This window comes from Alteriqipengyuania lutimaris, from assembly GCF_003363135.1.
Taxonomy (GTDB): Bacteria; Pseudomonadota; Alphaproteobacteria; order Sphingomonadales; family Sphingomonadaceae; genus Alteriqipengyuania; species Alteriqipengyuania lutimaris.
Genome location: NZ_QRBB01000001.1, coordinates 1,750,098 through 1,859,830 on the forward strand (window position 1 = coordinate 1,750,098; position 109,733 = coordinate 1,859,830).

Here is a 109,733-nt window from a genome sequence, read left to right on the forward strand (position 1 = left end):
GAGATCGGGCAGGCCGGCGAGCAGCCCGCGCAGCACCCGCATGTTCGGCCGCGCGCCATTCTCGATCACGGCGACGGGCATGTCGGGCGAAAGGCCGTCGGCCATCAGCTTGTCGGCGATGTCGCCTGCGGTCTTCACGCCCATGTAGATCACCAACGTGCGACCCTTGCCGGCAAGGCCCGACCAGTTCTGATCGCTCAGTCCCTTGCACTGGCCCGCCACGAAGCTGACGATGCTGGAGGCGTCGCGGTGGGTCAGCGCGATCTGCGCCGCCGCCGCCGCACCGTTGGCCGCGCTGATGCCGGGCACGATCTCGACCGCCACGCCATGCGCACGCGCAGCCTCGGCCTCTTCGCCGCCGCGCCCGAAGATCAGCGGGTCGCCGCCCTTCAGACGCACGGGCGAACGCCCGGCCTTCGCTTCGCGCACCAGCAGGGCGTTGATGTCTTCCTGCGGGAGCGTGTGCCTGGAGCGCTGTTTCGCGACCGACACGAGCGTCGCGTCGGGCCGCGCCAGCGCGAGGATCGCGGGATCGACCAGACCGTCGTGGACGATCAGCTCGGCATGTTCGATCAGCCGCGCGGCGCGCAGCGTGAGGAGGTCGGGATCGCCGGGGCCTGCGCCCACGAGGTAGATGGTGCCTGTCTTCGCCATGCGTAGCTACATGGCGGGACCGGCCGGGACGCGCGAACGAGAATGGGTTCGCGCGGGGCTAGCTATTCTTTAGCGGCCGGTTTCTCTTTGGCGGAGGGCTTCGCTTTGGTGCCGCTGCGCTTCTGCTCCAGCGCGGCGATCAGCTGGTCGAGCCCCTCGGCGCTGCGCAGGTTGATGTCGCGCTGCGGGAAGGGAATCTCCACCTCGTGTTCCTGGAACAGGTGCCACAGCTTCTTGAGCACCTCGCTCTTCACGTTGCCGGTCCCCGCCTCGGGGTCGGTGATCCACACGTGGATGATGAAATTGACCGAGCTGTCGCCATAGCCGTCCAGCCACACGGTCGGCGGGGGCGACTTGAGCACGCGGCCGCACGAGAGCGCGGCTTCCAGCATCAGTTCCTCCGCCTGGTCGATATCGGCGTGGTAGGAAATGCCGACCGGCACCTGCATGCGCACGTTGCGGCTGGAATAGGACCAGTTTTCGACCTGATTGATCATCAGGTTCTCGTTCGGGATCAGGTATTCCTTCTGGTCGCGCGTGGTGATCGACACCGCGCGAATGCCGATCTTGCGGATCTGGCCGAAGGTGGAAACGCCCGCCTGGTCGGCGATCGCGATGACGTCGCCCGGCTTGATCGACTTGTCCATCAGCAGGATGATCCCCGCGATCAGGTTGCCGAAGGTCTTCTGCAACCCGAAACCGATCGCGAGGCCGAAGGCACCGGAGAAGACCGCGAGCGCGGTCAGGTCGATCCCCAGCAGGTCGATCCCGATGAAGAAGGCCATGCCCCACACGACGATGGTGACGATCTTCTCGGCCAGCAGCCGCCGCGTCTGGTCGAGCCGGGTGGCGCGTGCGAGCGCCGCATGGGCCAGCCTGCTGCCGAAGAAGGCGAAGGCGAATACGCCGGCCACCACCGCGAGGAACACGACGCCGTCGAGCACGGAGATGTGGGTCGATCCGATATTGATCGCCATCGAGTCCATCTGGTCGAGCACGCTGCCCACCGTCTGGCTCTGCTCGCCCACCGCTTCGCGCAACTCGTCCGCCGCCTTCACGCTGTCGGTCGGCGAAGCCTCGGGAGTGGGCGCAGCGGCCGTTGCGGGGGACGAGCCGTCGGATGGCACCGGTTGCAGGATCACCTGCTCGCCCGCCTGCAGCGCCTCCCCGGTGGGTTCGGGTGTGGGGCTCGCCTCTCCTTGCGGATTGAGCACCGCGTCGGTGGCGGCGTTGGGGCCGAGGGTTGCGCTGGACATCAGCTATGCTTGATCGCGGCGAAGGCGCGGTCAAGGTCGGCGATGAGGTCATCCGCATCTTCGAGCCCGATGGCGAGGCGGACACCCAGATGATCTTCCTCGCGCCAGCCGGACTTCGGCCACGCGCTCGCGCTGCGAATCCGCGCGGCGTCGAAGGGCAGGGCGAGGCTTTCGAACCCGCCCCAGCTATAGCCGATGCCGAACAGGTCGAGGCTGTCGACGAAGGCCGCGCGCTGATCGCTGGTGTGACCGGCGAGGACGAAGCTGAACAATCCGCAGCCGCCGGTGAAGTCGCGCGTCCACAAATCGTGGCCGGGCGAGCCTTCGAGCATGGGGCACAGCACATGCGCCACTTCGGTGCGTTTATGCAGCCATTGTGCAACCTTGAGCGCGCTCTCGCTGCTTTTGTGCAGCCTTAAAGGCACGGTCCGCAGGCCCCGCGAAACCAGCGCCGCATCGTCGGGCGAGACGCACTGGCCGAGGCTCTGCGCGGTATGGCGCAGCTTCGCGTAGTATTTCGCATTCGCGCTCGCCGCGCCCATCATGACGTCCGAATGCCCGCCCGCATGCTTGGTGAGTGCGGTGATCGTGATGTCGCAGCCATGCTCAAGCGCCGGGAAGCCGAGCCCGGTCGCCCAGGTATTGTCCACGAGGACACTCGCGGCATGATCGCGCGCGATTGCCGCCAACGAGGGAATGTCGGGCACTTCCATCGTCAGGCTGCCCGGCGTCTCGAGCATGACCGCGCTGGTCCGCTCGTCGAAGAGCGCGGCGAAGGCATCGTGATCGGCAGGATCGAAGAACCGCGCCTCGACACCCCAGCGCTTGAGCAGGCCCGATGCAATCGCGCGCGTGGGTTCGTAGACATTGTCCTGCACCAGCAGCACGTCCCCGGGCTCGAGCACGCTCATCAGCGCGCCCGCCAGCGCGGCGGTGCCGCTGGGGTAGAGCATCGTGCCATCGGCGCCCGGTTCCAGCTGCGTCAGCGCCTCGGCCAGCGCCCATTGCGTCGGCGCGCCGCGGCGGCCGTAGTGGAAATGCCCGTCCTCGTTGTGCGCGAGCGATGCGATCCGGTCGCCCTCGGTGGCGTAGAGATGCGTGCTGGCGCGCCAGACCGGGGGATTGACCACCGGGCCGGTCCACTCCTCGCGCCGCCCGGCGAGCACGGCGCGGGTGGACGGGGCAACGGGCTTGTCGCTCTTGCTCAGCGGGGGGCTCCGGTTTCCTTGGGGGTTTCGGGGTCTGCGCCCCATTCGCTCCAGCTGCCATCGTAAAGCGCTGTGCTTGGCGCGCCGAGGAGCCGCAGCGCGAACAGCAGGACCGAGGCGGTCACGCCGCTGCCGCAAGTGGTGACGATGGGCCGGTCGAGATCGATGCCCGCCCGTTCGAACAGCGCGCGCAGTTCGTCGGGTTCGCGAAAGGTGCCGTCGTCGTTCAGGACGTCGCGGAAGAACAGGTGGCGCGCGCCCGGGATATGGCCGCCGGGGAGGTCGTGGACCGTGTCTTGCGTCGTGCCGGTGAAGCGGTCCGCGTCGCGCGCATCGATCACCTGTTCGCCGCCGCTATCGAGGTTGGCGAGCATTGCGGACTTGTCGCGGATATCGGTCATGCGGACGGCGGTTGCGGGCCGATCGGCTGGGTTGGTCGCGGGCATGCCCGCCTCGAGCGGGCGATCCTCGGCCCGCCACTTCGCCAGTCCGCCGTCGAGCACCGCGATATTGGCCAGCCCTGCAAGGTCGAGCAGTACCCACGCGCGCGCCGCGCTGCGCAGCATCGAATCGTCGTAAAGCACGATGCGGGTTTGCGGACCGACGCCGCGCTCCCCCAGCCAACGGGCGATGCGCTGTCCGTCGGGCACCTTGCCGGGCAGGGCGGATTGGGGATCGTGCAGGCCCGCCAGATCGAGGAATCGTGCACCGGGAATATGTGCCGCCTCGAACTCGGCACGCGCATCGCGCTGAGCATTCGGCAGGTGCAGCGACGCATCGAGTACGGCGAGGTCGGGAGCCTCGAGCTCCGCCGCGAGCCAGCCGGTCGATACGAGCATGTCCATGGCGAGGTCGTCTAACCGGGAAGCCCCGCCCTTGTCGAGCGCAGCACCGCAGCACGCCGGGCCGGTCGGGTCACGCAAGCGCGCGGGTGGTCAGCTGTGCATAGCTGCGCGGAGGCTCGTCGAGCCGGAAGGGGGTGGGGCGAGAGCCCTTCTGCGGATTTCGCGTGCCGATGACATAGGTATAGGCGCGGGGGTCGAGGTTAGCAGCGCGCAGCGTAAGCCGCAGCAGCGGGACGAAGACCGGAACCGAACCCTGCCGGATCGCGCGGACTTCGCGCAGCGGCAGGCGCAGTTCGCCCTGAAGGACGGTGCGCTGCCCCGGGTCGAGGCGGGAAACGGTGTGCAGTTCGGGCAGGACCTGGCTCGTGTCGGCCAGTTGCTGCTCGGCAGGTACCCGGCCATGCGCGGTGGTCACATCGCCCTGGACCTCGATCAGATCGATCGGCGCGCGCCCGCGGTTGACGAGGCTGAGGCGGTAGGAGATCGAGGCGTTCATCACGCTGCGGTTGAGCGTCACGGCATGAGCCTCGACTTCGAGCGACCCGGCGTCGGGCTGGGGGGCGGGTGTCCCGCTGGTCGCCTCGTGCGAAGGCGGCGCGGACAGTGCGGAAGGCGCGGAGTGGGCCCGCGAGGTCTTGCGGCGCATCCGCATCGCGATCGCGCCAGCAAGCGCGAGCAGCGCGGCGAGCGCGCCTGCCAGCCAGAGCCAGGGCAAGCCGCCCTCGGTCTGCTCCACCGCTTCGGCCTCGCGGATCGTGGTTTCGTCGGCGGTGGAAGAGCTCGGCAGCGGCTGGGTATCCGGCTGGGCCGCGTCGCTTGGGCCCGTCTCCGCCGTGCCCGTGCCCGTTTGAGCACCCGTATCATCTGCGCTGGTCGCAGCCTCGGTCGCGTTCCGGTCCGCAGCAGCGCCGGGGGCAGTGCCCGCCGTCTGGCTCGCATTGCGCGACGGCTGGCCCGAGCCGCCCAGCATCTCGCGGGTGGATACCGAGCGATCGCTGGCGGGCAGCGAACGGTCCGAGGCGGTCGGGGAAGGCGGCGCCGATGGTGTCGCACGCGGGCTTGCGGCAGGGCTGGGCGTGCCCGTTCGCGTGGCCCGCGGCGTGGGGCTGGCCGTCGGGGTTGCGATGATGCGCGGCGAGCTGAACCGGTCGCCTTCGAGATCGGTTGGGCCTTCGACCTCGGAATCGGGGGCCGGCGTCGCCTCCGGGTCGGGGGGCAGCCGGAAATCGGTGACCGGCTGGGCCGAGGCACCGACGGCGCCGAGCAGCAGCGCGACAGAAAGAAGGGGCAAACGCATCGGGTCGACTTACGAAAAAGGGCCGGGCGCTTCGCATCCGGCGGGGGTTGTGCGGGGTTGGTCCTGCCTTGCACGGGGCAGGATGGCGCTGAATAGTGTGTGAATCGCGCGCGTGCAAAGGCTCGCTTGTGTCGCACGCGCGATAAAGGCACAGACGCGGCATGAGCGACACACCCGACCAAGAGGCTGCCGCCGGGGCCCCGCGCTTCCTCGGCCAGTCGAGCCCGCTGCCCGCCTCGCCCCAGGAGGCCGCGCTCGACTACGTGCCCAATCCGCGCACCGGCTCGCTGTACACCGTGCGCTTTTCCGCGCCCGAGTTCACTTCGCTGTGCCCGGTGACGGGCCAGCCCGACTTCGCGCATCTGGTGATCGACTACGCGCCGGGCGAAACGATCGTGGAATCGAAAAGCCTCAAGCTGTTCCTCGGCTCTTTCCGCAACCATTGCGGGTTTCACGAGGATGTGACGGTGGGCATCGGCCAGCGCCTGTTCGACGAGATGGCGCCGAAATGGCTCCGGATCGGCGGCTACTGGTATCCGCGCGGCGGCATTCCGATCGACGTCTTCTGGCAGAGCGGCCCGGTCCCCGAGGGGCTGTGGGTGCCCGAGCAGGGCGTGCAGAACTATCGCGGGCGCGGGTAGGCAGAGAGCACCCGCCATTCGGCGCGCTATTTCTTGACCCGCCACTCGCGCGCGTAGGTCGATACCTCGTTGTATTTGCGCCGCGCGGCCTCGTTCTGCTCGGCGCGCTCGTCCTCGCTCGAGGCGCGGGCCTGCCCTTCCTTGATCAGCGCATCGCGGCGGATCGGGACGATCTGCGCGATCGGCGTGCCTGCGGGCAGCACATGCTCGCCCAGCGGGCCGGTCCACAGGAAGGGCATGTTCACCGTCGTGTCGAAACGATCGCAGTCGACGAGGCCGGAAAAGGTCGTGAAGGGCAGGTCGGGGCGGTTGAGCGGTTGCATGAACAGCGCCGAATAGCCTTCGGGCACCTTGATCCGCCATGGATTGACGAACTTCAGCGGCATCGCCGCCTCGAAAGGCGCGTTCGGCGCACCGATCTGGCCTGGATGATGCTGGTCGATCGGGGCAAAGGCGACGTTTTCGGCCCACCCGAGCCCGATCGACACGCGATCCTCGGGCACGTGCAGCAGGACATCGTAGGGCAGGGGGATAACGAAGCCGAGCGCGAAGGCATCGGTGACGGGCAGGCACGCCTTCACCGTCAGGCCCGGCATCCCGTTGGCATCGGGCATGCCCATGTCCCTGTCGAGCCGCCGGAACCACTCGGGCGCGAAGCGGATCGCGCGCTCCGGCGCAGGAATGCGGCCGAAGAGCGCGGGATCGCACAGGAATTCGATCTGCGGTGCATGGCCGCTCTCGCCAGCTTGCTCCGGCCCGATGTCGAAGCGCACCGTATCATCGGGCATCGGCTTGTCCCTCCCGCGCGTGAAATGCGACGGGCAATGCTTAACCGGCCGCGCCGGGTTCGTGTACCCTCAGCTGTCCTGCTTCCATCACGAGGATGCGGTCGGCTGCCTCGATCGTTTCCTTGCGGTGGGCGATGATGACGCGGGTGATCCCCATCGCCCCGATCGCTGCGTTCACGGCGACCTCGTGCTTCGTATCGAGATGCGCGGTCCCTTCGTCCATGAACAGGATCCTGGGCGCACGGTAGAGCGCTCTTGCCAGCAGGACGCGCTGTTTCTGGCCGCCCGACAGGGTCGATCCCATATCGCCGATCAGCGATTCGTACTGCATCGGCATGCGCATCACGTCTTCGTGGATCGACGCGGCGGCAGCGGCATTGACGACTTTCTGCAGGTCCACCTCCTCGTCGAACAAGGCGATATTGTCCGCCAGCGATCCGGCAAAGAGGCTGTCTTCCTGCAGCACCGCCGCGATCTGCTGATGGAAGCTCTTGTAGCCGAAGCGGTGCAGCGGCATCCCGTCGACCAGCACCTCGCCGCCTTCCGGTTCGACGAGGCCCAGCATGATCTTGAGCAAGGTCGACTTGCCGCCGCCCGATGGCCCGGTGATGGCGACATGCTCGCCCGCCTCGATCACCATGTTGACGCCCTGCAGCACCAGCGGATCGCTCGGCGAATAGCGGTAGTGAATATCGCGCAGTTCGATCTTGCCGGTCAGCTCCGTATGCGTTTTCGCCGCGACGGTGAAACTGCGATCCTCGTCCGACAGCGCGATATCGGACAGGCGCTCCAGATGCAGGCCCAGCATCTTGAACTGGATCGCCTGGTCGATCAGCGCTGCCGATTTGCTGATGAACTGGTTCTTGTAGGCGATATAGGCGAACACCATCCCGACGCTGAAGCCGGCCCCGTCGATGACGAACCCGACCGCCAGCCAGATGGTCAGCACGTTCTCGATCCCGAAGATCAGCAGGTTGGCGGTCGATTGCCAGATGCCTATCCGCGCCAGCCGGACGTCCGCATTGATCGAATCCGTCAACCGCGTCTGCCACAGCGCATGGCGCAGGGTTTCGCGGCTGAACAGGCGCAGGGTCACCATCCCCCGCAGCGTCTCGATCAGGGTGGTCTGTTCCTTGCCGCCGGTGATGATGCTGGCTTCCTGCGCCTCGCGCTGAAACGAGAAGCTCACGAACCGCGCGACGCCGTAGAGGACGAAGGCGATGACGGCGATGAAGGCGAGCAGCGTGCTGTAGTAGAACATCACCGCCAGCGTGAAGATCGCCATCACCCCGTCGACCAGCGCCGCGACCGCGCCCTGCGTCAGCAGGTTCTGGATCGGCACGACCGACTGGAAGCGCGACAGGATATCGCCCGTGTGGCGCTTCTCGAAATACTCGATCGGCAGCCGGAAAAGGCGCCGCGCGATATTCGTCGCCAGGGCATAGCCGACGCTGGTGCCTGCATTGAGCAGCACGAAGGACCGCAGCAGGCTGGCGATCACGTTGATCAGGGTGAACAGGCCGAAGCCCAGCGCAAGGACGGTCAGCAGGTCGTTGTCGAGCGCGGGCAGCGCGCTGTCGATCGCGACCTGCATGTAATAGGGCGAGGCGAGCGCGAAGGCCTGCAGCACCAGGCTGAGCAGCAGGATCTGCGCGAGAGCGCGCTTGAGCCCGGTCATGCTCTGCCACAGCTGCGACATGCGCAGCCGCTCGCGCTGGGAGCCGCGCTCGAAATCGTTGCTCGGCCTCAGTTCGAGGGCGACCCCGGTGAAATGGTCCGACACCTCCTGCAGCGGCATCCAGGTGGAGCGGCCATCGGGGTTATGGATCAGCGCCTTGCCGCCCTTGACCGCCTCGATCACCACGTAGTGGTTCATGTCCCAGTGGAGCACGGCGGGCATGTGCAGGTTGGCGAGTTCTTCCAGCGGCAGCTTGACCGCACGCGGCGTCAGTCCGATCTGGTCGGCAAGATTGATCAGCGCGCGTAGGGGCGCACCGCGCATCGATGGTGAATAGCGGCGCCGCATCGTGCCGAGGTCGGTGTCGAGCCCGTGGTAGTTCGCGACCATGGTGAGGCTGGCGAGCCCGCATTCCGCGACTTCCGTCTGGCGGACGAGCCGCACGCGGCTGCGGGTGGTGAAGCCGAGATCCAAAGCGGTGGCCATCTTATCGCCTCTGTACTGCGAACAGGGGCTCGAAAAGCCACTCGATCAGGGACTGTTCTTCGGTGATGATGCGGGCGGTCAGCGTCATTCCGGCGACGAGCGGCTCCTCGCGCCCGAAGGCGGTCACTTCGGTTGCATCCAGCGTGACGACGACAGGATAGACCGATACGACCGCGCCGTTGGGCATCGTCTGGCTGACCGCACTGCCGGCGACCGTCGTCACCGTTCCCTCGACCGTGCCGAAGCGCTGGTAGGGGAAGGCATCGATCGCGAGGCGGACATTCTGGCCCGTTTTCACGAAACCGATGGCCTGGCTCGGCACGAGAAGCTCCGCCCGCAGTTTCGCGCCGTCCGGGATGACCGCCATGACCTGTGTCTGCGGGCCGACGCGCTGGCCGCTGCGCATGGTCAGTGCCGTGACCCTACCGGCGACGGGTGCGCTCAGCGCGTAAGAGCGTGCCCCTTCGTTGCCGGCCGCCTGCTGCGCCACCTGCGCACGCGATGCGGCGATGTTCGCCGCCTGGCTCTGCGCCTGGGCGGAGATGTTGGCGGAGGTGGTGGACAATTCGGCGAGCGTCGCCCGGCGCGCGGTGAGCGACTGGCGAAGCTGCGACAATTGCTGCTGCCGCGCCACGAGCGTGTCTTCCCGTGCACGAAGATCGGCCTGGCTGATGAAGCCGTCCTCCGCGACGCCTTGCGCTCTTTCGAGATCGGCTGCGGCCGAACCGACGAGGTTTTCCTGCAAGGCGATCTGCGATTGCAGCTGCGATATCTCGGAGCGCAGCCCTGCGGCCTGGACCGCGATCTGGCTGCGCTGGGCGGATGCGGAGCGCTGCGCCGCCGTGAGCTGGGCGATCAGGCTCGCATCCTGCTGCGCGATCGCCTGCTGGGTCAGCGCGGCCGCCGATTCGCCGGTGGGACTGTCTTCCTCGGCGTTGATCGCGACGAGTGTGGCGCCTTCGTCGACCTGCTCGCCATCGGTGACGAAGATCTCGGTAATCGTGCCCGCACGCGTCGGGATGATGGCGGCCACGCCCTTGTCGGGCACGATCACCCCGGTAACCGTTTCGACCCGCGAATAGGTGGCCAGCGACAGGAAGACGATCGCGGCGAGCAGCCCGCCGAATATCAAATAGCCGATCAGCTGCCACGGCAGAGGGACCGCAATCGATACCTCGCCCGACAGGCGATCTTTCTTCTGGGTCAGGACTTCCGAACGAAATAGCGCCGACATGCGACCGGTCCGCTCCCCTCACAAATCAACGGTCCTAGCTTGTTGGTATCCCCTAGGCGCTCGCTCGGGTAAACCGTAATAGTGCAAGTGAGTTATAGGGGGTTGGCGGCCAACCGTGGAAACGCGCCTCGATCCCGAAGCTCCTATCCGGGGGATTCTTTCAACGCCTCAGATAGCCCAATCCGATCGTGACACCCACGATGCACGCAGCGCAGAGGAGTGCGAGAACCAGCAGCGTCGGCTTCTCGCCGGCTCGCAGGGCATAGAAAAGCGCGACAGCCGAAAGAATTCCGCTAATGAGCAAGATTATTTGCCCTTTTTGTTCAATCATATCACGCCCCCGATAAAGTCTTAGGGCTAGTGCCCCGCTTTTGTCGCGGGGCACTAGCGAAGAGGGTCAGCCGCCCGACGCCACAAACCAACCACCTGCGGTGAGGAAGCCGCCCACGGCGACCAAGCTGGCGCCGCCGGTGGGAACCGCAAGGCCAATCCCGACTGCAATGGTACCGATCGCCGCGAGCGTAACGCCCCTTGTAACGTTGCTGGCGCCCCCGCCATCGGGATTGTTACGGACGCCGCCGCCGACGAGATCGACTTCGTTGAAGTTGAGATCCTGGATCGGGCTTTGGGTACCGAGCTTGTTCTGATCGGGATTGGTCATTGTGTCTATTCCTGTTTTTGAATGCCGACGCGGGTTGTCGGCGAAATTTACCCGCGTTCCGCAGCACGATTGGGCGCGGCGGAAATTGCTGCTCGGCGGACGTGCGCCCTCGCGCCGAGAAAATCCTGTTTTCGGTTGTGCCGATCAATCGGCGCTGAGGCTGTCGAAGGCATCCTCGGCGGCGCTTGCCAGCACGCCGGCTGCGAGTGCCTGGATTTCGTTCGCGCCGAGTGCCTTGGCCGCCTTGTAACCGGCCTCGAACCCGTCTTGGCCTGCGCCGCTCACCGACGAGATTTCTGCTTGGTTCAGCATTTTCATAGTTCGTCCCCTGTCTTGTCTTGCATCCCCGCACTGCGAGGATCGATGGTCCTACCCGGGCCGCGCGGCGGCAGCGCCGCGTCGGCCCGGGTGCCCGGCGGTTACAGCTCCCAGGGCTGCGGGAAGGGGGTGGGGAAGGGGTCCGGGAACGGGAAAGGATCGGGGAACGGGAAGGGATCCGGGAAAGGGAAGGGGTCCGGGAACGGGAACGGATCGGGCGGGAAGCAGCCACCCGGTTGATCGGCGATTACGCCGCCCACGACCAGCTGCAACTCGGCGGTCGTGATCTCTACGATGCGATTTGTCATCTTGGCTCTCCTCATCGAACATGCGCCAGCATCGGGCTGACGTGACGAGGATCGCAAATCGCGAAGTTCCCACAATAAACCGGATGAGCTAGGATGAATTTGCTACCGCGACAGGGCGACCTTGTGCCGCGCTCCGTGGCATTCTGCGGCATCTATGGGCATGTATCCGGTTTGGCCCAAAAATAGTGGGCTTGTGCTATTGGAACCGGCACCCTCTTGCAGGCATGATGGGCGTATTCGCAGGAGTATCGCAGGTTGAGAATTCAACGGGACAATCTGGCAGCCCAGTCCTCCCGCACGATCGTGGCTGACGACCACCCGATTTTCAGGGAAGGCATCTCTTCGATCCTCAGGGATATCGATCCCTCGATCGAGGTCGATCAGGCAGGCTCGTTCGAAGAATTGCTGGAGGTCGCTTCGAACGGGGCCAGTCCGGCCCTTTTCCTGCTCGATCTGAACTTTCCCGGGATGGATGTCGATGCGGCGGTTCCGCTGCTGCGGCTGAAATTTCCACTGTCGTCGATCATCATCATATCGATGGCGGATGACCGCCGCTCCACCGATCATATCATGGATGTCGGTGTCGACGGCTTCATCAGCAAGGCCGCGACCCAGCAGCAGATCCGCGAAGGGATTGCTGCGGTCATAGGCGGTGAATTCGTGAATGTGAGCGAGGCCGGCGGGCTTTCGATGACCAGCTCGGTGTCGCATTTCTCCGGCCTGACGCCGCGGCAGCTGGACGTGCTGCGCGGGATCGCGAAAGGTCGGTCGAACAAGCAGATTGCAGCCGACCTGGGCATTTCGCCCTTCACGGTCCGCATCCATGTTTCCGCGCTGCTGCGGGAGCTGAAGGTCGACAGTCGGACGGCAGCTGCCGCATTGGCGACGCGATACGGCGTCCATTGAAAAAGGGCCGCTTTCGCGGCCCTTCTCGTGTTACGAAGCGTCGGGATCTTCGGTCGGAATTTCCGGCATGAGATCGGTCCAGCGCCCGGTGGTGATCCAGTCCCAGATTCCGTAATGCACGTCCTCAGCCATGGGCGCGCCGCCAGAGACGTTTTCAATTTCCTGTCCATCAAGAAGCTGGATTCCGGTAAAGTCGTTCAAGATTAATCTCCTGTCCAAGGTGTGCGATTCGCGAATCGACTTGAAATATTTGCTGATTTTGCGCGCCGAGTGCACTAATACAGATGTACTAGTGCCGGAGAGAAATTATCGGCGAACCGACATGAGGGCGGATCTCAACTCGGCAGCTCTCAAGGGCTTGGACAAAATCAATCCTGCGTGTTCGGGGAGAGTGACGCGAATCTTCTCGGGATGATGTCCGGAAATCACGATGAGGATGGAGCCGGCGTCGTGTAGATGCGAAACTAGGCCACTCCATTTCGCAAGCGTCCGTCCGTCACTGAGGTCATAGTCGCTCAGGAGAATATCGCAGTTCGGAATGCTCTCAGGAAGAGTGTCATAGGCTTCGACCTGGCAGCCCCATCGTTCCAGCAACCGCTGAGTCGAGATGCGCGTCTCGACGTCGTCCTCAATCAATACGATACGCACGCCCGACAGTGGCATGGGACGGATTGATGGGGGGGCAGTCCCTGTTTCACGAAGATCGGTAATGGCAAGACCTTCAATCGTCGCAGCAGTGCCGCGCCCTTCTTTCGACCTGAGTACGAAGCGCAGACCGAGCATCTCGGAAATGCGATTTACAATCGCCAGACCCAGACCCTTGTTATCGGAATGCCGTTCGCCTCTGCTCGCGATGCGATAGAACTCCTTCCGCACATGCAGCAGCTCATCTGCGGAAATTCCGCGACCATTATCGATCACTGCCAGGGTCACCTTGCCTGCATGACGTCGACACCCGACCAGTACCTTCTTTCCCGGCGCATATTTGATGGCGTTGGAAACGAGGTTTTGCAGTATGGTACCGATCAGCGCACGGTCGGTATGAATATGCAGATCCGAAGGGACGAACCGCAATTCGACGCTGGCCTGTTCGGCAGTCAGAGCATTCTGCCTGTCGAGATCGGCGAGCAGATCGTTCACTGCGACCGGCGCATTGCGAACCTTCAAGGTGCCGCTCTCGATTGCGGCAATGTCGAGCAGGGCGCGAAACATCCGGCTGGCGTTTTCGACCGACCACGAGATCTTCGAAACCATCAGCTGTTGATCGCGCGAAAGGTCCGTGTCCGCGAGGCGTTCGGCAAGCAGACCGATAGCGTGAATGGGCTGTCTCAGATCGTGGCTTGCTTGCGCGAGGAAACGCGATTTGGATTCCGCTGCGCTTCGGTATGTGCGCACCGCGTCCGCACCCCTCGTCCAGAGCCGCGTCAAAGCAAGCAGGAGCAGCAAGAAGATTGCGTGGGACGTCTGAAGGAAGATCAGGTGCGGTTCGAGAAACAGTGGGCTCACCGCAATGACCAGCATGGCCGCCAGAGCGACGACACGACCGTAGGGTCGGCGGATAAACAGCCAGATCAACGCCGCCATGAAGGCCAGAGCGAAGGACGGGAGCCAACCGATTGAGACCGGCGGTCCGTCGCGCAGGGTCTGCGCTGCGAGGATCGTTGCAGCCGCTCGCGACGTATAGGGATCGAGCGGGGTCACGAGCGTGTCGCGGCTGGGTACATCCACGAAACTGATGAGGACCCGTTTGCCTTCGAGCAGTTTCGGGTCGAAGTCTCCCGCCAGCAGGTCTCCGGCCGGGATCGCTGGAACGGTCGCGGGGTCGTATCGCAGATCGACATTGAAAGCGTTCAGCGCCACACCGTGGGAGCCTTCGGCCAACAGGGTGGCGAGTGAAGGGAAGAGCCCGTCTTCCATCCTTACAGCAACGGGCGCATAGACCGGCGCTCCGAAAGTATGTTCCCTCAGAGCCATGACGGAAGGTGTGACCCGTCCGGCAATTTCCGGTTCGAGCCTGGAAGACGTTTCGGCTAGTTTTCCCACAGCCGGTGGCGCAGAAGATCGCGAGAGCTGACCGACCTCCTCGGGCGTCAGATCGATCCGCCATACCGGGCGAAGGGGCAGTTCGGCCACGGCCTCGGCCAGCTGCTCGGCTCCCTCATCGGTATCTTCAGCGAAGTACTGGCTATCGACCAGGATCTGCTTGGGCTGGGCGTTTCCGATAATCGCGAGCAAATCCGCCAAGTCGCTTTTGGTCCACGAGTTCGTGGGCTGCTGCTGCACCGTGTCAGTGTCGATCGCGACGATGACGGCGTCGCCGCGATAGGCCTTCGGATTGGCCGCGGCGGTGACCGAGCGTTGGAGCCAGTCATAGGGTTCGAACGGTTCGACCGCGACGATGAAGATCGCCAGGAATGCGAAGATCAGAAGTTCGCGCCGCGATGGCCTCCTCGAAAAGGAATTTCCGGCAACGATTCTTTGCATCGAGTTTCGTCGCTCCGCATTGGCCATCAATGACAAGGAAGCCGGGGCTTACGATGACCGGTCCTTTTGTCCTAACCAATTCGGCGGCCATTGGTTCATCGCAGCTGCGGATTCGCGCCGACCTCCGCGCGCAACTTGCGGTTCGTCGTCTTGCGAAGACGCACCAGTGCCATCCCGGCCGGCAGCGGTTGCGCGTGAAGCGCGCGCGCCTTGCGTGGTGCCGGTTGCAGGAATCGAACCCGCGACCTTCGGTTTACAAAACCGCTGCTCTACCAGCTGAGCTAAACCGGCCCGACGCGGGGGGCGCTTTGCGCGAAAACGGCGCCCGCGTCCAGCCCGTCGATGGCCCCTCCGACGCCCTCTTTAACACCCGTCGGGCGACGTTTGCCGTCGGACGGATGAGGACGGCTCATCTTTGGCAAAATCCTGCGCGCGTGGTATGGTTAACATAGCAAGCTAGGAAGCCCAATTGGACCAGAATCTGCGCACGCAACTCCAGTACGACGCCCGCAAGAAGTCGGTCGGGGCCGCCTATGTCCTGTGGTTCTTCCTCGGCTATTTCGGCGCGCACCCCTTCTATCTTGGCCACGTCAATTCGGGGCTGGTGCAGTTTGCGTTGCTAGCGCTCGGCTGGATCCCCGGCTTCGCAGGCTGGTTCGTGCTCGCCATCTGGTGGCTGGTCGACGCCTTCCTCATCCCCGGCCAGGCCGAACGGCGCAATCTCGCCATGCTCGAAAAGCTGGAGGCGGGCCTGCCGGTGGCGGCCTGATCGCTAGCGGGCGCCGAAGGTCCAGCCCTCGGTGCGTGCGATCTGCCGGGTGAGGCCGCGCGGAGCCCACAGGCCTGCATCCTCGCCGTTGCGGCGCAGCCAGGCAGCGGTCAGCAGCGCATCGGCGCTGTGATCGTCGATGGCGCCGCTGCCCTCGACCGGCGGCGAGCCGAGACCGTCCAGACCCTCGTTCAGCAGCGCATGATCGCGCACCTTGCGCCCGCGATGGCCGGGCAGCGCCTCCAGCGAGGCGAGCGCGGTGTAGATCTCGACCAGCACCGATCCCCGGCGCGGCAGCGGGTCGACCGGCCACACGGGCAGCGCGCCGTCCAGACGGTGCAGCAGGCGCATGCCGGTGAGGCTCGACTTTCCGACCTGTGCCGCGCCGACGAGGTTGAAGTTGGACACCGGCCGGCATCCCATCGCGCGCTGGGCTTCTTCCGCAACCCGAAAGCGACCCTCGCGGGTGGCGGCATAGGGTGCGTGGAAGCGGGCGCCTTCCGCGCCGCGCCCGTGGCGAAAGTAATCCTGCAATACGGGATGGCGCAGCACGCCGCCCGCCTCCAGATGCGGATCCTCGGCGCACAGCGCGTCGGCCAGCGCCCACAGCGCCTTCGCATCGGGCGGAGAATGCTCCCAGCCCGGAAAGAACGCGCCGCAATCGGCGAAGGGCAGGGCAATCCCGAGGTCCATCCCGACCAGCGTGGCACGCGGCAGATCGTCGCGCAGGAAGGCGAGCACCTCCTCGCGGCTCCATGGCTTGCCGCGATCGATGAGGCGCGGCGGCCCCTGGCCCTCGTCTGCCAGCGCCAGCGCGATCCCCTTGTGGCGCTCGCCCCGCGCGCCCGACCAGTCGATCGCGAGGAAGTGGGAGAAGCGGCTCAATCGCGGCCTTTGCGCCGCGCGGCCCAGAACTCCATCCGCTCGGCCACGCGTTTCTCGAAGCCGCGTCCGGTCGGCTGGTAGAAGCCCTGCGGCTCCATCTCGTCGGGCCAGTAATTGTCGCCCGAGAACGCATCTTGCGCCGAATGGTCGTAGGAATAGCCCTCGCCATAGCCGATGTCCTTCATCAGCTTGGTCGGTGCGTTGAGGATGTTCTTGGGCGGGCTGAGGCTGCCGGTGTCCTTGGCGCTGCGCCACGCGGCCTTCTGCGCGGCATAGGCTGCGTTCGATTTGGGCGCGGTGGCGAGGTAGATGCACGCCTGCACCAGCGCCAGTTCGCCTTCGGGGCTGCCGAGGAATTCGTACGCATCGCGCGCGGCGATGCACTGGGTCAGCGCGGCGGGATCGGCCATGCCGATATCCTCCACCGCCATGCGCACCAGCCGCCGCGCGAGATAGCGCGGCTCCTCCCCCGCGGTCAGCATCCGCGCGAGGTAGTAGAGCGCGGCGTCGGGATCGCTCCCGCGCACCGCCTTGTGCAGCGCGGAGATCAGATTGTAATGCCCGTCGCGGTCCTTGTCGTACACCGCCACCCGGCGCTGCAGGAAGCTGCCGAGCGCCGCCGGATCGAGCGGCTGGTCGAGCCCCGCATTATACAGCGTTTCCGCCTGGTTGAGCAGGAAGCGCCCATCGCCGTCGGCACTCGCGATCAGCGCCACGCGCGCATCCTCGGTGAGGGGGAGGGGGCGTTCCAGCTCTTCCGCGCGGGTCAGCAGCTCGCCCAAAGCCTCGTGCCCGAGCCGCTCGAGAATCAGCACCTGCGCGCGGCTGAGCAGCGCGGCGTTCAATGCAAAGCTGGGGTTCTCGGTCGTCGCGCCGACCAGCGTCACCGTGCCGCGCTCGACGAAGGGCAGGAAGCCGTCCTGCTGCGCGCGGTTGAAGCGGTGGATCTCGTCCACGAAGAGCAGCGTCTTCTGCCCCGCCTTCATTGCGGTTTCGGCCTCTGCGAAGGCCTTCTTGAGGTCGGCCACACCGCTGAACACCGCGCTGACCGCCGCATAGCGCATGCCGACCGCGTCGGCGAGCAGGCGTGCGATCGTGGTCTTGCCGGTGCCTGGCGGGCCCCACAGGATCATGCTGGAGAGGCGGCCCGCCGCGACCATCCGTCCGATCGAACCTTCGGGTCCGGTGAGGTGGTCCTGCCCCACGACTTCGCCCAGCGTGCGCGGACGCAGCCGGTCGGCCAGCGGCGCATCTTCGCGCGGCGCGGCAGGCGGGGTTGCGGACTGGGGTGCTTCGTTTTCGAACAGATCGGCCATTGGTCGGCTGACATAGGCACTCGGTCGGAAAAATGCAGTGCCGACTTGTCACGATCTATCTAAGATATATCTCAGAGCTATCTTGAACCGGAGATATGATGATGAACGATCACGACAGGCGCAAGGATGAAGAGCCCGAGGATGGGCGCATTCCCGACCATCCCGAAGGTGAGGATTTTGACGTGGAGGTCGAGGTGGATATCGACGACGACGATATGCCCGGCGGCAAACGCACCTCGGCCAGCTTCGATACCGACGCGATCTTCGGGCCCGAGGGCGTCTTCGGCCCCGGTGGCCCCTTCGGCCCCAAGGGCCCGTTCGGGCGTGAGGGACCCTTCGGACCCGGTGGCCCCTTCGGCGAGACTGGCCCCTTCGGCGGCGGTCGGCGCGGCAGCCGGGCGCGGTGGAAGATGGCGGGCGTGCATGATGCCGGGGAGCATCATCGCCCCCGCCGCAAGCGCATGTTCGGCCCGGGCGAGCTGCGGCTCGTCCTGCTCGCGCTGATCGCGGACGCGCCCAAGCACGGATACGAGTTGATCAAGGAGATCGAGGACATGACGGGCGGCGAATATTCGCCCAGTCCGGGCGTGATCTATCCGACGCTCTCCCTGCTCGAGGACGAGGGCCGGATCGCTCCGGTCGAGGGCGACGAGAGCCGCAAGGCGTTTCGCGTCACCCCATCCGGGATGGAGGAACTGACCGAGCGCGCCAGCGAGGTCGACCGTCTTATGGAACGGCTGGGGCGCCAGGCGAAGCGCGCGAAGCCAGCGGGTTCGCCGGACCTGCTCCGCGCGCTCGGCAACCTCGCCACGGTCATCACCAATCGCGCGGCCAACGGCCAGTTCAGCAGCGAGAGCAAGGACAAGGTCGTCGACCTGATCGACGAGCTGGCGCGCAAGATCGAACGGCTCTGACCTGCCTCACTTGTGACCCGGGCATCGGCGTGTAAGCTCATGCCCGGGTCGCCCTGGTGGGAGGGGACACTCATGGACGAACATCTCAATGCGCGCACGCCGTGGCACCTGTGGCTGGTCGGCGCGGTTTCGCTGGCGTGGAATGCCTTCGGCGCGAACGACTATCTGCAGACGCAGATGGGCAATCTCGAATATTTCGAGACGATGATGGACGGGATCGAGGCGACGCCGACGCAGGCGCTCGCCTATTTTCAGGGCTACCCGGCATGGGTTCACGCCGCATGGGCGGTGGGCGTGTGGGGATCGGTGCTCGGCTCGCTGCTGCTGCTCCTGCGCAGCCGGTTCGCGGTGCACGCCTTCGCGCTGTCGCTGCTGGGCCTCGCGACGACGACCGTCTACCAGCTGATCGTGGGCCAGCCCGACTGGGTGCAGAGCGCCACCACCACGATCATCACCATCGTGATCTGGTCGATCGCGACCTTCCTGCTGATCTACGCCGCCAGCATGCGCTCGAAGGGCGTGCTACGCTGATCCGGTATCTACCGCGGCCTGCGGCTTCGCATTGGCGAGCCGCAGGTAGGTATCGACCATCGAGGCATTGATCGCCTCCCACGTAAAAGGCCGGCTGCGTTCGAGCCCCGCCGCGCCGTGGCGCGCGCGCAGGTCCGCATCGGTGCAATAGGGCGCGAGCGCATCGGCGAAGCCCGCGACATCGCCGGGCGTCACCAGCACGCCGGTCTCGCCGTCGGCGACGAGGCTGGAACTGCCGGTGGCGTTCGCCGCGACTACCGGCTTGCCGCAGGCCATGTGCTCCAGCGTGACATTGCCGAAGGTCTCGGTGATCGAGGGGTTGAAGAACACGTCCGCGCTGGCGACCGCGCGCCCCAGGTCCTTGCCGGCCTGGTGGCCCACGAAGACCCCGCCCGGCAGCGCCTTCTCGAACCAGCCGCGCGCAGGCCCGTCGCCGATCACCATCACACGGTGCGGCACCTGCCGCCTGCGCAGCTCGATGATCGTGTCGGCAAAGACATCGAGCCCTTTTTCCATCACCAGTCGCCCGAGGAAGGAGATCACGACCTCGTCGTCGCCGAAGCCCAGTTCGCGCCGCCACGCCATGTCGCGCGCGCCCGGGTGGAACACCTCGCGGTCGATCCCGCGCGTCCAGATACCGATATCGTCGTTCATGTTCTGCGAGCGGAGCACGTCGACCATCCCTTCGGACGGGGCGACCAGCGCATCGCATCTGCGGTACATCGCGCGCAGCCACGCCTCGACCGCGGGCTCGAGAAAGCCGAGATGGTAATAGCGCGGATAGGTCTCGAACCGCGTGTGGACCGATCCGAGCACCGGCACGCCATGCTTGCGCGCCCAGTCGACCGCCTGCCGGCTCGTCCGGTCGGGGCTGGCAACGTGGACGAGGTTGGGGCGAAAGCTCTCGAACCGCTCCTTCGCCTTGCCCATGAGGCCCAGCGGAACGCGATATTCGGAGCGTCCGGGTATCGCCACCGACGGGACCGAGATCACTTCGCCCACCGCCTCGACCTGCGGGTTCCTCACCGTGGGCGCGAAGACGCGCACCGCGCCGCCTAGGCCCATCACATGGCCGACGAGGCGGTTGAGCGCCTGGGTCGGCCCGTCGAGGACCATGTTGTAGTTCCCGCTGACCAGCGCGACGCGAAGATCGGATGCTTCCATGGCGCCCGCCTTAAGGCGCGAAGCCCCGATTGGCGAGGGGCGAGCGGGCAAGATCGGCGCTTCGACCCAACCGGTCGCCGGGCCGCCCTGTCGAAAGACTTCCGTTTCGCGTTGACTCTTTGCAGCGCAACTTTATTGCCGCCGATGGGCCACGCGGTCCCAACGCCGCGCGAGCTCTCTGCAAGGAGAGAATACATGACTGATAAACCCGCGCTCAAGCCTGAGCGTCCTTTCTTTTCGTCCGGTCCGACCGCCAAGTTTCCCGGCTGGTCGCTCGATAAGCTCCAAACCGAATCGCTGGGCCGCTCGCACCGTTCTTCGGTCGGCAAGGCGCGGCTGAAATACGCGATCGACCTCACCAAAGAGCTGCTCGGCGTGCCCGACGATTATCTCGTCGGCATCATGCCTGCGTCCGACACCGGCGCGCTCGAATGCGCGATGTGGACGATGCTGGGCAACGGCCCCGCCACGGTCGCGGCGTGGGAAAGCTTCGGCAACGTGTGGATCCAGGACGCGGTCAAGCAGCTCAAGCTGCCCGACCTGCAAGTGCTCGACGCGCCCTATGGCGACCTGCCCGATTTCTCGCAGATCCCGCAGGACAACGATGTCGTCTTCACCTGGAACGGGACGACGAGCGGGGCGCGCATCCCGAACACCGACTGGCTCGAGTCGGGCCGGAATGGCATCACCATCAACGACGCGACCAGCGCCATCTTCGCGCAGGAGATGGACTGGCCCAAGCTCGATGCGACGACCTTCAGCTGGCAGAAGGTGATGGGCTCCGAAGCGCAGCACGGCATGCTGATCCTCAGCCCCAAGGCGGTCGAGCGGATCGAAAGCTACGATCCCGAATGGCCGCTGCCCAAGCTCTTCCGCCTCAAGAAGGGCGGCAAGCTCAACACCGCGATCTTCGAAGGCGCGACGATCAACACCCCCTCGATGCTGGCGACCGAGGATTACATCGCCGCGCTCGAATGGGCGAAGTCGATCGGCGGGCTGCCTGCGATGATCGACCGCGCCAATGCCAATGCCAAGGTGCTGACCGACTGGATCGAGGCGACCCCGTGGCTGCGCAACATGGTCTCCGTGCCCGAGCAGCGCACCAATACGGGCGTGTGCTTCGTTTTCCAGGGCGAATGGTTCGAAAGCCTGAGCGCGGAAGAGCAGGCGGCGGTGCCGACGAAGATCTACAAGATGCTCGAAGCCGAAGGGGTCGGCTACGACTTCAACGGCTATCGCGACGCCCCGCCGAGCCTGCGCATCTGGTGCGGTGGCACAGTGGAAAGCGAAGACATCGCGCGTCTGCTGCCGTGGATCGAGTGGGCCTTTGCCGAGCTGCAGAAGGCCTGAGCGCGCCCGTCACTTTCATTCCCGCTCGTCCTGAGCCTGTCGAAGGGCGAGCGAGGCACAGTTTTCTCGTTCGCGCTTCGACAAGCTCAGCACGAACGGCGTTGCGCGGAGTAATCCCATGACCAAGCCCAAAGTCCTGATTTCCGACAAGATGAGCCCCGAAGCCGCCAAGATCTTCGAAGATCGCGGCTGCGAGGTGCACGAGAAGACCGGCCTTTCGCCCGATGAGCTCAAAGCGATCATCGGCGAATACGAAGGCCTCGCCATCCGCTCCTCGACCAAGGTCACGCCCGAGATCCTCGATGCGGCGACCAACCTCAAGGTGATCGGCCGCGCCGGCATCGGGGTCGACAATGTCGACATTCCCGCCGCCAGCGAACGCGGCGTGGTGGTGATGAACACGCCCTTCGGCAATTCGATCACCACCGCCGAACACGCCATCGCCATGCTGATGGCGCTCGCGCGGCAGATTCCGCAGGCGAACGAGCGCACGCAGAAGGGCGAGTGGCCCAAGAGCGACTTCATGGGCGTCGAGCTGACGGGCAAGACGCTCGGTCTGATCGGCGCAGGCAATATCGGCTCAATCGTCGCGAGCCGCGCGCAGGGCCTGCGCATGAAAGTGATCGCTTACGATCCCTTCCTGACCGAGGAACGCGCCGTCGATATCGGGGTCGAGAAGGTCGAGCTGGACGAGCTTCTCAAGCGCGCGGACTGCATCACGCTGCACACGCCGCTGACCGACGAGACGCGCAATATCCTCAGCCGCGAAAATCTCGAGAAGACCAAGAAGGGCGTGCGGATCGTCAATTGCGCGCGCGGCGGGCTGGTCGACGAGGAGGCGCTGGCCGACCTGCTCGAAAGCGGGCATATCGCAGGTGCCGCGCTTGACGTGTTTCAGACCGAACCGGCGAAGGAGAGCCCGCTCTTCGGCAAGCCCGGCTTCATCTGCACCCCGCATCTCGGCGCCTCAACGCGCGAGGCGCAGGAGAACGTCGCGCTGCAGGTTGCCGAACAGCTGAGCGATTTCCTGCTCACCGGCGCCGTCACCAATGCGCTCAACATGCCCAGCCTCAGCGCGGAGGAAGCGCCGCGTCTGAAGCCCTACATGCAGCTCGCCGAAAGCCTTGGCTCGCTGGTCGGCCAGCTCGCGCATGGCAGCCTACCGAGCATCTCGATCGAGCTGGAAGGCGATGCGGCGGAGCTCAATCCCAAGCCGATCACCGGCGCGGTGCTGGCGGGGCTGATGCGCCGCTATTCGCAGAGCGTGAACATGATCAATGCGCCGTACCTCGCCAAGGATCGCGGCATCGAAGTGCGCGAGATCCGCAACAGCCGCGAGGGTACGTACCAGACGCTGATCCGCGTGACGGTTGATACCGATGCGGGCAAGCGTTCGGTCGCTGGGACCTTGTTCGGCAAGGAAGCGCCGCGCCTGGTCGAGATTTTCGGCATCGGGATTGAGGCCAGCCTCGAAGGGCACATGCTCTATGTTGTCAACGACGACGCGCCCGGCTTCATCGGCCGGATCGGCTCGCTGCTGGGCAGCCGGGGCATCAATATCGGCACCTTCAACCTCGGCCGCCGGAGCGCGGGGGGCGAGGCGGTGCTGCTGCTCAGTCTCGATGCGCCGATCGACGACGACCTGATCGCCGAGGCCGAGGCTCTGGAAGGGGTGCGGACGGTCAAGGCGCTGAGTTTCTAGCGCCCCCATAACGCCCCCGCTCATGCTGAGCTTGTCGGACTCGAAGAGGGCCTTGGCCAACCGTCGCTTTTTCTTCTACCGGCGCAACGGACCGGAAGAAGTACAGCCCTTCGACAGGCTCGGGGCGAGCGGAGTTTAGAACAAAGCCATGACCGACGACCTGCTGCCCGAAGGGCTGGCCGACAACCTGCCCGCGCAGTCCGCGCTGCTGACCCGTGCCATGCGCGCCGCGCTCGATGCGATGGACGCGCATGGCTACGACCGGGTCAGCCCGCCGCTGATCGAGTTCGAACGCTCGCTCGCGCGGCGGATGGACGGGTTGCAGACCCGCGCCATGTTCCGCTTCGTCGATCCGGCGAGCCTGCGCACGCTGGCGCTGCGGTCCGACATCACGCCGCAGATCGGGCGCATCGCCGCGACCGCGCTGGCCGACCGGGCGCGCCCCTTGCGCCTGTGCTACGCAGGCGAGGTCACGCGCATCGCCGCCGACCAGCTCGACCCCGTGCGCCAGCGCCTGCAGGTGGGCGCGGAGTTGATCGGGGCGGACAGCGTCGCCGCCGCGAGCGAGGTGGTGCTGATGGCGATCGAGGCGCTGGAGGCCGTGGGCGTGGGTGAGCTGTCGGTCGACTTCACGCTGCCCGACCTCGTCTCGACGCTGGCACAGGGAGCTTTTCCGCTGTCGGCCGAGCAGGCAGAGACCGTGCGGCGCGAACTCGATACCAAGGATGCCGGCGGGCTGAAGGCGGCGGGTGGCGAGGCCTTCCTGCCGCTGATCCATGCCGCCGGGCCGTTCGAGGATGCGCTGGCGAAGCTGCGCGCGGTGGACGCGGGCGGCGCGCTCGAAAGCCGGATCGCGGGGCTGGAGCAGATCGCGCAGGCCGTGGGCACTCGCGCACGTATCACGCTCGACCCGACCGAGCGGCATGGCTTCGAATACCAGAGCTGGTTCGGCTTCACCGTCTATGCGGGTGGCTCGCGCCGGGCCTTGGGGCGGGGCGGGACCTACTGCATCCAGGGGTCGAACGAAGTCGCGACCGGATTCTCGATCTATCTCGGCAATGCGCTGCCGCTGCTTGGACAGGAGGAGGAGCGGTCGATGCTGTTTCTGCCGGCGGACCACGATCGCGCGGTGGCGCGGGAATTGCGCGCGCAGGGCTGGCGGACCGTTGCGGCGCTATCCGACAGCGACGATCCGCAGGCGCTGGGTTGCACGCACCGCCTCGAAGGCGAGGCCCCCCGGCCGCTCTAGTCGTCGGCCAGCACGGCCTGCGTATCGGCCAGCGCGATATTGCTCATCATGCCCAGGTAGCGGTCGTAATAAGGCTTGTGCGACACGCCCACGATCGCAAGCGTGCGCGTATTCGCACCGATCACCTGGCGGATATTGGCGACCATCCGAAGGTTTCGCGTTTCCCAATATGCGAGGTAGGACTGGCCGGTATTGCCGGGCGTGTCCGCTCCCGCCGCCGCGCCGAAATCGCCTGCCATCGCCAGCTGCAGCGAGACGGCCGAATTCAGCCGACGATACCACTCGAGCACGGAGAGCGACCCGGCAGTCAACTCTTCGTTCCACGCGTCGTACTCGGCGATCCGCCGCTGCGTCGCCGCGTTGTCCCAGATCGCCCGGAGCTCTTTTTCGTACACTTCGGGGTCGGCAGGCGAGCTGCCGCTGGCCTCGTCGTCGACGCGGTAAACCCGATCGAGCCCGAGACGCCCGGCGAGCCGCACCCCGATGATCACGTTCTCGTTCTGCTTGCGGTCGTACACATCGAGGTAGGCAAGCAGCTCGCCCGGGAGGTCGGCACCCGCCGTACGGTTCGCTTCGGGTAGGCGCAGCCACTGGACCAGCGCGGACTCGGGCTCTCCCATGGCGAGGAAGAGGCCGACGAGGTGACGACGTTCCGATATGCTGCGATCCTGCCCGGGTTTGGCCAGCAGCGCCTTCGCCTCGGCAGTCGCCTGCGCGCCCGTGATGGAGAGCGCTGCGCGTGCCGGGTCTGTATCGGGACAATACGTATCGAAGGTATCGACGTCGTATTCGCGCAGGTAATCGCACTGCGGCCCTGCGATTCCTTCGATCGCGATCGCTTCGGGTGCCCATTCCTCGAGCTTCTCGAGCAGGGGATCGAAGGATGCGTTCGGGAAATCGTCGGGCAGCGAGGACAGGTGCGAAGTGCCCAGAACCAGCACCGGGTTATGGTGCCCGCGTGCCTGCGCCATGTCATCCACGATCTCTACAAGATCATCGTGCAAATCTTGTGGCGGTTCAGCGGGGGGGACCGATCCGGCGGCTTGAGAAAGCAAGGTGAAGGCAAGCAAAAGCGACACGGGCAATCTCCCCTGAGAAGACCGCCCGTGTGCTATAGCAATGTAATACAGTCAAGCACTAGTCGTTGAAATTGCCCGGTTCAGGCCCCATCCGGCCGTCTTCCGTATCGAGCGCGTCGATCTTGGCCATCTGCTCGTCGGTCAGCTCGAACCGCCGCGCGCGGAAATTGGCCTCGATATGGTCCTTGCTCGACGCCTTGGGGATGGTCGAGAGGCCGTGCTGGATGTGCCAGCGCACGACCACCGCCGCGGCGGGCTGCTCGATCTCGTCGGCGATCTCCTTGACCGCGCCCGCGTCGAGCGCCTTTGCCTGGCCGAGCGGCGACCAGCTCTGCGTGATGATGCCCATCTCCTTGTGCACCTTGCGCATGGCGCGCTGCTGGAAGCCGGGGTGCAGTTCGATCTGGTTGATCGCGGGCACCTCGCCCGTTTCGTCGACGATCCGCTTCAGGTCCTCCTCGCGGAAATTGGACACGCCGATCGACTTTGCCTTACCGTCCTTGCGCAGCTGGACGAGCGCTTTCCAGGTGTCGACGAACAGGCCCTTTTCGGGGCAGGGCCAATGGATCAGCAGCATGTCGACATGGTCGCGGCCCAGCCTCTCGAGGCTCTTGTCGGCCGCTTTCATGGTCCGGTCGTACCCTTGGCTCTCGTTCCAGATCTTGGTCTGGAGGAAGATGTCGGACCACTCGCCGATGCCTTCGCCCACGCCCTTCTCGTTCTTGTAGATGGCGGCGGTGTCGACCAGCCAGTACCCGGTCTCGATCGCGGTGCTGACGGCCTTGGCGGCCTCGTCTTCCGGGATCTGCCAGGTGCCGAAGCCCAGCTGCGGGATCTGGCGGCCGTCGTTGAGGGTAAGCGTTGGATAGTCGGTACGGTTCGATGTGACCATGTGTTCGATTTCCTTTCTTTCATGCTTAACGGACATGAAAGGCGAAATGTCCCGTCAAAATCAATGGTGGCTCCCGATAAGCCGTTTCCTATGGGCATCGCCCATGCCATAGGCCCGCGCTTGTGCTCCGCCGTCTTCGGACCACCCGTATTTCGATCCCTGGACCGGGTGCCAGGTGTGTCGGTCCGGCGACCGGGCGGCGCGAGCGAGCCATCGAAGGAGTGTGAGGTTTGGCCAACGTAACCGTGATCGGCGCCCAGTGGGGGGACGAGGGCAAGGGCAAGATCGTCGACTGGCTGGCCAGCCGCGCCGATGCCGTGGTGCGTTTCCAGGGCGGACACAATGCCGGCCACACGCTGGTGGTCGACGGCACGACCTACAAGATTTCGCTCGTCCCCAGCGGCATCGTGACCGGCACGCTCTCGCTGATCGGCAACGGCGTCGTGCTCGACCCGTGGGCGCTCAAGGCGGAGATCGAGAAGCTGGAAGGGCAGGGCGTGAAGGTCACCCCCGACAATTTCGCGGTGGCCGACAACTGCCCGCTGATCCTGCCGCTCCACCGCGACCTCGATGGCCTGCGCGAAACCGCGGCGGGGCAGGGCAAGATCGGCACCACCGGGCGCGGGATCGGCCCGGCTTACGAAGACAAGGTCGGCCGCCGCGCGATCCGCGTGTGCGACCTCGCGCATCTCGACGAGATCGAGCCGCAGCTTGATCGCCTGTGCGCGCATCACGACGCGCTGCGCGCGGGCTTCGACGAAGCGCCGATCGACCGCGAAACGCTGATCGCGGACCTGAAGGAGATCGCGCCCTTCGTGCTGCAATTCGCGCAGCCGGTGTGGAAGCGCCTCAAGAAAGTGCGCAAGGCGGGCGCGCGGATCCTGTTCGAAGGGGCGCAGGGTGTGCTGCTCGACGTCGATCACGGCACCTATCCCTTCGTCACCAGCTCCAACACGGTCAGCGGTACGGCGGCGAGCGGCAGCGGGCTCGGCCCCAATGCGACCGGTTTCGTGCTCGGCATCGTCAAGGCCTACACCACGCGCGTGGGCTCCGGCCCGTTCCCGACCGAGCTGACCGACGAGATCGGGCGCGGGCTGGGCGAGCGCGGGCACGAGTTCGGCGTGGTCACGGGGCGCAAGCGCCGCGTGGGCTGGTTCGACGCGGTGCTGGTGCGCCAGACCTGCGCGATCAGCGGTGTGACCGGCATCGCGCTGACCAAGATCGACGTGCTCGACAAGATGGAGAAGGTGAAGATCTGCACCGGCTATCGCATCGACGGGCGGATCTACGACTACCTGCCGAGCCACGCGGGCAGCCAGGCGCGGTGCGAGCCGATCTACGAAGAGATGGAAGGCTGGGACGAGAGCACGGCGGGCGCGCGCAGCTGGGCCGACCTCCCGGCCAATGCGATCAAGTATATCCAGCGCATCCAGGAACTGATCGAGTGCCCGGTGGCGCTCGTTTCGACCAGCCCGGAACGCGAGGACACGATCCTCGTGCGCGATCCCTTCGAGGACTGATACGCCGGAAAAGCGCGGTGCCGGCCCGCCCGGCGCACTGCGGGCCGCGCTTGATCCATAATGGAGGCGATTGACTTATTCCCTCTTTGTTCTCATGACTTGGTCTGGAACAAAGAGGGAATAAGAAATGCTCCAGGCCGAGTCGCGCGCTGCCGAACCGCTCCACACCGATCCCCATGGTGCCGGTCCGCAATATGGCACCCGCTGCGACGCGGTGGGCCTGCCGGTGGCGATCTCGCTGTTCGCCGACCGCCGCGATACGCGTGCGGCGATGTGCGCCGACGCAACGCTGGCGGGGCTTCGCATTGCGCAGGACGAGGGGCTGGCCGGGCTCGAGGGCGGGCCCGAAGATAGGCGGGTGCTCGCCCTCGGCGATATCATCGCGGTCGATGCGCCCGCCAGCGACGCGCCCACGCTCGCGATGCTGGGGCGCCTCGCCGAACGGGTGGCGCGCTCGGGCGCGCGGCTGATCGTGTCGACCACCATCGGCGCGCTCGAATCCGTGATGATCGCGGCGCAGGCGGCCGATCCGGTTTTGATGGTCGAGCCGGGCCGGGCGGAGCGGCTGGTCGCTTTCGGCGAAGCGCTGGCCGACATGATCGATGGCCGGGTCCGCGAGATGTGCGAGGAGGACCGGCTCACGGTCATGCGCCTCGTCGAACGCGTGACGTCGCTGGCCGAGAAGCTCGACGGGCTGGTGGGCGACGACGTGCCGCGCGACGGCAGCAGCGCGTTCGCCTTCGGAACGGGCGAGCAGGGCATGGGCGCGCTGCGCGAGCACAAGCAGGGCGAGCGTAGGCCGGGCGGGGGCGGTGCGCCGGGCCTGCCCGATCCGCGCCGGGTACGCGCCACGATCCGCAAGCGGCAATTGCGCGCGCGCTTCCTCGAATCCTCGCTCTTCGCGGACCCGGCGTGGGACATCCTGCTCGACCTGACCGCCGCGCGGGCCGAGGGCCGCCGTGTCTCGGTCACATCGCTGTGTATCGCCAGCGGCGTGCCGCCGACCACCGCGCTGCGCTGGATCGCGCTGATGACCGATCAGGGCCTGCTTCGGCGCGAGCAGGACGTGGCCGACCGGCGACGCGCCTATATCGGCCTGACCGACGAGGCGGTCGAAGCGATGGCGCGGTATTTCGACGCGACGGGAAGCTGCGACTGCGCAGGCATCTGAGGCCCTGCGCGCTTGTTCAGGCGCGTTCGAGGATGACCGCGAAGCCGTCTTCGGGCATATCGGGCGCGTTTTCGAGCGGACGCCGCACGGCATCGGCGCGCGCGCGGGCGAGGATTTCAGGGGCGATGTCGGCGGCGTGGTAGATCGTGTCGGCCTCGCCCAGCCAGCGGGCCTGGCGCAGCGTGAGGTCTTCCGGGTCGTCGCTGCGCAAAACGACGGTCTCGATCCGGGCGGATGATTTCGCAGCCGGATCGGCAAGCCACTGCTCGACCCGATCGGCCGATGTGTCGCCCAGAACGTCGAGCGTGCCGCCACTGCGCAATGCCGCGTCCACCGCGCGGCGACGCGCGTCGCCATCGGGCAGCGCGCCGCGCAAGGCATCCCGCCCCGCGGCAAGCTTGCGCGCCAGTTCGCCGAGGCGCTGCGGCAGCACCGCTTCCAGCCGCAGGCGGACATGCTTGGCGAGCCCCGCCGAAGCGCCGCCGGTGCCGATCGCGATCAGCAGCGGATCGCGATCGAGAATGCTCGGCGTGGTGAAATCGCACAGGTCCGGCTTGTCCGCCACATTGACCAGCAGACCCTTGGCCTTGAGGTTCTGGCGCACGGCCGCCGCCTCGCGCTCGTCCTCCAGCGCCACGAAGGCGAGTGCTGCGTGATGCGCTTCGGTCTCGGCGCAGGGAATGGCCCCCGCGCGCTCCACCAGCCGCCGCTTGGCCGCCGCCATCTCGCCGTCGCCGACCACCACGATCCGCGTCCCCGCGACCTTGTGGAACAGCGGCAGCGTCGCGATCATGCGAACCAGTCCGGCAGGCGCTCGGCATCCATGATCGCGCCCGCGTCGATCCGGTTGGCGACCACCGCGAACTTGTCGCCGCTGACCAGCACTTCGGGCACGAAACCGCGCGAATTGTACGACGATGCCATCGTTGCGCCATAGGCGCCGGCGGTGCGGAACACCGCGAGGTCGCCTGCGACGAGGGCAGGGCAATCGCGGTTGGTGGCGAAAGTGTCGCCCGACTCGCAGATCGGTCCGACGATATTGGCGGTGGTGCGCTCGCTCGTCTCCGCCACCGCTTCGAAATCGTGCCACGCACCATAGAGCGCAGGGCGCGCAAGGTCGTTCATCGCGGCATCGACGATAACGAAGGGGGCGGAGAGACCTGCCTTCACGCGGATCACGCGCGTCAGTAGCACGCCCGCATTGCCCGCGATCACGCGCCCCGGCTCGAACACCAGCTGCACGCCCCAGTCCTTGGTGACCCGCGCGACCATCGCTCCGTATTCGGCGGGGCTGGGGTAGGTCTCGCCCGCCTTGTAGGCCACGCCGAGGCCGCCGCCGAGATCGACGCGGCCGATCGTGTGGCCGTCGGCGCGCAGATCGGCGAGCAGCACGCCGATCTTCTCAAACGCCGCCTCGAGCGGGTCGAGCGTGGCAAGCTGGCTGCCGATGTGGATCGCGAGGCCATGCAGCGCGAGCCCATCGAGCGCGGCGAGTTCGCGGAAGACTTCGCGCGCCTGGTGCAGCGGCACGCCGAACTTGTTTTCCGCCTTGCCCGTGCTGATCTTCTCGTGCGTACCCGCATCGACATCGGGGTTGATCCGCAGGGCGGCGCGCGCCTGTTCGCCGCGCGCCGCCGCCAGCTGCGCCAGCTCCCTGCCTTCCTCGCGCGATTCGATGTTGAACTGCGCGATCCCGGTGTCGAGCCCCAGCTCCAGCTCGGCGCGGGTCTTGCCCACGCCCGAGAAGATGATCGTGTCGGGCGCCATCCCTGCGGCCAGCGCGCGGCGCAGTTCCCCGCCCGAGACCACGTCGGCGCCGAAGCCTTCGCCCTGCAGCACGCGCAGCACCGCGAGGTTCGGATTGGCCTTCACCGCGAAGACGGTGAGCGGGTTGTCGAGCGCGCTCAATGCGTCGCGAAACACCCTGGCATGGCGCTGCAGCGTCGTCTGCGAATAGACGTAGACCGGCGTGCCGACCGCCTCGGCAATCGCGGGCAGCGGAACCTGCTCGGCATGCAGGATGCCGTCGATAGTCGTGAAATGATCCATGGTTACTCGGGCGGCCTATTCCGGGGGGAGGTCGAACGGGTCGTCTTCGCGCTCTTCCGAACGCGTGCGCAGCTCTGCATCGCGTTCGGGCACCGCGATGACATCGGGTTCGAGGAGTTCTTCGGCGGTCGGGCGAACCTCGCTGCCATAGGCGGGCGGCGGCAGGCTCGCGCCCTCGGGCGGGGCGAGTTCGGCGCGCTGGCCGCACGCGGCGAGAGTCGCGGCGAGCGCGATGCAGGAGGCAAGGGGGAGGAAGCGTTTGCGCATCGGTGGCATCATCGGTTCGTTAGAGGCGCAGCGCGTCGCGCGCGGCCTTCACCTGCTCGCGTACCCGATCGGGCGCGGTCCCGCCATAGCTGCGGCGCGAGGCGACCGATCCCTCCAGCGTGAGGTGGCTCAGCGCTTGCGGAGTCACGCGCGGGTCGATCGCGGCGAGATCCTCCTCCGTCAGCTCGGCCAGCGCGCAACCCTTTGTGTCGGCGCGCGCCACGGCCGCGCCGGTGATGTGGTGCGCCTCGCGGAAGGGCACGCCCGCCTCGCGCACCAGCCAGTCGGCGAGGTCGGTCGCGGTGGCATGGCCGCTGCTCGCGAGCTCCAGCATGCGATCGGTGTTGAACGCGGCACCCGCGATCATCCCTTCCATGCTCGCCAGCGAGAGCACCAGCAGGCCGTGCGCCTCGAACACCGGCGGCTTGTCGTCCTGCATGTCCTTCGCATAGGCGAGCGGCAGGCCCTTCATCGTGATCGAAAGCGCGGTCGCCGCGCCGATGATCCGGCCCGCATGGCCGCGCACCAGTTCGGCCGCGTCGGGGTTCTTCTTCTGCGGCATGATCGAGCTGCCGGTGGAGAGGCTGTCCGGCAGGCGGATGAAGCCGAAGGGCTGGCTCGCCCAGATGATGATTTCCTCCGCCAGCCGCGAGAGGTGGATGCTCGCGATGCTGGCCGCGTGGAGGTAATCCATCGCGAAGTCGCGGTCGGACACCGTGTCGAGGCTGTTGGCGGTGGGGCGTGCGAAGCCCAGTGCCTTCGCGGTCGCCTCGCGGTCGAGGTCGAACCCGGTGCCCGCCAGCGCGGCGGCGCCCAGCGGGCATTCGTCGAGCCGCTCTTTCGCCGACGCGAACCGCATCCGGTCGCGCCGCAGCATTTCGTAATAGGCCATCAGGTGGTGGCCCAGCGTGACCGGCTGTGCGGCCTGCAGATGGGTGAAGCCGGGCATGATGTCGGCCGCGTGCTCGTCGGCACGCGTGACAAGCGCCGCCTGCACCGCGGCGAGCCCGGCGTCGATCTCGTCGATGGCCTCGCGGGTCCACAGCTTGAAATCGGTCGCAACCTGGTCGTTGCGGCTGCGCGCGGTGTGCAGGCGCCCCGCGACCGGGCCGACCAGCTCGGTCAGGCGCGATTCCACCGTCATGTGGATGTCTTCGAGGTCCCAGTCCTCGGGCACGCCGTCGCGCTCGTACTCGGCAGCGATCGCTTGCAGGCCATCGTCGATGGTCTGCGCATCCTCGGCGGAGAGGATGCCCTGCGCCGCCAGCATGCTCACATGCGCGCGGCTGCCCGCGATATCCTGCCGCCACAGCGCCTTGTCGAAGGGGATCGAGGCATTGATTTCGCGCATGATGGCACTAGGCCCGTCGGCGAAGCGGCCGCCCCACATCGCGTTGCCGCGCCCTGCGCTGGAGGTTCCCGTGTCTCGATCTGCCATTCTGCCTGCGCTCGCCGCCATTCTGATAGTGAGCGGGTGCGATAGGGAGCCGGACCCGGCCCCGCAAGAGAGCGAGCGCACCGGCACCGGAGAGGCCGCCGCCACGGGCGAAATCGACCGCAGCTTCGCGGGCGAGCTGATGCCCGCCGCCAATCTCGTGAACCCGGCGGACGAGGTGCTCAATCTCGGCGCGTTGCAGGGGCGCCCGGTGCTCGTGAACCTGTGGGCCACGTGGTGCGCGCCGTGCGTAAAGGAAATGCCGCTGCTCGACGAGCTGGCGGCGGATTACGGCGGCGCGCTGAACGTGGTGACCGTCAGCCAGGATATGGAGGGCCCGGCCAAGGTCGCTGCCTTCTTCGAGGAAAACGGGCTGGAAAACCTGCCGCAATGGATCGACCCGCAGCTGGCGCTGGGCGAAGCGATCGGCGCATCGACGCTGCCGACGACCGTGCTCTACGACCGGCAGGGGCAGGAGGTGTGGCGCGTCACCGGCGACTACGACTGGGCGAGCGAAGAGGCGCGCGCGGCGATCGAGGAAGTGGTGGAAACGCCGCAGGTGCCCTAGATCCCGACGGGGAAAGGCCTGCGGGGCAATGGTGGGCGATGACAGGCTCGAACTGCCGACATCTTCGGTGTAAACGAAGCGCTCTACCAACTGAGCTAATCGCCCCCGGCCCGTCATGGCGCGCCATGGCGGGAGGCGACGCTATCTAGCGTGCAAAGCTTCAAAATCAATTGCCACTTTCCAATTGCCAAATTCCAATTGAAAGCATGACCAGCCGCGCTAGGGCGGGCGACGATGGCAGACACCCGACCAGAACCGCGCATTCTCGTCCTTGCGACAGGCGGTACGATCGCCGGGCAGGCGGGGGATGCGACGCGTGCCGATTACCGCCCCGGCCAGATCGGGATCGCCGATTACCTCGCGCAGGCCGATGCACTGGGCATCGCCGCGCGCTATACCGGGCGGCAGATCGCCAATATCGGATCGGAAGATATCGACGAGTCGGTCTGGTCGCGGCTTCATTCCGAGATCGAGCGCGCGCTGAGCGACGATGGCGTCGACGCGATCGTGGTCACCCATGGCACCGACACGGCGGAGGAAACCGCCTTCCTGCTCGACCTGACGCTGCCCAGCACCAAGCCCGTCGTGCTGGTCGGCGCGATGCGGCCCGCCGATGCGGTCGGGTACGACGGGATGCGCAACTTCGCCAATGCCGTGCGCGTGGCGGGCGATCCCGACGCCGCCGGTCGCGGCGTGCTGGTGGTGATGGGCGACCGGGTCCATTCCGCGCTCGACGTGCGCAAGGCGCAGACCCGCGCGACCGAGGCATTTCGCGGCTTCCCGCGCGAATCGGTCGCCATCGTCACGCCCTCGCGCCTCGACTGGTTCGGCGCGCCGTGGCGTGTGGGCGACCCTGCGCGCCTCGCCCTTCTGCCGCTGCCCGACGTGCCGATCCTCGCGGTCTATGCGGGGATGAGCGCCACTGCGGCAGAGCGGCAGCTCGCAGGAGATCCGCCGGGCATCGTCGTGTCGGGGCTGGGCGAGGGCAACATGCCCGATCCCGTCCGGCAGGTGCTGCTGCGCCATGCCCGTCGCGGTGCGCTGGTCGTACGCGCCAGCCGCACCGACGAAGGGCTGGTCGACCGCGAGCCGGAGGACGACGCAAACGGCTTCATCGCCGCCCGCGCGCTCGGCGTGCCCAAGGCGCGCGTGCTGCTCGCGTTGTTGATCGCCAACGGGATCACCGATGCGGGCGAGGCGCAGCGCTTCTTCGACCAGCGTTAGGGCAGGGCGGGCGTAACGTTCGTCATCCCCGCGCAGGCGGGGATCCAGATAAGCTCTCGGATATCGCGGGCGTCATCTGGACCCCTGCCTGCGCAGGGGTGACGGGGTATTTCGATCAGCCCTGCGGCGTGACCAGATACTTCTCCCCGGTGCGCATCTTGGCGTATTGCGTCACCGCGTCCTTCTCCAGCATGCCTTCGAGCGTCACTTCTTCGGTGTAGCCGCTCCTGAAGGTGGTGGTGAGGTTGTCGAGCACGCGCTTGCGCATCCGCGTCACCGTTTCCATCCCGGCGTTCTGGAGGAACGGCGTCAGCAGCCAGCCGGTCAGCGTGAAGCCGAAGCCGTAGGACGGCGTGAGGATCGTGGGGCCGAGGTCGAGGCGGCCGTAGATGTGCATCTTCTTCGCCTGGTTCGAGCCATAGCGGCTGAACTCGGTCATCTTCGATACTGCGACCTGCTCCATCGCCTTGAAGCAGGAATCGACCATCTGCCCGCCGCCGATCGGATCGAAGCCGAAATAGGCATCGGTCGCGTCGATGCTCTCGCGCAGCTGCTTCATGAAGTCGTCGTCGGACGAGTTCACGATATGCTCTGCGCCCATTTCCTGCAGCAGGTGCACCTGCTCCTTGCGGCGCACGATATTGACCAGCGGCATCCCGTCTTCCTGGCAGATGCGGATCAGCATCTGGCCGAGGTTGGAGGCGGCGGCAGTGTGAAGGATCGCTTTCGCGCCTTCGGCCTTGGCGGTTTCGACGAAGCCGAGCGCGGTCATTGGATTGACGAAGGCCGACGCGCCGTCCTTCGACGAGATATCGCCCAGCGGCAGGCACATCGTGGCCTCGGCGATGGAATATTCGCTGAAGGCGGTGCCCGGCACGCAGGCCACCCGCTTGCCCATCAGTGCCTTCGCCATGTCCGAATCACCGGTCGCGATCACCTCGCCCGCGCCCTCGTTGCCGACCGGCAGGCGCTGGCCGTGGCGGCCCTTGGCGCCCGAGGCGAAGGGTTCGGGCATGTTGGCGACGATCTTGCCGGGCGAGTAATCCGCATTCTCGAGATCGGCCGGGCCGACCAGCAGCGCAAGGTCGCTCGGGTTGATGGGCGCGGCTTCCATCCTGACCAGCACCTGGTTGCCCTTGGGCTCGGGAAACTGGCTTTCGGCAACCTCGACGGTCAGCGTGCCGTCGGATTCGAGCGTGGTGAAGATCTGCTTGCCGGTGGTGGTCATGTTTCTTGCTCCTCTTCGGGGTCGGTTCTTTTCTTATCGGGACGTACGCGCGGCATCAGTTCGACCAGAATGATCATTCCCGCCCATACGGCCAGAGTCGGCTGCAACTTGGGTACGGAGGTCAGGTCGATCACCCCGTCGATCGCAATGGGGAATAGCGCGATGAGCGCGGCTGCCGTCACGCCGTAGAACAGTTTGTATTCGGTCTGGCCAAGGTACATGATCGTCACGACGATCGCCGCGCTCATGAACAACAGGACGGCAAAGTCATAGGCGGGCAATCCCTCTGCCCCGGCCAGCACGAAGCCCAGCACCGCGCCGAAGACGATATTGATGCCGTTGACGTTCGCGCGATATTCGCGCTCGGTCGTCCGCATGGTCAGCGGGATCTTGTACCAGTTTGCCATCAGTCCCCCCGTTGCTCGGCCTCCCGATCGGGATACACCGCTTCGACGAAGTAGAGCCCGTGCGCGGGTGCATTCAAGCCCAGTTCCTGCCGGTCCCGTGCCTCAAGAACCTGCGCGATCCGGTCTTCGTTCCAGCGACCCATGCCAACCAGTGCGAGGCAGCCGACCATCGAGCGCACCTGGTGGTGGAGGAAGCTGCGCGCGGCGACTTCGATCCGGATTTCATCGCCCTCGCGCGAGACATCGAGCCGGTCGAGCGTCTTTTCCGGACTTGCGGCCTGGCAATGGACCGAGCGGAAGGTGGTGAAGTCGTGGTGCCCGACGAGGCTTTGCGCCGCGCGATGCATCGCCTCGGCATCGCAATCGGGTGACAGCAGCCAGGCGCGGTCCTTCTCCAGCGTCAGCGGGGCGCGGCGGTTGAGGATGCGGTAGAGGTAGCGGCGCCCGATGCACGAAAAGCGCGCGTGCCAGTCCTCCGGCACCTCCTCGCACTTCGTCACGGCGATCGGGGCGGGGCGCAGGTGCGCGTTGATCGCCTCGCCCATGCGGAAGGGCGTCAGCCTGCTCTCGACATCGAAATGGCTGCGCATGGCGAGCGCGTGGACTCCGGTATCGGTCCGCCCCGCGCTGTGCAGCGTGACCTGCGCGCCGGTGACGCCGTGAACGGCCTCCTCGACCGCCTGCTGCACACTCGGCCCGTCCTTCTGCCGCTGGAGGCCGAAAAAGGGCGTGCCGTCGAATTCGAGCGTAAGGGCGTAGCGGGGCACTTGCCTAACCTACCGTCATCCCCGCGCAGGCGGGGATCCAGATAAGGGTGCGATAAGGCGATAGGTCAGCTGGGCCCCTGCCTTCGCAGGGGCGACGCGAATGGTTGAGGATCACGAAAGCACCGCTCCTTGCGCAATCGCACGCCCGCGCTGGAAATCTGCGGTATCCATCGCCGGCTTGCCCGCGCGCTGGACCCGGGTGAGGCGCACCGCGCCGTTGGCGCAGGCGACGGTCAGCGCCTCGTCGAGCACGGTGCCCGGCGCACCGGAGCCATCGGCCAGTTCCGCCGCCAAGACCTTCACCCGCTCGCCCTCGTGCTCGAAAAACGCACCCGGCCACGGGGTAAACGCGCGCACCTGCCGTTCGACCTGCGCGGCATCCTGCGACCAGTCGATCCGTGCTTCGGCCTTGTCGATCTTGGGCGCATGGGTGGCGTCCGCATCGTCCTGTTCGACCGGGATATGGATCGCGAGGTCGCGCAGCGTGCCGACCATCAGCTGCGCGCCTTTCTGCGCCAGTTCATCGGTGAGCTCGCCCGCAGTCTTGCCTGCGATCGGCGTGCGCACCGTGGCGAGCATCGGCCCGGTATCGAGCCCGGCCTCCATCTGCATGATGGTGACGCCGGTGCCGCTGTCGCCCGCCAGAATCGCCCGCTGGATCGGCGCAGCACCGCGCCAGCGGGGCAGTATGCTGGCGTGGACGTTGAGGCACCCGTGCTTCGGCGCGTCTAGCACGGCTTGCGGCAGGATCAGCCCATAGGCCGCGACCACGCCGACATCCGCCTCGAGCGCGGCGAACGCGTCCTTCTCTTCCTGCGGTTTCAGCGAGGCAGGATGGCGCACCTCGATCCCCAGCCGCTCCGCCGCCGCGTGGACGGGCGTGGGCTGCAGCTTCTTGCCGCGCCCGGCCTTGCGCGGCGGCTGGGTATAGACGCAGACCACCTCATGCGCGGCATGAACCAGCGCCTCCAGCGTCGGCACCGCGAAATCGGGCGTTCCCATGAAGACGATGCGCATAAGCTGTGCGGCGACCTTTGCTGTGGAGGGGTGCTCGCCCTATCTGTCACCCAATGGCATCGCAAGAGATCGAGACACTGGCTTCCGCGCTCGCTCGGCTCCCCGGGCTGGGCCCGCGTTCGGCGCGGCGTGCGGTGCTGCATCTCGTCAAGAAGCGCGAAACCGCGCTGCCCGCGCTGCTCGACGCGCTGCTCGCGGTGCAGGACACGCTGGAGGAGTGCCGCATCTGCGGCAATGTCGACACGCGCGACCCCTGCAGCATCTGCTCCGACCCGAAGCGCGACGCGAAGTCGATCTGCGTGGTCGAGGATGTGGCGGACCTGTGGGCGCTCGACCGGGCGAAACTGTTTTCGGGCACCTTCCACGTGCTCGGCGGGCGGCTCTCCGCACTGGATGGCGTGCGGCCCGAGGACCTTGCGATCGACAGCCTGCTGGCGCGTGTGGAGGAAGGCGTGGACGAGGTGGTGCTGGCGATGAACGCCACGCTCGAAGGGCAGACCACCGCGCATTATCTGGCGGAGCGGCTGGAGGATTTCCCCGTCCGCATCACCCAGCTGGCGCATGGCCTGCCGGTGGGCGGAGAGCTCGACTACCTCGACGAGGGCACGCTGGCGCAGGCCTTGCGTGCGCGCAGGCCGATGGGCTGAACCGGTGCGAGGCCGAACCGATCCGGAGAGCCGGGCGATGGACGGCAGCATCGTCCATATCGTCCACGGCTACATGGCCGGACCGGGGGACCACTGGTTCGGCTGGCTGAAGGGCCAGGTCGAACGCGCGGGCGGATCGGCGCGGATCCTCGCCATGCCCGATTCCGAAAATCCCGACCCCGCGGCCTGGGACCGCACGCTGGTCGACGAGATCGGGACCCCGGACCAGAACACCTTCATCGTCGCGCATAGCCTGGGGACCGTGGCGAGCATGCGCTATCTCCAGGCGCGGCCCGAGGCGCGCGTCGGCGGACTGATCCTCGTCTCCGCCTTCGATAGCCGGCTTGCCAATATTCCCGAGCTGGACGGCTTCATGGACTGGAAGCCGATCGCGCACGATACGATCCGTCGCGTGGCCACCAATCGCGCGGTCGTTACCGCGACCAACGACGAGGTCGTTGCTCCGCACCTGTCGATTGCGCTGGCCGGGGCGCTGGAGGCGGACCTGATCGCAATGGATCGCGGCGGGCATTTCCTCGGCTCGGAAGGCCACGACACCTTCCCGCAAGTCTGGCAAAAACTGACCGAGCAGGCAGCGGCGCGTTGAACTGATTGCAATTGCAGCTTATCTGGCGTGCATGGCTATCCGCGAAATCCTCGAAGTGCCGGACCCCCGGCTGAAAACCGTCTCCCAACCCGTCCAGGAGGGCGAGTTCGACGACGATCTGCGCACCCTCGTCGACGACATGTTCGAGACGATGTACGCCGCCAACGGTATCGGCCTCGCGGCGATCCAGGTGGGCGTGCCCAAGCGCATCCTCGTGATCGACCTGCAGCCCGAAGACCCCGATGCGGAGCCGATCGAGTGCGATCATGACGGGCACGCGCACACGCACCCCGCGACGAAGAAAGAGCCGCGAGTGTTCATCAATCCCGAGATTCTCGACCCGAACGAGGAGCTGGCGACCTATCAGGAAGGCTGCCTCTCGGTCCCCGAGATCTATGCCGACGTCGACCGTCCCGCGAGCTGCACGGTGCGGTGGAAGGATCTCGACGGGAACGAGCATACCGAGGCGATGGAGGGCCTGCTCGCCACCTGCATCCAGCACGAGATGGACCACCTCGAGGGGATTCTGTTCATCGACCACCTCAGCCGCCTCAAGCGCAATATGGCGCTCAAGAAGCTGAAAAAGCTGCGGGTCGCGGCGTGAATCGGGTGTTGCGAGCGGTCGTGGCCGGACTGCTCTACGCTGCCTTGATGACGGCCTGGAACATCTGGGAGTATGACCGCTCACTCGGTTCCTACCTTTTAGGATTCGTCCTGTACGCCGTTTTCTTCGGCGTGTTCTGGGGCGGGTTCATGTGGTTGATCGAACGCCGCTCCGACAAGCGCGACAGCGCCTGAGAAAGCTGCGGGTTGCGGCTTAAACACCACCCGTATCTTCATCGTCGCCCCGGCCTACGAGCCGGGGCAGGGCTTCCTTTTATGCACCAGCCATGAGGTGGCCTTGCCCCGGATCCCCTGCCTTCGCAGGGGCAGGCAAGTCCGGGGCGACGAGTATTTGATTGGGCAGGGCTCAGGCCGCTTCGACCATGCCCTGAAGCGCCTTCACGCAGTCTTCCATGCATTCGCGGCACATCTTTTCGCAGCGCTTGCAATGCGGGTTGTCGTGCTTCGCGCATTCTTCCGCGCAGACCTTGCACGCGAGGATGCAGGCTTCGAGCAGCGACTTGATCACCGCCGTGTTGCCATGCGTGCGCCGCGCGGCGACGGTGCTGACCGTCTGGCAGATATCCGCGCAGTCCGAGCATTTGCGGATGCAGGCGCTCATGTCGCCCTCTTCGGAATTGCAGGCATCGGCGCAGGAATTGCAGATCGCCGCGCAATACATCGCGTGCTTGATCGCTTCGCCCAGCTGGTCGTTGTAATCGGCACCCACCTGCGGGTGCTCCTTGATCATTTCCTTGATCGACATCGGCATTCTCCTTCTCTGGTAAGGGAGCGGAACGGGCGGGGGATAGTTCCCGTGGCGGCTTGGCGCGCTCGCGCGTTCCAGCTATGTTCCCGCCCATGGAACTTGCGATTCTGGGTGTCGTGGCGCTGCTGATCGGGCTGGGCGTCGGGTGGTTCATCGGCGGAAGACCGGTGGCGGAGCTGAAATCTCGCCTGACCGAGAGCGAGCGCGAGGCTAAGGAGACCGACGCGAAATACCTGCGCGCCTATGCCGAGCTTGAGGCTGCGCGCGAGAAGGGCGCGCGGGTCGATGCGCTGGACGCCGAGCTGAAGGAAACCCGCGCGCGGCACGAGACCGCGCTGGAGGAATTGCGGCGGTCCAATGGTGCGCTCTCCTCCGAACTCGCGACGCTGAAGGAAAAGACCGCCAATTTCGACGAGCAGAAGCGCCTGCTGGTCGAAGCGCGCGAGGAATTGCTCAAGGAATTCCGGAACACCGGCTCCGCCGTGCTGAGCAAGGCGCAGGAGGCCTTTCTGGAGCGCGCGAGCGAACGGTTCGGCCATTCGGAGAAATCCTCCGAGGAAAAGATCCGCGCGCTGCTCGCGCCCGTGGGCGACCGACTCAAGAAGTACGAGGATCAGGTCGCCGCGCTGGAGGAAAAGCGCACCAATGCCTTCTCCTCGCTCGCCTCGCAGATCGAGCAGATGCGGCTGGGGCAGGAAGAGGTCCGGCGCGAGGCGCAGCGGCTGGGCAATTCGCTCACCAACGCGCCCAAGGCCCGCGGCCGCTGGGGCGAGCGGGCGTTGCAGAACGTGCTCGAACAGTGCGGCCTAGCCGAGCACACCGATTTCCACCTCGAACATTCGCTGGAGACCGAGGAAGGCCGGCTGCGGCCCGATGCGATCGTCAACGTGCCCGGCTCCAAGAAGCTGGTGATCGACGCCAAGGTCTCATTGAATGCCTACCAGGCCGCGTTCGAGGCGGAGGACGAGGGGGAGCGCAAGCGGCATCTCGACCTCCACGCCAAGTCGATGCGCGGCCATGTCCAGACGCTGGGCTCGAAGAGCTACCAGAGCCAGTTCGACGACGCGCCGGACTATGTCGTGATGTTCGTGCCGGGCGAGCACTTCGTTGCCGCGGCATTGGACTCCGATCCCGAGCTGTGGGACTTTGCCTTCCGCAACAAGGTGTTGCTGGCAACTCCTACCAACCTCGTGGCGATCGCGCGGACCGTAGCGCAGGTCTGGCGGCAGGACACGATCGCCAAGGAAGCGATGGAGATCGGCAAGGCCGGCGGCGAGCTTTACGACCGTCTCGCCATCGCAGCCGAGCACATGAAACGCGTTGGCGGCGGGCTCGAAAGCGCGGTCAAGAACTACAACAAGTTCGTCGGTAGCTTCGAGCGCAACGTGCTGTCCGCCGGGCGGCGCCTGTCCGAAAAGGGCATCGAGATCGGCAAGCGCGAGATCGAGGAAATCCCGCAGATCGCGGAAACGCCGACCTACACGGCCGAGGATGCCGCCGCGATCGAGGACCGCACCGAGGCCGAACGCGACGCGGCGGAGTAGAACCAGCTTATCCAAAGATCGTCACCCCGGACTTGCCTGCCCCTGCGAAGGCAGGGGATCCGGGGTAGTGCCGCTTCCGGCGCCGGGCCAGAAGAAGCCCGATCCCGGGTCAGGCCCGGGATGACAGTTTGGAAAAGCGCGTGCCATAGCCTGCGATGACGCGGCCGGAATGGAGGCGTTGCGGGCGGCCCCGTCACCCCTGCAACTGCGGACTTGCCTGCCCCTGCGAAGGCAGGGGGATCCGGGGTGGTGCTGCTTTTGGAGCATCGCCGGAGGAAGCCCGAACCAGGTTCGGAGGCTGGGGAGCGGTGGGCTTTTGCGCTTCCCGCTATGAGGTTCGAAGAACCACGACCGCGCGATTTTCCTACATGCGAGCGGGGCGCTAAATGTCGGTTCGTTCTTTCCTCTTGTCGAAAAAATCCGCTTAAAAAGGCGAATGTGTCACCCCTGGAGTACTCCGCTTTGCTTGAATACCTGATTTGGCAAGATATTCCTCGACGCCCAGCAGGGTGACACATGGGTGACACGTGTCACCCTGTAATCCGTGCCGGGCACCGAAGACCCCGAGAAAATCGCCATTCGCCTTCCCTTTCTGTAATAATTATGTCATAATACCTTCATGGATATGTCACACCTCAAGACCAGCCACACGGTTTCCGCATTCGACGACGAAATCGTCGATATTGCCGTCGCCATCAACACGATGTGCGATGCCGCCACGCGTGCGCTGGACGCGTCGATCGATGCGCTCGTCCATGGGGACGAGGAAGACGCGCAGCGTCTGATTCAAGCCGATCTCCACCTCGACGAGCTCGAAAGCGATCTCGAGAAGAAGGTCATGCGCAGCATCGCGCTGCGGGCACCCGTCGCCGACGACCTGCGCTATCTCGTCATGGCGATCCGGATCGGGGCGATGCTCGAACGCTCGGGCGACCATGCCAAGAACATGGCCAAGCGCGTCGGCATGGTCGACCTGACCAATGCCGCGCCGCTGATGCACAAGCTGCGCGAGATGACGCGCCTCGGCACCTCGATGCTCGGCCAGTCGGTCGATTGCTTCAACCGCAGCGAGGCGAGCCTCGCGACGGTGGTGCGCGATCGCGATGCGCAGCTGAACCGGCATTTCGACGAATTTACCGAGATGGTCTCGGCCGCGATGCGCGATGATCCGGGCTTCGTCGACACCGGCGTGCAACTGCTCTTCATTTCGAAGCAGCTCGAGCGGGTCGGCGATTATGCCAAGAACATCGCGGGCAGCGCGCACTACATCATCACCGGCGAACACCTCTGAGACCCGCCGGTCGCGAGGTGGGCGGCGGTCAGTCGAGCGTCGCCAGCACTTCGTAGGCGAGCACGGCGGCGGCGACCGCGGCGTTGAGGCTGTCGGCGCGCCCGCGCATCGGCATGGTCACGCGCAGGTCGCAGGCGGCTTCGTAGTCTTCGGGCAGGCCCTGCGATTCGTTGCCGACCAGCACGAAGCACGGGGCCGCGTAAGGCGCCCCGCGATAGGGCACGGCGTCGCGCAGGCTCGCGGCGACCAGCTGGCTCGGTGCCGATCCGTCGGCCCCGCGCAGCCACGGCAGGAACTCCTCCCACCGCGCCCGCGCGATCCGCTGCGTGAAGATCGCGCCCATGCTGGCCCGCACCGCCTCCACTCCGAAGGGGTCGGCGCAATCGTCGATCAGGATCAGGCCGCCGGCGCCCACCGCATCGCCGGTGCGCAGCATCGTGCCCAGATTGCCCGGGTCTCTCAGGGCTTGGGCCACCAGCCAGATCGGCGCGGTCGAGCGGTCGAGCCGCTCCAGCCGCGTGTCCCACTCGGCGAAGGCACCCGCGACCGCCTGCGGATTGTCCTTGCCGGTGATCTTGGAGAGGATGTCGGGCGTGGTCTCGATAATCTCGCCGCCCGCATCGTCCACCGCCGTCACGAGCAGGTCGAGCAGCGGATGCGGCGCGCGCTTATCCGCCATCACCAGCGTTTCGGGCAGGCGCCCGCATTCGCGCGCATCGGTCAGCAGCCGCAGCCCTTCGGCGAGGAAGCGCCGCTCGCGCTGGCGATGCTTCTTGTCGCGCAGCTGGCGCAGCGCCTTGATCGTCGGATTGGAAAAGCTGGTGATGTGGCGATGGGGCATGGAACGCTCGGCGGGCGGGGGAGGCTATTCCTCGCCGAACCCGTTTTCGATGAGGGTCGAAATCTCGTCCATCGCGGCAGGCGCATCCTCGCCTTTGACGATCAGGGTGATCTCATCGCCGCGCGCCGCGCCCAGCATCATCAGGTCGAGGATCGAGCGGCCGTCGACCTCGCGCTCTCCCTTGGCGACGCGGATCCTCGTGGCGTCGGACCAGCGGCTCGCGACCTCGACCAGCTTCGCGCTCGCCCGGGCGTGCAGGCCGCGCTCGTTCACGATGGTGATGGCCTTGCGCGTATCGCTCATTCCCCGCTGCCTTTCAGCTCTTCGCTGGGCCGCGCGAGGAATTCCGATGCGATGGTGATGTAGTTGCGCCCTGCATCGCGCGCGGCGCGCACCGCATCGGCCACCGCCATGTCCTGCCGCGCACGGGCGAGACGAATCAGCATCGGCAGGTTGATCCCGGCAATCACCTCGACCTTGCCTTCCTCGAGCAGCGAGATCGCCAGATTGGACGGCGTTCCGCCGAACAGGTCGGTCAGGATGATCACACCCTCGCCGTGATCGACCTCGGCAATCCGCGCGCTGATCTCGTCGCGGCGCGCCTGCGCATCGTCCTGGGGGCCGATGCACACGGACGCGATCGCATCCTGCGGGCCGACCACGTGTTCCATTGCGGATATGAACTCACGGGCGAGCTGCCCATGGGTCACCAGAATGAGACCTATCATGGCCGCACTGTCTAGAAGCAGATACGCCCAGCACAAGGGGGGACGTAGTAAACGCGTGGGCAACCGCAGCGACCGCGCGACAGGCGGTCAGGCGGTCAGGCGCTTTGCAGCTCCACCATGTCGGTCGCGCGGCTGGCGAGGTTGCGGTGCATGACGGTCGGCACGAAGCCCTCGTCGCGCAGCGCCCGGGCCATACGCTCCGCACTATAGACCGAACGGTGGCGTCCGCCGGTGCAGCCGAAGGCGATGTGGACGTAGCTTTTGCCCTGTGCGCGGTAGCGCGGCAGCAGGTCGAGCACGAGGTCGCGGATGCGGCCGAAGTTTTCCTCGAACCCGTCGGCGGCGGCGAGATAGTCGGCCACGTCCTCGTCGAGGCCGGTCTGCTCGCGCAGCCCCTCCTGCCAGTGCGGGTTGTCGAGGAAGCGCATGTCGAAGACCAGGTCCGCCAGCGGTGGCATGCCCCGCGCGAAGCCGAAGCTGCTGACCGTGATCGCCAGCACGCCGCCCTGCTGCGTCTCGAAGTTCTGGCGGACGAACTGCTGCAGCTCGTTGGTGGCGAGTTCGCTGGTATCGATGAGCATGTCCGCCCAGCGCCTGAGCGGATCGAGCAGGTCGCGCTCCGCCCGGATACCGTCGATCGCGGTGCGTCCGCGCGCCATCGGGTGGCGCCGCCGGGTCTCGTTGTAGCGGCGTTCGAGCTCGGTATTGTGGCAGTCGATGAACATCGTTGACAGGTCGATATCGTCGCTCTCGCCCAGGCTCTTCACGATGGCGATGACCTCGGCCGGCACGAAGCCGCGGGTGCGCGAATCGAACCCGATGGCGAGCGGGGCGCGTGCCTCGTCCGCGAGGACTTCGCGCACCAGCGGGCGCAGCAGGCGGATGGGGAAGTTGTCGACCGATTCCCAGCCGAGGTCCTCCAGCACGCGCAGCGCGGTCGTCTTGCCCGCGCCGGACATGCCGGTGACCAGCATCAGCTTTTGCGGTTCGGTCATAGCTGCAGGCTCCGTTTGCGCATGCGCATCGCGGCGCAATTCTTGGTTATCATATAGAAGATGATCGCTTCGATACGGTCTGAAGTGCCGTCAAGCGACACTCGTCTCGTCTTCCACGATGGCAGGCAGGGCGAGCACCATGCACGCACCGCGCGCACCGTCGGGCCGATCCTGCGCACTCAGCGTACCGCCATGCGCCTCGGCAATGGTGCGCGCGATGGCGAGGCCGAGACCGGAGTGGTTGCCGAAGCTTTCCTCCTCCGGCCGGTCGGAATGGAAGCGTTCGAACACCTTGGTCCGCGCCTCGGGCGGGATGCCGGGTCCCTCGTCCATCACCATCAGGATCAATGCGTCGCGATCGCGCTCGATCACGACATCGATAACCCCGCCTTCGGACGAGAACGACGCGGCATTGTCGAGCAGGTTGTCGACCACCCGTTCGAGCCGTTCGGGAACGCCCATCACGCGTGCCTCGCCCCCCGTATGCGCGAAAACGATCTCGCAGCCTGCATCGAGGCCGCGATTGCCGCGCCGCTCGATAATGTTTCCGACGAGCGCGGTCAGGTCGACGCGCGCGAAGGTGGCGCGCGACAATTCGGCGTCGATCCGGCTGGCATCGGAAATCTCGGTCACCAGCCGGTCGATCCGCCGCACATCGTGCCGCGCGATTTCGAGCAGCTGCGCGCGCAGCTCCGGATCGTCCACCGAGCCGAGCGATTCGGTCGCGCTGCGCAGGGATGCGAGCGGGTTCTTGATTTCATGGGCAACATCCGCCGCGAAATGTTCGACCGCGTCGATCCGGTGGCGCAGCGCATCGGTCATGTCGGCGATCGCGCGTGCGAGCATCCCGATCTCGTCGCGCCGGTCGGGCAGGCGGGGCACCTGCACCTCGCGCTCGCGCCCCAGCCGCACGCGCTGGGCGGCCTTGGACAGGGTCTGCAGGGGCGTGACGATGGTCCGGGCGAGGAAAAGTGACAGCAGGATCGATGCGACCAGCGCGAAGAACACGCCCGTGCCCAGCGTCGAGCGTGCGTTGCGCACCGATTCGGTAATGTCGATCGCATTGCGCGTCGTCAGCAGGGTGGCGCCCTGCAGGCCGACCGGAGCGGCTGCGGTGATGACGGGCGTGCGATCCGCCGCCTGGCGCAGCTCGATCTGCGATATGCCGAGCTCGCGGGCGCGCTGCAGCTCGGGCCAGGCGTCGGCTTCGTTCGATTCGGGTTCGATATAACGCGGCACGGGCTGGGCGCTGACCATCGTATCGACGATCTGGTCGAGGAAGCGCGCGAAGCGCAGGCCGAAAGGGTCGTCGCTCGGGTCGTCCAGCGTGAAGGTCGGCTCTCCCAGTTCGAAACTGTCGGCCATCAGCTGCCCTTCGGGATCGAACAGCCGCAGGCGCATGTCCTGCTCCTTCGCGATCTGGAGCAGCAGCGCATCCTGCCGCTCGCGAGTGGCGCCCGCCAGCGCCTCGGCGGTGATCTGCGCCTCGATCCGCGCGAGCTTGTAGCGTTCGTCGAGAAGCTGCGCGCGGTAGGAATCGAGATAGACGATCCCGCCGCCCAGCAGCGCCAGCGGCAGGATGTTGACCGCCAGGATACGCGCGGTGAGCGAAAGGCGCGACAGGCCGCCCACCCGTTCCAGCGGGCGCGCGATGCGCCGCACGCCGCCGCCCGGTTCAGCCACGTTCAGCCATCGCTGAAGCTGTAGCCTGCGCCGTAGAGCGTCTCGATCGCGCCGAAGGTCTGATCGACCGCGCGGAACTTGCGGCGCATGCGCTTGATGTGGCTGTCGACCGTGCGATCGTCGACGAAGACGTCGTCGGGATAGGCCGCGTCCATCAGCTGGTTGCGGCTCTTGATCACACCGGGGCGGTGCGCCAGCGCCTCCAGCAACAGGAACTCGGTCACCGTGAGCGAGACGGGCTTGCCATCCCAGGTCACCTGGTGGCGGGCGGGGTCCATGGTGAGGCGTCCGCGACTGAAACTGGCGCGCGACTGGCCCTCTTCGCCCGCGGCCGCCTCACCCTCGGGCGTGCCGTCGTCGAGCCCGCTGCGGCGCAGGATCGCGCGGATCCGTGCGACCAGCAGCCGCAGCGAGAAGGGCTTGGAGATATAATCGTCCGCGCCCATTTCGAAGCCCGCTTCCTCGTCGCGCTCGTCGTCCTTGCTGGTGAGGAAGATGACCGGCAGCGGCGATCGCTCGCGCAGCTTGGCGAGCAATTCCATCCCGTCCATGCGCGGCATCTTGATATCGAACACGGCAAGGTCGGGCGGGTTCTCGGTCAGCGCGCGCAGGGCGGTCTCGCCGTCGGAATAGACGCGGGTTTCGAACCCTTCGGCCTGCAGCGCGATCGAGACCGTGGTGAGGATGTTGCGATCGTCGTCGACCAGCGCGACCACGCGCCGGTCCTTGCGGCGCAAAGGGGATACGGGGTCGGCGTTGTCGTGTGTCTGTTCCATGGCTTTGCTGTCGTACCCGCTTCCTATGCCGTCCGGATTAGCGCCTGTGGCCCCATCCTACAACGCACGCGAGGCGATGGTGCACGGATTGCTCTATGCCCGGTTGCATGGATTTGACGGGGGGCACGACCGAGATTATGCGCAAGCCAGCGACCCCGAGCATTCTTATTGGAAGAGCGCCGCGTCGGCGATCGGCATTGCCTGCCGATGCCGGGATTACGTTTCAATTCAGGAGATTGGCCCCCGTGTCCGCATCACTGTCCCACAGCCTTGCCGACCAGGGCATCGAGACCAACGCCACGATCCACGCCAATCTGGATTCCGCGCAGCTGACCGAGCATGCGCTGGCGAATAACGAAGGCCGCAAGGCCAAGCACGGGCCGCTGGTGGTCGAGACGGGCAAGCACACCGGCCGCAGCGCGAAGGACAAGTTCATCGTGCGCGACACCGAGACCGAGAACACGGTCTGGTGGGACAACAACGCGTCGATGACGCCCGATCACTTCGCCGCGCTCAAGGAAGATTTCCTCGCTGCGGTGGGCGAGAAGGACACGCTTTACGTCGCCGACCTGTTCGGCGGTTCGCAGCCCGAATATCGCGTGAAGGTACGCGTGATCAACGAACTGGCGTGGCACAACCAGTTCATCCGCACGATGCTGGTGCGGCCGAGCGCGGACGAGCTCGAGAGCTTCGTACCCGAATACACGATCATCGACCTGCCCAGCTTCAGGGCCGATCCGGAGCGGCACGGTACGCGCAGCGAGACGGTGGTCGCGGTGAACCTGTCCGAAAAGCTGATCCTGATCGGCGGCACCCAATATGCCGGCGAGATGAAGAAGAGCGTGTTCGGCGTGCTCAACTATCTCCTGCCGCCGCAGGGCGTGATGCCGATGCACTGTTCGGCCAATATCGGTCCGGACGGCAAGACGGCGGTTTTCTTCGGCCTCTCGGGCACCGGCAAGACGACGCTGTCCGCCGATGCCAGCCGCACGCTGATCGGCGATGACGAGCATGGCTGGTCGGACGATGCAGTCTTCAACTTCGAAGGCGGCTGCTACGCCAAGATGATCCGCCTCGACCCCAAGGCCGAGCCGGAGATTTTCGCAACCACGCAGATGGAGGGCACCGTCCTCGAGAACGTGGTGATGGACGAAAACGGCGAGATCGACCTCGACGACAACTCCCTCGCGGAAAACACGCGCGGCGCCTATCCGCTCAGCTCGATCCCCAATACCAGCGAGAAGAACCTCGGCCCGGTGCCGAGCAACGTCGTGATGCTGACCGCCGATGCCTTCGGCGTGCTGCCCCCGATCTCGCGCCTCACGCCCAACCAGGCGATGTACCACTTCCTGTCGGGCTACACCGCCAAGGTGGCGGGCACCGAAATCGGCGTGACCGAGCCCGAGGCGACCTTTTCCACTTGCTTCGGCGCGCCCTTCATGCCGCGCCACCCGAGCGTTTACGGCAACCTGCTGAAAGAGCGGATCGCCAAGGGCGAAGTGCAGTGCTGGCTGCTCAACACCGGCTGGACCGGCGGCAAATACGGCACCGGCCATCGCATGCCGATCAAGGCGACGCGCGCGCTGCTCAATGCCGCGCTCGAAGGCAAGCTGGACGACGTCGAGTATCGCAAGGACCCCAATTTCGGCTTCGACGTGCCGGTGAGCGTGCCTGCGCTGGCCGAAAAGGGCATCGAGCAGACGATCCTGGATCCGCGTTCGACCTGGAGCGACAAAGACGCCTACGACGCGACCGCGCACAAGCTGGTTCAGCTTTTTGTGGACAATTTCAAACCCTTCGCCGATCATGTCGACCAGGGCGTGCGCGATGCCGCGCCGCAGCCTGCCACGCAGGCGGCCTAGCGCCTACCCACCGGTTTCCGAGCTGGAGAGGAGGGGCCCCGCACGGTGAAAGCCGGAGCGGGGCCTCATAAACCCTTTCGGGCCGGTCGACCCTTGTAATGCAACCCGAACCCTAGCTCTCGTCGTCGGGCAGATCTTCGATTTCGAGCTGATCGGCCTGCGCGTCGTAGACAGGGTACCAGGGCGTGCCTTCGGGGATATCGGCCAGCTCTTCGCGATAGCGCGCGGCAGTCTCCGCGAAGCTGCCGCCATGCGGGTTGGTAGCAACCGGCGCCAGCGTCTTCCGGGCCAAGGCGATCTTGCCCTCGTTCGCCTGCATCAGCCCCACGTTCATCGCCAGACTGTGGTCGAAGGGTGCCAGTTGGGACGCCCGCTCGAGCGCGTGGCGTGCGGTTTCGCTGGGCTCGAGGCCGCGTTCCACGAAGCTGCGATAGTAGTAGATCAGCGGCATCGGATGGTCGTTCTCGCGCTGGTTGAGCGCGGAGAACGGCGCCATGGCCGCCGCGTACGCAGCCTCGCGGTCCTGGGCATCGCCAGCCTTGCGAAACAGTGCGAAGCCTTTCTGGACATAGGCGTTGCGACGATCGGGATCGATCGCGATCGCGCGGTCGGCCGCCGCGATGGCGGCATCGTCGTTGCCGGCATCGTATTCCGCCTCGGCCAAGGCGGTGAGCACGCCCGGGTCGTCGGGATACTCCGCCGCAACCTCGCGTGCATCGATCACCAGTTCGGCGGCCTGTTCCGCGTTGACGCCGCGCTGCGATTGCATGCGCACTTCGATCGCGGCGGCCTCGCCCTCGGGCAGTCGGCGAAGTACGATATCGCCTATATCCAGCCGATCGCTTGGGACGGGGACATAATTCATTCTGCTCGACCTGAGATAATCGTCGAGATCGTCGTCGAGCTCGTTCAGGTCGCCGAATGCCGCGCGCGCGGCCTCGATCGACGGCATGCCTTGAAGCAGCATCCGTCCGTAGGCGCTCACTTGGCCTCGCCGTTCGCCGGACAAGGTAAGGTAGTGATAGAGCAGCCAGCTACGCCCGTAGAACGCGTCGTAGCGCCTGCTCCGGTTGCGCTCGTACAGGTCCGGATCGAGAAGCTCGTCGGCAGAGACGTCCACCGCATTGGTGAGTTCGTAGCCGCGATGGTACGCGGGCCGCCCGACCGAGACGCTGCCGTCTCGATCGAAACTGGCCGATGCGAAAAACTCCGCCGCGCCCTCGTTCATCCAGCGTGGCAGGCCGTAGGCGGTCGACGACATCAGGAAATGGTGCGCGTATTCGTGGAGCAGAGTGGTCATCGATTCGCTCAGCTCACCGCCCTTCGAATAGCCGATGTCCTCCACGAAGGCGCGCGACGCGCCCGCGCGCGGAACGTAGAAGCCGCGAATCCAGCGGCTGTCGCTGCCCACGAGATCGCGAATGTCCCTCTGATTTCCCGCGACGAAGATGACCACGCGGTTCGACGGGCTCGGCTTGCCGACCTCGCGGCCCGTCACGAACTCCATCGCCGCGTGATACCGTTCGAGCTGGTCGGCGAATCGGCGCACGTCCCTCTCGCTGTCGTCGGCATAGATCACGAAATGGTCGGTCGAAGCCTCCCACCAGTCGGCCTGCGCCGGGCTGGCAAGCGTGAAGACCGCCAACGCGGCGATGAACCTTGATACAAACGACATTCGAGCCCCCCGATTCGGTCGTCATTCCCGAAGGTTATGGCGGCAGGCACGCCCGAATGCCACCCTGTTCGGCAGGCGGCGGGCGCAATCCCCCCGTCCGCGTATTGCCGGATGAGCGGTGCCGCCTGTAGGATGCGAGTGGTGGCGCGGTGTCGGCTCGCATGGGCCCTTCAGGAGAATGTCATGTGCGAAGGCGTTTGAGGGGCGGCATGATCGCGCGCATGATCCTCCAGCCCATCTTCGCAGCCGCCGTCGCGCTGGCGCCCGCCCTTGCGGTGGCGCAGCAGCCTCCGCAGGACGTTGCAGCTCCGGCGCAGGATGCCGCCCCGGTCATATACGAGGTCGAAGTGGTCGCGCGCTATCCGCACGATCCGCAAGCCTTCACGCAGGGCCTGCTCTGGCACGACGGCCATCTCTACGAGAGCACGGGGCAGCTCGGGCAGTCGCAGATCCGGCGGGTGGACCTCGCCACCGGAGAAGTTCTTGCGGGGCGCGACATACCGGCGGAGCAGTTCGGCGAAGGGCTGGCGCTGTGGGGTGACGAACTGGTCAGCCTCACCTGGAAGGACCGGGTGATCCACCGCTGGACGCTCGACGGTCTCGAGCCAGTGCGCAGCGACCCGTTCCCCTACGAGGGCTGGGGGCTGGCGGTGCTGGGCGACGCGCTGGTGGCATCCGACGGCAGCGATGTGCTGCGCCTTCTCGACCCCCAGACCTACGCGCTGCGGCGCGAGATCGGCGTGACGATCGATGGCCGCCCGGTGCCGCGGATCAACGAGCTCGAAGTGGCCGACGGGCTGATCTGGGCCAACCAGTGGTACAGCCAGGTGATCGTCGCGATCGACCCGGCGGACGGCGCGATCCGCAAGATCGTGGACCTCGGCCCGCTGGTGGACGAAGTTGCCGCGCCCGATCCCGGCGCGGTCCTCAACGGGATCGCCCACGATCCGCAAACCGGGCGCTGGTTCGTCACGGGCAAGCTGTGGCCGACCCTGTTCGAAGTCCGCTTCGTCCCGCGCGGGGAAGCGGCGGCGGACTAGGCCGCCGCGTCGCTCACGCGTTGGAGATGTAGCGCGACACGGTCTTGTCGAGCACGTCGAGAGGCGAATTGCCGCCCAGAATCACCGCCGTGTTGAAGCCCTTGAAGTCGTACGCGCCGCCCATCGCGCGCTTCGCCCGCTCACGCTGGGCGACGATCTGCGAATGGCCGATCTTGTAGCCGCAGGCCTGGCCCGGCCAGCTGCAATAGCGATCGACCTCGCTCGCGACTTCCTCCGCCTTGCTGCCATTGCGCTCGACGAAGAACTGGCGGCCCTGCTCGCGCGTCCAGCGTTTGTGGTGCAGGCCGGTGTCGACCACGAGACGGCAGGCGCGGAAGGCGAGGCTCTGGAGATAGCCCAGCCGCCCGACCTGGAAATCGTCGTATGCGCCCAGCTCGTCGGCGAGCTGCTCGGCATAGAGCGCCCAGCCTTCGGAGAAGGCGTTGAAGGCGAGGATGCTGCGGATCAGCGGCAGGCGATTGGAGAAAGTGCCTTCCCACGCATGGCCCGGGACCGACTCGTGATAGGTCAGGTCGGCAAGGTCGTACTTGCGATGCAGGTCGGTCGTGCGAAGGTTGATCCACATGCGCGCGGGGATCGATCCGTCCTTGCTGCCCGCGCCGCCATAGGCCCCCGGCGCGCCCGGTTCCTCGGCCAGCGGCAGGCGGCGGACCTCGACATTGGGATCGACCAGCTCGTTGAACGCACGCGGCATCTGCGCGGTGATCCAGTCGATCCGGTCATGGATGAAGTCCATGATCTGCTTGCGGCCCGGATCGCCCTCGGCAAACTGGTAGCGCTTGTCGGTGCTCAGCGCCTGCATCCGCTCGCCCACCGTGCCGCTGTCGTAGCCGATATCGCGCAGGATCGGGTCCATCCGCGCGTGGAGCGCATCCAGCTCTTCCAGCCCCTGTTCGTGGATTTCGTCGGGCGACATCGTGGTGGTCGTGCTCGCCTTCAGCGCCCAGGCGTACCATTCCGGTCCGCCCGGCTGGGCCCACATGCCGGCGTTCAAGTTGGCGCGGGCACGCTCTGCCTTCAGTTCGGCGAGCTGGCGCTGCAACGCGGGGACGATCTCGGCGTCGACCACCATGCGCGCGGTTGCCATCGCCGCATCGCGCGCACCCTCGGGCGCTTTTTCCAGCGGTTTGACGTAGTCCTGCGGGGCGGAGGCCACGCTCGCTTCCATCGCGGCGATCGCCTTGTCGAGCAGGAAGTCGGGCGGGATCACGCCCAGCGCGCGTGCCTTTTCCAGCCGTTCGAGCTCGCCGTCGAGCGCGCTGTCCACGCTCTTCAGACGGTCGAGGTAATAGCCGACGTCGGCCTCGTCGGAGAGGGGCTGCGAGGAATCGAGGAAGCGCGGCATGTCGAGATAGGTGCCGACGTTCTGGATGACGACGTAGGGCGCGTTGCGCCAGCTGCCGACCGCGACATCGCCATAGGGCAGGTCGAAGCCTTCGACCGCATTGGAAAAAGCGCTGCGAACCACCTGGTAGCTGGTCTGCTGATCCGGCGTGAGGCCACTTTCGTCGAGCCCGTCCATCTGGTTGACGACCCAGCGCAGGTAGGCGGCATATTCGCGCTGGCCCGCAGGCGACTGGTCTTCCAGCTTGCCGCGAAGGCCCGCATATTCGCCGGTATCGACGCCTAGGCTGGTCGCCCGCTCGGGCTCATACTGCAGCATCCCGTAGGCGACCTGGTCGAGCCATTCGTCGGGCGCCGTGGTCATCGCGCGCAGGCGGGGCGCGGTGCCGGTGGTCGAACATCCCCCGAGGGTGAGGGCGGTGGAGGCGGCGAGCCCGGCGAGGGTCTGGCGGCGAGTGAGCGAGAATGTGTTCATGGAGCAGGTTGATGGAGCGCAGGTGCTTTCCCGTCAATCGTCCAGCCGGTAAGGGAACGCCATGCTCGATATCGTCCTCTCGCTGCTCGTCCTCGCCGCCCTCCTGCTGATCGGGGGCGCGGTGATCCTGTTTCGTCGGGGCTTTCGCAAGCAGGCGGGGCTGATGGTGGTCGCGGCGCTCGTCGCGCTGATGAATGTGGCGATCTGGACCATCCCCGATTCCAGCGGCACGTCGCCGGTCGATGGCGTGCCCGGCGAAAACGGGCCTGCCGGAAGCGGGGATGGCATGTGATCCGACGCGGTCAGTCGGGCAGTTGCCAGAGGACCGCGCTGGAATAGCTGCCCGCGACCGCGCGGCCCTGGCCGTTCTTCGCCGGGTCGAAGCGCGCGCGCCGCGTCACCAGCTGGCAGGTCGCCTGGTCGAGCGCGGAAACGCCCGAGGACCGTGTGACCGTGCAATTCTCCACCCTTCCGCTCGCGCCGACCGACAGGCGGAAGCCGACCTGGCCCGCATAGTCGCGCGAGACCCAGCTCGACCGGTAATCGGCCTGCGTCACCCAGCTGCCGGGATCGTTCGCCGGGCGCGCGGCGACCGGATCGATGCTCGGCGTGGGGCTGGGGGGCGGAGGCGGGGGAGCCAGCGTCGGCGTGACGCTGGGGAGCGGCAAAGGCTGCGGCGGCATCGGCGGGAGGATGATGTCGCTGGTGTCGACCCGCGGCGGATTGGTCGAGACATTGAGCGGAGGCTTGGGTGCAACCACGTCGCGCGACGAGGGCTGGGCGTTCGATGTCGGCTGGGGCTCGGGCGTCGGCGGCGGGGGCGGCGGCTCGACCTTGATCTGGCCGGCGGTCAGGTTCGGAATCTCGGGCGCCGCGAAACCCCCGGTAGTCAGTCCATAGATCAGCAGTGCACCGATTCCGGCATGGATTCCGGCCACCGCGACGATCGCCGTCATCCGGTTCCGGGGCTGGTGTGCATAGCCATAAGCCATTGGCATCTCTCCTGTTTTGTCGGGCGACTTTCCGCCGCATCCAAAAGGGATGTTACACTATTACCATGAACAGATGCTAGATGGTATAACGTTTCAATACGGAACCGAATGGAGACACGGCTTGATGCCTTGCAAAACTGCGGGTTTCAGCTTGGCAGGGAAGGGGCGACCTTCGCCGCCCGCTTCCGTCAGCGGATCGGGCAGGACGGATCGAGGCGGAAATCGAGGTAGTTGTTCACCGCACCCATCATCTCGTCGTGCTCCTTCTCGAAGAAGTGGTTCGCACGCGGGATTTCCTCATGATGGATCGTGATGTGCTTTTGCGTCCGCAGCTTCTCGACCAGCTTGGTAACGGCCGGCGGCGGCACCACCGTATCGGCCGCGCCATGGACGAAGATGCCGCTGGCGGGGCAGGGCGCGAGGAAGCTGAAGTCGTACATGCTCGCCGGCGCGCCGACCGAGATGAAGCCGCGGATTTCGGGGCGGCGCATCAGCAGCTGCATGCCGATCAGCGCGCCGAAGGACACGCCGGCCACCCAGGTGACCTGCGCTTCTTCATGGATCGACTGGATCCAGTCGAGCGCGCTGGCAGCATCGGAGAGTTCGCCGATGCCGTTGTCGAAGCTGCCCTGGCTGCGGCCCACACCGCGGAAATTGAACCGCAGCGTCGCGAAACCGCGATCGACGAAGGTCTTGTACAGGCTCTGCGTAATCCGCTCGTTCATCGTGCCGCCGCCCTGCGGGTGCGGGTGGAGGATCAGCGCGACCGGCGCACGCGGGCGCGGCGGGGGCGAGAAACGGCCTTCGAGGCGGCCTTCGGGACCGGGGAAGATGACGGTGGGCATGGGTGCTGGGATCCGGAAATAGCTGAGCTGGCACAAGCGCCATCGGTTTGGGCGGTGGCGCGCGCGAGGTGGGCGGCTATATAGGCTTTATGCCGCATTTCGCAATTACTTCGAGCATCCGTTGACGCGTTCCCGCATCTATCTGGACCACGCCGCCACCTCGCCGCTGCGGCCCGAGGCGAAGGCTGCGATGGAGGAGGGGTTTGCGATTTGGGCCAACCCGTCCTCCCCGCATGCCGAGGGGCGCAAAGCCAAGCAGGCGCTGGAGGATGCCCGCGCACGGGTGAAGGCTGCGCTGGGATGGGACGGCGAGGTGATCTTTACCAGCGGCGCGAGCGAGGCGCTGTGGATCGCGCTCAACCGCGCGAAGGTGGACCGCCGGATCGTCAGCGCGGTGGAGCATGATGCAGTGTTTCGCGCGGCGCCCGATGCGGAGGTGGTGCCGATTGCCGACATGAAGGCCGAGCTTGCGCGCGAGGCCCTCGACGCAGCGCTCGCAAAGCCGGGCAAGGCAATGGTCGTGATCCAGGCCGTCAACTCGGAAACCGGTACCGAGCTCATCGTGCCCGGCGGCGATCACACACGCGAGATCGTGGATCGGGTTCGCGAAGCTGGCGGGTTGTTCCTTTGCGATTGCTCTCAGAGTGCGGGAAAACGCCGGATACCCGATGTCGATATGGCGGTCGTGTCGTCGCAGAAGCTGGGCGGGCCGATCGGAATCGCCGCCTTGCTCGTTCGCGATTATGCCATGCTGGAACCGACCGGTGGCCACGAACGTGGCTATCGCCAGGGAACCGAGAACATGCCCGCCGCCCTCGGCTTTGCGGCGGCGCTGGAAGCGGGTGGGCAAGAGACTTGGGCCACGGACACCGGACAGCGTCTTGACCTGAGAGACAGTCTCCGTGAGCACGGCGAGCCGCTTATATTCGGACCGCAAAGGTCGTACATCATCGCCGTCGCTCACCCGACCATGAGCGCCCAAGCCCAACTGATCCGGCTCGACGCGATGGGCTTTGCGGTGTCGGCGGGGAGCGCGTGTTCCTCGGGTACGCTCAAGAAGAGCCGCGTGCTCGATGCCTTCGGCGTGCCCGACGATGTCGCCGCGCGCACGATCCGGGTCAGCATGGGGTGGAGCACGACGCCGGAGGAACTGGAAGCGTTTGCTGAGGCCTGGCGGTCGCTTTCGTAACCTCCGTTCGTCCTGAGCCTGTCGAAGGGCGCGTGCCTCTGTTCGCGCTTCGACAAGCTCGGCACGAACGGCTAGTGCCCGTTGGATGATCTACCTCGACTACCAGGCCACCACCCCGCTCGCGCCCGAAGCGCGCGAGGCGATGCTCGCGTGGCTCGGCGGCCCGGATAGCGACACCTTCGGCAATCCGCACAGCCCGCATCGCATGGGCCGCATGGCAGCAGCAGCGGTCGAGGTGGCGCGCGATCAGGTCGCCACGCTGTTCCCTCCCGGCGGACAGGTGATCTTCACCGGTAGCGCGACCGAGGCGATCAATCTCGCGATCCGTGGCAATGCGGCCGTCCGCTCCGGCGAGCACATCGCCTTCAGCGCGATCGAGCACGCGGCGGTGATCGATACGGTCAAGGCGATCGGCAACTGGACCGAGCTGCCGGTCGGGCCGGATGGACTGATCGCGCCCGATGTCGAGATGCCGAAATATGTCGGGCTGATGTGCGTGATGCAGCTCAATAACGAGATCGGCACGATCCAGCCCATCGCCGCGATGGCGGAACGCGCGAAGGAAACCGGCGCGCTGTTGCTGGTCGACGGCGTGCAGGCGGCGGGCAAGATGGCGTTGCCGCCGAAAGCCGACATGATCGCGGTCAGCGCGCACAAGCTCCACGGACCCAAGGGGATCGGTGCGCTGTGGGTGCGCGATGGCCTGTCGCTGATCCCGCATGTCGAGGGGGGCGGGCAGGAGCAGGGCCTGCGCTCGGGCACGCTCTCGCCTGCTTTGTGCGCCGGGTTCGGCGCGGCGGCGGCACTCGCGGTCGAACGGATGGAAGAGGACGCGGCGCATGTCGAAGAGCTGTGGCAGATCGCGCGCGATGCCTTCTCCGGCTGGACGCTCAACGGCAGTGCGGAGCAGCGCTGGCACGGCAATCTCAACATTCGCCGCGATGGTCTGGATGTCGCGCGCCTCATGAGCGAATGCCGCGAGGTCATGTTCTCCGCCGGGTCGGCCTGCGCCAGCGGCTCGGGCCGCACCAGCCATGTGCTGCGCGCGATCGGGCTCAGCGATGCACAGGCGAAATCGTCGATTCGGCTGGGCTGGGGGCGCTATACGACGCGCGACGACATGCAGCGCGCTTGCTCGATCATCCTCGACGCGGCAGACTCGCAAGCATGAAAGTCATCTTTCACAAGGCGGACGGGCAGCGGGTCGAGGCCGAAGCCCAGGCGGGCGATGTGCTGCTCAAGGTGGCGCAAGGGGCCGGGATGCCGCTGGAGGGTACGTGCGAGGGGCAGATGGCATGCTCCACCTGCCACGTGCTGGTCGCCAAGGAATGGTTCGCGCGGCTGCCCGAGGCGAGCGAAGACGAGGAGGACATGCTCGACCTCGCCTACGGCGTACGTCCGACCAGCCGCCTCTCATGCCAGATCGAGCTGACCGACGCGCTCGACGGGCTGGAAGTCACCATCCCCGCCGATGCGCACGATATGAGCCGGGTCTAGCTCAGCAATGGTAGGACACAGTCATGGCGCGTCATTATGAGCGTTACGAGCGCTATAGCTGCGTACGAGAAGGGGAAGAGCTGTTCTAACAAGAAATGATCTCTCAAATCTCCTTTTTGGATTTTATCGCTAAACGCCTGATATGTATTAATGACTGAGTCCATGTCTGAGCGAAGTGCGTGTATCATATCGATGATGGATTCTTGATTTTTCTCGATGGCATGTTCTTTTGAACGTAGCCGAGCTGAAACATTTCGCTTCAATCGTTCGATAGATATTTTTGCGAGTTCGAAATCTCCATCTTCTACCCTTGTATCGGGTATAACTTCTTTGTTTAAATGGTCAATAACAGCAGATATAGGATTACGCTCGGAGATTGTAATAATATCATTCCTCAATCGTAAAATGCCATTATAATTACATTCTGCTTGATAAACTATATTTGATATAAAATTGGTATCTTCAGCCAACATTCCAGGATCGTATTCTTCGACCTCTATTTTAGTGAAAAATTCAGTTTTAAGTTCTGACATCTCGGTCTGAAACTTATCTAAGCTGTTTCTAAAATCTCGTAGGACCATTTCATGGTATAAATTCGATTTTTTATCGTCTACGCTCGAATTCTCGTCTTTGATCCCCGCGGGAGAGTTTCTGAAATTTGCCCGCCGAACTTCCGTCCAGAACGACCAAGCAGCATAAAGCACATAAAAAAATAGGAATGCTGCGATATAACGTATAAGTAGGCTGCCTTGCACCAAAAAGTTTAGATTTAGACTACCACATTTGTCTTGGTTGATTGTTGCAAATGCGAGGAAAAAGGCTGCGGTCGCTCCCCATAGAAGATTTCTTTTGGCGCGGCGAAAATTATCGTCGATTTCGATGACAATTTTGCTGTCACGACTCCCGCCAAAGGCGGATGCCGGGCGCTTCAAACTTCTCCTAAAATATTTCCAGCCGGATGCGAGCATGGGGCAAAGGAAGGACAAACTCGCTAGTTAGACAAGCCAGGTGCGCTCCTTATTTACCAATTTTCATGCCAATCTGGCGTTGGAATAAGAGCTTCGATGACCCGTCTGGTGAAATCTTTGCGTTTTTCGTGGTACTGGCCAAAAATGTATCAGGTAAAGACGCTTTTTTGCTGACGAGCGCTTCAATCGCTATGTCTTCGCCTACGGCGTCCTACGATGTCATTGATGGCGGTTCGGAGAGGTCTGTAATCGAGATTCTCTCGTCGATCACCCTATTTCGCCTCCAACGACACCTCGCGTTCGCGCGCGAAATAGACCGGCGTAGGCTCGATCGTGGCATCGAGTCGCGCTGCGAAGGCGAGCATGTGCTCGCGCACGCGGCAATGCATCGACCAGCCCGTCTTGGGATCGGCGGCGCGCGCCATGAAGCGCACCGTCTTGGCCCGGGCATCCTGCGCGACGACTTCGCACACCGCATCCTCGGGATCGACGATGTCATCGTCCTGCTGCACGTAGTTGCCGAATTCCTCGCGCAGCGCGTCCACGTCAGCGCGGTTGTCGAGCTGCAGCTCGACATGGGTCATCAGGCTGGCGTCCTGCTTGGTCCAGTTCTCGAAGCTTTCGCCGGTGAAGGTGCTGACCGGGGCGATCACCCGCCGCTCGTCCCACGTGCGCAGCCGCAGGTGGGTGAAGCCGATCTTCTCGACGAAGCACCACTGCCCTTCGAACTGCACGGCATCGCCGATCCGTGCGGTCTGCGCGAAGGCGATCTGCACGCTCGCCATGATGTCGCCGAGCACCTTGCGCGCGGCAAAGGCGAGGACGAGGCCGAGGACGCCGGCAGAGGCGAGGATCGAGAAGCCGAGCGTGTCGGCAATATTGCTCGCCACCAGCAGGAAGCCGACTGCGGCAAGCAGCAGCAGCGCGGTTACGATCCGGCGAATCGCGCTCATCTTGGTGTAGAAGTTGCGGTCTTCGTGGTTGCCCGGTGCCTCCAGCTCGTCCGTCCTGCGGCTCGTCGCGAATTCGAACAGCGCCTCGATCGCGGCGAGCGCCATGCCGAGGATCGCCGCGATGATCAGGATCAGCTGGAACGGGTCGAGCAAGTCCTTCGCCGGGCCGGACAGGCGCAGCACGGTGTTGCGCACGAGGGCGAAGGTGCCCGCGAATGCGAGCAGCGTGACGGGCAGGTGGATCGCCTGCAGCACGCCGCCGATCTTGGTATCCGCGTCGTATCGCTCGCGCAGGCGGCGGATCGCGAGATAGGTCAGCAGCCCCGCGACCGCCGCGACGATCAGCACCAGTGGCAGCGCGATCAGCTCCCACCAGGCGAGCGTCCATGCCGCCTGTTCGCGCAAGGGGGCGGGCAGCATCTTCTCGAACTCGGTCGGGCCGTATTCGGCGTAGAGCGCTGGCACGTTGGCCACCGTCTGGCGGCTGAACACCCATACCGGCTCTCCGCCCGGTTCCTGCACGCGGGCGAGCCGGATCGGGACGCGCCGGTCCCCCAGTTCGAGCAGGGCGATCGTCAGCGAGCGGCGCGATACGCCCGCCATCGGGTTCTTGCTGCTCGCAGTGACGTCCATCGCATCGGGCCGGTCGGGCAGCGCCGCCCAGTCGATCGCGACCGTGTGACTCATCAGGTGATAGAGCTGCGCCGCCAGCTCCTCGCGATCCACCTGCGCTTCGCTACGAGCGATATTGGCATAGTCGAGCGCGGCGGTGGCGCGGTCCCAGTCCTCGCGCTCGCCCGCGACCATGAAGCTTTCGATCAGGCCCATCGGCGTGTCGAGGAACAGCCGCGGAGGCTCCTGCCCCGTGCCGTTGTCGAGGCTTTCGACCTCGTAGACCGTGGGCGAACTGCCCTGTTCGACCTGTCGGCCATCCTGCGCGAGGAGGGGCGCATTCGCGCTCCCTATGCAAAGCAGGAAGAAAGCGACGAGGGGGGCGAGCCGGGTGAAGATCATGCCCGACCAATGCGCGGGCCCGGCGCTTGGGTCCGGTGCTTGGATTCGCCGGAGGTCAGGCACCGATGCGCGAAGGCCCGGCCGCATCGCTGCGACCGGGCCTTCGTCAATGTCTTGTCTTCACGCGTTTAGGCGTTTTCGGGGACCCTCTCCAGCACGCGGCTGATCAGGCGTTCCGAGAAGGCGGGAATGTCGTCCGGATTGCGGCTGGTGATCAGGTTGCCGTCTTCGGCCACCTGTTCGTCCACCACATTGGCGCCCGCATTTTTCATGTCGGTGCGGATCGAGTGATAGCTGGTGAGCGTCTTGCCCTTCACCAGATCGGCTTCGATCAGCAGCCACGGAGCGTGGCAGATCGCTGCGATCGGCTTGCCCGCAGCATTGAATTCGCGAACGATCGCGACGGCGCGGTCGTTGACGCGCAGCAGGTCGGGGTTGATCTGGCCGCCGGGGAGGAGGAGGGCGTCGTAGCCTTCGCAATTGGCAACGTCGTCCACGGTCTTGTCGACCTTGATCGTCTTGCCCCAGTCGTCCTTGTCCCAGGCCTTGATTTCACCCGATTCCAGGCTGACCACTTCGGTCTCGATCCCGGCATCTTCGAGGCTCTTCTTGGGATCGAACAGCTCCGATTGCTCGAAGCCGTTGGTGGCGAGAATCATAACGCGTTTGGCCATGATGAAGTCCTTTCGTATCAAATGTGCTTTCACGGGGTAAACGGGCGGGGACAGCTTTGCGTTCCGCGCTTCTGGCCAGGGCGAGCCGGTGGTAGGGCGAGCCGATGGCTTCCAAAGATCAGGGCCCCGCGGAGCCCGATTCCCCCGCTGCAATCGTCGATGCGCCGTTCGAGACCGCGCTGTCCGAACGCTACCTCGTCTATGCGCTGTCCACGATCACCGCGCGCTCGCTGCCCGATCTTCGCGACGGGCTGAAGCCGGTCCACCGCCGCCTGCTGTGGGCGATGCGCCAGCTGCGCCTCGGGCCCGACTCCGCCTACAAGAAATCCGCCCGCGTGGTCGGCGAAGTGCTCGGCAAGTACCACCCGCATGGCGATACTGCCGTCTACGACGCGATGGTCCGCCTCGCGCAGCCATTCGCGCTGCGCTACCCGCTGGTCGAAGGGCAGGGGAACTTCGGCAATATCGACGGCGATAACGCCGCTGCCGCCCGCTATACCGAAGCGCGGCTGACCCGCACCGCGATCGCGATGATGGCGGGGCTGGACGAAGGCACTGTAGATTTCGTCCCCACCTACAACAACGAGGAAGAGGAACCGGTCGTCTTCCCCGGCCTGTTCCCCAACCTGCTCGCCAACGGCACCAGCGGGATCGCGGTGGGCATGGCGACCAACATCCCCTCGCACAATGTCGACGAGGTCATCGCCGCGACGCTCGCGCTGATCGAGAATCCGGCGGTCGAACATGCCGAGCTGATGGAGCTGATGCAGGGGCCGGATCTCGCCACCGGCGGCCTGATCGTCGACAGTCCGGAGGCGATTTCCGCCGCCTACGAGACCGGGCGCGGGAGCTTCCGCATCCGGGCGCGCTTCCATGCGGCCGAAGCGGAGACCGAGGCCGATCGCGAGGCGGGGATCGAGCGGCTGGGCGGCGGCCAGTGGCAGCTCGTCATCAGCGAAATCCCCTACCAGGTGCCCAAGGGCAAGCTGATCGAGCAGATCGCGCAGGTCATCGCGGACAAGAAGGTGCCCATCCTCGAGGATGTGCGCGACGAGAGCGACGAGCAGATCCGCATCGTGCTCGTGCCGCGCAGCCGCAATGTCGACCCCGAGCTGCTCAAGGAATCGCTCTACCGCCTGACCGATCTGGAAACGCGTTTCGGCCTGAACATGAACGTGCTCGATTCCACGCGCACCCCGCTGGTGATGGGCCTGAAGGAGCTGCTGCAGAACTGGGTCGTGAGCCAGATCGACGTGCTCCAGCGCCGCAGCCGCCACCGGCTGGACAAGATCGCGGACCGGCTGGAGTTGCTCGAAGGCTACATCATCGCCTTCCTCAACCTCGACCGGGTGATCGAGATCATCCGCACCGAGGACGAGCCCAAGCCGCTGATGATGGAGGAGTTCAGCCTCACCGACCGGCAGGCCGAGGCGATCCTCAACATGCGGCTGCGGTCTTTGCGCAAGCTGGAGGAAATGCAGCTGCGCAACGAGAAGGACGAGTTGCTGAAGGAGCAGGACGAGCTCAACAAGCTGCTCGACTCACCCGCACGCCAGCGCACGCGGCTGAAGCGCGATCTCACCGCGCTGCGCAAGGAATATGGCAAGGACACCGCGCTCGGCGCGCGCCGCACCACCATTGCCGAGGCCGAGCCGACGGTGGAATTCAGCATGGACGCGATGATCGAGAAGGAGCCGATCACGGTCATCCTCTCGGCCCGCGGCTGGATTCGTGCGGCGAAGGGCCATGTCGACCTGACGCAGGACTGGAAGTTCAAGGAAGGCGACGAACTCGCCTTCGTCTTCCACGCCCAGACGACCGACAAGCTGCTGATCGCCACCGACGACGGGCGCTTCTTCACCATGGGGGCGGACAAGCTGCCCGGCGCGCGCGGCTTTGGCGAGCCGGTGCGCACGATGCTCGATATCGACAATGCCGCGCATATCGTCGCCGCATGGGCGCACAGGCCGGGCGAGCGGCTGCTGCTCGCCAGCACGCCGGGCAAGGGCTTCGTCATCAAGAGCGACGAACTGCTGGCCGAAACGCGCAAGGGCCGTGCGGTGATGACGCTCAAGGGCGATGCGAAGCTCGCCCGGGTGGCGCATATCGGAGAAGGCCACGATCACGTCGCGGTCGTCGGCGACAACCGCAAGCTGGTGGTCTTCAATCTCGAGGAAATGCCCGAGATGCAGCGCGGGCAGGGCGTCCAGCTGCAACGCTACCGCGATGGCGGGATGGCCGATGTCACCACCTTCCGGCTGGAGGACGGCCTCAGCTGGCAGATGGGCGGCTCGGGCGAACGCACGCGGACCGAGACCGACATGTGGCAATGGAAGGTCGCGCGCGGCGGCGCCGGCCGCATGCCGCCTCAGGGCTTCCCGCGGGATAACCGGTTCTGATCCCAGCTGACATGGGGTGGCAAGGGCCCCAACGAAAAGGCGGGCCGCACGCCTCTCGGCATACGACCCGCCCCTTGCGATCCTCGACTGGTGGATCGAGGGAAAGCTGTCGGTTTATTCGGCGTCGGCTTCCGCCATTTCGCCGCCTTCGGTCGGTGCTTCGCCGTTGAGCGCGGCCATCAGCTGCGCTTCGGTGGCGAGGACGATCAGCGCACCGGTTTCGTTGGTGGCGAACTGGTCGCGCTGCAGGCTGACCGGGCCATCGGCGAGTTCGAGAATGGCGACATCGCCATCGACCGAGGTCACGGTGCCGACTTCGACGTTGTCGGCGCTCATCACGGTGGCATCGGCGACGAGCGCGGCGTCACGCGCGGCGATCATCTGCTTCTGCTGTTCCGCGAGCATCGCGTTGAGATCGGCCTGCGTCACCGAGATGACCGGACCATTCGGGCCTTCGCCGAAGGCTCCGGCGGGAACGGGCGCGGTGTAGGTGCCGGTATTCACGACCACGACGCCGTCCTGGATCGCTTCGATGGTGCCGACTTCGCCGCCCTGCGGGCCATATACGGTCGCGCCGACTTCCGGGCCCACCTGGGCGTGGGCGGCGGTCGCCAGCGTGAGTGCGGCGGCGGCGGTGAGTGCGGTCTTGAACTTCATGGTACTCTCCTTGTCTTGCCCGTGGCCCGGAGAGCCACGAGGTGGGGGTGTGCACCCCCTGAAACGGTCGATACCGGCAAATGGTCCGGAACAGCGAGAGCGCAAAGCCCCGCTCGCGAGCCAAATCCGGTGGGTCGGTATGATTATGCGGCGGGTGGGCGTCAACAGGCCCATGAATCCCGTCCTGATCCGATGCGACCGGTATAGAATCTTGCGCCTGAAGGTAAGCTTAAGCACGTGGCCGATAGCGTTTCGTGCGTTCCTGCGGGCCCGCGCAAGGCGATCGGGGTCATGTCTGGCGCTATGGATGGCCGCCCATCCGTTCAGGCACGCTCGGCCAATGCCGTTTCGAGCAGGTTGAGCACGCGCGCACGGTCGGGGAAATCCTCCGCGATCCAGCGCGCCTCCACTTGGCGCAGCAGGCGCGAAACGTCCGCGCCGGTCACCCCATGCGCGACGATCTCGCCACCTTTCAGGGGCAGCTGCGGAATCTCCCAATGGGCGATCGCATGCGGATCGCCGCCCATCAGGAGAAGACGCCCTGATGCGCAGTCGCGCCCATGCTCGTAAGCCAGCGCCTTCGGGGCATCGCCATCGCTCTCGCGCCGCTCGGCAAGGCACATGAGCAGGCCGCGCTGCTGGCGCGAAAGGCGCAGCCGCGCGGCGACGCTCTCCGCAATGCTGTCGGCTGCGGGAAGCAGCGCCGCGAGCCGCACGATCGCGGTACCGGTCGTATCGTGCTCGCATTCGCACGCGATCAGCCGTTCGAGCGCGGCGATCTGACTGGTCCCCGTTTCGGGCAGGATCACGGGCAGCACGCCGCGCGCCTGCATCCGCGCGATCGTGGGCGCGGGGTCGGGCAGGGCGAGGATCGCGAGCAGCTCCATCGCCACGCGTTCGCGGCTGAGGCCCTTCATAGTCGGCGCGAGCCGCGCGCAGGCGTTCTCGGCCGGCTCGTCGAGGTCGGAACCGAAGCGCGCCTGGAAACGGTAATAGCGCAGGATCCGCAGGTGATCCTCGCGAATGCGCTCGTCCGGATCGCCGATGAAGCGCACGCACCGGGCCTCCAGATCTTGCAATCCGCCGAAATAATCGAACAGTTCGAGCGAGTTCGGATCGGCATAAAGTGCGTTGATGGTGAAGTCGCGCCGCGCCGCGTCCTCGCGCCAGTCGCTCGCGAAGGCGACCGTCGCGCGGCGGCCATCGCTGCTGACGTCGTGGCGCAAGGTCGTCACCTCGACCGGGCCGCCGCCCGGCAATGTGGTGATGGTGCCATGTGCGATGCCCGTGGGCACGGTCTTGATCCCGGCCGCCGCGCACCTTTCGACCACCTGCTCGGGCCGCAACGGCGTTGCCGCGTCGATATCCTTCACCGGCAGTCCCAGCAGCGTGTCGCGCACCGCGCCGCCGACCCAGCGCAGATTGTCCGCCCCCAGCGCGGCAACCAGCGCGGCGAGATCCTCGCGCTGCGTCCATTGCACCTCAGGCAGGCGTTCAGCCACCGAAACTCTCCGTAATGTCCAGCCGCCGCGACAGGTTGAAGATGATCGCGGCGGTTACGCCCCAGATGCGGTAGCCTTCCCAGTGCATTTCGTAATAGCGGCGCTCCGCACCTTTCCACATCGTGCGGTTCTCGGTGTAGTTCGACCGGTCGAACAGAACAGACAGCGGCACTTCGAACCAGCTTTCGACCTCGCCGGGATTGGGCACCAGCGGCAGGTCGGGCGGGATCACGCCCAGCACCGGCGTCACGTCGAAGCCGGTGCCCGTATGGTAGCGGTCGGTCGCGCCGATGACGCGTACCAGCGACGGGTCGAGCGCCAGCTCCTCGTGCGCCTCGCGCAGCGCGGCCTCGACCGCATCCTCGCCCGCGTCCAGCTTGCCGCCGGGGAAGGCGACCTGGCCGGGGTGCTTGCGCATGTCGGCGGGCCGCTGGGTGAGGATCGCGCCCGGCCCTCCAGCGCTTTCCGCCCGGTCGGTGACGGGGATCAGCACGGCGGCGGGGCGCGGATCGCGGCCGGCAAACGCCCGGTCGGTGAGCAGGTCTGGCAGCTCGACCCCGTGGCCTTCGTCGAAAATCGTGCGGAGGCGCTCGACCAGTTTGCCGTCGGGAGCGTTCACGGCTTCAGCGCGAAGGTTTCGCCCATGCTGGTGACGGTCCAGTCTTCCCCCGCACCGGCTTCGCCGACGGAAAGGGCATGCTCGGCCAGCTGCTGGTAGGTGCTGCGGTTGAGCCGCGCCTCAAGCCCGCGCCGCACGCCGAGATAGAGCGCCGGGGTCTCCGCATCGCCGCGCGCCACTATGGGGTGGTCGGGCCCCGCAATCACCAGCTCGTCGGTGTTGAGACGGAAGGCGAGGGCGGGCGTGCCGTTTTCGTCGCGCACCACCATGTCGGTCGCGACGAAGGCCGCATCCTCGACCTCGATCGAAAGCTTTTCAAACGGGGTGACGAGGAAATGCGCGCCATCGGCATCGCGCGTGAGCAGGCCCGAGAACGCACGCACCATCCCCTGCCGGTTGATCGGCGATCCCTCGTGGAACCAGGTCCCGTCCGCCGCGATCCGCATGTTCGAATCGCCGTCCTGCTGCGGCGCCCAGCCTTCGACCGGCGGCAGCTTGCGCGCTTCGACCTGCGCGGCGATTTCCGACAGGGTCAGCGAGGCGAGGTGGGGAGGGGGTTCGTAGGGCATATTGCGCAGATGGCGCAGCGCCCCGTGCTGTGCAATGACCATGACGCGAATTCAGGGGTGCGGGTCGGGATGGACAGGAGGGCGGTGTTGGGACTGTTTGCGAAGCTGGCGGCCATATTCGGCCTCGCGCGCGGTGCGTCGGCGCAAGGCGTTCTGTCCACGTTCGGCGAAGAGGAGTTGCAACGGTTGCGCGCTGCTTACCCCTATCCGATCCTTACGGTGCCGGGCCGAGTCGCCGTTGCGGAATGGGAAAAGCTGAAGCGTGCCGGGCAGGGATGGCCGGTGATCATTGGCGACGACGAAGCTCTAGGCCGGATGCTCGAAGCTTTTACGATCGACGACCCCTCGATCTATCCCAGTTCCGATGAGGTGGCGGGGGAATGGCCTGCGTCCCGATCCGTCGAAGAGATTCTGACGGCTGCCGACACCATCGACGTGACCAGCGAACTGCAGCGGCGTTTCGAGGAGGAATTCGGTCCCGACGGGCTCGAGCCCGAGCCAGGCGAATGGCCCGAGCCCGGAGAGGTCGGTGGTTCGGGGCTCACGGTCCATACCGACATCCTGACGCAGCGAGTCTTTGCGAAGGTGCATCTCACGGTGCTTCCCACGGACGATCCCACCGCCGTTCCCGCCTACCTGCGCTGGGGCGGCTGGAACGAGTGTCCGCCGCCCGAAGTCCACGTTGCGGTGCACCGCAAATGGCGCGAGCAATACGGGGCGCAGATCGTCGGGATCAGCAGCGACACGATCAACATGCGCGTCGCCCGCCGACCCGCTTCTCGCGAGGAAGCACTGGCCCTGGCGCGCGAGCAGTATCTGTATTGCAGCGACCTGATCGACCAAGGGACCGAGACGCTGGAGGTTCTGGCGGCCAGTCTGATGGCCGACGACTGGTGGTATTTCTGGTGGGACTAGGAAGCTAGTCGTTCCGCCACGGGCCCAGCATGCCGCGCGGCGGCAGCACCGCGGGATTGGCGCAGCGCACGAGGAGCCGGTGGCGTTCGACCGGGCCGGGCGTGTCCCACCCGCCCGTCGGCCCGGCGGTGAAATCCCACTTGTCGTAATATTCCGGGTCGCCGATCAGCACCTGCGGCAGGGCGGGGGCGGTGTCGCTCGCCGGGCCTTCGATGGCGCCGAGCGCGGCGGCCATCAGCGCGCGGCCATAGCCTTCGTTCTGGCGGCTCGGCGCAACGGCGACCGGGCCGACCATCAGCAGCGGATATTGTCGCCCCTCCTCATCGGTGAGCGACACGGGCCAGATCTCGATCGTGCCCGCGAGATAATCCTCGTCGTCGAGCGCGGCGAAGCTGAGCCCCTCGAGCCGATCCAGCCCCTCGCGGATGCGGTAGGCGGTGCGGGTGGTCCGGTCGGGCCCGAAGCATGCGTCGAGCAGCTGCTCGTGCAGGGCGGCGGGCACAGCTTCGATGGGAACGATGGTGGGCATGAGGAGCGATAGAGCCTGAAAAGGGACGGGCGCGCCGGTTAGTCCCCCGCGCGCCCGCTGTCGATCCTCTGCGAGAAAGCTACCCCGCAGGCGTCAGTTTGCGCAGACGGGCGTCCTCGCCATCCTCGATCACGTAGAGCGCGCCGTCGGGCCCCTGCACGATGTCGCGCAGCCGTTCGCCGAAATCGTAGCGTGCGGCTTCGGTTGCGCTGGTGCCATTCATGTCGACCCGGACGATGTTCTGTTCCTTGAGGTTCGCGATCAGCGCGTCGCCGCGCCAGTCGGCGAACATCGAACCGGTGTAGAAGATGAAGTCGCCCGGCGCGATCACCGGGGTCCACTCGATCGCGGGCTTGGTAAAGCCGTCGTCGGGCGTGTGGTCGGGGATCGGCGTGCCGTTGTAATTGTCGCCTTCGGAGCGCAGCGGCCAGCCATAGTTGTTGCCGCGCTCGACATGGTTGAGCTCGTCACCGCCCGCAGGCCCGTGCTCCAGATCCCACAGGCGCCCTGCGGGATCGAAAGCGAGGCCGAGGACGTTGCGGTGGCCCCAGCTCCAGATCTCGTCGCTCGGGGATCCCTGGTCGGCCAGCGGATTGCCCGCCGCCGGGCTGCCGTCGAGATTGAGGCGTACCACCGTACCCAGCGTGTTGGACGTATCCTGTGCCGGGTCCTGCTTCTGCCGGTCGCCGCTGGAGACGAACATGTATTGCTCGTCCGGGCTGAAGGCGATGCGGTGCGAATAGTGGCCGCGCCCGGTGACCTTGGGCGTCTGCCGCCAGATCACGTTCAGGCCTTCGACCGCGCAGCCATTCGCCTCGCAGGTCAGCTCCCCGCGCCCGACGACCGCGCCGCGCGTGTCGCCGTCACCGGCTTCGGCCCAGCTGAGGTAGATCGTGCGCCCGTCGATGGTGGACGATGCCTCGCCCGGCAGGAAGGCGATGTCGCCCAGGCCGCCCTGGCCGCCATAGTCGACGGTGGGTGCGCCGGAAACGTCCATCGCGGTGCCCGTCTGCGTATCGACGATCTTGATCGAGCCTGCCTTCTCGGTGATGGCCAGCATCGCGGTGCCTGGCACGAAGGCGGTCGCCCACGGCTCGTCGAAGGTGCCCATGTCGCGCACCGCGAAGGGGCCGACGGTTTCGTCCGCCATGCCCGCCGCATCGGCGGAGGAAGCGGACGCGCTCGGCGCATTCTCCCCGGTCGTGGCATTGCCGCAGCTTGAGGCGATCACGCCGAGGCTGGTAGTCAGGGCGAGAGTTAGTAAGCGGTTCCTGGTCATGCTCGCAACGAGTCCTCTCTATGGTTGCCCGGCCGATCTGGCGGCCCTGTGCCCGCCCGGTGCCCTGATCGTCGGTGTCGACGAGGCGGGGCGCGGGCCGCTTGCGGGGCCCGTGGTGGCCTCTGCGGTGGCATTGTGCAAGCCGCGCCCGGGTGGGCTCGACGATTCCAAAAAGCTTGTCGCGGCCAAGCGTTCCGTTCTCGACGAGCAGATTCGGCGGCGTTGCGCGTGGGGCGTCGCAGTGATCGACGCGCCCGAGATCGACCGGCACAACATCTTCGGCGCCACCATGCTGGCGATGACGCTGGCCGTCGCGCGCGTGGCCGAAGCGCTGGGCCGCGCGCCCGACATGGTGCTGGTCGATGGCAACCTGACCCCTAAGGGCCGGTGCGAGGGCTGGCGCTGGCCCGCCCGCGCGATCGTGGGCGGCGACGGGCGCGAGCCTGCGATCGGGGCGGCGAGCATCCTCGCCAAGGAATGGCGCGACCGCCTGATGGCCGCCGCCGCGCTCGACCATCCGCACTACGGGTGGGAGCGTAACAAGGGATACGGGACACGAGAGCATCTCGATGCATTGAGACGGCATGGGCCATGCGCGCTGCACCGCCGCAGCTTCGCACCGGTGGCCCAGCTGGAAATGCCCCTAGAGAGGCCAATGGAGATCAGCGCATGAAGGGTTTCACGTTCGACGATATTCCGGACCAGACCGGGCGCACCGCGCTGGTCACTGGGGCGAACACCGGCATCGGCTTCCATATCGCCGAAATGCTCGCGAAAAACGGCGCGAAGGTCCTGATGGGCTGCCGCAACCGCGATAAGGCTGAAAATGCGCGGCGGGACCTGCTGAAGCTGGCGCCGGGCGCGCAGATCGAGATCGTCGATCTGGACCTTGCCGACATGGCGTCGGTCCGCGCCGCTGCCGAGGGGATCGAGAGCCTCGACCTGCTGGTCAACAATGCGGGGATCATGTGGGTGCCCCACGCCATCGGCACCGGCGGGGCGGAGATGCACTTCGCGGTCAACCATCTCGGCCATTTCGCGCTCACCAGCCTGCTGCTGCCCGCGCTCGCCAAGGGCAAGGATCCGCGCGTGGTCGTGCAGTCGAGCATCGCGCACCGGCCCGCGACCATCGCGTTCGACAATCTCGCGGGCGAAGACGACTACGCGCTCCAGAAATTCTACGGCCAGAGCAAGCTTGCGAACCTCATGTTCGCAATCGAGCTGGACCGGCGGCTGCGCGCGGCGGGATCGCCCGTCGCCAGCATCGCCTGCCATCCCGGCGTCGCGAAGACCGAGCTGGCGCGGCAGACCAACTGGGCGAAGTGGCTGATGCCGATCGCCGGGCCGGTCCTCAACACCGCGAGGCAGGGCGCGTTGCCCGCGTTGCAGGCGGCGATCGATCCGGCGGCGCAGGGCGGCGAATATTACGGCCCCTACGGCTTTATGGAGCTCAAGGGCGCATCATCGGGCAGGGCGGTCGCAACCGCGCCGGCGCGTGACCCGCTGCTCGCCGCGCGCCTGTGGGAAATCTCCAAGGACATGACCGGGGTCGATCCGGAGCTCGCGCCCGCAACCTGATCGCCCGCTGCTCGATGGTCGCCGCGATCAGGCCAGCGTCCGGTTCGCCTCTTCGGTAATCACCGCCGCGATCTGGGCGAAGGCGTCGGCGAGGACCGAGCCCTTGCGCCAGACGCCTGCAATAGACCGGTATGCCTCCCAATCGGCAATGGCGAAGCGCCGCACGATGTGCTCGCCCCCCGATTCCGAACGCAGGTAGGTCTCCGGCAGAATCGCGAGGCCGAGGCCCGAGCCCGACATCTGCTGCAATCCGTCGAGGCTGGTGCCTTCGTAGTCGCGCAGCAGGGTCGCGTGCAGATCGTCGCATATGTCGGCGACCTGACGCGAATAGTGATGGCGCGGATCGAGGCTGAGGATGGCTTCGCCCTCGAAATCGCGCGCCGTCGCCTGCCCCTTGCGGTGGAGCGGATGGTCGGGCGGCCCGACCAGCGCGAGGGGTTCGCGAAACAGCGGTTCGACATGCAGGCGCGGATGGTCGATCGGCAGCGGCGCGAGCAGCATGTCGAGTTCTGCGTTGGCGAGCGCGCGTGCCTGTTCGTCCGGAATGCCTTCGCGGATGTGCAGCCGCAGCTCTGGATGCGCGGCGTGCAGCCGGGTGACCACCTTGGGCATCAGGTAGGGGCCGAGCGTGGGCGTCACGCCGAAGCGGACCGTTCCCGACAGCATGCCCTGCGCCCGGTCGGCCAGATGCTGGATCTCGGCCACCTCGCTCAGGATCTCGCGCGCACGGCGCGCGATGTCGCGACCGATCGGGGTGAGTGAGGCGGGCTGTCCGCGCTCCACCAGCGTCGCACCCAGCATCGCTTCGAGCTGGCGGACCTGCTGGCTGAGGGTCGGCTGTGTCACATTGAGGCGGCTGGCAGCACGCCCGAAGTGCCGCTCTTCCTGCAAAGTCGTCAGGTAACGCAGCTGCTTGAGCGTGATGGCCATAGACAGGGTCTATCGCGCGGGCGGGGGAGTTTCAATTGGACCTATGGCCTCCCGGCGACGAGATTGCAGGGACCCCGAAAAGCCCAAAGCAAAGGAGAGGACCCGTGCATTCCCATCTCGATAAGCTTCGCCATACCCACCGCCGTCTCGACCGCGCGATCGACACGATGCGCGCGCCCGCACGGCAGGAGGATCGCAAGCGGCTGAAAAAGATGCGGCTGTTCGTGAAGGACCGGATCGCGGCTCTCGCCAGCACCCAGACCCGCTCCAACGCCTGACCGATCGGCCATCACCATCACCGAGGGCATCGCGCGATGCGTCGCGCGGTGCCTTTTTCTTGTTTATGCCGCCCCCGCCTGCCAAGGCGCGGCAATCCTTTCCGGGGAAAATCCTATGAGCACCGCACAGCCAACCGCGCCGCAACCGCCTGCGATCATCGCCCGGACCGCGCGCTCGCTGCGCGATTTCCTCAAGCAGGAAAGCTCGGGCGGGATCGTGCTGATGGCCGCCGCCGCGATCGCGATCGTGTGGGCTAACAGTCCGCTCGCGCCGGCCTACTTCTCAGCGCTGGAGACCGAGGTCGCGGTGACCGTCGGCGGCACCGGGGTCCAGAAATCGGCGCTGCTTTGGATCAATGATGCGCTGATGGCTCTGTTCTTCCTGCTCGTGGGGCTGGAGGTGAAGCGCGAGGTGCTGACCGGCCAGCTGTCGAGCTGGCAGCAATCCTCGCTCCCCATATTCGCCGCGCTCGGCGGGATGGCGGCGCCCGCGCTGGTGTTCGTCGCGATCAATCTCGGCTCGCCCGGAAACCTGCAGGGCTGGGCGATCCCCGCCGCAACCGACATCGCCTTCGCGCTCGGCATTCTCGCGCTGCTCGGCAGCCGCGTGCCGGTGGCGCTGAAGGCGCTGCTGCTGGCGGTGGCGGTGATCGACGATATCGGCGCGATCGCGATCATCGCGCTGTTCTACACGCCCGGCGTGGACATTTCGATGCTCGGCTCGGCCGCCGTCGTGCTCGTCCTGCTGGCGGGCTTCGGATACATGCGGGTGGGCTCTTCGATCCCCTACGCAATCCTCGGCGTCGCGCTGTGGTATTTCGTGCTCAAGTCCGGCGTCCACGCCACGCTCGCCGGCGTCGCGCTGGCGATGTGCATCCCGATGGTGGACCGCAGGGGCGAGGCGAAGCTGGAGCACTGGGAGCATGAACTGCACCCGTGGGTCGCGTTCCTCGTCGTGCCGATCTTCGCGCTCGCCAATGCGGGCGTCTCCTTCGAAGGGATGGAGCCTGCCGCGCTGCTCGCGCCGCTGCCGCTCGGCATTGCGCTGGGCCTGCTGGTCGGCAAGCAGATCGGCATCTTCGGCCTCGCCTGGCTGGCGGTGAAATCGGGCATCGCGCGGCTGCCCGACGGGGTCGGCTGGCTGCAGGTCTGGGGCCTCTCGCTGATCGCCGGGATCGGCTTCACGATGAGCCTGTTTATCGGCAACCTGGCCTTCGCCAGCCCCGAACAGATCAACGCGGTCAAGCTGGGCGTCCTGTCCGGATCGGTGATCGCCGCGATCGCCGGCGTGCTCATCCTGCTGCGCGCGCGCCGCGCATGACGGGGGCACTGATCCTGATCGTCGTCGGCCTCGTCGCGCTGGCGGTCGGCGGCGAACTGCTGGTGCGCGGCGCGGTCGGCATCGCCGAGAAGCTGGGGATGTCCACGCTCTTCACCGGGCTGGTGATCGTCGGCGCGGCGACCTCGATGCCCGAAATGGTGGCGAGCGTGCAGGCAGTGATGAGCGGCTCGCCCGAGATCGCGTGGGGCAACATCGTCGGATCGAACATCGCCAACTCGCTGCTGATCCTCGGCGGCGCGGCGGTGATCGCGCCGATCATGCTGGCAGGGATCGGCCGCCGCGATTCCGTCGTCGCGCTGGCGATGACGCTGATCCTGTGGGCGATCGCGTGGCGCGAGGTCGGCTCGCCCTTCATCGGCGTCGCCCTGCTGGTGGCGCTGATCGTATATATCCTCTGGCGCTACCGCCATCCGCCAGCGCAGGCCGAGGCGGAGGCGGAGGAGACCGCGACGCCGCCCAATTTTCTCCTCTCGCTGCTGTTCTTCGCCGCCGGGGTCGCCGCGCTGGTGTTCGGCGGCAACTGGCTGGTGACCGGCGCGATCGCCATCGCCAGCGACCTGGGGGTGAGCGAGGCGGTGATCGGCCTCACCATCGTGGCGGTCGGCACCTCGCTGCCCGAGCTGGCGGCATCGGCGGTCGCGGCTTTCCGCGGTCATGCGGAACTCGCAATCGGCAACGTGCTGGGATCGAATATTTTCAACCTGCTGCTGATCGGCGGGGTCACCATGACCGTGTCGGGCCAGCCGCTGCCGGGCGAACTGCTGCAATATGGCTGGCCGATCGCCGCCGCCTCGGCGCTTCTGCTGCTGCTGATGTGCCGCTTCATGCCGCGCATCGGGCGGCTGTTCGGCCTGTTGATGCTGGGCGCCTTCGCGGCCAACACCGCGCTCGCCTTCACCTGAGCGGCGAGGTGAGTCCGCAGGGCAACGCTCGGACGCTTTACCGCATCCAAACCATCGCCGTTTACCAAGAATGACTTGACGGGGACTCCGCGAGGACTCATCGAGTCCCCCTGTGGATAACTCGGCGGGGCGATCAGGGCGCCCGGCCGACAGGTTTTGGGGGATGCGAAACAGCATGGCGGTAGAGACGAAAACGAGAACCCGCGCGCGCACCACGCAGGTTGCGCCGCCACGGGTATTGGCGCCCCAGCTTCCCCTGGGCCAGATCCTCGACGGCGATTGCGTCGAGCGGCTGCGCGAACTGCCCGATAACAGCATCGATCTGGTCTTCGCCGATCCGCCCTACAACCTGCAGCTCGGCGGCGATCTCAACCGGCCCGACGGCAGCCATGTCGATGCCGTGACCGATCACTGGGACCAGTTCGACAGCTTCAAGGTTTATGATGACTTCTCAAAGGCCTGGCTGGCGGAGTGCCGACGCGTTCTGAAGCCCGACGGCGCGCTGTGGGTGATCGGCAGCTATCACAATATCTACCGCCTCGGCGCGACGCTGCAGGATCTGGGGTTCTGGATCCTCAACGACATCGTGTGGCGCAAGACCAACCCCATGCCCAATTTCCGCGGCACGCGCTTCACCAATGCGCACGAGACGCTGATCTGGGCGAGCCAGGGTGAAAAGGCGCGCTACCACTTCAACTACCGCGCGATGAAAACGCTCAACGACGAGCTTCAGATGCGCAGCGACTGGACCTTCCCGATCTGCGCCGGGGGCGAGCGGCTGAAGGACGACCAAGGCCACAAGGCGCACCCGACGCAGAAGCCCGAGGCGCTGCTCTATCGCGTCCTGCTCGCCACGACCGAGCGCGGCGATGTGGTGCTCGACCCGTTCTTCGGCACCGGCACCACCGGCGCGATCGCCAAGCGCTTGGGCCGCGAATGGATCGGCTGCGAGCGCGAAGAAGCCTACCGCAAGGTGGCGAGGGCGCGGATCGAGAAGGAACTCCCGCTCGACGAAAGCGCCCTGACCACGATGCAGAGCAAGCGCACGGCGCCCCGCGTTGCCTTCGGCACGCTGGTGGAGGCGGGCTTCGTCAAGCCGGGCACGCAGGTCTTCGACAAGCAGCGCCGCTGGATCGCGACGGTGCGGGCCGACGGATCGCTTGCGTGCGACAAGCTGATCGGATCGATCCACCAGGTCGGCAAGGACCTGCAAGGCGCCCCCAGCTGCAACGGCTGGACCTTCTGGCACTTCGAGGACGAGGGTCTGGTGAAGCCGCTGGATGCCGCGCGGCAGCTGTATCTGCTCGCGACGGAGGATTGATCTTCCCGTCACCCCGGACTTGATCCGGGGTCCAGCTTCTTTTTTGGGAATGATCGTTATCTGTGGGCGCCCAGAGTCAGATTTTCCATTTAACAAGACCAGTCACCGGATCAATTGACTTTGCAGATTGCGCCACTGGGCGATTCAATCGATTGTCGATGAATCTTTCCTGTCTCCTGTCGGCGCCAAATACCAGTTTCTTTGCCTGAACTATCACGGCGTCGTTCATCGCCTTCGATACGATTTTGCCGCTATATCCTGCCACATGCTGAGGAAGCGATTTGTTCTCGGCCAGCATGACCAAGGTCCGCGGCCCGGTAGGAAGAATTACAAATGCGTCCCGATGCGCCAACCCATTAGACATCATCAATGGGCTATCGCTTGTCATTAGGTCGTATGCATTGTCGTTCAGGTTTATGATGAAGACGGATAATTCCATCATTCGTTCAATCATAGCTTGAGATTGGACCAAATCGACGAACACATTGAGGGCTCCTGCGCGAAAAACGGAAGGATCCTCATCTGCGAACAATGGGTTCTCAAACAGGTCTTCCCTCAATCGATTCTCAAGGAATTCGATCCGCTCCGGGGACCGGTGGAGCATCGATAACATAAATCGAACTAAGCCGACTTTGTCTTCAGGGCCGGCCAATTCATTTCTTTCGGCCATAGCGATGGCTTTTGCGCCTCGATCATCGACAAATTGAAGGAGCTTAGTTTCGATCTCGCTTGCGTCTTCTGGATCACGATTGGGGATTGTGTAGAGATCGATCGCATAGCCCGTTGCTGAGGGGTGGCGGTATCTAGAGTGCAGCTTTTTCTTGGGCCCCACCCGTCCAAATTCCCAAATAACTTCCTTGCCATTCCACGGTCGCTTCCATCGAGAAAGATACCATTCGGGGAGATAGTGATGCTTACGCGGTGGTGGCATATCTTCACGCATTCCGATGATGACGGGACACAATCCAAGAAGAAAGGATTTGCGCGGATTCAGACCTCAACGGTTTCGTAGCGTAGGGCAAAGGCAGTATCAGCACGAATCTCGCACCCGCACCAATAGTATGATACATCGCTCCCATCAGGAGCAGCCCATGGCGACCATCCGCAAAACCATCACGCTCAGCGACACGCAGGACGCGTGGATCAAGCGGCAGATTGCCGAGGGCGGTTTCACCAACGACAGCGAGTCTATCCGCGACCTCGTCCGCCGCGATCGGGAGGGGCAGGCCAAGCTTTCGGGATTGCGGCAGGCGATTGCCGATGGGCTGGACAGCGGGGTGAGCGACAGGTCGCTCGAGGAGATTTGGGCCGGCGCGATGAACAGTATTTCTTCCCCGTCACCCCGGACTTGATCCGGGGTCGGGCTTCTTTCTCGGCACGGCAAAATTAGCCTGATCCCGGGTCGATGCCCGGGATGACGCGTTAAGGGGAGCGTGCGGCTGTCCTACCGGCCTATACGGCGCTATCACTTCGCGGATGACCAGATTGACTCTTCCCGCGGCCGGCGCGCGTGATTTTTCGGCCCGAAAATCGCCGATGTGTCATCCCCAAGCCAAGCTGACGCGTTTTGTTCGCATTTTATCAAGAGCTTATCTCGACCCTTCGCAGGGTGACACCAGGGTGACACGTGTCACCCATGTCGCCCCTAGATCGGCGGAAATCCGCGCATGAGCGAGACTGTCTACATCCGCCCGATCGGCTTCGCGCCGGGTCCGCAGAGCGAGGAGGGCGATGCCGTCCGGCTTGGCGGCGGGCTCGTCTATGCCAGCCGCTTTGTGGTGATCTATCGCCGCGATGGTGAAGTGATCGAGCGCTGGCGCTCTTCGCCCGAGAGCATTGCGCAGGTACTCGCAGAACTGCCCAACAGCGTGGCTGCGGAGGCCGAGGCGCAGTGGAGCAACCTGCGCAACGCGCACCCGCCGCTGGAGCTCGGCGCGCGCACCATTCGCCTCGACCAGCCGCAGGTGATGGGCATCCTCAACGTCACGCCCGACAGCTTCTCCGACGGGGGCAAGCATGTGGGCGACCCGGCGGGCACGCGCGAGGCGATCGGCGCGATGGTCGAGGCCGGGGCCGCGATCATCGACATCGGCGGGGAAAGCACGCGGCCCGGCGCCGATGCCGTGTGGGAGGAAGAGGAAATCCGCCGCATCGTCCCCGCGGTGGAGGCCGCCGCCAGCATGGGCGCGGCGGTCAGCATCGACACGCGCCGGGCGGGCACGATGGAGGCGGCGCTGCAGGCAGGCGCAGCGATCGTCAACGATGTCTCGGCGCTGCGCTACGACCCGCGCTCGGCTGAACTTGTGGCCAAGACCGGGTGCCCGGTGGTGCTGATGCACGCGCCGGGCAAGGGCAAGGACCTGCATGAGGGCGGCACTTATGAGAGCGTGGTGTTCGACGTGTTCGATGCCTTGCGCGAACGGCGCGATGCAGCGGTTGCGGCGGGGATCGAGCGTTCGAAGATCCTGCTCGATCCGGGCCTGGGCTTCGGCAAGTCGCTCGGCGACAACCTTGCGCTGATCAACGCGCTGCCGCTGTTCCACGCGCTCGGCCAGCCGATCCTGTTCGGTGCAAGCCGCAAGCGCATGATCGGGGCGCTGAGCAAGGAGGCGGCGGCGGACGCGCGGCTCGGCGGCAGCATCGCGCTGGCGATTGCGGCGATGGATGCAGGCGCGCACATCCTGCGCGTCCACGACGTGCCCGAAAGCGTGCAGGCGCGCGACGTCTGGCGCGGACTACGCGACAATGCGCTGACCGATTTTGCGGACCTGCCGGGCTAGCCGGTCAGAGCGTATAGCCGCCGTCGCTGGTGAGCACCGTCCCGGTCACGTTGGCGGCGGCGTCGGACAAAAGATAGCCGATGTCGCGGGCCAGTTCGTCGGCGGTGGCGAAGCGTCCGCGCGGGGTGGTCTGGCCCATCTGCGCGATCACCGCCTCGCGGCCATGTTCGGCGAACTGGGCTTCGAGCTCGGGCGAATTCCAGATCGCGGTATCGACCCCGCCCGGCGCGATGGCGTTGACCCGGATACCGAGCGCCGCGTTCTCGGCGGCTGCGATCCGCGCCATGTGCGCGACCGCCGCCTTGGAGACGCCATATGCGCCGATGCCGGGCACGGGTTTGAGCCCGGTGACAGAGGCGGTGACGACTGCGCTCCGCCCGCGGTTCTCACCGTCGGGCTTGCGCATCGCACGCAGCGCGGTGGCGAGAGTGAGGAAGGCCCCGTCGAGATTGATCGCCATCACGCGGCGCCACTCGGCGAAATCGAGCTCGGCGATCTGGCCGCCGGTGCCGATCCCGGCATTGACCACGGCGTGGTCGAGCCGCTCGAGTTCGGGTTCGAGCCTCTGCCAGAAGGCTTCGTCGGCGACGTCCGCCGCGTGGGTTTCGAGCGTGCAGGACAGGTCGAGCTTGCCCAGGCCGTCGCCGTCGCGGTCGATCAGGATCAGGCGGGCGATGCCCTGGCGGTCGAGCCAGCGCGCGGTTGCGGCACCGATGCCCGATGCGGCGCCGGTGATCAGGGCGGTGCGGCCCGCAAAGTCGTATCCCTCGGTCATGGCCGCTGGGACTAGCGGGTTAGGCGGCGTTGTCGATCCCGAGATCGGAAAGCTTGCGATAGAGCGTCGAGCGCCCGATGCCGAGCCGGCGGGCGACCTCGGTCATGCGCCCGCGATAATGCCCGATGGCGAGCCGGATCACGTCCGCCTCGATCTCCTCGAGCGGGCGCAGGTTGCCGTCATGGGTATAGAGCATGACGCCGACCGATTCCTGCACGTGCTGCCCGGTCTCGTGCTCGCCGACCAGTTCGGCCAGCTGCGGGAAGTCGCCTGCGGTCAGCATTTCGGCGTCGCAGAACACCGCCGCGCGGAACAGCACGGCCTGCAACTGGCGGACGTTGCCCGGCCAGTCGAAGGCGCACAGCAGGTTGAGTGCGCTGTCGGCGAGGCTGAGGTGGTGGAGGCCCGGCTGTTCGCCGATCCGGGCGAGGAAATGGCGGGCCAGTGCGGGGATGTCGCCCGCCCGTTCGCGCAGCGGCGGCAAGGTGATGCGGGTGGAAGAAATCGCGGCCAGCAGGTCCTGGTCGAACTGCCCCTTCGCCGCGAGCTCGCTCAGCGGGCGGTTGCTGGCCGACAGCAGGCGGATGTCGATCCGGAAGCCGTGCGTCGCGCCGATCGGGCGCACGATGCCGTCGTTCAGCGTCGCGGCGAGCCGCGCCTGCTGGTCGGCCGAAAGGCGATCGATCTCGTCGAGCACGAGCGTGCCCGTGTCGCAATGCTGGAGCGCGCCCATCTGGCTCTCGAACGCTCCTGCAAATGCGCCTTTCTCGTGCCCGAAGAGCGCCGATTCGATCGAGTTGATCGGCACGCCGGCGACATTGACGAGGCGGAACGGCGCGCGCACGCGCGGGCTGGTCGCGTGGATCGCGCGCAGCAACATCTCTTTGCCCGTGCCGCTTTCGCCTTCGATCAGCACGTGGCTGTGCGAGCGGGCCGCCTTCGCCGCGCGGGCGAGCGCGATGCGGAAGGCCGGGTCGGTCCCGATCATCGCATCGAAATCGAGCACGGCGTGCATCTTCTCGGTCAGCGGCTGCAACTCGTTGCGCTGCGTCTCGACCCGGGTGGCGCTGCGCAGCGCGCGCATCAGCCGTTCGGGCGCGACGGGCTTGATGAGGTAGTCGGTGGCGCCTGCGCGCATCGCCTCGACCGCCAGCAGCGGGCTCGCGCTGGTGGTGAGCATCAGGATGGGCAGGGCGGGGCGGCGCTTCTTCAGTTCTGCGATGAGGTCGCATGCGGCATCGCCGGGCACCCACTGGTCGAGGATGATGGCGGACAATTGCATGCCCTGACGCGTGCCGAGCGTGGCGATCGCGGTCTCGGCATCGTGCACCACGACGGTCCGCCAGCCTTCGCGCGCGGCGAGCGCGGTGACGAGGCGGCTTTGCGCCGGCTCGTCATCGATCAACATCAGCAGGCGTTCTTCTTGATCGTCCATGATACCCCGACAAACCGTCCCAATGCGGTGCAGGGGGATGCTCTACCCAACTCGGGTAAAGACCAGATTAAGCCTGATATGGGGCCGGACGGTTGGCGCATGCGGGAAACCCGGCGCAACGCAGGGTGGGGCACATCGCCTCAGCAATAGCTTGAGAATGGCGGGACGCGGCGATAGACCCTTCGCCGAAACAACCATCCCTACCGGAGATAACAGCCATCATGGCCGCAAGCGAACACCACACGAAGGATATCGAGAAGGCACGCAACACCTATGAACGCTTCATGGGCAGCCTGAAGTGGGCGATCCCGATTATTGGCGTGATCGTGTTCATCGTCGTCCTGCTGATCGCCCCCTGATCCGATGAAGATCGCGGTACTCAAGGAACGCGCCCCGGGCGAGACGAGGGTCGCATTGACGCCCGAGACCGCGAAGAAGTTCATCGCGCTGGGTGCCGACGTCGCGGTGGAAGCGGGCGCGGGGGAACATGCCGCGATTGCGGACGCCGCCTATGTCGAAGCCGGGGCAGCGGTCGGTTCGGCGCAGGAAGTGCTCAAGGACGCCGGAGTGGTTCTCGGCATCCAGGCCCCCGATCCTGCGACGCTGGGCAGCACGAAGGACGGCGCCTTTGTCGCCGCGCTGTTCGATCCGTTCAAGCAGACCGAACGGGTCGAGACCTATGCCAAAGCGGGCCTCGAGGCGTTAGCCATGGAGTTCATGCCGCGCATCACCCGCGCACAGAGCATGGACGTGCTGTCCAGCCAGTCCAACCTCGCTGGCTACAAGGCGGTGATTGCGGCGGCGGACCAGTATGGACGCGCCTTCCCGATGATGATGACGGCGGCAGGCACGGTGCAGGCCGCGCGCGTCTTCATCATGGGTGTCGGCGTCGCCGGGCTCCAGGCGATCGCCACGGCCAAGCGGCTGGGCGCGCAGGTTTCCGCCACCGACGTACGCTCCGCCACGCGCGAGCAGATCGAATCGCTCGGCGCCAAGGCGATCTTCGTCGAGGAAGGCGGGATCGAGGGCGAGGGCACCGGCGGCTATGCCAGCGAGATGAGCGACGAGTACAAGGCCGCGCAGGCCAAGCTCGTCTCGGAACATATCGCCAAGCAGGATATCGTGATCACCACCGCGCTGATTCCGGGGCGGCCCGCCCCCCAGCTGATCAGCGACGAACAGATCGCGAGCATGAAACCGGGCAGCGTGATCTTCGACATTGCTGTACCGCAGGGGGGCAATGTCGAAGGCGCGCTGGCGGACGAGCTGGTGACTCGGCATGGTGTCACGATCATGGGTTACGCCAACACGCCCGCGCATCTGGCACCGGATGCGAGCGCGCTGTTCGCGCGCAACCTGTTCAATTTTCTCTCGGCCTTCTGGGACGAAGAGGCAGGGGGGCCCGTCCTCGACGAGGAAATCGGCGATGCGGTGCGGCTGACCAGAGGCGGGCAGGTGGTGAATGCCAGACTGAATGAAGGCGGCTGAACGAGGGCGGCTGAACGGGGGCAGCTGAAGGAGGGGGGTAAGTCCGATGGGGTTGCTGAACCAGACGCAGACCACGCCGCAAGGCTTCGTGGACAACCACGGCCACGCCCTGGTCGAGGGCGAGGAAGTCTACTTCGCCTTCCGCACGATCCGCGACTGGATCGCCTTCACCGACTGGCGGCTGATCTATGTCGACGTGCAGGGCATCCTCGGCAACAAGAAGGAATATCTGACTGTGCCCTATCGCTCGATCACCGCATTCTCCATCACTAGTGCGGGCACGATCGACATAGATGCGGAGATCGCGGTGTTCCTCTCCGGCCATCCGCCGATCGAGTTCAAGGTCGGCAAGTTCACCAATACCGAGGCGTTGCAGAAGCTTCTCGCCACGCGAATGAACGTCAACTAGTTTCGGCCCCGCGCCCAGAGAGATTGGGTGAAGAGATTTGGCGGAGAGACGTTAACCCATGAGAATTGCTGCCTTCGCAACCGCCATCGTCGCGGCGTCTGCCCTGTCGGCCTGCGCGCCGAGCCTCGCCGACGACGTGGATCTGGCCGATGTCGCGCCGGACGATATCGCCTTCGTCGGCGACTCCCCGATATATCCCAACGCGACGATCGCAGAGAATATCGCTGCGGCGGACGCATTTTCCCACCTCGCCATGCTCGTTGAGCGCGTCGGCCTTGCCGAAACGCTGGGCGCAGCGGGACCTTATACGATCTTCGCGCCGACCGACGCGGCGTTCGACGAGGTGCCGCAGGCACTTCGCGAGGGGCTGGGACGCCCCGAAAATGCGGATCGGCTGAAGGCCACGGTGGCAGGTCACGCGATCCCAGGCACGATCACCTCCGCCGACCTGGCCGCGCGGATCGTGGCAGGCGGCGGAAGGTGGGAGGCGCAGACCTTGGCGGGCTCCACGCTGACTTTCCGCCAGGATGGCGACAGCCTGCGCATATCCGTCGATAACGGCACCGGCGTGCGCGTGACCATGGCCGATCTCGCGCAGGCGAATGGCATGATGCACGTGATCGACGGCGTCCTCCTGCCCGAGGGCTGACCGGCAAATCGCTTGTCCGAGAGCGCCTAGCCCATCGACAGCGCCCTTTCGCCTTGCAATAACCCGCACATCCGGTTTCGCGCAGGGGAGGCGTGCTTTTAAGATGGACTTCATTTCCGTCCTGTCGATTTTCGTGCTGGCGTGTTTCGTCGGCTATTACGTGGTGTGGTCGGTCACGCCCGCGCTGCACACGCCGCTGATGGCGGTGACCAACGCGATTTCTTCCGTGATCATCGTCGGTGCGCTGATTGCCAGCGCCGAGGCAGGTAGCGCGGTCGCCAAGTGGCTGGGCCTTGCCGCCGTGGTGCTCGCCAGCATCAATATCTTCGGCGGTTTCGCGGTGACCGAACGGATGCTCGCGATGTACAAGAAGAAGGACGGCAAATGAGCGGGTCGGGAAGCAAGGCGACCGGTCGCCATAAAAAGGCGATGTGGGCGCTCGGGCTGATCTTTGCGGTGGTCGTTGTGTTCGTGGTGTTCGGTTATTCCGTGGGCAAGGACATGGCGCTGCAAGACAATGCGCGTGATGCTGCCCCCCTGGCGGGAGAAAGCGAATGAGCCTTCCTCGCGACGTAGAGCCGCTCGCGGTGCCGCCGGGGTCGGATTACGCGGTGAGCCATGCGGTCGAGACCGCTGCCGCGCACGGGCCGACCAATCCCTGGGTTGCGCTCGCCTATCTGGTGGCGGGGGTGTTCTTCATTCTCGCGCTGCGAGGGCTTTCCAGCCCCGCGACCAGCCGGGCGGGCAACCGCAACGGGATGATCGGGATGCTGATCGCGGTCGTCACCGTGATCGTCACCCACGACATCGCCAATATCGTCGAAATCCTGATCGCAATCGCGATCGGCGGACTGATCGGCTTCACCATTGCGCGAAGGATCGCGATGACCGCGATGCCCGAGCTGGTTGCGGGCTTCCATAGCCTCGTCGGCATGGCAGCGGTGCTGGTCGGCTTGGCCGCGTGGATGAACCCCGGGGCGTTCGGCATTCTGGACCTCGATGGCCAGATCCTGACTGTCAGCCGGATCGAGCTGGGACTGGGCATCGCCATCGGCGCGATCACCTTCAGCGGCTCGGTCATTGCCTTCCTGAAGCTTTCCGGCCGGATGGGCGGCAAGCCGATCATGCTGCCGGGGCGCCATGTCATCAACCTCGGCACGCTCGCCGCGATCATCGCGCTGATCGCAGCCTATGCGATGTCGGCCACGGCGGGTCCGGGCGAGGGCTGGATGATTATCGCCATTGCCGCGCTCGCCTTCGCCATCGGTTTCCTGCTCATCATCCCGATCGGAGGGGCGGACATGCCGGTCGTGGTTTCGATGCTGAACTCCTATTCCGGCTGGGCGGCAGCGGCGATGGGCTTCACGCTTGGCAACACGGCGATGATCATCACCGGCGCGCTGGTGGGCTCCTCGGGCGCGATCCTGAGCTACATCATGTGCCGCGCGATGAACCGCAGCTTCATCTCCGTGATCGCGGGCGGCTTCGGCGCGGACGACAGCGCTGCTGGCGGCGGCGAGGCGCGCGAGCAGCGGCCGTACAAGCAGGGCAGCGCCGATGACGCAGCCTTCATGCTCGAGCAGGCGGAGAAGGTCATCATCATCCCCGGCTACGGCATGGCGGTCGCGCAGGCGCAGCACGCGCTGCGCGAGATGGGCGATGTGCTGAAAGCCAAGGGCGTGGACGTGAAATACGCGATCCACCCCGTCGCGGGCCGCATGCCCGGCCACATGAACGTGCTGCTGGCCGAAGCCAACGTGCCCTATGACGAGGTGTTCGAGCTGGAGGACATCAACTCCGAGTTCGCGCAGGCCGATATCGCCTTCATCATTGGCGCGAACGACGTCGTGAACCCGGCGGCGAAGACCGACAAGAGCTCGCCGATCTACGGCATGCCCGTGTTCGACGTGGGCAATGCCAAGCAGGTGTTCTTCATCAAGCGCAGCATGGGCGGGGTCGGCTATGCGGGCGTCGACAACGACGTGTTCTATCTGAACCAGACCACCATGCTGCTGTCCGACGCGAAGAAGATGGTCGAGGAAATCGTGAAGGCGATGGACTGATCGGCTGGCCCGGAAGCCTCGTCGCCGGGATCGCCTTGGCACTGGGCGGCTGTGCCGCGCAGGCTCCTGTCGCGTCGCCGGCCCTGCCATTCGTGCTACAAAAGAACGTCTGGCTGGCACTGGATAAGCATCCGCGCGACGTGCTCGACGAGGTTTTGCAGAGCGCCGCCGCCGGGGAAACGATCTACGGCCTGCATGACGGTCCGCCAATCGAGGAAAGCGGCGGCGTCGCGCTGACATCCTTCAGCAAGGCGGCGGTGCCCTGCAGCACGCCGTACGGCCGCATTCCCTTTCCATTCTGGAGCTACGAGAGCCTTTGGCAGTCCATCTGCACCATCGGCGAACTTCGCATCACCAGTTATTCTTTCATACCCACGCACGTGGATCCTGTGACCGGACAGATCGGGGCGGATCGGGAGAAAGTTCCATCGACGCGTTTCGATCGGGACTATCTGCAGGATCGAGCGGTACGATACAGATTGCCGCTGGTCGTCGCGACGGACGACCTCAACCGTGGGCAGGTCATCCATCATCTCGCGCGCCCACCGCAGGCACTGCTCGTCCGCGTGTCCGAGCGATCGGTCATTCTGTTCGTGAACAGCTCGAACCCCGAAAATGGCGACCACTCGGCCTATCAATCAATGGTCGTCTATGAACGGATCGATTGACGGTTTGTCTCCAGACCCCAGCATGGTTAGTCTTCCCTCATGCGGCTTCTCCTCTTCCTCATCCTGCTCGCCGTGCTCGGCGTAGGCGCGTGGCTCTATTTCGGTGACGGGATGCGCGTGGTGACGGAGCGCAGCGTCAGGGTCGGGCTGGTCGAGGCGGGCGTGCCCGAGAAACAGGCCGCGTGCATGGCTCCGCGCATGACCGAACGGCTCAGCCCCGAGCAGCTGCGCAAGCTGCAGAATGTCGCGCCGCAGGACGGCGAAGCGGCGCGGCCGCGCGACACGGGCGAGGCGCTGGATCGCATCCGCCGGGTCGACGATCCCGAAGCGATCGAGGTGACGGTTCGCGCTGCAGCCGCATGCGCCTTCGGTGGGATCTTCGAGAACCTCTAAGGCGTCACATTCAACGACTCCAGGAAGCTCCGTTCGTGCTGAGCTTGTCGAAGTGCGAATGGGGCTGGGCTCGCCCTTCGACAGGCTCAGGACGAACGGCTGAAGAACCTGTAAGCTCTTGTCTTCGCTCCCATGCATGGCACTATGCAACGCAAAAGGGAGAGAGACATGATCCGCACGCTTATGGCCGCCACCGCACTGGCGACGCTCGCCTCGCCTGCGTTCGCCGAAACCATCACCGTGGCCCCCGGCGAGGGCGCGCAGGAACGCCTGCAGGAAGCGCTGATCCTGGCCCAGGCGGGCGACGAGATCGTGCTTGAAGCCGGGCGCTTCGATCTGACCGACGGGCTCAGCCTCGATGCCGACAACGTCGTTCTTCGCGGTGCCGGAATGCATGCGAGCGTGCTCGATTTCACCGGGCAGCAAGGCGCGGGCGAAGGTCTGCTCGTGACCAGCGACGGCGTGACGCTGCGCGATTTCGGGGTCGAGAACCCCAAGGGCGACGGGATCAAGTCGAAGGGCGCGGACGATATCGTCTACCAGGGCATCCGCGTTACGTGGACCAACGGGCCCGACAGCGAAAACGGCGCCTATGGCATCTACCCGGTCGAAAGCACGGGTATTTTGATCGACGGGGTGGAAGTGAGCGGCGCTTCGGACGCCGGCATCTATGTGGGCCAGTCGAGCCGGATTACCGTGCGCAATTCGATCGCGAGCTACAACGTCGCCGGGATCGAGATCGAGAACAGCCGCAAGGCGATCGTCGAGCGCAACTACGTCACCGGCAATACCGGCGGCATCCTGGTGTTCGACCTGCCTGGCCTGCCGGTGAAGAACGGCGGCGAAGTGCTGGTGCGGGGCAATCTGGTCGCGAACAACACCACGCCCAATTTCGCGCCTGAGGGCAATATCGTCGCCTCCGTGCGCCGCGGCACGGGCATCATGGTGATGGCGAACGACACCGTGTGGGTCGGCCAGAACATGCTCTACGACAATCCGACCGCTCCGATCATGGTCATCGCCTATCCGCTCGCCTTCGAGGACCCGGAGTACAATCCGTACCCGCGCGAAATCAGCATCGATACCAACCAGGTCGACGAAGGCGGCACCGACCCGCAGTTCGAAGGCGCCGAGCAGCTGCTCGCGGCCTTCGGCGGCGCGCTGCCGCCGGTGATGTGGGACGGCCTCGAAGATCCTGAGATGACCACGCTGATGGTCCATCCGGACATGGCGGGCTGGTCGGTCAACCTGCCCGAACAGGGCGCGGGCATCGAAGCCGCGCGGCCCGGCCCGCTCCACGTGGGCGCGATCGGCCAGCCGATCAGCATCGAGGATTGGGGCGCACCCGAGGCGCTGGAGGCGCGGCTCAAGTGATCCGCCATCTCGGCATCCTCGGGATTGCCGCGGCCACGCTCGCGCTGACGGCGGGGGTACAGGCGCTGCCTCCGCCCGCGATCAACGACGCCGCGATCACGGATGAGGGATTGCCCGACACGCTGAGCCAATTCGGCTTCTTTCTCGATCCGGCGGCAGACGAACCCGCGCCGGGCGTCACTCCCTACCGGCTCAACATGCCGCTGTTCTCCGACGGGGCGGACAAGCATCGTTTCGTCTACGTGCCCGATGGCGCACCTGTCGATCACGGTGAGCAGGGACTTCTGCAATTCCCGGTCGGTTCGGCGCTGATCAAGACTTTCGCGTTCGGTGAGCGCAAGATCGAGACCCGCGTTCTGCTCCACCGTGCCAACGGCTGGATCGCACTCCCCTACGTGTGGAACGAAGAACAGACGCAGGCGACGCTCGCGCTCGCGGGCAAGCGGGTGCCGGTCACCACGCCATCGGGCGAGGACATCAGCTACCGCGTCCCGAACAAGAACCAGTGCAAGGAATGCCACGGGCTGCAAGGCGCGGTGACGCCGATCGGACCCAAGGTGCGCAACCTGTCGGCTGCATGGCTGGAAAGCTTCCTCGGCACCGTACCGGAAGGCGCGGACACCATGCCGCTGTGGGAAGACCGTGCTTCCGCACAGACCGCTGCTGCCGCGCGCGCCTATCTCGACGTCAATTGCGCGCATTGCCACCGTCCGGGCTCGACCGCGTCCAATTCGGGCCTGGATTTGCGCTGGGAGACCGACGACCCGCACGCCATCGGGATCGGGAAGCGCCCCGTCGCCGCAGGTCGCGGATCGGGTGGACTGATGTTCGACATCGTGCCGGGCGACCCCGAAGCCTCGATCCTCGTCTATCGCATGGCGAGCGACGAGCCCGGTGTCGCCATGCCCGAACTCGGCAAGGCGACCGTGCACGAGGAAGGCGTAGCGCTGGTCGAAAGCTGGATTGCCGGAATGCCTGCGCGATGAAGTGGGTGTTGCGGCGAGCAGGTCGAGACCATTTCGGTGCCCACCCTGGTGATATGGGGCGAAGAAGACCGGCTGATCCCCGTGCAGGCCGGCATGTGGTACGATAGCCAGCTGTCCGACAGCAGGCTGGTGGTCTATTCCGGCATCGGTCACCTCCCGCACGAGGAGGCTGCCAACCGGACAGCCGCCTATGTCGCGCGATGGCTGGGCGAGAAGGTCGGGACCGGCGCAGCGAATTGACCCGCAAAGGTGCGGCGCAGCTATGGACGGCACGCGCGCTTCCTCGGTAAGGCCATCCCGATACGACACCAGGATTCGAGGATGGAAATTTGCGCAAGCTGGGCCTGATCGGCGGGATGAGCTGGGTCTCGACCCGCATGTACTACGAATGGATCAACAAGGACGTTATTCGGCGGACCGGGGCGATGACCTCTGCGCCCCTGCTGATCGAAAGCCTCGATTTTGCGGAGCTTTACGGTCTCACCAAGGAAGACGAGTGGGGCCGCGCGGCGGACATCCTCGTCGATTCGGCGAAGCGGCTTGAAGCGGCGGGGGCGCAGGCCATCGCGATCGCCGCCAATTCGATGCACCGCATTTACGATCAGGTGGCCGAGGCGGTCGATGTGCCCGTGCTGCACATCGCCGATGCGGTGGGCCGCAAGATGAAGGCGGCGGGTGCGGACAATGCGGCGCTGATCGGCACGCGCAACGTGATGACCGAAAGCTTCTATCGCCGCCAGCTGGTCAGCCACGGAGTCGACCTGCTGCCGCCCGACATGACGCATGTCGAGCGGACCAACGCGATCATCTACGACGAGCTGATGCACGGCAAGGCAAGCCGCGATGCGGAGCGTTTCTTCCGCACGATGATCACCAACCTGCAGCAGGATGGCGCGAAGGCCGTGGTGCTCGCCTGTACCGAGCTGGATCTGGTGATCGATGTCGACGCCAATGTCCTGCCGATCTTCGATTCCGCGCGCATCCATTGTGAGGCGATTGTCGACTGGATCATGGGCGAGGATGACGTCGCGGATGGGCCCGGACATGGCGGGGCCGCTTCGTGATGCTCGGCCCGGTTGTGCGGTGGCACGCGGCGGGATAGACGGCGGCGGCATGAGCCGCTCGCCCCTTGCCGCAGATCCGGCGCGCTCTCGCGGGCGCGAATTTCCCGGGCCTTCCGATGACACCTCGTCGCCCGAAAGCCGCGGCCCGCGGACCGCGTTCCAGCGGGATCGCGACCGGATCATCCACTCGATCGCGTTCCGGCGCCTGCGCAGCAAGACGCAGGTCTTCGTCGCTCCAGAGGGCGATCACTATCGCACCCGGCTGACCCACAGCCTCGAGGTTGCGCAGATCGGCCGCGTGATCGCGCGCGCGCTCGGCCTCGACGAGGATCTGACCGAGGCACTGTGCCTCGCGCATGATATCGGTCATCCGCCCTTCGGCCACGCGGGCGAGGACGCGCTCGACAATGCGCTCTCCGATCATGGCGGGTTCGATCACAATGCGCAGACCTTGCGCACGCTGATGCGCCTCGAGAGCCCCTATTGCACGCACGAGGGCCTCAACCTCAGCTGGGAAGTGCTCGAAGGCCTGGCCAAGCACAACGGCCCGGTCGATTCGCCGCACTGGGCGCTGGCCGAGCTCGACGACGCCTTCCCGCTGGAGCTCGCGCAATGGCCGACGCTGGAGGCGCAGGTCGCGGCGGTGGCGGACGATATCGCCTACGACAACCACGACATCGACGACGGGCTGCGTGCAGGCTTCCTCGAACTCGACGACCTGCTGACGCTCGATTTCATCGCCGATCAGTGGCGCGAGGTGGAGCGGCGCTTCCCCAACGCCCCGCGCGACCGGCAACTGCGCGAGCTGGTGCGCGGGCAGATCGGCTGGATGGTCAACGACGTGATCGACCACGCGCGTGCCTCCACCGCAGGGATGGACGATGCCGCGCAGATCGCGCGGGCTGGGCGGCAGCTGGCCGGGTTCTCGCCCGCGCTCCACGCGGCCGAGCGGCGGCTGAAGGCCTTCATGTATGCCCGGCTCTATTACCATCCCGAACAGACGGCGACGGCGGACAAGGCCAATACCGTTATTGCACAGCTGTGGCAGGCCTATTGCGATAGGCCCCAACTCATGGGATCGGAGTGGCTCGACAGCCTGCCAGCGGACGAACCGCAGCGGAGCCGCCATATCGCCGATTATATCGCGGGCATGACGGACCGGTTTGCGATAGAACGCACGCGGGAGATATTTGGGGACGCACCGGACGATCTGAGCAATGTTTGAACGGGCAAGCAGAATCGAGTGGGGGGCATGAGCAGCCGGTTTCGCGTCGCAATGGGGGGTGTGAGCGAACCGGTCGGTCTCCGGCTGATACATCTCGCGCGCCACCATCCGCAGATCCGCCTCGTCGCGCTGACGCTGGGCGAGGTCGAGATGCCGCCCGGCAGCCGGATGGAAGTCTTCGTTGCCGATGCCGACCGCTGGTCGCGCGTGATGAAGGCGATGCGGCCCAAGGTGTTCATCATCGGGCTCGGCCCCGCGCTCAACCTGATCGGCAGGGACGACAGCGCCTTGCGCGCGATCGAAGAAGAGGAGGCGGTGGTCGAAATCGCCAAGACCGCACGCTTTGCGGGGGTCGAGCGGCTGGCCGCGATCAGTTCCGCAGGGGCGGACCGCTGGTCGCGCGACGGGCATCTGAGCGCAAAGGGCAAGGCCGAAACCGAACTCTCGCGGCTGGGCTTCAAGCGGCTCGACATCCTGCGCCCCGGCCCGCTGGTCGAAAAGACCGCGATCGACGGCGGCAAGCGGTCGCGCATGGCCGCCCTTCGCGGGCGCGGGACCGACGCGCAGACGGTTGCGGAAGCGCTGATGACACTCAGCCTGCGGCGCACGCCGGGCAAGTTCGTGCACGAGGAAGAGGGGATCGAACGTGCCGCAGCGATGCTCTCGCGCGCGCCGAGCATGAAACCCTCGTCGCACGGCACGACCGAGGCCGAGCAGGAAACGCAACAGGCCCGGCAGGGGTAGGAGAGGCGCGATGTGGCAGACGCTGTTCGACATCACCAATGTGATCGCGCTGATCGGCTGGGCGCTGCTGATCCTGCTGCCGCGCCGCGAAAGCGTGATCTATGCGGTGCTCTACGGCGCCATCGGCCTGCTTTGCGCGTGCTATGTCGTGCTGCTGGTGGCGCTGCTCGGCAATCTGGTCGATCCGGCCACCGTGCCGGGTAGCGGGCCGCAGCCGGACTTCGAATACAGCGTCGAGGGTCTGCTTGCGATGTTCAATTCGCAAGGGTCGCTGGTGGTCGCCTGGACGCATTTCCTCGCGCTCGACCTGCTGGCGGGGCTCTGGATCGCGCGCGATGCGGACCGGCACGGCGCGCATCGGCTGGTGCAGGTGCCTTTCCTGCTCGTCACCTTCATGGCCGGGCCCGCGGGCGTGTTCGGCTGGCTGATCGCGCGCAGCTTCTTCGAAGGCGAGCGCGATGGCGCTGGTTGACGAGAACAGCGCGCAGGTCCGCTTCCCGCCGCCGCTGATCGTGCTTGGGTCGCTCTTTCTCGGGGTTGGTGTCGGGGGACTGCTCGGATGGCCGCGGATCGAGGTTGCGGCCCTTCGGCCCGTCGGGATCGTGATCGCCGCGCTGGGCCTCGCGATCCTTGGCTCGGGCCTCGTCGGTTTTTTGCGGGCGGGCAATGATCCCGAACCGTGGAAGAAGGATACCGCGCTCGTCACTTCCGGACTTTACCGGTTCAGCCGCAATCCGATGTATCTCGGCATGGTGCTCGTCCAGCTGGGCATCGCGCTGTTCGCGCAGAGCATTGGCGGCCTGCTGTCCGTGCCGCTGGCTGTGGTCCTGATCGACCATTTCGTTATCGCACGCGAGGAACGGCATCTCGAAAAGGTCTTCGGTGCCGAGTACGAGCGGCTGCGTAAACGCGTGAGGCGCTGGATATGACCGACAGGCGCGAAAGCCCCGCTGCCCAGCGCAACCGGGCGCCGATCGCCGACGTGCTGCGCGAGGAATTGCCGGCCGAAGGCCGCGTGCTTGAGATCGCGAGCGGCACGGGCGAGCACGTGGTCCATTTCGCGGCGGAATTCCCGCAGATCGAGTGGCAGCCGAGCGATCCAGATGGCCAGGCGCGCGCGTCGATCGCAGCGCATCTGGAGGACGCGGGTCTGGCGAATATCGCCGCGCCGCTGGCTCTCGACGCGAGCGCAGCCGACTGGCCCATCGATCGCGCCGACGCGATCCTGTGCATCAACATGATTCATATCAGCCCCTGGGCGTCGAGCGAGGGGCTGTTCGCGGGCGCCGCGCGTCTGCTGGGCCGCGAGGCGCCGCTCGTCCTTTACGGGCCCTTTCTGGAAGATGATGTGGCAACGGCAACATCGAACCTCGCATTCGATGAAAGCCTGAAGGCGCGCGATTCGCGCTGGGGGCTACGCGATCTGTCGGAAGTCGACGCGCTGGCTTCGCGTCACGGATTCGAGCGGTCCCGCCGCGTCGCGATGCCCGCCAATAATCTAACGCTGGTCTATCGGCGTGTCTGAGCGCGCCTGATAATGGCGGACGGACCCACCTCCGTCCGCCGATCGAAGGCGTCAATCGATGGCGTCTTCGCCGGCCTGACCGACCGATTCGACATCCTGGCCGAGGCCTTTGACGGTGTTGCAGGCGGTAGCGGTCATGCCGAGAGCGGCGATTCCGGCGGCGATGGCAATCTTGCGGATCATGGATGGGTCCTTTCGCACAACAGTTGAGCGCACCATGCGCTCGCTGCCGCCATCAACGGGTTTGCGGTGCAAGCGGTTCCTCCGGCGCGATTGCGGGCGACGCCACGGGCTCGGCCTCCAGTTTCGCCTTGCGCTTCGCCTTGCGCTTCGCCTTGCGCGACAGATGGCCTTCGCGCAGCACGATGATCGTGCCCGCGAGGATGATGATCGGCGCGCCGATCCAGGTGGTCGGGGCGGGCAGGTCGCCGAACACCTGCCACCCGTAAAGCGTCGCCCAAAGGAGCGCGGTGTAATCCATCACGATCACCGTCGCTGCCGAGCCGTAGCGCAGCGAGTTGGTCAGCAGCAATTGGGCCGCCGCGCCGCTGAGCCCGATTCCGCCCAGCAGCAGCCATGCCTCGGTCGAATGTGCCGTGCCCACGAAGGGGAGCGAGAGGGCCGCCACCGGCGCGGTGAGCAGGCAGAACCAGAACACGATGCTGGTCGAACCCTCGGTCTTGTTGAGATCCTGGATCTGGATCGAGATCAGCGCGACCATGAAGGCCGCTGCCAGGCCCACCGCGATGCCGACCGGGTCGACCGGCGCGCCACCGGGCTGGGTGACGATCAGGATGCCGACGAAGCCGATGGCCACCGCGCTCCAGCGATAGCGGCCGATCTTCTCCTTCAGCAGCAGCATCGACAAAATCACCGCCCAGATCGGCGCGGTGAAGTTGAGCGTGGTCGCCTCCGCCAGCGGCAGCAGGATGACCGCGCCATAGACCAGCGCCATGCCGATGATGCCGAAAATACTGCGCACCACATGCGCGCCGAAGCGCACGGGCTTGAGCGCCGCAAGGCCGACCGTCGCGGCGGCAAAGCCGATCATCACGACCAGCGTGACCGCCTGGCGCCAGAAGATCATCTCGAACAGGTGGACACCCTGCTCGCCCGCGAGCTTGACCAGCATCGAGAGTGTGGTGAGGGCGAGCGCCGCGAGCAGACGCAGGCCGATAGCCGTCAACGGGCGGGACTGAGCGACACCGGCTTCCATGCCACGCTGGTAGTGATTGATGGCGCGCAATCAAGTTGCGCGAGGCGGAAATCATCGCCACCTGCGCGGGCATGGACTGGTTGCACGAGCTTGTTTTCATCAGCGATGCCGGGCGCGTGGCGCTGCTCGGCGCAGGGTTCATCGTTCTGGCGCTCTTTGCGATGGTAGCGGAGCGGGCTCGGGGCAGGCGCGCGCGGATCGACCGGGTCGGCTGCATGCCGTGGATGACGATCTTCCTGTTCGCGGCCGTAATCGGCGGAGGCCTGTTGGCGACCGCGGTTCCCGCACTGCTGAAAGGCTAGCGCGCGCCGCTTTCGCGCGCGGCTGGCGCCGCGATCCCACCCCTTAATCCCCTCCCTTGAAAAGAAGGGGAGGATACCCCGAGATTGGCGCGCCGTTCCGAGCCTAAGGCGAGGCAAGCGCGCCCGCGCGCCCGAGCTTTTGCGAGGACATCGCACACCCGTATGGGTGTGCGCAAAGCCTGTCAGAGGCAGGCTTCCAAGTAAGCCTGGTCGAAGCCGAACTGGCGGGCCTTTTCCAGCGTGTAGGGGCGCAGGCCCGAGCTGCGGAACTCGCCCATGATCTTGCCGTCCTCGCCCTCGTCCAGATATTCAAACTTGAAGAGTTCCTGGGTGACGATGACGTCGCCTTCCATCCCGATCACCTCGGTGATGTTGGTCGTTCGGCGCGAACCGTCGCGCAGGCGCTTGACCTGAACGATCAGGTCGACGCTTTCCGCGATCTGGCGCGAGATGGCTTCCTTGGGGATCTTGATGTCGCCCATCAGGATCATGTTTTCCATACGGCCGAGCGCCTCGCGCGGGCTGTTGGCGTGCAGCGTACACATCGAGCCGTCGTGGCCGGTGTTCATTGCGGCGAGCAGGTCGAAGGCTTCCGCGCCGCGAATCTCGCCCAGGATGATCCGGTCGGGGCGCATGCGCAGCGCGTTCTTGACGAGGTCGCCGATGGTGATCGCGCCCTGGCCTTCGAGGTTGGGCGGACGCGTTTCGAGCGGCAGCCAGTGCGGCTGCTGCAGGCGCAGTTCCGCCGCATCCTCGATCGTCAGCACACGCTCGCCCGGGTCGATCATCTTCGACAGGGCGTTGAGCATGGTCGTCTTGCCCGAGCCGGTACCGCCCGAGATCACGACATTCATCCGGCACGCGCCCGCAATCTTCAATGCGGTCGCCATCTTGTCGTCCATCGAGCCGAAGCCGCGAAGCATGTCGAGCGTGATCGGCTTTTCGGAGAATTTACGGATCGAGATCGCGGTGCCGCGCAAGCTGAGCGGCGGGACGATCACGTTGACGCGGCTGCCGTCCTTGAGACGCGCGTCGGCCAGCGGCGTGGTCTGGTCGACGCGCCGGCCGACCTGGTTCACGATCCGCTGCGCGATCTGGAACAGGTGCTGTTCGTCGCGGAACTGGATCGGGGCGAGGGTGAGCTTGCCCTTCTTTTCGATGTAGGTCTGGTCGGGACCGTTGACCATGATATCGGACACGTCCGGGTCCTGCAGCAGCTCTTCGAGTGGCCCGAAGCCCAGCAGCTCGTCGATCAGCACCTTTTCCAGCGCGAATTGCTCGCGCCGGTTGAGCGTGACCTTGAGCTCGGCCAGCACCTCCATGATGATCGGGCGGAATTCCTCGGCCAATTCGTCCTTGGTCAGGGTCGATGCGGCTTCGGGGTCGATCCTCTCGAGCAGGCGCGGCAGCACCTGCTCCTTGATCTTATGGACGCTCGCCTCGAACCCGGTGATCTCTTCCTTCACATGGACCGCGTTGGATCGCTCGTTCAGGCGACGGTGGGCATCGGCGTGGCGGTTCGCGCCGACAGGCTTGGGTGTGGCGGGCGCGTCGTTGCCGTCCCGTTGCTCCTCGGGGATGGGCGGAAATTGCTCGCCGCCCTCGGAATCGTCGTCGCGCGAGGTCGACTTGCCCTTCATCGGTCGGGCATTGCCGAAGGCCGGGCGGCTTCCGGAAGACATGCCCCCGGGTCCGTTCCTGCGTCCGAAAGCGCTCATCGACCGTTCCCCCGAAGGCCCTTGGGCCAATACTTGCCAACACCAATGGGCGCGTGGCCGGATAGCCAACAGCGCCTTCTCGAACTTGGTGAATAGAATCGAAACCTTAGCAATTTCCTAAGTCGGGCGGGGACTGTCGCGACATCTCGCGGCACCGGTTAAAGCCATTCTTAACCATGCGCTCCTAGGGAGTGATGCCATGCAGACGGCACCCCGCGGCATCCTATCCGCAGATACGTACCAACCGACAATCGGTTGTACGGCCCAGCTGACTTTGCCCGGGCTCGCACTCGGCATCGCGCTGACCACTCTGGTGTCGGCGGTACTGTTTGCCACCTACCAGATCGCCTTGCCCAATCGAGCCTTGGAAGGATTGCGGCAGACGGGAGTCGTCTTTCTCGCCTTCGAGGCACTTGTCATCATACTTGCGATGGCCCGCGGTTTCGAAGTCGGTACGCTGTGGAACAGCCTTACGCGCTTCACCCGCTTTCTCTTGGTCGTGTTCTTCGCCACCTTCCTGTGGGGAGGGCTCGTGCATTCGCCGGCGGCGGCATGGGCCACGATGGTGAGCCTTTCCGCACCATTTCATGTCATTTTCGCCTTTGCCATCGCCCATAGCCTCCGGCCTTTCGGTGCAGCGGCGATGGATGTTTTCGAGAAGATCATCTTCGTCGCGATGGCGATTTTCGCGGTCTTGGTCGCCGTGCATTTCCTGACCCCGCCCCCAGCCATCGATCCGGTCGATATCAAGTGGTACATCGCCGTGCCCGGCTTCATCTCGCATCGCCTGCTCGGCGCATTCGCCGGCGGACTGCTTGCCCTGTTCGTCGCCGACCATGTCCTGCGCTATCGCGATTCTTTCGCACCATGGTGGGCCTATGGTGCGCTCGTCCTGTTGACCGGGCTGACCGTGTGGACCGGCACCCGCGCCGCCTTGCTCGGCATCGGCATCGCCTTGCCGGTCGCGTGGTTGTGCGGCCTGCCGAGGCCGACGGGCCGTCAGGCGATCGCCCTGTCGGCATGTGCTGCGCTCGGCATAGGGCTCGCCATCCTCGCCATACCTTACGGATCGCCCCATTTCCGCCTGTTCAACGGGAGCGACGTCGCCTCGGCCGATGCCGTGTCGGGGGGGCGCCTCGTCTACTGGAGTTTCATCCTCGACGCGATTGCGGAGCATCCCCTCATCGGAGCAGGCAGCGGTGCCTCGATGTGGATTCTTCCCGCCGAGGCGCAGCAACACATCCAGCCGCATAATGTCGTGCTGCAATTCCTGTTGAGCTGGGGAGCCTTCGCCACGGCTGCGGCACTCATGCTTCTCGCCAAGTTCGTCCGCGCAGTTCATGTGATCGCGGCGCGTCATCCATCCGCACTGCCCTTTCTGGCGCTCCTTGACTGCCTGCTGGTCGTCTCGCTTCTCGACGGCATGTTTCATTTTGCGCGCCATTTCATGCTGATGATGCTCGCGAGCGGTGTCATCTTCGCGATCGAGCGCCATGCACGGGGCATCGACAAGCCGGGAGCGCATGCCTAGGGAGCGCGCCTGAGCGACCGGCGTGCCGGTGCCGCCCGATTCCCAAGGAGACGACCGGTTCAACATAGCGAGCGCAGCGGTATCCTGCTGGCCGTGGCGGGATTTTCCTCGCTGTCGGTGGGCGATGCCATCGTGAAGACGATGGCGGGCGAGTGGTCGCCGCTCGGCGTGGCCGCGCTGCGCTTTACGATCGGCGCGATCGGCCTCGCGCTGCTGCTTTGGCGGAGCGAGGGGACGGCATCGTTTCGACCCAGGCGGCCGTTGCTGCAGATCGCTCGCGGGTTCTGCCTCGCCGGTGCGACGCTGTGTTTCTTCTCCGCCATCTTCGTAATGCAGCTGGCCGAGGCGATGGCGATCGCGTTCATCTCGCCGATCATCGTCGCCTTTCTGAGCGGGCCGCTGCTCAAGGAGAAGGTGCGTCCCGCGGTATGGATCGCCACGCCGGTCGCACTGATCGGGGTGCTGCTGGTGCTGCGGCCCAATTTCGCCGAGCTCGGCTGGATGGCCCTGCTTCCCCTGATCTCGGCGGCCTTCTTCGGCACGATGGTGATCGCGAACCGGGCGGCGGCAGGCGATGGCAGCTCGCTGTCGATGCAGGCCTATATCGCGTGCATCGCCGCGCCTTTCCTCGTCGCTGCTGCACTCGTCGGCCATCTGAGCGGCGCGCCGAGCCTGCAACTCGACCTGCCGGACTGGACGGTCGTCGCGCGATGCGCACTGGTGGCCCTGACGGCGAGCAGCGCGCACTGGCTCGCCTATATGGGCACGATGCGGGCGGGCGCGGCGACCATCGCACCGATGGTCTATGTCCAGATGATCGTGGCGGTCGCGCTCGGCTACCTCCTCTTCGGCGACGTGCCCGACCTCCCGACCATCAGCGGGGCGGCGATCATCATCGGGGCGGGGCTGTTCCTGTGGCTCACCACCCCGCGCACGACCAAGGACGTGTCGCGCGCGTTGCAAGGCCAGCCCGAGGCGTTAGAGCAAGGGGCACAAGGCAAGGAAAACGGCGGCTGAGATATGTGCGGCATCATTGGTATCATTAGCGACACCCACGTGGCCGACCGGCTGGTCGACGGCCTCAAGCGGATGGAATACCGCGGCTACGACAGTTCGGGCGTGTGCACGCTAGAGGAGGAAGATGCGGGCGCGCGAATGGTGCGGCGCCGGGCCGAGGGCAAGCTCGGAAACCTGGTCGAAATTCTGCGCGAGAAACCGGCCCCCGGGACCATCGGGATCGCGCATACCCGCTGGGCCACGCATGGCGCGCCGACCAAGGCCAACGCGCACCCGCACGCCGGCAAGGCCGCGGCGCTGGTCCACAACGGCATCATCGAGAACTTCCGCTCGCTGCGCGACGAACTGACCGCCGAAGGCTACGCAGTGGAGAGCGAGACAGACAGCGAGGTCGTGGCGCTGCTCGTCAGCCGCGAAGTGGAGCGGGGCGCGAGCCCCGAAGACGCGGTGCGCACGGTCCTGCCGCGCCTGCGCGGTGCCTTCGCGCTGGCAATCCTGTTTCCCGATCATCCCGACCGGATCATCGGCGCGCGGCTCGGCTCCCCGCTCGTGATCGGGCACGGGGAGGGCGAGATGTTCATCGGGTCGGATGCGCTCGCGCTTGCGCCGCTGACCCAGCGGATCACCTATCTGGAAGAGGGCGACTGGGCGGTCGTCACGCGCGAGGGCGCACAGATTCACGATCTCGACGGCAACCGGATCGAGCGCGACATCGTCGCCTCGGGGGCCAGCGCCGCGGCGGTCGAGAAGGGCAATTACCGCCACTTCATGCAGAAGGAGATCTTCGAGCAGCCCACGGTGGTCGCCCAGACGCTCTCCAGCTATGTGCGGCAGGCGGACCAGACCGTGGCGCTGCCGCAGATGGATTTCGACCTGTCGAGCATCGACCGCATGACGATCGTCGCCTGCGGAACCTCCTATTATGCAGGCATGGTCGGCCGCTACTGGATCGAGCAATTCGCGCGCGTGCCCGTCGACATCGATGTCGCCAGCGAGTTCCGCTATCGCGAGCCGCCGCTGCCCAAGGGCGGGCTTGCGCTGTTCATCTCGCAGAGCGGGGAGACCGCCGATACGCTCGCCGCGCTGCGATACTGCAAGGCGCAGGGGCAGACCATCGCGGCGATCGTCAACGTGCCGACCAGCACCATGGCGCGCGAGGCGGACTTGCTGCTGCCGATCCATGCCGGGCCCGAGATCGGCGTCGCATCGACCAAGGCGTTCACCTGTCAGCTGGCGGTGCTCGCCGCACTGGCCGCCAAGCTGGCGGTGGTGAAGGGCGAGATGGATCGCGCCGAGGAACAGGAGGTGGTCCGCCACCTGCTGCAGGCGCCCGCATGCCTCAACGCAGCGCTCGACCATGACGACGACATCGCGGCCATGGCCCACACCATCGCGCCCGCGCGCGACGTCCTGTATCTGGGGCGCGGCGCGGATTATCCGATGGCGCTGGAGGGGGCGCTCAAGCTCAAGGAAATCAGCTATATCCACGCCGAAGGCTATGCCAGCGGCGAGATGAAGCACGGGCCGATCGCGCTGATCGACGAGGATGTGCCCGTGGTGGTGATCGCGCCATCGGGCCCTCTCTTCGAAAAGACCGTATCCAACATGCAGGAGGTGCGCGCGCGCGGCGGGCAGGTGGTGCTGATCTCCGATGCCGATGGCCTAGCCGAAGCGGGCGAGGGGTGCCTCGCCACGATCGAGATGCCGCGCGTGCATCCGCTGATTGCCCCGCTCGTCTATGCCGTTCCGGTGCAGCTGCTCGCGTACCACGTGGCGCTGGTGAAGGGCACCGATGTCGACCAGCCGCGCAATCTCGCCAAATCGGTGACCGTCGAATAGCGCCGCTGGGCGAGAGAGCGCTGCGGGGTTTTACCCGGAACTAACCTTTCGCATTTATTCGCCTGAGGGTGACTGAGAGCGCTACATTCGATGAGACGACCTTGCGTCGGCGGCTTCCCCTGACCGCGGTCCTCGGCTTCAGGCCGGGGCCCGATCTCGACTGGCCGCGTCTGTGGATGCTGCAGCATCGCGAGCTCGCGCGGCTGATGGGCGCGCGGATCGCCGCGCATGGTGCGGGCGCGGTGCTCGCCGCGATCATGCTTTTCAAAGACTTGCCGATCCAGTTGCTGGGTCTCTGGCTCACATGGCTCGGGGTCAGCCTGTACATATATACCAGGCGCGACGCGCATATCCGGCTGATCGAAAAGCCCGAACTGAGCGCGCGCGAGGCGCGTTCGCATCTGATCGGCAGCATCCTGCTGGGAATCGGCTGGGGCAGCCTGATGCCGATGCTGCATCTCGTCGCGGGGCCGACCGAAGCGATCCGCGGACTGGTTATCGGCGCAGGGATCGCGGTCGGCGGCGTGATCCTGATGGGGGTCGTTCCCCTCAGTGCATATGCTTTCCTTACCTTGCTGACGCTCGGGGCATGCCTCGGTTTCTGGCTGGCTGGGCATTTCGAAATGCTTGTCTCGGTGGTGTTCTTCAGCTTCTTCGCGTTCGGATCGATCTGGCTGAGGGCGCACGATTTCCTGCGCTTCGCGATCGCCGAGACTGCGCTGCTCGAAAAGACCCACACGGTGTCGCTGCTCCTGCGCGAATTCGAGGAGAACGAGGCCGACTGGCTGTGGCAGATCGACAAGAGCCGCCGCGTCCGTTCGGTATCCCCCCGTTTTGCATATGCACTCGGCCAGCGGGCCTCGGATCTGGAGAGCCAGCCGTTCTTCGAACTGATTTCGGGCGAGCAATGGGAAAGTGGGAACTTCGCGCCGAGCCTCCACCAACTGGCGGACCGGATCAGGGACCGGGAAAGCTTTTCCAACCTTCTGGTCGAAGTCAAGGTCGCGGGCGCGGCCCGGTGGTGGGAGCTTTCCGGTACACCGATCCTAGGAGAGAAGGGCGAGTATCTGGGCTATCGCGGTGTCGGGTCGGACGTCACCGAACAGCGCAATTCGTCCGAGAAGATCGCCTATCTCGCGCGCTACGACACGCTGACCGGTCTGCCCAACCGGATCATGCTGCACGAGGAGCTGGGCAATGCAATGGAAGAGGCGCGCAGATGGCGGCGGCGCTGCGCCTTCATCATGGTCGACTTGGACCGGTTCAAGGCGGTCAACGATTCGCTCGGCCATCAGGTCGGTGACCGCCTGCTCGAGGAGGTGTCGCAGCGTCTCGGCGAAATCGGTTGCGACAATGCGGTCTGTTTCCGCCTCGGCGGCGACGAGTTCGGTATCGTGATCCGCGATGCCTCCGAACACGGGCTGATCGACCATATCGCCCGGACGGTGATCGAAAGGCTTTCCCGCCCCTACGAGATCGACCGGCACACGGTCTTCGTGGGTGCCAGCGCCGGATCGGCGCTGGCACCGGGCGATGGCAAGACGGTCGAAGAGCTGATGCGCAACGCCGATCTGGCGCTCTACCGCGCGAAGGACGACGGGCGCGGTGTGCACTACGCCTACGAGCCGTCGCTGCATGCCAATGCGGAAGAACGCCGCCAGCTCGAACTTTCGTTGCGCAAGGCGATCGAGAAGGACGAACTGCTGCTGCACTTCCAGCCGGTGGTCGATGCCACGAGCGAAGAGGTCGTGGGATTCGAGGCGCTGGTGCGCTGGCAGAGCGAGGATCACGGTTTCGTGAGCCCGGGCAAGTTCATCCCGGTGGCCGAGGATACGCGCCTGATCGTTCCGATCGGGACCTGGGTCATGCAAAGGGCCTGCGCCGAAGCGATGGCCTGGCCTTCCCACGTGAAGGTCAACATCAACGTCTCGCCCGAACAGCTGGTCGAGCCGGACTTCGTCGATACCGTGGTCGAGGCGCTGTCGCGCAGCGGGCTGGACCCGACCCGCCTCGAAATCGAAGTGACCGAGAGCATCTTCCTCAGCGATGCCGAGGTCGCGCGCGAAGCGCTGAGCCGGGTGATGGCGCTGGGCTGCCAGGTCGCGCTCGACGATTTCGGGACCGGCTATTCCTCGCTCGGCTACCTGCGCAAGCTCAAGTTCTCGACCATCAAGGTCGATCGCAGCTTCGTGCAGGGTGCGGCGCAGGGCAGCAGCGAAAGCCTGGCGATCGTGCGCGCGGTCGTCGCAATGGCGCAGAGCCTCGAGATGAAGACCACTGCCGAAGGGGTCGAGACCGAGGAGGAGGCGACGCTGGTCCGCAGGATGGGCTGCGACCGGATCCAGGGCTTCTATTTCGGACGCCCGATGACCAGCGTCGATGCGCGCAGCCTGTTCGACGGCGGCTACCGCGCGATGATCGCCTGATCGTGCCGCCGGGCGAGGGCCGGCAAGCGTGCAATCACGCAGCCTGTGCCAGGCTCTGCATTACCGAGGCGAAAAGGCGGCGACCGTCGGTTCCGCCATGGGCGGCGTCGATGGCGCGTTCGGGATGCGGCATCATGCCGAGCACGGTGCCCGCCTCGTTCACGATCCCCGCGATGTCGCGGCGTGAGCCATTGGTCGCTTGCGTGTAGCGCAGCACGACCTGGCCATTGCCTTCCAGCGCATCGAGCGTGGCCTCGTCGGCAAAGTAATTGCCGTCGTGGTGGGCCACGGGAATGGTGATGATCTCGTCCTGCGAATAGTCGGTGGTGAAGCGCGTCGCGGCGTTCTCGACCCGCAGCCGCGCGTCGCGGCATACGAAGCGCTGGCCCGCATTGCGCATCAGCGCGCCGGGCAGCATCTGCGCTTCGGCCAGCACCTGAAACCCATTGCACACGCCCAGCACCGGCACCCCGCGCGCCGCCGCGGCCTTGACTTCGCGCATGATCGGGCTGTTCGCCGCCATCGCGCCCGAGCGCAGGTAGTCGCCGTAGGAAAAGCCGCCGGGAAGGGCGATGAAGTCGATCCGGTCGGGCAGGGCGGTGTCGCGGTGCCAGACCTGCGCCGGATCGCGTCCGAACACCTCGCGAATGGCGACCACCATGTCGCGGTCGCAGTTCGATCCGGGGAAGGTGATGACGGCAGTGTTCATCACTCGGCTACTCCCCGCTCTGGGCGTCTTCGATCCGGTAGTTCTCGATCACCGTGTTGGCGAGCAGCTTTTCGCACATCTCGCGCAGCGATTCGTCGGACACGTCCTGCGACAGCTCGAGCTCGATCAGGCGGCCGATCCGCACATCCTCGACGCCTGCGAAGCCAAGCCCATCGAGCGCGTGATGCACCGCGCGGCCTTGCGGATCGAGCACGCCTGGCTTGAGAGTGACGAATACGCGCTTTTTCATCGGGTGGCCTTCTGACACTGGCGGAGGGAACGCCTTGCCGCGTAGCGAGCCTTTCCGGTCCGCGCAACGCGCAGTGAGCGGTTCCTCACTTCTTCTTCGGAGTGCCCCGCATGCGGCCGCGATGTGCCGACAGGTCGAGCACCTCGCCGGGCGCATTGTCGTCGTTCTGCAGCACGCCAAGGCGCCGCGCGACTTCCTGGTAGGCTTCCTCCTCGCCGCCCAGATCGCGGCGGAAGCGGTCCTTGTCGAGCTTTTCGCCCGAGTTCATGTCCCACAGCCGGCAGCCGTCGGGGCTGATCTCGTCGGCCAGGATCACGCGGGCGAAATCGCCGTCCCACAGCCGCCCGAACTCGAGCTTGAAGTCGACCAGCCGGATATCGACCGCGGCGAACATGCCGGCGATGAAATCGTTGATGCGGATCGCCATCGCCGCCATGTCCTGCATCTCTTCCTGGCTCGCCCAGTTGAAGCAGGCGATGTGCTCTTCGGCGACCAGCGGATCGCCCAGTGCGTCGTCCTTGTAGTAATATTCGATCAGCGAATGGGGCAGGGGCTCGCCCTCTTCCAGCCCGAGCCGCTTGCACAGCGAGCCGGCGGCGACGTTGCGCACCACGACTTCGAGCGGGATGATCTCGACCTGGCGGACCAGCTGCTCGCGCATGTTGAGGCGGCGGATGAAGTGCGTGGGGATGCCGATATTGGCCAGCCGCGTGAACACGTGTTCGCTGATGCGGTTGTTGATCACGCCCTTGCCGTTGATCGTGCCCTTCTTCTCGGCATTGAAGGCGGTCGCGTCATCCTTGAAATACTGGATGATCGTGCCCGGCTCGGGGCCTTCGTAGAGGATCTTGGCCTTGCCTTCGTAGATCTGGCGGCGACGGGACATGGGCGTTACCTGCTTTTCGAAAGAATTGCGCCCCGGCATCTCGCGCGAGAGACCGGGGCGGGCCTTCGGCAGTAGCGCGAAAGCCGGGGCAGGGCAATTGCCCGACGCGGGCAGCGTGAACCGCGTGTTTACCGTTGGCCTATAGACAATTACCTAGAATGGCACGCCCCAACCCCCCGGCGAACCGCAAGTTCGTTCCCGAAGAGCGCCTGAGGCATGCTCTGATAGCGCTCACAATCGCGCTCGCGGCCGGGATGCTGACCCTTATGCGTCCCGTGGATGTTGCTGCGTGGGCCTTTCAGGCCAGGCTCTTCGAACACGAGGCGAGCGGCGATCTGGTCTTTGTGCGCATGCCTCCCGCTACAGAGAACACCGCGGCCGTAAACCACGATGTTTTGCGCACGATCGAACACCTTCGCGCAGCCGGGGTGGAGCGGATCTTCATCAACATCCCACTCCAGCGAAGCGACTCCCCGCAGACAGACGCCCGGCTGCGAGCGCTTATTAATGGCAATCCGGACAGCATCTTCCTCACCGATTCCTTCGAGCAGGACTATACCGACAGCGACCGGGTACCGCCCACAAGCCCCTATTTTACGCAGAATGCTCTCATTTTTGCGAGCGATTACGATGCCGATTTCCTTCAGTTCGTTTGGGGGTTCGACAAACCTGAAGATCCTGCGAAGGATGGAACACTGGTGCCGTTGAGCTTCGCCCTGGCAAACAAGGGCTCGGCTCGCGATCGGGTCTTCATCGATTACACCATCCGCGCCAGCTCTATCCCGACCGTCGGGTCGGTTTCGTTGGAAACCGGCCTTTCGTCTCTTGGTTCAATGGACAAGACCTTCGTCTTGGGTACCGATTCTTTCGGCGCGGACATACGCGCGCCGAGCGCAGGCACAGTCTCACCCACAATCATCCATATTCTGGCAGCCGAAACCTTACTTCGCGGAAGCGGCCACGGGTCGCCGTGGTTCGCTATCACTTTGGGGCTGGGCATCGCGCTGGCTCTGGGCCTGCGCTTCGCGCACACGAAGAAGCGCCGCCGCGCTGTCTATTTTGCGTGGTGCCTGCTCTTGGGAGCGCTGTTCTTAGCGACCGCATTTCTCGGCATAAAAGCTTACTTTGCCGAGGCACTGCTGCTGGCCCTGATTTATGCGATCTTCCGCGTGGTGGCGCGGTACCGCCGACGCCATCTTGCAATCGATCCGCTGACACGTTTGCCGAATTTTGCTGCGCTCCATCAGGACTTGGGGAGCGACCATGAAGCCGCGTCGGATTGCCTGGTCGTCGCGAAGGTCGCGCGGCTCGAATCGATCTTCGTCGGGCTGAACACTGCGGAAAGACGGCAATATCTGCGCGAAGTCTGCAACCGGCTGGCGCTCGGCGACCGCGACCGCACGGTCTACTACAACGGGAGCAAATACCTCGCCTTCGTGTGCGACGGTGCGGGCATTGCCGATCTCGAGGCGCACCTCGAGGGGCTGCGCGCCATTGTATCGCAACCTGTCAGACTGACCGGCAAGTCTCTCGACGTCGCGATAACCATTGGTGCGGACAGTTCGACGAAGGATTCGATCGACCAACGGCTGAGTTCCGCGATCGCCGCGGCAGACCAGGCGCGCGAAGTCTACAAGCCGGTCTTCGTGGTCGGCAACGATCGGGAGGATTGGGATCATTCGCTCACTTCCAAGCTGACGCAGGCGCTTGCGGACGATCAGATCGCGATCAAGCTTCAACCCCAGGTCGACCTGGCAACACATTCCTTCATCGGTGCGGAGGTGCTGGCGCGCTGGCGCGATCCCGATGGCGTCGACGTACCGCCGTCTTCGTTCATCCTGCAGTGCGAACGCATGGGAAGGCTGGACAATCTGACACGGCGCATCTTCGAGAAATCTTGCCGTGCCGCAGCTTCGATCCAGGAGCAGGGGTTACTCCCCCGAATCTCGGTCAATGTATCGGCAGTGCAACTGGTCGACGATCGCATCGCGCAGATCGCGCTGGAAACGATGGGGGCCTATCGAACCGATCCGGCTCTGGTCACGATCGAATTGACCGAAACCGCGCGGATCGAGGATTTCAGCACCGCCCGTCGTGTCGTCGATCGTCTCAAGAGCGAAGGTTTCAGGCTTTCGCTGGA

114 protein-coding genes and 2 tRNA genes (2 of these 116 cut by a window edge) are annotated in these 109,733 nt (G+C 65.7%); 58 read left to right on the forward strand and 58 right to left on the reverse strand.

Annotated features, from left to right (window positions below; genetic code table 11):
* From cobA to DL238_RS08300, 5 genes are all read right to left on the reverse strand, one after another.
* Positions 1-654, reverse strand: the 5' portion of a protein-coding gene (gene cobA / locus DL238_RS08280; protein WP_115491825.1) for a uroporphyrinogen-III C-methyltransferase. The gene continues 105 nt to the left of window position 1, outside the view; only the first 654 of its 759 coding nucleotides appear in the window; the start codon lies at positions 652-654; its stop codon lies beyond the left edge, outside the window.
* A 62-nt stretch (positions 655-716) separates the two neighbouring features.
* Positions 717-1,910: a mechanosensitive ion channel family protein gene (locus DL238_RS08285; protein ID WP_181883867.1), complete on the reverse strand. Its 1,194-nt coding sequence runs from the start codon at positions 1,908-1,910 to the stop codon at positions 717-719.
* Entirely contained in the window at positions 1,910-3,163 is a 1,254-nt protein-coding gene (gene metC / locus DL238_RS08290) for a cystathionine beta-lyase (RefSeq protein WP_115491826.1), read from the reverse strand. Before metC ends, DL238_RS08285 begins: the two co-directional genes overlap by 1 nt.
* Positions 3,115-3,963: a sulfurtransferase gene (locus DL238_RS08295; protein ID WP_115491827.1), complete on the reverse strand. Its 849-nt coding sequence runs from the start codon at positions 3,961-3,963 to the stop codon at positions 3,115-3,117. Before DL238_RS08295 ends, metC begins: the two co-directional genes overlap by 49 nt.
* A gap of 70 nt (positions 3,964-4,033) precedes the next feature.
* A complete protein-coding gene (locus tag DL238_RS08300) occupies positions 4,034-5,260 on the reverse strand; it encodes a hypothetical protein (protein WP_115491828.1) in 1,227 nt (408 codons plus the stop codon).
* Positions 5,261-5,421: 161 nt separating this feature from the next.
* Here DL238_RS08300 and queF point away from each other — a divergent pair, with 161 nt between their 5' ends.
* The gene (gene queF, locus DL238_RS08305) at positions 5,422-5,901 is read left to right on the forward strand and encodes a preQ(1) synthase (RefSeq protein ID WP_115491829.1); all 480 of its coding nucleotides are present in this window, start codon (positions 5,422-5,424) and stop codon (positions 5,899-5,901) included.
* A 26-nt stretch (positions 5,902-5,927) separates the two neighbouring features.
* Here queF and DL238_RS08310 read toward each other — a convergent pair whose 3' ends face one another.
* The 6 genes from DL238_RS08310 to DL238_RS16095 all read right to left on the reverse strand — a co-directional run bounded on the left by DL238_RS08310 (position 5,928) and on the right by DL238_RS16095 (position 11,374).
* Positions 5,928-6,689, reverse strand: a complete 762-nt coding sequence (locus tag DL238_RS08310) for a hypothetical protein (RefSeq protein WP_115491830.1) — start codon at positions 6,687-6,689, stop codon at positions 5,928-5,930.
* Positions 6,690-6,729: 40 nt separating this feature from the next.
* The gene (locus DL238_RS08315; RefSeq protein ID WP_115491831.1) at positions 6,730-8,853 is read right to left on the reverse strand and encodes a peptidase domain-containing ABC transporter; all 2,124 of its coding nucleotides are present in this window, start codon (positions 8,851-8,853) and stop codon (positions 6,730-6,732) included.
* A gap of 1 nt (position 8,854) precedes the next feature.
* The gene (locus tag DL238_RS08320; protein ID WP_181883868.1) at positions 8,855-10,087 is read right to left on the reverse strand and encodes an HlyD family efflux transporter periplasmic adaptor subunit; all 1,233 of its coding nucleotides are present in this window, start codon (positions 10,085-10,087) and stop codon (positions 8,855-8,857) included.
* A 397-nt stretch (positions 10,088-10,484) separates the two neighbouring features.
* On the reverse strand, positions 10,485-10,748 hold the full coding sequence (locus DL238_RS08325) for a hypothetical protein (RefSeq protein WP_115491832.1): 264 nt from the start codon (positions 10,746-10,748) through the stop codon (positions 10,485-10,487).
* Between the two features lie 144 nt (positions 10,749-10,892).
* Positions 10,893-11,066: a hypothetical protein gene (locus DL238_RS16090; RefSeq protein ID WP_183312838.1), complete on the reverse strand. Its 174-nt coding sequence runs from the start codon at positions 11,064-11,066 to the stop codon at positions 10,893-10,895.
* A 101-nt stretch (positions 11,067-11,167) separates the two neighbouring features.
* Complete coding sequence (locus tag DL238_RS16095) at positions 11,168-11,374, reverse strand: hypothetical protein (RefSeq protein WP_181883870.1); 207 nt, start codon at positions 11,372-11,374, stop codon at positions 11,168-11,170.
* A gap of 255 nt (positions 11,375-11,629) precedes the next feature.
* Here DL238_RS16095 and DL238_RS08335 point away from each other — a divergent pair, with 255 nt between their 5' ends.
* Complete coding sequence (locus tag DL238_RS08335) at positions 11,630-12,280, forward strand: LuxR C-terminal-related transcriptional regulator (RefSeq protein WP_199798041.1); 651 nt, start codon at positions 11,630-11,632, stop codon at positions 12,278-12,280.
* Between the two features lie 30 nt (positions 12,281-12,310).
* On the opposite strand, the gene DL238_RS16100 is transcribed toward DL238_RS08335, so the two are convergent.
* The 3 genes from DL238_RS16100 to DL238_RS08345 form a co-directional block, all read right to left on the reverse strand.
* On the reverse strand, positions 12,311-12,481 hold the full coding sequence (locus DL238_RS16100; protein WP_181883871.1) for a hypothetical protein: 171 nt from the start codon (positions 12,479-12,481) through the stop codon (positions 12,311-12,313).
* A gap of 105 nt (positions 12,482-12,586) precedes the next feature.
* Positions 12,587-14,764 (reverse strand): ATP-binding protein, encoded by a 2,178-nt coding sequence (locus DL238_RS08340; protein ID WP_181883872.1) that lies wholly within the window; start codon positions 14,762-14,764, stop codon positions 12,587-12,589.
* Between the two features lie 215 nt (positions 14,765-14,979).
* Positions 14,980-15,055 (reverse strand) — tRNA-Thr (locus DL238_RS08345).
* 178 nt (positions 15,056-15,233) lie between these two features.
* On the opposite strand from DL238_RS08345, the gene DL238_RS08350 reads away from it, so the two are divergent.
* Positions 15,234-15,533 (forward strand): TM2 domain-containing protein, encoded by a 300-nt coding sequence (locus DL238_RS08350; protein ID WP_115491835.1) that lies wholly within the window; start codon positions 15,234-15,236, stop codon positions 15,531-15,533.
* A 3-nt stretch (positions 15,534-15,536) separates the two neighbouring features.
* Here DL238_RS08350 and DL238_RS08355 read toward each other — a convergent pair whose 3' ends face one another.
* Positions 15,537-16,418 (reverse strand): hypothetical protein, encoded by an 882-nt coding sequence (locus tag DL238_RS08355; protein WP_115491836.1) that lies wholly within the window; start codon positions 16,416-16,418, stop codon positions 15,537-15,539.
* On the reverse strand, positions 16,415-17,734 hold the full coding sequence (locus DL238_RS08360; protein ID WP_115491837.1) for a replication-associated recombination protein A: 1,320 nt from the start codon (positions 17,732-17,734) through the stop codon (positions 16,415-16,417). The genes DL238_RS08355 and DL238_RS08360 overlap by 4 nt, the downstream gene beginning before the upstream one ends.
* Before the next feature lie 101 nt (positions 17,735-17,835).
* Between DL238_RS08360 and DL238_RS16555 the strand changes: the two genes are divergently transcribed.
* Together DL238_RS16555 and DL238_RS08370 are read left to right on the forward strand one after the other, a co-directional pair.
* Positions 17,836-18,648: a PadR family transcriptional regulator gene (locus DL238_RS16555; protein ID WP_325048440.1), complete on the forward strand. Its 813-nt coding sequence runs from the start codon at positions 17,836-17,838 to the stop codon at positions 18,646-18,648.
* Positions 18,649-18,720: 72 nt separating this feature from the next.
* A complete protein-coding gene (locus DL238_RS08370; RefSeq protein WP_115491838.1) occupies positions 18,721-19,179 on the forward strand; it encodes a hypothetical protein in 459 nt (152 codons plus the stop codon).
* Here the strand turns inward: DL238_RS08370 and DL238_RS08375 are convergent.
* Positions 19,171-20,343, reverse strand: a complete 1,173-nt coding sequence (locus tag DL238_RS08375; protein WP_115491839.1) for a glycosyltransferase family 4 protein — start codon at positions 20,341-20,343, stop codon at positions 19,171-19,173. The genes DL238_RS08370 and DL238_RS08375 overlap by 9 nt on opposite strands.
* A 195-nt stretch (positions 20,344-20,538) precedes the next feature.
* On the opposite strand from DL238_RS08375, the gene DL238_RS08380 reads away from it, so the two are divergent.
* The 3 genes from DL238_RS08380 to DL238_RS08390 all read left to right on the forward strand — a co-directional run bounded on the left by DL238_RS08380 (position 20,539) and on the right by DL238_RS08390 (position 24,644).
* Entirely contained in the window at positions 20,539-21,693 is a 1,155-nt protein-coding gene (locus DL238_RS08380) for a phosphoserine transaminase (protein WP_115491840.1), read from the forward strand.
* Positions 21,694-21,811: 118 nt separating this feature from the next.
* Positions 21,812-23,395 carry a phosphoglycerate dehydrogenase gene (gene serA / locus DL238_RS08385; protein ID WP_115491841.1) on the forward strand — a complete coding sequence of 528 codons (1,584 nt, stop codon included), beginning with the start codon at positions 21,812-21,814 and terminating at the stop codon, positions 23,393-23,395.
* 148 nt (positions 23,396-23,543) lie between these two features.
* Positions 23,544-24,644: an ATP phosphoribosyltransferase regulatory subunit gene (locus tag DL238_RS08390; protein WP_115491842.1), complete on the forward strand. Its 1,101-nt coding sequence runs from the start codon at positions 23,544-23,546 to the stop codon at positions 24,642-24,644.
* Here DL238_RS08390 and DL238_RS08395 read toward each other — a convergent pair.
* A complete protein-coding gene (locus DL238_RS08395; protein WP_115491843.1) occupies positions 24,641-25,615 on the reverse strand; it encodes a DUF5694 domain-containing protein in 975 nt (324 codons plus the stop codon). The genes DL238_RS08390 and DL238_RS08395 overlap by 4 nt on opposite strands.
* Positions 25,616-25,781: 166 nt before the next feature.
* Positions 25,782-26,615 carry an aldo/keto reductase gene (locus DL238_RS08400; RefSeq protein ID WP_115491844.1) on the reverse strand — a complete coding sequence of 278 codons (834 nt, stop codon included), beginning with the start codon at positions 26,613-26,615 and terminating at the stop codon, positions 25,782-25,784.
* A gap of 230 nt (positions 26,616-26,845) precedes the next feature.
* Between DL238_RS08400 and DL238_RS08405 the strand changes: the two genes are divergently transcribed.
* Positions 26,846-28,135: an adenylosuccinate synthase gene (locus DL238_RS08405; protein ID WP_115491845.1), complete on the forward strand. Its 1,290-nt coding sequence runs from the start codon at positions 26,846-26,848 to the stop codon at positions 28,133-28,135.
* A 127-nt stretch (positions 28,136-28,262) separates the two neighbouring features.
* A complete protein-coding gene (locus DL238_RS08410) occupies positions 28,263-29,306 on the forward strand; it encodes a helix-turn-helix domain-containing protein (protein ID WP_234031017.1) in 1,044 nt (347 codons plus the stop codon).
* Positions 29,307-29,322: 16 nt separating this feature from the next.
* On the opposite strand, the gene DL238_RS08415 is transcribed toward DL238_RS08410, so the two are convergent.
* From DL238_RS08415 to argH, 4 genes are read right to left on the reverse strand one after another with little or no spacing between them, the layout of a single operon-like run.
* Positions 29,323-30,099: a precorrin-2 dehydrogenase/sirohydrochlorin ferrochelatase family protein gene (locus tag DL238_RS08415; protein WP_115491846.1), complete on the reverse strand. Its 777-nt coding sequence runs from the start codon at positions 30,097-30,099 to the stop codon at positions 29,323-29,325.
* Positions 30,096-31,355, reverse strand: a complete 1,260-nt coding sequence (gene lysA / locus DL238_RS08420; RefSeq protein ID WP_115491847.1) for a diaminopimelate decarboxylase — start codon at positions 31,353-31,355, stop codon at positions 30,096-30,098. Before lysA ends, DL238_RS08415 begins: the two co-directional genes overlap by 4 nt.
* A gap of 15 nt (positions 31,356-31,370) precedes the next feature.
* The gene (locus DL238_RS08425) at positions 31,371-31,622 is read right to left on the reverse strand and encodes a lipoprotein (RefSeq protein ID WP_115492843.1); all 252 of its coding nucleotides are present in this window, start codon (positions 31,620-31,622) and stop codon (positions 31,371-31,373) included.
* A gap of 19 nt (positions 31,623-31,641) precedes the next feature.
* Positions 31,642-33,060 (reverse strand): argininosuccinate lyase, encoded by a 1,419-nt coding sequence (gene argH, locus DL238_RS08430; protein ID WP_115491848.1) that lies wholly within the window; start codon positions 33,058-33,060, stop codon positions 31,642-31,644.
* A 28-nt stretch (positions 33,061-33,088) separates the two neighbouring features.
* Here argH and DL238_RS08435 point away from each other — a divergent pair, with 28 nt between their 5' ends.
* Positions 33,089-33,625, forward strand: a complete 537-nt coding sequence (locus DL238_RS08435; RefSeq protein ID WP_234031018.1) for a TlpA family protein disulfide reductase — start codon at positions 33,089-33,091, stop codon at positions 33,623-33,625.
* A gap of 29 nt (positions 33,626-33,654) precedes the next feature.
* On the opposite strand, the gene DL238_RS08440 is transcribed toward DL238_RS08435, so the two are convergent.
* Positions 33,655-33,730 (reverse strand) — tRNA-Val (locus tag DL238_RS08440).
* A 129-nt stretch (positions 33,731-33,859) separates the two neighbouring features.
* Here DL238_RS08440 and DL238_RS08445 point away from each other — a divergent pair.
* Positions 33,860-34,849, forward strand: a complete 990-nt coding sequence (locus DL238_RS08445; RefSeq protein WP_115491849.1) for an asparaginase — start codon at positions 33,860-33,862, stop codon at positions 34,847-34,849.
* 115 nt (positions 34,850-34,964) lie between these two features.
* On the opposite strand, the gene DL238_RS08450 is transcribed toward DL238_RS08445, so the two are convergent.
* From DL238_RS08450 to fmt, 4 genes are all read right to left on the reverse strand, one after another.
* On the reverse strand, positions 34,965-36,077 hold the full coding sequence (locus DL238_RS08450; protein WP_115491850.1) for a zinc-binding dehydrogenase: 1,113 nt from the start codon (positions 36,075-36,077) through the stop codon (positions 34,965-34,967).
* Entirely contained in the window at positions 36,074-36,484 is a 411-nt protein-coding gene (locus tag DL238_RS08455) for a hypothetical protein (RefSeq protein WP_115491851.1), read from the reverse strand. The genes DL238_RS08450 and DL238_RS08455 overlap by 4 nt, the downstream gene beginning before the upstream one ends.
* Positions 36,484-37,251: a tRNA pseudouridine(38-40) synthase TruA gene (gene truA, locus DL238_RS08460; RefSeq protein WP_115491852.1), complete on the reverse strand. Its 768-nt coding sequence runs from the start codon at positions 37,249-37,251 to the stop codon at positions 36,484-36,486. The genes DL238_RS08455 and truA overlap by 1 nt, the downstream gene beginning before the upstream one ends.
* A gap of 111 nt (positions 37,252-37,362) precedes the next feature.
* Positions 37,363-38,268: a methionyl-tRNA formyltransferase gene (fmt, locus tag DL238_RS08465; protein WP_115491853.1), complete on the reverse strand. Its 906-nt coding sequence runs from the start codon at positions 38,266-38,268 to the stop codon at positions 37,363-37,365.
* A gap of 53 nt (positions 38,269-38,321) precedes the next feature.
* Here fmt and recR point away from each other — a divergent pair, with 53 nt between their 5' ends.
* From recR to DL238_RS16105, 4 genes are read left to right on the forward strand one after another with little or no spacing between them, the layout of a single operon-like run.
* Positions 38,322-38,915: a recombination mediator RecR gene (gene recR / locus DL238_RS08470; RefSeq protein ID WP_115491854.1), complete on the forward strand. Its 594-nt coding sequence runs from the start codon at positions 38,322-38,324 to the stop codon at positions 38,913-38,915.
* A 37-nt stretch (positions 38,916-38,952) separates the two neighbouring features.
* Positions 38,953-39,522, forward strand: a complete 570-nt coding sequence (locus DL238_RS08475; protein ID WP_181883875.1) for an RBBP9/YdeN family alpha/beta hydrolase — start codon at positions 38,953-38,955, stop codon at positions 39,520-39,522.
* Positions 39,523-39,553: 31 nt separating this feature from the next.
* Positions 39,554-40,126: a peptide deformylase gene (gene def, locus DL238_RS08480; protein WP_115491856.1), complete on the forward strand. Its 573-nt coding sequence runs from the start codon at positions 39,554-39,556 to the stop codon at positions 40,124-40,126.
* A 20-nt stretch (positions 40,127-40,146) separates the two neighbouring features.
* Positions 40,147-40,320, forward strand: a complete 174-nt coding sequence (locus DL238_RS16105; protein WP_181883876.1) for a hypothetical protein — start codon at positions 40,147-40,149, stop codon at positions 40,318-40,320.
* Positions 40,321-40,492: 172 nt separating this feature from the next.
* Here DL238_RS16105 and DL238_RS08490 read toward each other — a convergent pair whose 3' ends face one another.
* Entirely contained in the window at positions 40,493-40,891 is a 399-nt protein-coding gene (locus tag DL238_RS08490) for a four-helix bundle copper-binding protein (RefSeq protein WP_115492845.1), read from the reverse strand.
* Positions 40,892-40,986: 95 nt separating this feature from the next.
* Here DL238_RS08490 and rmuC point away from each other — a divergent pair, with 95 nt between their 5' ends.
* Both rmuC and phoU read left to right on the forward strand, forming a co-directional pair.
* Complete coding sequence (gene rmuC / locus DL238_RS08495; RefSeq protein WP_115492846.1) at positions 40,987-42,438, forward strand: DNA recombination protein RmuC; 1,452 nt, start codon at positions 40,987-40,989, stop codon at positions 42,436-42,438.
* Between the two features lie 619 nt (positions 42,439-43,057).
* Positions 43,058-43,729, forward strand: a complete 672-nt coding sequence (gene phoU, locus DL238_RS08500; RefSeq protein WP_115491858.1) for a phosphate signaling complex protein PhoU — start codon at positions 43,058-43,060, stop codon at positions 43,727-43,729.
* Between the two features lie 28 nt (positions 43,730-43,757).
* On the opposite strand, the gene DL238_RS08505 is transcribed toward phoU, so the two are convergent.
* The 6 genes from DL238_RS08505 to DL238_RS08530 all read right to left on the reverse strand — a co-directional run bounded on the left by DL238_RS08505 (position 43,758) and on the right by DL238_RS08530 (position 48,752).
* Positions 43,758-44,570 (reverse strand): TrmH family RNA methyltransferase, encoded by an 813-nt coding sequence (locus DL238_RS08505; protein WP_115491859.1) that lies wholly within the window; start codon positions 44,568-44,570, stop codon positions 43,758-43,760.
* Between the two features lie 24 nt (positions 44,571-44,594).
* Positions 44,595-44,873 carry an HPr family phosphocarrier protein gene (locus DL238_RS08510; protein ID WP_115491860.1) on the reverse strand — a complete coding sequence of 93 codons (279 nt, stop codon included), beginning with the start codon at positions 44,871-44,873 and terminating at the stop codon, positions 44,595-44,597.
* Positions 44,870-45,298 carry a PTS sugar transporter subunit IIA gene (locus DL238_RS08515; RefSeq protein WP_115491861.1) on the reverse strand — a complete coding sequence of 143 codons (429 nt, stop codon included), beginning with the start codon at positions 45,296-45,298 and terminating at the stop codon, positions 44,870-44,872. Before DL238_RS08515 ends, DL238_RS08510 begins: the two co-directional genes overlap by 4 nt.
* A 95-nt stretch (positions 45,299-45,393) precedes the next feature.
* On the reverse strand, positions 45,394-46,293 hold the full coding sequence (rapZ, locus tag DL238_RS08520; protein ID WP_115491862.1) for an RNase adapter RapZ: 900 nt from the start codon (positions 46,291-46,293) through the stop codon (positions 45,394-45,396).
* Between the two features lie 90 nt (positions 46,294-46,383).
* A complete protein-coding gene (locus DL238_RS08525; protein WP_234031019.1) occupies positions 46,384-47,976 on the reverse strand; it encodes a stimulus-sensing domain-containing protein in 1,593 nt (530 codons plus the stop codon).
* 2 nt (positions 47,977-47,978) lie between these two features.
* A complete protein-coding gene (locus DL238_RS08530; RefSeq protein WP_115491863.1) occupies positions 47,979-48,752 on the reverse strand; it encodes a response regulator transcription factor in 774 nt (257 codons plus the stop codon).
* Between the two features lie 245 nt (positions 48,753-48,997).
* Here DL238_RS08530 and DL238_RS08535 point away from each other — a divergent pair, with 245 nt between their 5' ends.
* Entirely contained in the window at positions 48,998-50,614 is a 1,617-nt protein-coding gene (locus DL238_RS08535; RefSeq protein ID WP_115491864.1) for a phosphoenolpyruvate carboxykinase, read from the forward strand.
* A 112-nt stretch (positions 50,615-50,726) separates the two neighbouring features.
* On the opposite strand, the gene DL238_RS08540 is transcribed toward DL238_RS08535, so the two are convergent.
* Positions 50,727-52,289: a DUF1570 domain-containing protein gene (locus DL238_RS08540; protein ID WP_115491865.1), complete on the reverse strand. Its 1,563-nt coding sequence runs from the start codon at positions 52,287-52,289 to the stop codon at positions 50,727-50,729.
* Positions 52,290-52,510: 221 nt separating this feature from the next.
* Here DL238_RS08540 and DL238_RS08545 point away from each other — a divergent pair, with 221 nt between their 5' ends.
* A complete protein-coding gene (locus tag DL238_RS08545; protein ID WP_115492848.1) occupies positions 52,511-53,329 on the forward strand; it encodes a glutaminyl-peptide cyclotransferase in 819 nt (272 codons plus the stop codon).
* A gap of 13 nt (positions 53,330-53,342) precedes the next feature.
* On the opposite strand, the gene DL238_RS08550 is transcribed toward DL238_RS08545, so the two are convergent.
* Positions 53,343-55,169 (reverse strand): DUF885 domain-containing protein, encoded by a 1,827-nt coding sequence (locus DL238_RS08550; RefSeq protein ID WP_115491866.1) that lies wholly within the window; start codon positions 55,167-55,169, stop codon positions 53,343-53,345.
* Between the two features lie 61 nt (positions 55,170-55,230).
* Here DL238_RS08550 and DL238_RS08555 point away from each other — a divergent pair, with 61 nt between their 5' ends.
* The gene (locus DL238_RS08555) at positions 55,231-55,461 is read left to right on the forward strand and encodes a hypothetical protein (protein ID WP_115491867.1); all 231 of its coding nucleotides are present in this window, start codon (positions 55,231-55,233) and stop codon (positions 55,459-55,461) included.
* 10 nt (positions 55,462-55,471) lie between these two features.
* Here DL238_RS08555 and DL238_RS16505 read toward each other — a convergent pair whose 3' ends face one another.
* Both DL238_RS16505 and DL238_RS08565 read right to left on the reverse strand, forming a co-directional pair.
* The gene (locus DL238_RS16505; protein WP_115491868.1) at positions 55,472-56,161 is read right to left on the reverse strand and encodes an energy transducer TonB; all 690 of its coding nucleotides are present in this window, start codon (positions 56,159-56,161) and stop codon (positions 55,472-55,474) included.
* Between the two features lie 188 nt (positions 56,162-56,349).
* Positions 56,350-57,006 carry an alpha/beta hydrolase gene (locus DL238_RS08565; RefSeq protein WP_010238692.1) on the reverse strand — a complete coding sequence of 219 codons (657 nt, stop codon included), beginning with the start codon at positions 57,004-57,006 and terminating at the stop codon, positions 56,350-56,352.
* Positions 57,007-57,127: 121 nt separating this feature from the next.
* Here DL238_RS08565 and DL238_RS08570 point away from each other — a divergent pair, with 121 nt between their 5' ends.
* The 3 genes from DL238_RS08570 (at position 57,128) to DL238_RS08580 (ending at position 59,692) form a co-directional block, all read left to right on the forward strand.
* Entirely contained in the window at positions 57,128-58,195 is a 1,068-nt protein-coding gene (locus DL238_RS08570) for a cysteine desulfurase family protein (protein WP_115491869.1), read from the forward strand.
* Positions 58,196-58,280: 85 nt separating this feature from the next.
* Positions 58,281-59,366, forward strand: a complete 1,086-nt coding sequence (locus tag DL238_RS08575) for a cysteine desulfurase family protein (protein WP_115491870.1) — start codon at positions 58,281-58,283, stop codon at positions 59,364-59,366.
* On the forward strand, positions 59,363-59,692 hold the full coding sequence (locus DL238_RS08580) for a 2Fe-2S iron-sulfur cluster-binding protein (RefSeq protein WP_115491871.1): 330 nt from the start codon (positions 59,363-59,365) through the stop codon (positions 59,690-59,692). The genes DL238_RS08575 and DL238_RS08580 overlap by 4 nt, the downstream gene beginning before the upstream one ends.
* On the opposite strand, the gene DL238_RS15920 is transcribed toward DL238_RS08580, so the two are convergent.
* The 3 genes from DL238_RS15920 to DL238_RS08595 all read right to left on the reverse strand — a co-directional run bounded on the left by DL238_RS15920 (position 59,689) and on the right by DL238_RS08595 (position 63,301).
* A complete protein-coding gene (locus DL238_RS15920) occupies positions 59,689-60,660 on the reverse strand; it encodes a hypothetical protein (RefSeq protein WP_147291001.1) in 972 nt (323 codons plus the stop codon). The two genes, DL238_RS08580 and DL238_RS15920, sit on opposite strands and share 4 nt — an antisense overlap.
* Positions 60,661-60,932: 272 nt before the next feature.
* The gene (locus DL238_RS08590; RefSeq protein ID WP_115491873.1) at positions 60,933-62,627 is read right to left on the reverse strand and encodes a mechanosensitive ion channel family protein; all 1,695 of its coding nucleotides are present in this window, start codon (positions 62,625-62,627) and stop codon (positions 60,933-60,935) included.
* Between the two features lie 128 nt (positions 62,628-62,755).
* Complete coding sequence (locus tag DL238_RS08595) at positions 62,756-63,301, reverse strand: type 1 glutamine amidotransferase domain-containing protein (protein WP_115491874.1); 546 nt, start codon at positions 63,299-63,301, stop codon at positions 62,756-62,758.
* Positions 63,302-63,405: 104 nt separating this feature from the next.
* On the opposite strand from DL238_RS08595, the gene parC reads away from it, so the two are divergent.
* Positions 63,406-65,700, forward strand: coding sequence for a DNA topoisomerase IV subunit A (gene parC / locus DL238_RS08600; protein ID WP_115491875.1), 2,295 nt, complete (start codon positions 63,406-63,408; stop codon positions 65,698-65,700).
* A gap of 114 nt (positions 65,701-65,814) precedes the next feature.
* Here the strand turns inward: parC and DL238_RS08605 are convergent, their stop codons facing one another.
* The 4 genes from DL238_RS08605 to DL238_RS08620 all read right to left on the reverse strand — a co-directional run bounded on the left by DL238_RS08605 (position 65,815) and on the right by DL238_RS08620 (position 69,047).
* Positions 65,815-66,357, reverse strand: coding sequence for a hypothetical protein (locus DL238_RS08605; RefSeq protein ID WP_115491876.1), 543 nt, complete (start codon positions 66,355-66,357; stop codon positions 65,815-65,817).
* Between the two features lie 323 nt (positions 66,358-66,680).
* Complete coding sequence (locus DL238_RS08610) at positions 66,681-67,859, reverse strand: CCA tRNA nucleotidyltransferase (RefSeq protein ID WP_115491877.1); 1,179 nt, start codon at positions 67,857-67,859, stop codon at positions 66,681-66,683.
* The gene (locus tag DL238_RS08615) at positions 67,852-68,478 is read right to left on the reverse strand and encodes a CoA pyrophosphatase (RefSeq protein ID WP_115491878.1); all 627 of its coding nucleotides are present in this window, start codon (positions 68,476-68,478) and stop codon (positions 67,852-67,854) included. The genes DL238_RS08610 and DL238_RS08615 overlap by 8 nt, the downstream gene beginning before the upstream one ends.
* Positions 68,475-69,047 (reverse strand): DUF1285 domain-containing protein, encoded by a 573-nt coding sequence (locus tag DL238_RS08620; protein WP_115492849.1) that lies wholly within the window; start codon positions 69,045-69,047, stop codon positions 68,475-68,477. The genes DL238_RS08615 and DL238_RS08620 overlap by 4 nt, the downstream gene beginning before the upstream one ends.
* A 9-nt stretch (positions 69,048-69,056) precedes the next feature.
* Here DL238_RS08620 and DL238_RS08625 point away from each other — a divergent pair, with 9 nt between their 5' ends.
* Positions 69,057-69,962 carry a DUF4253 domain-containing protein gene (locus DL238_RS08625; protein ID WP_115491879.1) on the forward strand — a complete coding sequence of 302 codons (906 nt, stop codon included), beginning with the start codon at positions 69,057-69,059 and terminating at the stop codon, positions 69,960-69,962.
* A 4-nt stretch (positions 69,963-69,966) separates the two neighbouring features.
* Here the strand turns inward: DL238_RS08625 and DL238_RS08630 are convergent, their stop codons facing one another.
* Positions 69,967-70,491, reverse strand: a complete 525-nt coding sequence (locus DL238_RS08630) for a GNAT family N-acetyltransferase (protein WP_115491880.1) — start codon at positions 70,489-70,491, stop codon at positions 69,967-69,969.
* A gap of 79 nt (positions 70,492-70,570) precedes the next feature.
* Positions 70,571-71,770, reverse strand: coding sequence for a PQQ-dependent sugar dehydrogenase (locus DL238_RS08635; protein ID WP_115491881.1), 1,200 nt, complete (start codon positions 71,768-71,770; stop codon positions 70,571-70,573).
* On the opposite strand from DL238_RS08635, the gene DL238_RS08640 reads away from it, so the two are divergent.
* Entirely contained in the window at positions 71,769-72,443 is a 675-nt protein-coding gene (locus DL238_RS08640; RefSeq protein ID WP_115491882.1) for a ribonuclease HII, read from the forward strand. The two genes, DL238_RS08635 and DL238_RS08640, sit on opposite strands and share 2 nt — an antisense overlap.
* Entirely contained in the window at positions 72,440-73,348 is a 909-nt protein-coding gene (locus DL238_RS08645) for an oxidoreductase (protein WP_115491883.1), read from the forward strand. The genes DL238_RS08640 and DL238_RS08645 overlap by 4 nt, the downstream gene beginning before the upstream one ends.
* A 27-nt stretch (positions 73,349-73,375) precedes the next feature.
* On the opposite strand, the gene DL238_RS08650 is transcribed toward DL238_RS08645, so the two are convergent.
* Positions 73,376-74,278, reverse strand: coding sequence for a hydrogen peroxide-inducible genes activator (locus DL238_RS08650; protein ID WP_115491884.1), 903 nt, complete (start codon positions 74,276-74,278; stop codon positions 73,376-73,378).
* Positions 74,279-74,382: 104 nt separating this feature from the next.
* On the opposite strand from DL238_RS08650, the gene DL238_RS08655 reads away from it, so the two are divergent.
* The 4 genes from DL238_RS08655 (at position 74,383) to DL238_RS08670 (ending at position 78,121) form a co-directional block, all read left to right on the forward strand.
* Positions 74,383-74,556, forward strand: coding sequence for a YdcH family protein (locus DL238_RS08655; RefSeq protein ID WP_181883877.1), 174 nt, complete (start codon positions 74,383-74,385; stop codon positions 74,554-74,556).
* Positions 74,557-74,671: 115 nt separating this feature from the next.
* Complete coding sequence (nhaA, locus tag DL238_RS08660) at positions 74,672-75,877, forward strand: Na+/H+ antiporter NhaA (RefSeq protein ID WP_115491886.1); 1,206 nt, start codon at positions 74,672-74,674, stop codon at positions 75,875-75,877.
* A complete protein-coding gene (locus DL238_RS08665) occupies positions 75,874-76,800 on the forward strand; it encodes a calcium/sodium antiporter (protein ID WP_115491887.1) in 927 nt (308 codons plus the stop codon). Before nhaA ends, DL238_RS08665 begins: the two co-directional genes overlap by 4 nt.
* 175 nt (positions 76,801-76,975) lie before the next feature.
* Positions 76,976-78,121: a site-specific DNA-methyltransferase gene (locus DL238_RS08670; protein WP_115491888.1), complete on the forward strand. Its 1,146-nt coding sequence runs from the start codon at positions 76,976-76,978 to the stop codon at positions 78,119-78,121.
* Positions 78,122-78,197: 76 nt separating this feature from the next.
* Here DL238_RS08670 and DL238_RS08675 read toward each other — a convergent pair whose 3' ends face one another.
* Positions 78,198-79,064, reverse strand: a complete 867-nt coding sequence (locus DL238_RS08675) for a DUF4238 domain-containing protein (protein ID WP_147291002.1) — start codon at positions 79,062-79,064, stop codon at positions 78,198-78,200.
* A gap of 148 nt (positions 79,065-79,212) precedes the next feature.
* On the opposite strand from DL238_RS08675, the gene DL238_RS08680 reads away from it, so the two are divergent.
* Complete coding sequence (locus DL238_RS08680) at positions 79,213-79,473, forward strand: type II toxin-antitoxin system ParD family antitoxin (RefSeq protein WP_115492850.1); 261 nt, start codon at positions 79,213-79,215, stop codon at positions 79,471-79,473.
* Positions 79,474-79,788: 315 nt separating this feature from the next.
* Positions 79,789-80,901: a dihydropteroate synthase gene (gene folP / locus DL238_RS08685; protein ID WP_115491890.1), complete on the forward strand. Its 1,113-nt coding sequence runs from the start codon at positions 79,789-79,791 to the stop codon at positions 80,899-80,901.
* Positions 80,902-80,905: 4 nt separating this feature from the next.
* Here the strand turns inward: folP and DL238_RS08690 are convergent, their stop codons facing one another.
* Both DL238_RS08690 and DL238_RS08695 read right to left on the reverse strand, forming a co-directional pair.
* Positions 80,906-81,676 (reverse strand): SDR family NAD(P)-dependent oxidoreductase, encoded by a 771-nt coding sequence (locus DL238_RS08690; RefSeq protein WP_115491891.1) that lies wholly within the window; start codon positions 81,674-81,676, stop codon positions 80,906-80,908.
* Between the two features lie 19 nt (positions 81,677-81,695).
* Complete coding sequence (locus tag DL238_RS08695; protein ID WP_115491892.1) at positions 81,696-83,111, reverse strand: sigma-54-dependent transcriptional regulator; 1,416 nt, start codon at positions 83,109-83,111, stop codon at positions 81,696-81,698.
* Positions 83,112-83,332: 221 nt separating this feature from the next.
* On the opposite strand from DL238_RS08695, the gene DL238_RS16110 reads away from it, so the two are divergent.
* The 18 genes from DL238_RS16110 to DL238_RS08775 all read left to right on the forward strand — a co-directional run bounded on the left by DL238_RS16110 (position 83,333) and on the right by DL238_RS08775 (position 95,699).
* Positions 83,333-83,470 carry a hypothetical protein gene (locus DL238_RS16110; RefSeq protein ID WP_181883878.1) on the forward strand — a complete coding sequence of 46 codons (138 nt, stop codon included), beginning with the start codon at positions 83,333-83,335 and terminating at the stop codon, positions 83,468-83,470.
* Positions 83,471-83,474: 4 nt separating this feature from the next.
* Entirely contained in the window at positions 83,475-84,599 is a 1,125-nt protein-coding gene (locus DL238_RS08700; protein WP_115491893.1) for an NAD(P) transhydrogenase subunit alpha, read from the forward strand.
* Positions 84,600-84,645: 46 nt separating this feature from the next.
* Positions 84,646-85,008, forward strand: coding sequence for a PH domain-containing protein (locus DL238_RS08705; RefSeq protein WP_115491894.1), 363 nt, complete (start codon positions 84,646-84,648; stop codon positions 85,006-85,008).
* A gap of 58 nt (positions 85,009-85,066) precedes the next feature.
* Positions 85,067-85,657, forward strand: a complete 591-nt coding sequence (locus DL238_RS08710; RefSeq protein WP_115491895.1) for a fasciclin domain-containing protein — start codon at positions 85,067-85,069, stop codon at positions 85,655-85,657.
* A gap of 103 nt (positions 85,658-85,760) precedes the next feature.
* Positions 85,761-86,045, forward strand: coding sequence for an NAD(P) transhydrogenase subunit alpha (locus DL238_RS08715; RefSeq protein ID WP_115491896.1), 285 nt, complete (start codon positions 85,761-85,763; stop codon positions 86,043-86,045).
* Positions 86,042-86,215 carry a hypothetical protein gene (locus tag DL238_RS16115; protein ID WP_181883954.1) on the forward strand — a complete coding sequence of 58 codons (174 nt, stop codon included), beginning with the start codon at positions 86,042-86,044 and terminating at the stop codon, positions 86,213-86,215. The genes DL238_RS08715 and DL238_RS16115 overlap by 4 nt, the downstream gene beginning before the upstream one ends.
* Positions 86,212-87,720 (forward strand): NAD(P)(+) transhydrogenase (Re/Si-specific) subunit beta, encoded by a 1,509-nt coding sequence (locus tag DL238_RS08720; protein WP_115491897.1) that lies wholly within the window; start codon positions 86,212-86,214, stop codon positions 87,718-87,720. Before DL238_RS16115 ends, DL238_RS08720 begins: the two co-directional genes overlap by 4 nt.
* Positions 87,721-87,755: 35 nt before the next feature.
* Positions 87,756-88,388: a hypothetical protein gene (locus tag DL238_RS08725; RefSeq protein ID WP_115491898.1), complete on the forward strand. Its 633-nt coding sequence runs from the start codon at positions 87,756-87,758 to the stop codon at positions 88,386-88,388.
* 39 nt (positions 88,389-88,427) lie between these two features.
* Entirely contained in the window at positions 88,428-88,781 is a 354-nt protein-coding gene (locus DL238_RS08730) for a hypothetical protein (RefSeq protein WP_115491899.1), read from the forward strand.
* 168 nt (positions 88,782-88,949) lie between these two features.
* Positions 88,950-90,155, forward strand: a complete 1,206-nt coding sequence (locus DL238_RS08735) for a parallel beta-helix domain-containing protein (protein ID WP_115491900.1) — start codon at positions 88,950-88,952, stop codon at positions 90,153-90,155.
* Positions 90,152-91,141: an SO2930 family diheme c-type cytochrome gene (locus tag DL238_RS08740; protein WP_115491901.1), complete on the forward strand. Its 990-nt coding sequence runs from the start codon at positions 90,152-90,154 to the stop codon at positions 91,139-91,141. Before DL238_RS08735 ends, DL238_RS08740 begins: the two co-directional genes overlap by 4 nt.
* 36 nt (positions 91,142-91,177) lie before the next feature.
* Positions 91,178-91,381, forward strand: coding sequence for an alpha/beta fold hydrolase (locus tag DL238_RS08745; RefSeq protein WP_115491902.1), 204 nt, complete (start codon positions 91,178-91,180; stop codon positions 91,379-91,381).
* An 89-nt stretch (positions 91,382-91,470) separates the two neighbouring features.
* Entirely contained in the window at positions 91,471-92,205 is a 735-nt protein-coding gene (locus tag DL238_RS08750; RefSeq protein WP_115491903.1) for an aspartate/glutamate racemase family protein, read from the forward strand.
* 49 nt (positions 92,206-92,254) lie between these two features.
* Complete coding sequence (locus DL238_RS08755; RefSeq protein WP_115491904.1) at positions 92,255-93,430, forward strand: deoxyguanosinetriphosphate triphosphohydrolase; 1,176 nt, start codon at positions 92,255-92,257, stop codon at positions 93,428-93,430.
* 27 nt (positions 93,431-93,457) lie between these two features.
* Positions 93,458-94,174, forward strand: coding sequence for a Rossmann-fold NAD(P)-binding domain-containing protein (locus DL238_RS08760; RefSeq protein WP_115491905.1), 717 nt, complete (start codon positions 93,458-93,460; stop codon positions 94,172-94,174).
* Between the two features lie 10 nt (positions 94,175-94,184).
* Positions 94,185-94,646 carry an ABA4-like family protein gene (locus DL238_RS08765; protein WP_115491906.1) on the forward strand — a complete coding sequence of 154 codons (462 nt, stop codon included), beginning with the start codon at positions 94,185-94,187 and terminating at the stop codon, positions 94,644-94,646.
* On the forward strand, positions 94,633-95,103 hold the full coding sequence (locus tag DL238_RS08770; RefSeq protein ID WP_115491907.1) for a methyltransferase family protein: 471 nt from the start codon (positions 94,633-94,635) through the stop codon (positions 95,101-95,103). The genes DL238_RS08765 and DL238_RS08770 overlap by 14 nt, the downstream gene beginning before the upstream one ends.
* A complete protein-coding gene (locus tag DL238_RS08775; protein WP_115491908.1) occupies positions 95,100-95,699 on the forward strand; it encodes a DUF938 domain-containing protein in 600 nt (199 codons plus the stop codon). Before DL238_RS08770 ends, DL238_RS08775 begins: the two co-directional genes overlap by 4 nt.
* A 51-nt stretch (positions 95,700-95,750) precedes the next feature.
* Here DL238_RS08775 and DL238_RS08780 read toward each other — a convergent pair whose 3' ends face one another.
* Positions 95,751-95,882: an entericidin A/B family lipoprotein gene (locus tag DL238_RS08780; protein ID WP_115491909.1), complete on the reverse strand. Its 132-nt coding sequence runs from the start codon at positions 95,880-95,882 to the stop codon at positions 95,751-95,753.
* A gap of 52 nt (positions 95,883-95,934) precedes the next feature.
* The gene (locus DL238_RS08785) at positions 95,935-96,945 is read right to left on the reverse strand and encodes a DMT family transporter (protein ID WP_325048441.1); all 1,011 of its coding nucleotides are present in this window, start codon (positions 96,943-96,945) and stop codon (positions 95,935-95,937) included.
* 5 nt (positions 96,946-96,950) lie between these two features.
* Between DL238_RS08785 and DL238_RS08790 the strand changes: the two genes are divergently transcribed.
* Complete coding sequence (locus DL238_RS08790; RefSeq protein WP_234031020.1) at positions 96,951-97,217, forward strand: hypothetical protein; 267 nt, start codon at positions 96,951-96,953, stop codon at positions 97,215-97,217.
* A gap of 182 nt (positions 97,218-97,399) precedes the next feature.
* Here DL238_RS08790 and DL238_RS08795 read toward each other — a convergent pair whose 3' ends face one another.
* A complete protein-coding gene (locus DL238_RS08795; RefSeq protein WP_115491910.1) occupies positions 97,400-98,935 on the reverse strand; it encodes a CpaF family protein in 1,536 nt (511 codons plus the stop codon).
* Positions 98,936-99,134: 199 nt separating this feature from the next.
* Here DL238_RS08795 and DL238_RS08800 point away from each other — a divergent pair, with 199 nt between their 5' ends.
* From DL238_RS08800 to DL238_RS08815, 4 genes are all read left to right on the forward strand, one after another.
* Positions 99,135-100,466 carry an O-antigen ligase family protein gene (locus tag DL238_RS08800; protein ID WP_115491911.1) on the forward strand — a complete coding sequence of 444 codons (1,332 nt, stop codon included), beginning with the start codon at positions 99,135-99,137 and terminating at the stop codon, positions 100,464-100,466.
* 81 nt (positions 100,467-100,547) lie between these two features.
* Entirely contained in the window at positions 100,548-101,483 is a 936-nt protein-coding gene (locus DL238_RS08805) for a DMT family transporter (protein WP_267897143.1), read from the forward strand.
* 3 nt (positions 101,484-101,486) lie between these two features.
* The gene (gene glmS, locus DL238_RS08810; protein WP_115491913.1) at positions 101,487-103,322 is read left to right on the forward strand and encodes a glutamine--fructose-6-phosphate transaminase (isomerizing); all 1,836 of its coding nucleotides are present in this window, start codon (positions 101,487-101,489) and stop codon (positions 103,320-103,322) included.
* Between the two features lie 68 nt (positions 103,323-103,390).
* On the forward strand, positions 103,391-105,748 hold the full coding sequence (locus DL238_RS08815) for a putative bifunctional diguanylate cyclase/phosphodiesterase (protein ID WP_115491914.1): 2,358 nt from the start codon (positions 103,391-103,393) through the stop codon (positions 105,746-105,748).
* A gap of 34 nt (positions 105,749-105,782) precedes the next feature.
* Here DL238_RS08815 and purQ read toward each other — a convergent pair whose 3' ends face one another.
* The 3 genes from purQ to purC all read right to left on the reverse strand — a co-directional run bounded on the left by purQ (position 105,783) and on the right by purC (position 107,593).
* Positions 105,783-106,457 (reverse strand): phosphoribosylformylglycinamidine synthase subunit PurQ, encoded by a 675-nt coding sequence (gene purQ / locus DL238_RS08820; protein ID WP_115491915.1) that lies wholly within the window; start codon positions 106,455-106,457, stop codon positions 105,783-105,785.
* Positions 106,458-106,464: 7 nt separating this feature from the next.
* Complete coding sequence (gene purS / locus DL238_RS08825) at positions 106,465-106,707, reverse strand: phosphoribosylformylglycinamidine synthase subunit PurS (RefSeq protein WP_115491916.1); 243 nt, start codon at positions 106,705-106,707, stop codon at positions 106,465-106,467.
* Positions 106,708-106,792: 85 nt separating this feature from the next.
* Positions 106,793-107,593: a phosphoribosylaminoimidazolesuccinocarboxamide synthase gene (gene purC / locus DL238_RS08830; protein WP_115492852.1), complete on the reverse strand. Its 801-nt coding sequence runs from the start codon at positions 107,591-107,593 to the stop codon at positions 106,793-106,795.
* Between the two features lie 158 nt (positions 107,594-107,751).
* Here purC and DL238_RS08835 point away from each other — a divergent pair, with 158 nt between their 5' ends.
* Positions 107,752-109,733 carry the 5' portion of a GGDEF domain-containing phosphodiesterase gene (locus tag DL238_RS08835; RefSeq protein WP_115491917.1) on the forward strand. 328 nt of this gene lie beyond the right edge of the window, so only the first 1,982 of its 2,310 coding nucleotides appear in the window; the start codon lies at positions 107,752-107,754; its stop codon lies off the right edge, out of view.

What these genes read in the sequence shown, in the direction of transcription:
- DL238_RS08795 (WP_115491910.1), bottom strand. Translation starts at nt 98,935, where the DNA reads ATGAGCGCTTTCGGACGCAGGAACGGACCCGGGGGCATGTCTTCCGGA.
- DL238_RS08450 (WP_115491850.1), bottom strand. Translation starts at nt 36,077, where the DNA reads ATGACCACCACCGGCAAGCAGATCTTCACCACGCTCGAATCCGACGGC.
- DL238_RS08580 (WP_115491871.1), top strand. Translation starts at nt 59,363, where the DNA reads ATGAAAGTCATCTTTCACAAGGCGGACGGGCAGCGGGTCGAGGCCGAA.
- DL238_RS08605 (WP_115491876.1), bottom strand. Translation starts at nt 66,357, where the DNA reads ATGAAGTTCAAGACCGCACTCACCGCCGCCGCCGCACTCACGCTGGCG.
- DL238_RS08410 (WP_234031017.1), top strand. Translation starts at nt 28,263, where the DNA reads ATGCTCCAGGCCGAGTCGCGCGCTGCCGAACCGCTCCACACCGATCCC.
- DL238_RS16090 (WP_183312838.1), bottom strand. Translation starts at nt 11,066, where the DNA reads ATGAAAATGCTGAACCAAGCAGAAATCTCGTCGGTGAGCGGCGCAGGC.
- DL238_RS08575 (WP_115491870.1), top strand. Translation starts at nt 58,281, where the DNA reads ATGATCTACCTCGACTACCAGGCCACCACCCCGCTCGCGCCCGAAGCG.
- DL238_RS08320 (WP_181883868.1), bottom strand. Translation starts at nt 10,087, where the DNA reads ATGTCGGCGCTATTTCGTTCGGAAGTCCTGACCCAGAAGAAAGATCGC.
- DL238_RS16110 (WP_181883878.1), top strand. Translation starts at nt 83,333, where the DNA reads ATGGCCGCAAGCGAACACCACACGAAGGATATCGAGAAGGCACGCAAC.
- DL238_RS08445 (WP_115491849.1), top strand. Translation starts at nt 33,860, where the DNA reads ATGGCAGACACCCGACCAGAACCGCGCATTCTCGTCCTTGCGACAGGC.
- DL238_RS08765 (WP_115491906.1), top strand. Translation starts at nt 94,185, where the DNA reads ATGTGGCAGACGCTGTTCGACATCACCAATGTGATCGCGCTGATCGGC.
- DL238_RS08595 (WP_115491874.1), bottom strand. Translation starts at nt 63,301, where the DNA reads ATGGCCAAACGCGTTATGATTCTCGCCACCAACGGCTTCGAGCAATCG.
- DL238_RS08490 (WP_115492845.1), bottom strand. Translation starts at nt 40,891, where the DNA reads ATGTCGATCAAGGAAATGATCAAGGAGCACCCGCAGGTGGGTGCCGAT.
- DL238_RS08680 (WP_115492850.1), top strand. Translation starts at nt 79,213, where the DNA reads ATGGCGACCATCCGCAAAACCATCACGCTCAGCGACACGCAGGACGCG.
- purQ (WP_115491915.1), bottom strand. Translation starts at nt 106,457, where the DNA reads ATGAACACTGCCGTCATCACCTTCCCCGGATCGAACTGCGACCGCGAC.
- DL238_RS08325 (WP_115491832.1), bottom strand. Translation starts at nt 10,748, where the DNA reads ATGACCAATCCCGATCAGAACAAGCTCGGTACCCAAAGCCCGATCCAG.
- DL238_RS08545 (WP_115492848.1), top strand. Translation starts at nt 52,511, where the DNA reads ATGATCCTCCAGCCCATCTTCGCAGCCGCCGTCGCGCTGGCGCCCGCC.
- DL238_RS08565 (WP_010238692.1), bottom strand. Translation starts at nt 57,006, where the DNA reads ATGCCCACCGTCATCTTCCCCGGTCCCGAAGGCCGCCTCGAAGGCCGT.
- DL238_RS08640 (WP_115491882.1), top strand. Translation starts at nt 71,769, where the DNA reads ATGCTCGCAACGAGTCCTCTCTATGGTTGCCCGGCCGATCTGGCGGCC.
- rapZ (WP_115491862.1), bottom strand. Translation starts at nt 46,293, where the DNA reads ATGACCGAACCGCAAAAGCTGATGCTGGTCACCGGCATGTCCGGCGCG.
- DL238_RS08700 (WP_115491893.1), top strand. Translation starts at nt 83,475, where the DNA reads ATGAAGATCGCGGTACTCAAGGAACGCGCCCCGGGCGAGACGAGGGTC.
- parC (WP_115491875.1), top strand. Translation starts at nt 63,406, where the DNA reads ATGGCTTCCAAAGATCAGGGCCCCGCGGAGCCCGATTCCCCCGCTGCA.
- purS (WP_115491916.1), bottom strand. Translation starts at nt 106,707, where the DNA reads ATGAAAAAGCGCGTATTCGTCACTCTCAAGCCAGGCGTGCTCGATCCG.
- DL238_RS08755 (WP_115491904.1), top strand. Translation starts at nt 92,255, where the DNA reads ATGAGCCGCTCGCCCCTTGCCGCAGATCCGGCGCGCTCTCGCGGGCGC.
- DL238_RS08780 (WP_115491909.1), bottom strand. Translation starts at nt 95,882, where the DNA reads ATGATCCGCAAGATTGCCATCGCCGCCGGAATCGCCGCTCTCGGCATG.
- DL238_RS08415 (WP_115491846.1), bottom strand. Translation starts at nt 30,099, where the DNA reads ATGATCGCGACGCTGCCGCTGTTCCACAAGGTCGCGGGGACGCGGATC.
- DL238_RS08425 (WP_115492843.1), bottom strand. Translation starts at nt 31,622, where the DNA reads ATGCGCAAACGCTTCCTCCCCCTTGCCTCCTGCATCGCGCTCGCCGCG.
- DL238_RS08705 (WP_115491894.1), top strand. Translation starts at nt 84,646, where the DNA reads ATGGGGTTGCTGAACCAGACGCAGACCACGCCGCAAGGCTTCGTGGAC.
- DL238_RS08475 (WP_181883875.1), top strand. Translation starts at nt 38,953, where the DNA reads ATGGACGGCAGCATCGTCCATATCGTCCACGGCTACATGGCCGGACCG.
- DL238_RS08390 (WP_115491842.1), top strand. Translation starts at nt 23,544, where the DNA reads ATGACCGACGACCTGCTGCCCGAAGGGCTGGCCGACAACCTGCCCGCG.
- DL238_RS08590 (WP_115491873.1), bottom strand. Translation starts at nt 62,627, where the DNA reads ATGATCTTCACCCGGCTCGCCCCCCTCGTCGCTTTCTTCCTGCTTTGC.
- DL238_RS08690 (WP_115491891.1), bottom strand. Translation starts at nt 81,676, where the DNA reads ATGACCGAGGGATACGACTTTGCGGGCCGCACCGCCCTGATCACCGGC.
- DL238_RS08770 (WP_115491907.1), top strand. Translation starts at nt 94,633, where the DNA reads ATGGCGCTGGTTGACGAGAACAGCGCGCAGGTCCGCTTCCCGCCGCCG.
- DL238_RS08650 (WP_115491884.1), bottom strand. Translation starts at nt 74,278, where the DNA reads ATGGCCATCACGCTCAAGCAGCTGCGTTACCTGACGACTTTGCAGGAA.
- DL238_RS08285 (WP_181883867.1), bottom strand. Translation starts at nt 1,910, where the DNA reads ATGTCCAGCGCAACCCTCGGCCCCAACGCCGCCACCGACGCGGTGCTC.
- DL238_RS08730 (WP_115491899.1), top strand. Translation starts at nt 88,428, where the DNA reads ATGCGGCTTCTCCTCTTCCTCATCCTGCTCGCCGTGCTCGGCGTAGGC.
- DL238_RS08625 (WP_115491879.1), top strand. Translation starts at nt 69,057, where the DNA reads ATGGCGCAGCGCCCCGTGCTGTGCAATGACCATGACGCGAATTCAGGG.
- DL238_RS08380 (WP_115491840.1), top strand. Translation starts at nt 20,539, where the DNA reads ATGACTGATAAACCCGCGCTCAAGCCTGAGCGTCCTTTCTTTTCGTCC.
- DL238_RS08675 (WP_147291002.1), bottom strand. Translation starts at nt 79,064, where the DNA reads ATGCGTGAAGATATGCCACCACCGCGTAAGCATCACTATCTCCCCGAA.
- DL238_RS08550 (WP_115491866.1), bottom strand. Translation starts at nt 55,169, where the DNA reads ATGAACACATTCTCGCTCACTCGCCGCCAGACCCTCGCCGGGCTCGCC.
- DL238_RS16095 (WP_181883870.1), bottom strand. Translation starts at nt 11,374, where the DNA reads ATGACAAATCGCATCGTAGAGATCACGACCGCCGAGTTGCAGCTGGTC.
- DL238_RS08315 (WP_115491831.1), bottom strand. Translation starts at nt 8,853, where the DNA reads ATGGCCACCGCTTTGGATCTCGGCTTCACCACCCGCAGCCGCGTGCGG.
- DL238_RS08710 (WP_115491895.1), top strand. Translation starts at nt 85,067, where the DNA reads ATGAGAATTGCTGCCTTCGCAACCGCCATCGTCGCGGCGTCTGCCCTG.
- DL238_RS08400 (WP_115491844.1), bottom strand. Translation starts at nt 26,615, where the DNA reads ATGGTCACATCGAACCGTACCGACTATCCAACGCTTACCCTCAACGAC.
- folP (WP_115491890.1), top strand. Translation starts at nt 79,789, where the DNA reads ATGAGCGAGACTGTCTACATCCGCCCGATCGGCTTCGCGCCGGGTCCG.
- DL238_RS16115 (WP_181883954.1), top strand. Translation starts at nt 86,042, where the DNA reads ATGAGCGGGTCGGGAAGCAAGGCGACCGGTCGCCATAAAAAGGCGATG.
- DL238_RS08510 (WP_115491860.1), bottom strand. Translation starts at nt 44,873, where the DNA reads ATGAGCGATACGCGCAAGGCCATCACCATCGTGAACGAGCGCGGCCTG.
- nhaA (WP_115491886.1), top strand. Translation starts at nt 74,672, where the DNA reads ATGAGCACCGCACAGCCAACCGCGCCGCAACCGCCTGCGATCATCGCC.
- DL238_RS08515 (WP_115491861.1), bottom strand. Translation starts at nt 45,298, where the DNA reads ATGATAGGTCTCATTCTGGTGACCCATGGGCAGCTCGCCCGTGAGTTC.
- recR (WP_115491854.1), top strand. Translation starts at nt 38,322, where the DNA reads ATGGCATCGCAAGAGATCGAGACACTGGCTTCCGCGCTCGCTCGGCTC.
- DL238_RS08670 (WP_115491888.1), top strand. Translation starts at nt 76,976, where the DNA reads ATGGCGGTAGAGACGAAAACGAGAACCCGCGCGCGCACCACGCAGGTT.
- DL238_RS08300 (WP_115491828.1), bottom strand. Translation starts at nt 5,260, where the DNA reads ATGCGTTTGCCCCTTCTTTCTGTCGCGCTGCTGCTCGGCGCCGTCGGT.
- DL238_RS16505 (WP_115491868.1), bottom strand. Translation starts at nt 56,161, where the DNA reads ATGGCTTATGGCTATGCACACCAGCCCCGGAACCGGATGACGGCGATC.
- DL238_RS08370 (WP_115491838.1), top strand. Translation starts at nt 18,721, where the DNA reads ATGGACGAACATCTCAATGCGCGCACGCCGTGGCACCTGTGGCTGGTC.
- def (WP_115491856.1), top strand. Translation starts at nt 39,554, where the DNA reads ATGGCTATCCGCGAAATCCTCGAAGTGCCGGACCCCCGGCTGAAAACC.
- DL238_RS08635 (WP_115491881.1), bottom strand. Translation starts at nt 71,770, where the DNA reads ATGACCAGGAACCGCTTACTAACTCTCGCCCTGACTACCAGCCTCGGC.
- DL238_RS08665 (WP_115491887.1), top strand. Translation starts at nt 75,874, where the DNA reads ATGACGGGGGCACTGATCCTGATCGTCGTCGGCCTCGTCGCGCTGGCG.
- DL238_RS08340 (WP_181883872.1), bottom strand. Translation starts at nt 14,764, where the DNA reads ATGCAAAGAATCGTTGCCGGAAATTCCTTTTCGAGGAGGCCATCGCGG.
- phoU (WP_115491858.1), top strand. Translation starts at nt 43,058, where the DNA reads ATGGATATGTCACACCTCAAGACCAGCCACACGGTTTCCGCATTCGAC.
- lysA (WP_115491847.1), bottom strand. Translation starts at nt 31,355, where the DNA reads ATGGATCATTTCACGACTATCGACGGCATCCTGCATGCCGAGCAGGTT.
- DL238_RS08735 (WP_115491900.1), top strand. Translation starts at nt 88,950, where the DNA reads ATGATCCGCACGCTTATGGCCGCCACCGCACTGGCGACGCTCGCCTCG.
- DL238_RS08555 (WP_115491867.1), top strand. Translation starts at nt 55,231, where the DNA reads ATGCTCGATATCGTCCTCTCGCTGCTCGTCCTCGCCGCCCTCCTGCTG.
- DL238_RS08310 (WP_115491830.1), bottom strand. Translation starts at nt 6,689, where the DNA reads ATGCCCGATGATACGGTGCGCTTCGACATCGGGCCGGAGCAAGCTGGC.
- fmt (WP_115491853.1), bottom strand. Translation starts at nt 38,268, where the DNA reads ATGCGCATCGTCTTCATGGGAACGCCCGATTTCGCGGTGCCGACGCTG.
- DL238_RS08295 (WP_115491827.1), bottom strand. Translation starts at nt 3,963, where the DNA reads ATGGACATGCTCGTATCGACCGGCTGGCTCGCGGCGGAGCTCGAGGCT.
- DL238_RS08505 (WP_115491859.1), bottom strand. Translation starts at nt 44,570, where the DNA reads ATGCCCCATCGCCACATCACCAGCTTTTCCAATCCGACGATCAAGGCG.
- metC (WP_115491826.1), bottom strand. Translation starts at nt 3,163, where the DNA reads ATGGGGCGCAGACCCCGAAACCCCCAAGGAAACCGGAGCCCCCCGCTG.
- DL238_RS08540 (WP_115491865.1), bottom strand. Translation starts at nt 52,289, where the DNA reads ATGTCGTTTGTATCAAGGTTCATCGCCGCGTTGGCGGTCTTCACGCTT.
- rmuC (WP_115492846.1), top strand. Translation starts at nt 40,987, where the DNA reads ATGGAACTTGCGATTCTGGGTGTCGTGGCGCTGCTGATCGGGCTGGGC.
- DL238_RS08720 (WP_115491897.1), top strand. Translation starts at nt 86,212, where the DNA reads ATGAGCCTTCCTCGCGACGTAGAGCCGCTCGCGGTGCCGCCGGGGTCG.
- DL238_RS15920 (WP_147291001.1), bottom strand. Translation starts at nt 60,660, where the DNA reads ATGCTCGCATCCGGCTGGAAATATTTTAGGAGAAGTTTGAAGCGCCCG.
- DL238_RS08630 (WP_115491880.1), bottom strand. Translation starts at nt 70,491, where the DNA reads ATGCCCACCATCGTTCCCATCGAAGCTGTGCCCGCCGCCCTGCACGAG.
- DL238_RS08375 (WP_115491839.1), bottom strand. Translation starts at nt 20,343, where the DNA reads ATGGAAGCATCCGATCTTCGCGTCGCGCTGGTCAGCGGGAACTACAAC.
- glmS (WP_115491913.1), top strand. Translation starts at nt 101,487, where the DNA reads ATGTGCGGCATCATTGGTATCATTAGCGACACCCACGTGGCCGACCGG.
- purC (WP_115492852.1), bottom strand. Translation starts at nt 107,593, where the DNA reads ATGTCCCGTCGCCGCCAGATCTACGAAGGCAAGGCCAAGATCCTCTAC.
- DL238_RS08775 (WP_115491908.1), top strand. Translation starts at nt 95,100, where the DNA reads ATGACCGACAGGCGCGAAAGCCCCGCTGCCCAGCGCAACCGGGCGCCG.
- DL238_RS16555 (WP_325048440.1), top strand. Translation starts at nt 17,836, where the DNA reads ATGAACGATCACGACAGGCGCAAGGATGAAGAGCCCGAGGATGGGCGC.
- argH (WP_115491848.1), bottom strand. Translation starts at nt 33,060, where the DNA reads ATGGCAGATCGAGACACGGGAACCTCCAGCGCAGGGCGCGGCAACGCG.
- DL238_RS08715 (WP_115491896.1), top strand. Translation starts at nt 85,761, where the DNA reads ATGGACTTCATTTCCGTCCTGTCGATTTTCGTGCTGGCGTGTTTCGTC.
- DL238_RS08395 (WP_115491843.1), bottom strand. Translation starts at nt 25,615, where the DNA reads ATGGCGCAGGCACGCGGGCACCATAACCCGGTGCTGGTTCTGGGCACT.
- DL238_RS08695 (WP_115491892.1), bottom strand. Translation starts at nt 83,111, where the DNA reads ATGGACGATCAAGAAGAACGCCTGCTGATGTTGATCGATGACGAGCCG.
- DL238_RS08645 (WP_115491883.1), top strand. Translation starts at nt 72,440, where the DNA reads ATGAAGGGTTTCACGTTCGACGATATTCCGGACCAGACCGGGCGCACC.
- DL238_RS08620 (WP_115492849.1), bottom strand. Translation starts at nt 69,047, where the DNA reads ATGCCCTACGAACCCCCTCCCCACCTCGCCTCGCTGACCCTGTCGGAA.
- queF (WP_115491829.1), top strand. Translation starts at nt 5,422, where the DNA reads ATGAGCGACACACCCGACCAAGAGGCTGCCGCCGGGGCCCCGCGCTTC.
- DL238_RS08530 (WP_115491863.1), bottom strand. Translation starts at nt 48,752, where the DNA reads ATGGAACAGACACACGACAACGCCGACCCCGTATCCCCTTTGCGCCGC.
- DL238_RS08800 (WP_115491911.1), top strand. Translation starts at nt 99,135, where the DNA reads ATGCAGACGGCACCCCGCGGCATCCTATCCGCAGATACGTACCAACCG.
- DL238_RS08760 (WP_115491905.1), top strand. Translation starts at nt 93,458, where the DNA reads ATGAGCAGCCGGTTTCGCGTCGCAATGGGGGGTGTGAGCGAACCGGTC.
- DL238_RS08360 (WP_115491837.1), bottom strand. Translation starts at nt 17,734, where the DNA reads ATGGCCGATCTGTTCGAAAACGAAGCACCCCAGTCCGCAACCCCGCCT.
- DL238_RS08455 (WP_115491851.1), bottom strand. Translation starts at nt 36,484, where the DNA reads ATGGCAAACTGGTACAAGATCCCGCTGACCATGCGGACGACCGAGCGC.
- serA (WP_115491841.1), top strand. Translation starts at nt 21,812, where the DNA reads ATGACCAAGCCCAAAGTCCTGATTTCCGACAAGATGAGCCCCGAAGCC.